At 70.7% G+C, this 110158-nt stretch carries 115 protein-coding genes (2 of these 115 running past the window's edge); 45 read left to right on the forward strand and 70 right to left on the reverse strand.

All coding sequences use genetic code 11. The features are described from left to right. From F4554_RS26315 to F4554_RS26325, 3 genes are all read right to left on the reverse strand, one after another. Positions 1 to 485, reverse strand: partial view of an SAM hydrolase/SAM-dependent halogenase family protein gene (locus F4554_RS26315; RefSeq protein ID WP_179790065.1) — the 5' portion only. It extends 376 nt beyond the left edge of the window; 485 of the gene's 861 nt are visible here — the first part of the coding sequence; it begins with the start codon at positions 483 to 485; its stop codon lies beyond the left edge, outside the window. 21 nt (positions 486 to 506) lie between these two features. Beyond that, entirely contained in the window at positions 507 to 1802 is a 1296-nt protein-coding gene (locus F4554_RS33265) for an NlpC/P60 family protein (RefSeq protein ID WP_179790066.1), read from the reverse strand. A gap of 437 nt (positions 1803 to 2239) precedes the next feature. Further along, entirely contained in the window at positions 2240 to 3031 is a 792-nt protein-coding gene (locus F4554_RS26325; protein ID WP_179790067.1) for a phytanoyl-CoA dioxygenase family protein, read from the reverse strand. A 306-nt stretch (positions 3032 to 3337) separates the two neighbouring features. On the opposite strand from F4554_RS26325, the gene F4554_RS26330 reads away from it, so the two are divergent. Beyond that, entirely contained in the window at positions 3338 to 4651 is a 1314-nt protein-coding gene (locus F4554_RS26330; protein ID WP_179790068.1) for a GNAT family N-acetyltransferase, read from the forward strand. Between the two features lie 97 nt (positions 4652 to 4748). On the opposite strand, the gene F4554_RS32680 is transcribed toward F4554_RS26330, so the two are convergent. The 5 genes from F4554_RS32680 to F4554_RS26355 all read right to left on the reverse strand — a co-directional run bounded on the left by F4554_RS32680 (position 4749) and on the right by F4554_RS26355 (position 8950). Beyond that, positions 4749 to 5048, reverse strand: coding sequence for a hypothetical protein (locus F4554_RS32680; RefSeq protein WP_238341410.1), 300 nt, complete (start codon positions 5046 to 5048; stop codon positions 4749 to 4751). Between the two features lie 144 nt (positions 5049 to 5192). After that, positions 5193 to 6803, reverse strand: coding sequence for an aa3-type cytochrome oxidase subunit I (ctaD, locus tag F4554_RS26340; protein WP_238341411.1), 1611 nt, complete (start codon positions 6801 to 6803; stop codon positions 5193 to 5195). A 268-nt stretch (positions 6804 to 7071) separates the two neighbouring features. Continuing rightward, entirely contained in the window at positions 7072 to 7509 is a 438-nt protein-coding gene (locus tag F4554_RS26345; protein ID WP_179790070.1) for a DUF1707 SHOCT-like domain-containing protein, read from the reverse strand. A 140-nt stretch (positions 7510 to 7649) separates the two neighbouring features. Continuing rightward, the gene (locus F4554_RS26350) at positions 7650 to 8435 is read right to left on the reverse strand and encodes a vitamin K epoxide reductase family protein (protein WP_179790071.1); all 786 of its coding nucleotides are present in this window, start codon (positions 8433 to 8435) and stop codon (positions 7650 to 7652) included. 80 nt (positions 8436 to 8515) lie between these two features. Continuing rightward, positions 8516 to 8950 (reverse strand): SRPBCC family protein, encoded by a 435-nt coding sequence (locus F4554_RS26355; protein ID WP_179790072.1) that lies wholly within the window; start codon positions 8948 to 8950, stop codon positions 8516 to 8518. A 152-nt stretch (positions 8951 to 9102) separates the two neighbouring features. Between F4554_RS26355 and F4554_RS26360 the strand changes: the two genes are divergently transcribed. After that, the gene (locus tag F4554_RS26360; RefSeq protein ID WP_179790073.1) at positions 9103 to 9378 is read left to right on the forward strand and encodes a DUF5302 domain-containing protein; all 276 of its coding nucleotides are present in this window, start codon (positions 9103 to 9105) and stop codon (positions 9376 to 9378) included. Between the two features lie 67 nt (positions 9379 to 9445). Here F4554_RS26360 and F4554_RS26365 read toward each other — a convergent pair whose 3' ends face one another. The 3 genes from F4554_RS26365 to F4554_RS26375 all read right to left on the reverse strand — a co-directional run bounded on the left by F4554_RS26365 (position 9446) and on the right by F4554_RS26375 (position 12082). Next, positions 9446 to 9856, reverse strand: a complete 411-nt coding sequence (locus F4554_RS26365; protein WP_179790074.1) for a RidA family protein — start codon at positions 9854 to 9856, stop codon at positions 9446 to 9448. Positions 9857 to 9878: 22 nt separating this feature from the next. After that, positions 9879 to 10535, reverse strand: coding sequence for a class I SAM-dependent methyltransferase (locus F4554_RS26370; RefSeq protein ID WP_238341412.1), 657 nt, complete (start codon positions 10533 to 10535; stop codon positions 9879 to 9881). Between the two features lie 62 nt (positions 10536 to 10597). After that, positions 10598 to 12082 carry a hypothetical protein gene (locus tag F4554_RS26375; protein WP_179790075.1) on the reverse strand — a complete coding sequence of 495 codons (1485 nt, stop codon included), beginning with the start codon at positions 12080 to 12082 and terminating at the stop codon, positions 10598 to 10600. Positions 12083 to 12427: 345 nt separating this feature from the next. Here F4554_RS26375 and F4554_RS26380 point away from each other — a divergent pair, with 345 nt between their 5' ends. Further along, entirely contained in the window at positions 12428 to 13267 is an 840-nt protein-coding gene (locus F4554_RS26380) for a glycosyltransferase family 2 protein (protein WP_179790076.1), read from the forward strand. 25 nt (positions 13268 to 13292) lie between these two features. Here F4554_RS26380 and F4554_RS26385 read toward each other — a convergent pair whose 3' ends face one another. The 3 genes from F4554_RS26385 to F4554_RS26395 all read right to left on the reverse strand — a co-directional run bounded on the left by F4554_RS26385 (position 13293) and on the right by F4554_RS26395 (position 16072). Beyond that, positions 13293 to 14012 carry a hypothetical protein gene (locus F4554_RS26385; protein ID WP_179790077.1) on the reverse strand — a complete coding sequence of 240 codons (720 nt, stop codon included), beginning with the start codon at positions 14010 to 14012 and terminating at the stop codon, positions 13293 to 13295. Positions 14013 to 14152: 140 nt separating this feature from the next. Further along, the gene (locus F4554_RS26390) at positions 14153 to 14902 is read right to left on the reverse strand and encodes a dienelactone hydrolase family protein (RefSeq protein WP_179790078.1); all 750 of its coding nucleotides are present in this window, start codon (positions 14900 to 14902) and stop codon (positions 14153 to 14155) included. A 132-nt stretch (positions 14903 to 15034) separates the two neighbouring features. Beyond that, positions 15035 to 16072 (reverse strand): alcohol dehydrogenase family protein, encoded by a 1038-nt coding sequence (locus F4554_RS26395; protein ID WP_179790079.1) that lies wholly within the window; start codon positions 16070 to 16072, stop codon positions 15035 to 15037. Positions 16073 to 16188: 116 nt separating this feature from the next. Here F4554_RS26395 and F4554_RS26400 point away from each other — a divergent pair, with 116 nt between their 5' ends. Next, positions 16189 to 16800 carry a TetR/AcrR family transcriptional regulator gene (locus tag F4554_RS26400; protein ID WP_179790080.1) on the forward strand — a complete coding sequence of 204 codons (612 nt, stop codon included), beginning with the start codon at positions 16189 to 16191 and terminating at the stop codon, positions 16798 to 16800. Positions 16801 to 16854: 54 nt separating this feature from the next. On the opposite strand, the gene F4554_RS26405 is transcribed toward F4554_RS26400, so the two are convergent. Next, positions 16855 to 17658, reverse strand: a complete 804-nt coding sequence (locus tag F4554_RS26405) for a helix-turn-helix transcriptional regulator (RefSeq protein WP_179790081.1) — start codon at positions 17656 to 17658, stop codon at positions 16855 to 16857. A 153-nt stretch (positions 17659 to 17811) separates the two neighbouring features. Between F4554_RS26405 and F4554_RS26410 the strand changes: the two genes are divergently transcribed. Continuing rightward, entirely contained in the window at positions 17812 to 18594 is a 783-nt protein-coding gene (locus F4554_RS26410) for a phytanoyl-CoA dioxygenase family protein (RefSeq protein ID WP_179790082.1), read from the forward strand. 22 nt (positions 18595 to 18616) lie between these two features. Here F4554_RS26410 and F4554_RS26415 read toward each other — a convergent pair whose 3' ends face one another. Next, positions 18617 to 19567, reverse strand: a complete 951-nt coding sequence (locus F4554_RS26415) for a GNAT family N-acetyltransferase (protein ID WP_179790083.1) — start codon at positions 19565 to 19567, stop codon at positions 18617 to 18619. A 185-nt stretch (positions 19568 to 19752) separates the two neighbouring features. On the opposite strand from F4554_RS26415, the gene F4554_RS26420 reads away from it, so the two are divergent. Next, the gene (locus tag F4554_RS26420; RefSeq protein WP_179790084.1) at positions 19753 to 21948 is read left to right on the forward strand and encodes a GMC family oxidoreductase; all 2196 of its coding nucleotides are present in this window, start codon (positions 19753 to 19755) and stop codon (positions 21946 to 21948) included. A gap of 46 nt (positions 21949 to 21994) precedes the next feature. Here F4554_RS26420 and F4554_RS26425 read toward each other — a convergent pair whose 3' ends face one another. The 3 genes from F4554_RS26425 to F4554_RS26435 all read right to left on the reverse strand — a co-directional run bounded on the left by F4554_RS26425 (position 21995) and on the right by F4554_RS26435 (position 25150). Continuing rightward, positions 21995 to 22987, reverse strand: coding sequence for a sensor histidine kinase (locus F4554_RS26425; RefSeq protein ID WP_179790085.1), 993 nt, complete (start codon positions 22985 to 22987; stop codon positions 21995 to 21997). A gap of 101 nt (positions 22988 to 23088) precedes the next feature. Then, positions 23089 to 23334: a hypothetical protein gene (locus tag F4554_RS26430; RefSeq protein ID WP_179790086.1), complete on the reverse strand. Its 246-nt coding sequence runs from the start codon at positions 23332 to 23334 to the stop codon at positions 23089 to 23091. Between the two features lie 136 nt (positions 23335 to 23470). Then, positions 23471 to 25150, reverse strand: a complete 1680-nt coding sequence (locus F4554_RS26435) for a serine/threonine-protein kinase (protein ID WP_179790087.1) — start codon at positions 25148 to 25150, stop codon at positions 23471 to 23473. A 245-nt stretch (positions 25151 to 25395) separates the two neighbouring features. Between F4554_RS26435 and F4554_RS26440 the strand changes: the two genes are divergently transcribed. Beyond that, positions 25396 to 25857 (forward strand): SRPBCC family protein, encoded by a 462-nt coding sequence (locus F4554_RS26440; RefSeq protein WP_179790088.1) that lies wholly within the window; start codon positions 25396 to 25398, stop codon positions 25855 to 25857. Beyond that, positions 25791 to 26771 carry a putative RNA methyltransferase gene (locus tag F4554_RS26445; protein ID WP_202889468.1) on the forward strand — a complete coding sequence of 327 codons (981 nt, stop codon included), beginning with the start codon at positions 25791 to 25793 and terminating at the stop codon, positions 26769 to 26771. The genes F4554_RS26440 and F4554_RS26445 overlap by 67 nt, the downstream gene beginning before the upstream one ends. A 19-nt stretch (positions 26772 to 26790) precedes the next feature. Here F4554_RS26445 and F4554_RS26450 read toward each other — a convergent pair whose 3' ends face one another. The 3 genes from F4554_RS26450 to F4554_RS31650 all read right to left on the reverse strand — a co-directional run bounded on the left by F4554_RS26450 (position 26791) and on the right by F4554_RS31650 (position 31169). Continuing rightward, on the reverse strand, positions 26791 to 27243 hold the full coding sequence (locus tag F4554_RS26450; RefSeq protein ID WP_179790089.1) for a nitroreductase family deazaflavin-dependent oxidoreductase: 453 nt from the start codon (positions 27241 to 27243) through the stop codon (positions 26791 to 26793). Between the two features lie 102 nt (positions 27244 to 27345). Next, a complete protein-coding gene (locus F4554_RS26455; protein WP_179790090.1) occupies positions 27346 to 29616 on the reverse strand; it encodes a phosphotransferase in 2271 nt (756 codons plus the stop codon). Next, positions 29613 to 31169: a phosphotransferase gene (locus F4554_RS31650; protein ID WP_202889469.1), complete on the reverse strand. Its 1557-nt coding sequence runs from the start codon at positions 31167 to 31169 to the stop codon at positions 29613 to 29615. Before F4554_RS31650 ends, F4554_RS26455 begins: the two co-directional genes overlap by 4 nt. A gap of 434 nt (positions 31170 to 31603) precedes the next feature. Between F4554_RS31650 and F4554_RS26465 the strand changes: the two genes are divergently transcribed. After that, positions 31604 to 32602 carry an MASE1 domain-containing protein gene (locus tag F4554_RS26465; protein ID WP_179790091.1) on the forward strand — a complete coding sequence of 333 codons (999 nt, stop codon included), beginning with the start codon at positions 31604 to 31606 and terminating at the stop codon, positions 32600 to 32602. A 41-nt stretch (positions 32603 to 32643) separates the two neighbouring features. Here the strand turns inward: F4554_RS26465 and F4554_RS26470 are convergent, their stop codons facing one another. The 5 genes from F4554_RS26470 to F4554_RS26490 form a co-directional block, all read right to left on the reverse strand. Then, positions 32644 to 33603 carry an NAD-dependent epimerase/dehydratase family protein gene (locus F4554_RS26470; protein ID WP_179790092.1) on the reverse strand — a complete coding sequence of 320 codons (960 nt, stop codon included), beginning with the start codon at positions 33601 to 33603 and terminating at the stop codon, positions 32644 to 32646. Between the two features lie 43 nt (positions 33604 to 33646). Further along, positions 33647 to 35296 carry a malate synthase A gene (aceB, locus tag F4554_RS26475; protein WP_337796206.1) on the reverse strand — a complete coding sequence of 550 codons (1650 nt, stop codon included), beginning with the start codon at positions 35294 to 35296 and terminating at the stop codon, positions 33647 to 33649. 62 nt (positions 35297 to 35358) lie between these two features. Continuing rightward, positions 35359 to 36504 carry an MFS transporter gene (locus F4554_RS33850; RefSeq protein ID WP_179790093.1) on the reverse strand — a complete coding sequence of 382 codons (1146 nt, stop codon included), beginning with the start codon at positions 36502 to 36504 and terminating at the stop codon, positions 35359 to 35361. Positions 36505 to 36671: 167 nt separating this feature from the next. Continuing rightward, positions 36672 to 37199 (reverse strand): SRPBCC domain-containing protein, encoded by a 528-nt coding sequence (locus F4554_RS26485; RefSeq protein WP_179790094.1) that lies wholly within the window; start codon positions 37197 to 37199, stop codon positions 36672 to 36674. After that, positions 37196 to 37534: a metalloregulator ArsR/SmtB family transcription factor gene (locus F4554_RS26490; protein ID WP_179790095.1), complete on the reverse strand. Its 339-nt coding sequence runs from the start codon at positions 37532 to 37534 to the stop codon at positions 37196 to 37198. Before F4554_RS26490 ends, F4554_RS26485 begins: the two co-directional genes overlap by 4 nt. Before the next feature lie 176 nt (positions 37535 to 37710). Here F4554_RS26490 and F4554_RS33280 point away from each other — a divergent pair, with 176 nt between their 5' ends. The 3 genes from F4554_RS33280 (at position 37711) to F4554_RS26505 (ending at position 41359) form a co-directional block, all read left to right on the forward strand. Beyond that, positions 37711 to 38121: a (deoxy)nucleoside triphosphate pyrophosphohydrolase gene (locus tag F4554_RS33280; RefSeq protein ID WP_337796207.1), complete on the forward strand. Its 411-nt coding sequence runs from the start codon at positions 37711 to 37713 to the stop codon at positions 38119 to 38121. A 132-nt stretch (positions 38122 to 38253) separates the two neighbouring features. Further along, positions 38254 to 40011, forward strand: a complete 1758-nt coding sequence (locus tag F4554_RS26500; protein ID WP_179790097.1) for a DUF222 domain-containing protein — start codon at positions 38254 to 38256, stop codon at positions 40009 to 40011. Between the two features lie 64 nt (positions 40012 to 40075). Continuing rightward, positions 40076 to 41359 (forward strand): FAD-dependent monooxygenase, encoded by a 1284-nt coding sequence (locus tag F4554_RS26505; RefSeq protein WP_179790098.1) that lies wholly within the window; start codon positions 40076 to 40078, stop codon positions 41357 to 41359. 63 nt (positions 41360 to 41422) lie between these two features. On the opposite strand, the gene F4554_RS26510 is transcribed toward F4554_RS26505, so the two are convergent. The 3 genes from F4554_RS26510 to F4554_RS26520 all read right to left on the reverse strand — a co-directional run bounded on the left by F4554_RS26510 (position 41423) and on the right by F4554_RS26520 (position 43976). Further along, complete coding sequence (locus F4554_RS26510; RefSeq protein ID WP_179790099.1) at positions 41423 to 42454, reverse strand: hypothetical protein; 1032 nt, start codon at positions 42452 to 42454, stop codon at positions 41423 to 41425. 230 nt (positions 42455 to 42684) lie between these two features. Next, complete coding sequence (locus F4554_RS26515) at positions 42685 to 43056, reverse strand: glyoxalase superfamily protein (protein ID WP_179790100.1); 372 nt, start codon at positions 43054 to 43056, stop codon at positions 42685 to 42687. Positions 43057 to 43220: 164 nt separating this feature from the next. After that, positions 43221 to 43976 (reverse strand): phytanoyl-CoA dioxygenase family protein, encoded by a 756-nt coding sequence (locus tag F4554_RS26520; protein ID WP_179790101.1) that lies wholly within the window; start codon positions 43974 to 43976, stop codon positions 43221 to 43223. Positions 43977 to 44202: 226 nt separating this feature from the next. On the opposite strand from F4554_RS26520, the gene F4554_RS26525 reads away from it, so the two are divergent. Then, positions 44203 to 44718 carry a mycothiol transferase gene (locus tag F4554_RS26525; protein WP_179790102.1) on the forward strand — a complete coding sequence of 172 codons (516 nt, stop codon included), beginning with the start codon at positions 44203 to 44205 and terminating at the stop codon, positions 44716 to 44718. A 33-nt stretch (positions 44719 to 44751) separates the two neighbouring features. Here F4554_RS26525 and F4554_RS26530 read toward each other — a convergent pair whose 3' ends face one another. The 4 genes from F4554_RS26530 to F4554_RS26545 form a co-directional block, all read right to left on the reverse strand. After that, positions 44752 to 45219: an HIT domain-containing protein gene (locus F4554_RS26530; protein ID WP_179790103.1), complete on the reverse strand. Its 468-nt coding sequence runs from the start codon at positions 45217 to 45219 to the stop codon at positions 44752 to 44754. Then, positions 45216 to 45800: a TIGR03086 family metal-binding protein gene (locus tag F4554_RS26535; RefSeq protein WP_179791788.1), complete on the reverse strand. Its 585-nt coding sequence runs from the start codon at positions 45798 to 45800 to the stop codon at positions 45216 to 45218. Before F4554_RS26535 ends, F4554_RS26530 begins: the two co-directional genes overlap by 4 nt. An 85-nt stretch (positions 45801 to 45885) precedes the next feature. Then, the gene (locus tag F4554_RS26540) at positions 45886 to 46809 is read right to left on the reverse strand and encodes a phytanoyl-CoA dioxygenase family protein (RefSeq protein WP_179790104.1); all 924 of its coding nucleotides are present in this window, start codon (positions 46807 to 46809) and stop codon (positions 45886 to 45888) included. 55 nt (positions 46810 to 46864) lie between these two features. Then, entirely contained in the window at positions 46865 to 48976 is a 2112-nt protein-coding gene (locus F4554_RS26545) for an ABC transporter substrate-binding protein (protein WP_179790105.1), read from the reverse strand. Positions 48977 to 49237: 261 nt separating this feature from the next. Here F4554_RS26545 and F4554_RS26550 point away from each other — a divergent pair, with 261 nt between their 5' ends. Next, positions 49238 to 49942: a helix-turn-helix transcriptional regulator gene (locus F4554_RS26550; RefSeq protein ID WP_202889471.1), complete on the forward strand. Its 705-nt coding sequence runs from the start codon at positions 49238 to 49240 to the stop codon at positions 49940 to 49942. Between the two features lie 4 nt (positions 49943 to 49946). Here F4554_RS26550 and F4554_RS26555 read toward each other — a convergent pair whose 3' ends face one another. The 5 genes from F4554_RS26555 to F4554_RS26575 all read right to left on the reverse strand — a co-directional run bounded on the left by F4554_RS26555 (position 49947) and on the right by F4554_RS26575 (position 52739). Beyond that, positions 49947 to 50132, reverse strand: a complete 186-nt coding sequence (locus F4554_RS26555) for a hypothetical protein (RefSeq protein ID WP_179790107.1) — start codon at positions 50130 to 50132, stop codon at positions 49947 to 49949. After that, positions 50129 to 50308: a hypothetical protein gene (locus F4554_RS26560; RefSeq protein WP_179790108.1), complete on the reverse strand. Its 180-nt coding sequence runs from the start codon at positions 50306 to 50308 to the stop codon at positions 50129 to 50131. Before F4554_RS26560 ends, F4554_RS26555 begins: the two co-directional genes overlap by 4 nt. A gap of 21 nt (positions 50309 to 50329) precedes the next feature. Beyond that, complete coding sequence (locus F4554_RS26565) at positions 50330 to 51202, reverse strand: Rho termination factor N-terminal domain-containing protein (RefSeq protein ID WP_179790109.1); 873 nt, start codon at positions 51200 to 51202, stop codon at positions 50330 to 50332. Positions 51203 to 51390: 188 nt separating this feature from the next. Further along, complete coding sequence (locus F4554_RS26570; protein ID WP_179790110.1) at positions 51391 to 52179, reverse strand: N-acetyltransferase; 789 nt, start codon at positions 52177 to 52179, stop codon at positions 51391 to 51393. Next, a complete protein-coding gene (locus F4554_RS26575; protein ID WP_179790111.1) occupies positions 52179 to 52739 on the reverse strand; it encodes a GNAT family N-acetyltransferase in 561 nt (186 codons plus the stop codon). Before F4554_RS26575 ends, F4554_RS26570 begins: the two co-directional genes overlap by 1 nt. Positions 52740 to 52983: 244 nt before the next feature. Between F4554_RS26575 and F4554_RS26580 the strand changes: the two genes are divergently transcribed. Both F4554_RS26580 and F4554_RS26585 read left to right on the forward strand, forming a co-directional pair. After that, on the forward strand, positions 52984 to 53355 hold the full coding sequence (locus tag F4554_RS26580; RefSeq protein ID WP_179790112.1) for a VOC family protein: 372 nt from the start codon (positions 52984 to 52986) through the stop codon (positions 53353 to 53355). A gap of 201 nt (positions 53356 to 53556) precedes the next feature. Then, positions 53557 to 54852, forward strand: coding sequence for an NAD(P)/FAD-dependent oxidoreductase (locus F4554_RS26585; RefSeq protein WP_179790113.1), 1296 nt, complete (start codon positions 53557 to 53559; stop codon positions 54850 to 54852). Positions 54853 to 54913: 61 nt separating this feature from the next. Here F4554_RS26585 and F4554_RS26590 read toward each other — a convergent pair whose 3' ends face one another. Genes F4554_RS26590 through F4554_RS26605 form a run of 4 tightly spaced genes read right to left on the reverse strand, consistent with a single transcriptional unit; the run spans position 54914 to position 58816 of the window. Next, positions 54914 to 56092, reverse strand: coding sequence for a baeRF2 domain-containing protein (locus tag F4554_RS26590; RefSeq protein WP_179790114.1), 1179 nt, complete (start codon positions 56090 to 56092; stop codon positions 54914 to 54916). A gap of 36 nt (positions 56093 to 56128) precedes the next feature. Continuing rightward, positions 56129 to 57025 (reverse strand): phosphotriesterase family protein, encoded by an 897-nt coding sequence (locus tag F4554_RS26595; protein WP_179790115.1) that lies wholly within the window; start codon positions 57023 to 57025, stop codon positions 56129 to 56131. 19 nt (positions 57026 to 57044) lie between these two features. Further along, complete coding sequence (locus tag F4554_RS26600) at positions 57045 to 57590, reverse strand: DUF1990 family protein (protein ID WP_337796208.1); 546 nt, start codon at positions 57588 to 57590, stop codon at positions 57045 to 57047. Continuing rightward, the gene (locus tag F4554_RS26605; protein WP_179790116.1) at positions 57587 to 58816 is read right to left on the reverse strand and encodes an SGNH/GDSL hydrolase family protein; all 1230 of its coding nucleotides are present in this window, start codon (positions 58814 to 58816) and stop codon (positions 57587 to 57589) included. Before F4554_RS26605 ends, F4554_RS26600 begins: the two co-directional genes overlap by 4 nt. A gap of 237 nt (positions 58817 to 59053) precedes the next feature. Between F4554_RS26605 and F4554_RS26610 the strand changes: the two genes are divergently transcribed. Continuing rightward, positions 59054 to 59755, forward strand: a complete 702-nt coding sequence (locus F4554_RS26610) for an HNH endonuclease family protein (RefSeq protein WP_202889472.1) — start codon at positions 59054 to 59056, stop codon at positions 59753 to 59755. Positions 59756 to 59798: 43 nt separating this feature from the next. On the opposite strand, the gene F4554_RS26615 is transcribed toward F4554_RS26610, so the two are convergent. Further along, entirely contained in the window at positions 59799 to 60173 is a 375-nt protein-coding gene (locus F4554_RS26615) for a hypothetical protein (RefSeq protein ID WP_179790118.1), read from the reverse strand. A 380-nt stretch (positions 60174 to 60553) separates the two neighbouring features. On the opposite strand from F4554_RS26615, the gene F4554_RS26620 reads away from it, so the two are divergent. Further along, positions 60554 to 61105 carry a hypothetical protein gene (locus F4554_RS26620; RefSeq protein ID WP_179790119.1) on the forward strand — a complete coding sequence of 184 codons (552 nt, stop codon included), beginning with the start codon at positions 60554 to 60556 and terminating at the stop codon, positions 61103 to 61105. A 158-nt stretch (positions 61106 to 61263) separates the two neighbouring features. On the opposite strand, the gene F4554_RS26625 is transcribed toward F4554_RS26620, so the two are convergent. Beyond that, positions 61264 to 61788: a WhiB family transcriptional regulator gene (locus F4554_RS26625; protein WP_337796209.1), complete on the reverse strand. Its 525-nt coding sequence runs from the start codon at positions 61786 to 61788 to the stop codon at positions 61264 to 61266. Between the two features lie 317 nt (positions 61789 to 62105). On the opposite strand from F4554_RS26625, the gene F4554_RS26630 reads away from it, so the two are divergent. Further along, positions 62106 to 62657, forward strand: coding sequence for a hypothetical protein (locus F4554_RS26630; protein WP_179790121.1), 552 nt, complete (start codon positions 62106 to 62108; stop codon positions 62655 to 62657). Positions 62658 to 62679: 22 nt separating this feature from the next. Here F4554_RS26630 and F4554_RS26635 read toward each other — a convergent pair whose 3' ends face one another. Further along, positions 62680 to 63618 carry a phosphatase PAP2 family protein gene (locus F4554_RS26635; protein WP_179790122.1) on the reverse strand — a complete coding sequence of 313 codons (939 nt, stop codon included), beginning with the start codon at positions 63616 to 63618 and terminating at the stop codon, positions 62680 to 62682. A gap of 124 nt (positions 63619 to 63742) precedes the next feature. Between F4554_RS26635 and F4554_RS26640 the strand changes: the two genes are divergently transcribed. Then, entirely contained in the window at positions 63743 to 64963 is a 1221-nt protein-coding gene (locus tag F4554_RS26640) for an NAD(P)/FAD-dependent oxidoreductase (RefSeq protein ID WP_179790123.1), read from the forward strand. Here the strand turns inward: F4554_RS26640 and F4554_RS26645 are convergent. Further along, a complete protein-coding gene (locus F4554_RS26645; protein WP_238341415.1) occupies positions 64893 to 65474 on the reverse strand; it encodes a hypothetical protein in 582 nt (193 codons plus the stop codon). The genes F4554_RS26640 and F4554_RS26645 overlap by 71 nt on opposite strands. Before the next feature lie 209 nt (positions 65475 to 65683). Between F4554_RS26645 and F4554_RS26650 the strand changes: the two genes are divergently transcribed. After that, the gene (locus F4554_RS26650; RefSeq protein WP_179790124.1) at positions 65684 to 66019 is read left to right on the forward strand and encodes a rhodanese-like domain-containing protein; all 336 of its coding nucleotides are present in this window, start codon (positions 65684 to 65686) and stop codon (positions 66017 to 66019) included. On the opposite strand, the gene F4554_RS26655 is transcribed toward F4554_RS26650, so the two are convergent. From F4554_RS26655 to F4554_RS33855, 3 genes are all read right to left on the reverse strand, one after another. Beyond that, positions 65993 to 66292, reverse strand: coding sequence for a hypothetical protein (locus tag F4554_RS26655; protein WP_179790125.1), 300 nt, complete (start codon positions 66290 to 66292; stop codon positions 65993 to 65995). The two genes, F4554_RS26650 and F4554_RS26655, sit on opposite strands and share 27 nt — an antisense overlap. Beyond that, the gene (locus F4554_RS26660; protein WP_337796210.1) at positions 66285 to 66659 is read right to left on the reverse strand and encodes a DUF1622 domain-containing protein; all 375 of its coding nucleotides are present in this window, start codon (positions 66657 to 66659) and stop codon (positions 66285 to 66287) included. Before F4554_RS26660 ends, F4554_RS26655 begins: the two co-directional genes overlap by 8 nt. Positions 66660 to 66740: 81 nt before the next feature. Then, the gene (locus F4554_RS33855; RefSeq protein ID WP_179785440.1) at positions 66741 to 66965 is read right to left on the reverse strand and encodes a hypothetical protein; all 225 of its coding nucleotides are present in this window, start codon (positions 66963 to 66965) and stop codon (positions 66741 to 66743) included. Here F4554_RS33855 and F4554_RS26670 point away from each other — a divergent pair. Continuing rightward, entirely contained in the window at positions 66942 to 67976 is a 1035-nt protein-coding gene (locus tag F4554_RS26670; protein WP_337796211.1) for a serine hydrolase domain-containing protein, read from the forward strand. The genes F4554_RS33855 and F4554_RS26670 overlap by 24 nt on opposite strands. A gap of 26 nt (positions 67977 to 68002) precedes the next feature. Here F4554_RS26670 and F4554_RS26675 read toward each other — a convergent pair whose 3' ends face one another. Then, complete coding sequence (locus F4554_RS26675) at positions 68003 to 68212, reverse strand: hypothetical protein (protein WP_179790126.1); 210 nt, start codon at positions 68210 to 68212, stop codon at positions 68003 to 68005. Positions 68213 to 68321: 109 nt separating this feature from the next. On the opposite strand from F4554_RS26675, the gene F4554_RS26680 reads away from it, so the two are divergent. Beyond that, positions 68322 to 68621: a helix-hairpin-helix domain-containing protein gene (locus F4554_RS26680; protein ID WP_202889475.1), complete on the forward strand. Its 300-nt coding sequence runs from the start codon at positions 68322 to 68324 to the stop codon at positions 68619 to 68621. Between the two features lie 15 nt (positions 68622 to 68636). Here F4554_RS26680 and F4554_RS26685 read toward each other — a convergent pair whose 3' ends face one another. Together F4554_RS26685 and F4554_RS26690 are read right to left on the reverse strand one after the other, a co-directional pair. Further along, a complete protein-coding gene (locus F4554_RS26685; protein WP_179790127.1) occupies positions 68637 to 69365 on the reverse strand; it encodes an aspartate/glutamate racemase family protein in 729 nt (242 codons plus the stop codon). Next, entirely contained in the window at positions 69365 to 70051 is a 687-nt protein-coding gene (locus F4554_RS26690; protein ID WP_179790128.1) for a TetR/AcrR family transcriptional regulator, read from the reverse strand. The genes F4554_RS26685 and F4554_RS26690 overlap by 1 nt, the downstream gene beginning before the upstream one ends. Positions 70052 to 70095: 44 nt before the next feature. Between F4554_RS26690 and F4554_RS26695 the strand changes: the two genes are divergently transcribed. From F4554_RS26695 to F4554_RS26705, 3 genes are all read left to right on the forward strand, one after another. Further along, a complete protein-coding gene (locus tag F4554_RS26695; protein ID WP_202889476.1) occupies positions 70096 to 71169 on the forward strand; it encodes a hypothetical protein in 1074 nt (357 codons plus the stop codon). Positions 71170 to 71249: 80 nt separating this feature from the next. Then, a complete protein-coding gene (locus tag F4554_RS26700; protein ID WP_179790129.1) occupies positions 71250 to 71696 on the forward strand; it encodes a hypothetical protein in 447 nt (148 codons plus the stop codon). Further along, the gene (locus tag F4554_RS26705; RefSeq protein ID WP_179790130.1) at positions 71693 to 72007 is read left to right on the forward strand and encodes a transcriptional regulator; all 315 of its coding nucleotides are present in this window, start codon (positions 71693 to 71695) and stop codon (positions 72005 to 72007) included. The genes F4554_RS26700 and F4554_RS26705 overlap by 4 nt, the downstream gene beginning before the upstream one ends. Positions 72008 to 72047: 40 nt before the next feature. Here the strand turns inward: F4554_RS26705 and F4554_RS26710 are convergent, their stop codons facing one another. The 5 genes from F4554_RS26710 to F4554_RS26730 all read right to left on the reverse strand — a co-directional run bounded on the left by F4554_RS26710 (position 72048) and on the right by F4554_RS26730 (position 78166). Then, a complete protein-coding gene (locus F4554_RS26710; protein ID WP_179790131.1) occupies positions 72048 to 73412 on the reverse strand; it encodes a TrpB-like pyridoxal phosphate-dependent enzyme in 1365 nt (454 codons plus the stop codon). A gap of 57 nt (positions 73413 to 73469) precedes the next feature. Continuing rightward, positions 73470 to 74213: an NAD-dependent epimerase/dehydratase family protein gene (locus tag F4554_RS26715; protein WP_179790132.1), complete on the reverse strand. Its 744-nt coding sequence runs from the start codon at positions 74211 to 74213 to the stop codon at positions 73470 to 73472. Between the two features lie 147 nt (positions 74214 to 74360). Then, positions 74361 to 75770, reverse strand: coding sequence for an alkaline phosphatase PhoX (locus F4554_RS26720; protein ID WP_179790133.1), 1410 nt, complete (start codon positions 75768 to 75770; stop codon positions 74361 to 74363). Between the two features lie 178 nt (positions 75771 to 75948). Beyond that, complete coding sequence (locus F4554_RS26725; RefSeq protein WP_337796212.1) at positions 75949 to 77148, reverse strand: phosphatidylinositol-specific phospholipase C1-like protein; 1200 nt, start codon at positions 77146 to 77148, stop codon at positions 75949 to 75951. 151 nt (positions 77149 to 77299) lie between these two features. Next, positions 77300 to 78166 carry a nuclease gene (locus F4554_RS26730; protein ID WP_179790134.1) on the reverse strand — a complete coding sequence of 289 codons (867 nt, stop codon included), beginning with the start codon at positions 78164 to 78166 and terminating at the stop codon, positions 77300 to 77302. Between the two features lie 322 nt (positions 78167 to 78488). Between F4554_RS26730 and F4554_RS26735 the strand changes: the two genes are divergently transcribed. Continuing rightward, positions 78489 to 79253 (forward strand): AAC(3) family N-acetyltransferase, encoded by a 765-nt coding sequence (locus F4554_RS26735; RefSeq protein ID WP_179790135.1) that lies wholly within the window; start codon positions 78489 to 78491, stop codon positions 79251 to 79253. 269 nt (positions 79254 to 79522) lie between these two features. After that, positions 79523 to 80581, forward strand: a complete 1059-nt coding sequence (locus tag F4554_RS26740; RefSeq protein ID WP_179790136.1) for a fatty acid desaturase family protein — start codon at positions 79523 to 79525, stop codon at positions 80579 to 80581. Positions 80582 to 80644: 63 nt separating this feature from the next. On the opposite strand, the gene F4554_RS26745 is transcribed toward F4554_RS26740, so the two are convergent. The 4 genes from F4554_RS26745 to F4554_RS26760 all read right to left on the reverse strand — a co-directional run bounded on the left by F4554_RS26745 (position 80645) and on the right by F4554_RS26760 (position 85113). After that, complete coding sequence (locus F4554_RS26745) at positions 80645 to 82648, reverse strand: translation factor GTPase family protein (RefSeq protein WP_337796213.1); 2004 nt, start codon at positions 82646 to 82648, stop codon at positions 80645 to 80647. Between the two features lie 264 nt (positions 82649 to 82912). After that, positions 82913 to 83359: a hypothetical protein gene (locus tag F4554_RS26750; protein ID WP_179790137.1), complete on the reverse strand. Its 447-nt coding sequence runs from the start codon at positions 83357 to 83359 to the stop codon at positions 82913 to 82915. Then, positions 83356 to 84735, reverse strand: coding sequence for a DUF4331 domain-containing protein (locus F4554_RS26755; RefSeq protein WP_179790138.1), 1380 nt, complete (start codon positions 84733 to 84735; stop codon positions 83356 to 83358). Before F4554_RS26755 ends, F4554_RS26750 begins: the two co-directional genes overlap by 4 nt. Positions 84736 to 84816: 81 nt before the next feature. Next, positions 84817 to 85113, reverse strand: coding sequence for a hypothetical protein (locus F4554_RS26760; protein ID WP_179790139.1), 297 nt, complete (start codon positions 85111 to 85113; stop codon positions 84817 to 84819). A gap of 386 nt (positions 85114 to 85499) precedes the next feature. Here F4554_RS26760 and F4554_RS26765 point away from each other — a divergent pair, with 386 nt between their 5' ends. Beyond that, complete coding sequence (locus tag F4554_RS26765) at positions 85500 to 86075, forward strand: DUF2087 domain-containing protein (protein WP_179790140.1); 576 nt, start codon at positions 85500 to 85502, stop codon at positions 86073 to 86075. Between the two features lie 39 nt (positions 86076 to 86114). Here F4554_RS26765 and dinB read toward each other — a convergent pair whose 3' ends face one another. Beyond that, positions 86115 to 87299, reverse strand: coding sequence for a DNA polymerase IV (dinB, locus tag F4554_RS26770; RefSeq protein ID WP_337796214.1), 1185 nt, complete (start codon positions 87297 to 87299; stop codon positions 86115 to 86117). A 185-nt stretch (positions 87300 to 87484) separates the two neighbouring features. On the opposite strand from dinB, the gene F4554_RS26775 reads away from it, so the two are divergent. The 3 genes from F4554_RS26775 to F4554_RS26785 all read left to right on the forward strand — a co-directional run bounded on the left by F4554_RS26775 (position 87485) and on the right by F4554_RS26785 (position 90025). Continuing rightward, positions 87485 to 88045: a phosphatase PAP2 family protein gene (locus tag F4554_RS26775; RefSeq protein ID WP_179790142.1), complete on the forward strand. Its 561-nt coding sequence runs from the start codon at positions 87485 to 87487 to the stop codon at positions 88043 to 88045. A gap of 174 nt (positions 88046 to 88219) precedes the next feature. Next, on the forward strand, positions 88220 to 88921 hold the full coding sequence (locus tag F4554_RS33285) for a DUF305 domain-containing protein (RefSeq protein WP_179790143.1): 702 nt from the start codon (positions 88220 to 88222) through the stop codon (positions 88919 to 88921). A gap of 9 nt (positions 88922 to 88930) precedes the next feature. Further along, positions 88931 to 90025, forward strand: a complete 1095-nt coding sequence (locus tag F4554_RS26785) for an acyltransferase family protein (RefSeq protein WP_337796215.1) — start codon at positions 88931 to 88933, stop codon at positions 90023 to 90025. Positions 90026 to 90077: 52 nt separating this feature from the next. Here the strand turns inward: F4554_RS26785 and F4554_RS26790 are convergent, their stop codons facing one another. Further along, a complete protein-coding gene (locus tag F4554_RS26790; protein ID WP_179790144.1) occupies positions 90078 to 90743 on the reverse strand; it encodes a hypothetical protein in 666 nt (221 codons plus the stop codon). 106 nt (positions 90744 to 90849) lie between these two features. Here F4554_RS26790 and F4554_RS26795 point away from each other — a divergent pair, with 106 nt between their 5' ends. After that, on the forward strand, positions 90850 to 91662 hold the full coding sequence (locus F4554_RS26795) for a class I SAM-dependent methyltransferase (protein ID WP_179790145.1): 813 nt from the start codon (positions 90850 to 90852) through the stop codon (positions 91660 to 91662). 65 nt (positions 91663 to 91727) lie between these two features. Further along, entirely contained in the window at positions 91728 to 92531 is an 804-nt protein-coding gene (locus tag F4554_RS26800) for a class I SAM-dependent DNA methyltransferase (protein WP_337796216.1), read from the forward strand. 16 nt (positions 92532 to 92547) lie between these two features. Here the strand turns inward: F4554_RS26800 and F4554_RS26805 are convergent, their stop codons facing one another. Together F4554_RS26805 and F4554_RS26810 are read right to left on the reverse strand one after the other, a co-directional pair. Continuing rightward, complete coding sequence (locus F4554_RS26805) at positions 92548 to 93123, reverse strand: dihydrofolate reductase family protein (RefSeq protein ID WP_179790146.1); 576 nt, start codon at positions 93121 to 93123, stop codon at positions 92548 to 92550. 138 nt (positions 93124 to 93261) lie between these two features. Beyond that, positions 93262 to 94161, reverse strand: a complete 900-nt coding sequence (locus F4554_RS26810; RefSeq protein ID WP_179790147.1) for an aminoglycoside phosphotransferase family protein — start codon at positions 94159 to 94161, stop codon at positions 93262 to 93264. 182 nt (positions 94162 to 94343) lie between these two features. Here F4554_RS26810 and F4554_RS33860 point away from each other — a divergent pair, with 182 nt between their 5' ends. Genes F4554_RS33860 through F4554_RS26825 form a run of 3 tightly spaced genes read left to right on the forward strand, consistent with a single transcriptional unit; the run spans position 94344 to position 98832 of the window. Further along, positions 94344 to 97400: an FtsX-like permease family protein gene (locus F4554_RS33860; RefSeq protein ID WP_179790148.1), complete on the forward strand. Its 3057-nt coding sequence runs from the start codon at positions 94344 to 94346 to the stop codon at positions 97398 to 97400. Beyond that, positions 97397 to 98146 (forward strand): ABC transporter ATP-binding protein, encoded by a 750-nt coding sequence (locus tag F4554_RS26820; RefSeq protein ID WP_179790149.1) that lies wholly within the window; start codon positions 97397 to 97399, stop codon positions 98144 to 98146. Before F4554_RS33860 ends, F4554_RS26820 begins: the two co-directional genes overlap by 4 nt. Further along, entirely contained in the window at positions 98143 to 98832 is a 690-nt protein-coding gene (locus F4554_RS26825; RefSeq protein WP_202889478.1) for an ATP-binding cassette domain-containing protein, read from the forward strand. The genes F4554_RS26820 and F4554_RS26825 overlap by 4 nt, the downstream gene beginning before the upstream one ends. Before the next feature lie 24 nt (positions 98833 to 98856). Here F4554_RS26825 and F4554_RS26830 read toward each other — a convergent pair whose 3' ends face one another. Then, positions 98857 to 99780 (reverse strand): NADP-dependent oxidoreductase, encoded by a 924-nt coding sequence (locus F4554_RS26830; RefSeq protein WP_179790150.1) that lies wholly within the window; start codon positions 99778 to 99780, stop codon positions 98857 to 98859. Between the two features lie 155 nt (positions 99781 to 99935). On the opposite strand from F4554_RS26830, the gene F4554_RS26835 reads away from it, so the two are divergent. After that, positions 99936 to 100379, forward strand: a complete 444-nt coding sequence (locus F4554_RS26835) for a winged helix-turn-helix transcriptional regulator (RefSeq protein ID WP_179790151.1) — start codon at positions 99936 to 99938, stop codon at positions 100377 to 100379. Here the strand turns inward: F4554_RS26835 and F4554_RS26840 are convergent. Continuing rightward, positions 100376 to 101656 (reverse strand): MFS transporter, encoded by a 1281-nt coding sequence (locus F4554_RS26840; RefSeq protein ID WP_202889479.1) that lies wholly within the window; start codon positions 101654 to 101656, stop codon positions 100376 to 100378. The genes F4554_RS26835 and F4554_RS26840 overlap by 4 nt on opposite strands. 188 nt (positions 101657 to 101844) lie before the next feature. On the opposite strand from F4554_RS26840, the gene F4554_RS26845 reads away from it, so the two are divergent. Then, a complete protein-coding gene (locus F4554_RS26845) occupies positions 101845 to 102810 on the forward strand; it encodes a LysR family transcriptional regulator (protein ID WP_179790153.1) in 966 nt (321 codons plus the stop codon). Here F4554_RS26845 and F4554_RS26850 read toward each other — a convergent pair. Then, positions 102807 to 103787 (reverse strand): helix-turn-helix transcriptional regulator, encoded by a 981-nt coding sequence (locus tag F4554_RS26850; protein ID WP_179790154.1) that lies wholly within the window; start codon positions 103785 to 103787, stop codon positions 102807 to 102809. The genes F4554_RS26845 and F4554_RS26850 overlap by 4 nt on opposite strands. Positions 103788 to 103840: 53 nt before the next feature. On the opposite strand from F4554_RS26850, the gene F4554_RS26855 reads away from it, so the two are divergent. The 3 genes from F4554_RS26855 to F4554_RS26865 are packed head-to-tail and all read left to right on the forward strand — an operon-like array spanning position 103841 to position 105715. Then, entirely contained in the window at positions 103841 to 104227 is a 387-nt protein-coding gene (locus F4554_RS26855) for a VOC family protein (protein WP_179790155.1), read from the forward strand. Continuing rightward, positions 104224 to 105150 (forward strand): GIY-YIG nuclease family protein, encoded by a 927-nt coding sequence (locus F4554_RS26860; RefSeq protein ID WP_179790156.1) that lies wholly within the window; start codon positions 104224 to 104226, stop codon positions 105148 to 105150. The genes F4554_RS26855 and F4554_RS26860 overlap by 4 nt, the downstream gene beginning before the upstream one ends. A 10-nt stretch (positions 105151 to 105160) precedes the next feature. Then, positions 105161 to 105715, forward strand: a complete 555-nt coding sequence (locus tag F4554_RS26865; RefSeq protein ID WP_179790157.1) for a HEAT repeat domain-containing protein — start codon at positions 105161 to 105163, stop codon at positions 105713 to 105715. Between the two features lie 15 nt (positions 105716 to 105730). On the opposite strand, the gene F4554_RS26870 is transcribed toward F4554_RS26865, so the two are convergent. Continuing rightward, complete coding sequence (locus F4554_RS26870; RefSeq protein WP_179790158.1) at positions 105731 to 107557, reverse strand: CocE/NonD family hydrolase; 1827 nt, start codon at positions 107555 to 107557, stop codon at positions 105731 to 105733. 204 nt (positions 107558 to 107761) lie between these two features. Here F4554_RS26870 and F4554_RS26875 point away from each other — a divergent pair, with 204 nt between their 5' ends. The 3 genes from F4554_RS26875 to F4554_RS26885 form a co-directional block, all read left to right on the forward strand. Further along, entirely contained in the window at positions 107762 to 108913 is a 1152-nt protein-coding gene (locus F4554_RS26875) for a Fic family protein (RefSeq protein ID WP_179790159.1), read from the forward strand. 93 nt (positions 108914 to 109006) lie between these two features. Beyond that, positions 109007 to 109489 (forward strand): NUDIX domain-containing protein, encoded by a 483-nt coding sequence (locus F4554_RS26880; protein ID WP_179790160.1) that lies wholly within the window; start codon positions 109007 to 109009, stop codon positions 109487 to 109489. 127 nt (positions 109490 to 109616) lie between these two features. Continuing rightward, positions 109617 to 110158 carry the 5' portion of an alpha/beta fold hydrolase gene (locus F4554_RS26885; RefSeq protein WP_179790161.1) on the forward strand. Its footprint extends 496 nt past the window's final position, so only the first 542 of its 1038 coding nucleotides appear in the window; it begins with the start codon at positions 109617 to 109619; the stop codon falls past the right edge of the window.

The raw sequence follows: 110158 nt of genomic DNA on the forward strand, positions 1-110158 counted from the left end.
GGCAACCGCACCAGCGAGTCGACCGCCACCAACTCACCCACGTCGCCGAGGGAACCGCCGCCGGCGAGGAACGCCCCGACCGGCATGAAGACGTCCCGTCCGTGGAACGTCCGGTCCACCTCCGGCAACCACAACTCCGTGTTGGTGAGCGTGTATGCGTCCGACACTCCGCCGAGCACGTCCGCCGCCGGCGGCAGCAGGCCGTTGTCCGGGCCGACCAGCACACTCGAACCGGCCCGCAGGGCCAGTCCCCGGCGGGCGGTCCCGACGCCGGGATCGACGACCGCGACGTAGACCGCCGGCGGCAGGTGCCGGGCGACCCGCGCCAGCACGGTCGCACCATGGCGTACGTCCTGCGGCGGCACGTCGTGGGTGAGGTCGAGCACCCTGGCCGACGGCGCCCGGGTCGCGGCGACCCCGTGGCAGACGGCGGCGAAACCGTCCCGCGTGCCGTAGTCGGTGAGGAAGGCGATCAGGTCCGGCATGCTCGCCGATTGTGCCGGGGCTCAGCGTGGCCGGGCGAGCTGGGTGGGCCTGCCCATGTAGAACATCGACTTGACCTCGACGTCACGGCCGGGGCGCGGCGCCTGCACCATCTTGCCGTTCCCGATGTACATCGCCACGTGGTAGATCGTGTTGGAGTCACGGGGATTGCTCGCCCAGAACAACAGGTCTCCGGGGCGCAGGTCGCCCAGCCCTATCCGCCGCGACTGCCAGTACTGCCCGCGGGCGAAGTGCGGCATCGAGATGCCGGCGTGGTCCCAGGCCCGCATGGTCAGTCCGGAGCAGTCCCAGCTACCCGGGCCGGTGGCGCCGAAGACGTACGGCTCACCGAGCTGGCTCAGCGCGTACGCCACCGCAAGCTCGCCTTGACGCGACGACCCGCCCCTGCCCGGCGAGGATCCGCCGCCGTCGCGCTTGTCCTTCTTTTTCTTGCGGTCCCTGCTGCCGCTGTTGCCGCCGTTACCACCGTTGCCGTTGTCGTCGGCCCGGTCCCGCGCGCGGTCCTCGTCGGAGCGTGCGCGCTCGGCCTGCGCGCGCAGGCGCGCCGCCTCCGCGCGCCGGCGCGCCTGCTCGGCCAGCCCTGCCTGACGTTTCGTCGCCAGGTCGGTGGAGATGTTCTGCAGTTCGGCGAGCCGGGCGACGAGGGCGGCCTTCCCGGCCTCGATCGAACCGACCGCCCGGGTCTGCGCGCTCAGTGCTGCCGTGGCCTGCTGTCTGGCCTTGTCCGCCTCCGCTGCCCGCCGGCGTTCGACACCCGCGGAAGCGGCGGCCTCCTGCGCGAGCACGTGCGAGACCGCCTGGCTGGCGCGCAGCCGCTGGTAGGCGTCGTTGGCGGAGGTGGACACCATCGAGGCGGTCGACGCGCGGTCCAGCATGGTGCGCGGGCCCTCGGCGTCCAGGTAGGCGACGATCTCGGTCAGCCGGCCGTCCTGGCTGTAGTCGGCAACCGCCAGGCGAGCCACCTCACGCCGGCGTTCCTCGGCCTGGCGACGTGCCCGGTCCGCCCGCGCCGCGGCGGCACTGGCGGCCTGGCCGGCTTTCGTACGACCGTAGACGGCGGTGTCGTAGTTCTCGACGGCCGTCTGCGCGGCGACGTCGAGCGCGCGCAGCCGGGCATCGGCCTCGGCGAGCCGGGCCTGCACCTGACCGACGTCGGCGGCCGCGGCCTCGGCCCGTCCACGCGCGGCCTCGACCTGGTGCCGGCTCGGGATGCTCGGCGGGTCGGGTGGTTCGGCGGCCGCGGGACCGGCGGTGGTCACCACCGCCACACCGATCAGCAGGGCGAGAGATTCCCGCACCCCCCGAGCCGACCGTGACCGTGACGACCGTGACGAGCACGGGTCGGACGACTCCACGTCGGGTGGCTCCACGGCGATCGCCTCCTCGCGGGCGGGAACCTCGCCCGCCAGAGAACAAACAACACCTGCCGCTCGGAAAGTACCTATCAGAGGGAGGCCGCGAAACGCCTTTGCCCAGTCAAGGTTGGCCAGTCCGGGCAGGATCGCGAAATGACGAGGGAAAACGCGCGGATGCCGGCGTCAGCGGCATTCGGGGATGGGCCGACCTCGCGATAGCGAAAGCACCCATAAACTCACGTACGTACGACAGAAGAAGGCTTCGTAACGGCAAGAACCTTCGTACGACAGAAGGCGTCGTACGTAGAGACAGCAGCCCTTTGTACGACCGAAATCCCGCGGCGGCCGACCGGAAAAGGCCTGCAGACACAGGGAGTCCGTCAACGGCCGGTGCGCGGGAACATCTCCCCGTCCAGCGGTTCGCCGGCGGTCATTCCGAGCGGCCCGGTCACCGGGTGGGGCGCACCGGAGAACTTCGTCTCGGCGTCCATGTAGATCGCCACGTGCGCCAACCGCGCCCGGTCGGTGCGGTTGGGGGTCGCCATGTGGCCGGTGTAGCTGCAGTGGAACGTGCAGTCCCCGGCCCGGAGGGGAACGGTCACCCGCGGCACCCAGCGAAGCGACGGGTCGAGGTCGAACAGGTCCTCCTCGTCGCGGAGGTTCTGCGGGCGGAACCCGGTGAGCTCCTGCGTGCCGGGCAGAAAGGTCATGCATCCGCGTTCGGGCGGCACGTCGACGAGCGCGATCCAGGCCGACAGCGAATGGCGGTCGCCGGCGTGCGGCCAGTACGGCCGGTCCTGGTGGAACTCCGTGGCCGCCTCGTTGTGCGGCTCCTTCACCAGCATGTGGTCGTGCCAGATGCGCAACGGAATTCCGGCCAGCTGCTCGGCGACCCCTGCCAGGCGCGGGTGCAGGGTGAGCTCGCTCATCGCCGGGTCCTGCCGCCAGACGTTCACCAGCTGCGTGAACACCTGGTCCTTCTGGAGGCTCTCCGACCGGTGCGCCTCCAGGAAGCGTTCGGCCGCGCCCCGGAAGTGCTCGACCTCGCCCTGGTCGAGTACGCCACGCACCCGGACGAAGCCGTCGCGGCGGTACCGCTCGACGAGTCCGGGTTCGAGTCGACCTGTGCTGTCGACGTCGCTGCGCCATTCGAGTACGCCGCTCGTCGTCATGAGATGCCGCCCCCTCGTGGGTGGTCGCCGGTGGTCGCGTGCTCGACGTCTGGCGATGATCCTGACACGAGTAGGGGCAGGTGCCACCCACTGCAGCTTCGCTGGGCCGCACTCGGCCAGCCCACTTCGGGTCGGCCTCCGTCCATTGGGCCCGAACCGCGCCGCCGACCCCGCGCAGGTTCCGCGACCGGATGGTGAGCAGGGCCTCTCGGTGAGCACGGTCTCGCTCTGCGCGAACGGTCCCGGCCGTGGGCACCGGTCGCCCCTCTGGGCCGTTTGGGGTGGTGGCCGTTAGGGTCGCCGACTGTGAACACGATCCCGGACCCGGCCACCACCCAGGCCCCCACCCAGGCCGCCGCCTCGCCCGCAGCCGCCGGCCAGGACGGCCCAGCCGACGCAGCCACCACGATCCGCGCGGTGAGCGGGGAGGAGCTCCTCACCACCGCCTACTCGCTGTGGGCGTACGCCTTCCAGAGTTCACCGGTCCCCGACGAGACGGTCGAGCGCCGGCGGACCGAGCTGTCCTCCGGCGAGGAGGACGACTCCCGGGTCAACCTGGTCGCGTTCGGCGGCGGCGAGGCGGAAGCCGTCGTGGGCGGGATCTCGATGCGGCACAACGTCCGCGGCTCGGTGTTCCCGATGGTCGGGATCAGTGGGGTGGCGACCCATCCCGGTGCGCGCCGGCGCGGCCACGTCCGCACCCTCCTCACCCGGATGCACGGGCAGATGCGCGACAGCGGGCACGTGCTGAGCACGCTCTACCCGTTCCGGCAGTCGTTCTACGAACGCTTCGGCTACGTCGGGTTCCCCAAGCCGCGCCACATCCGGCTGGAGGCCCGCGGCCTGGAGCGGATGCTGCGCGTCGACGTGCCCGGCGAGGTGAGCATCCACCGCATCGGCGAGGTGTTCGACGACTACTACGCGCTGCTGCAGACGCTGCTCGGCGAGCGGCACGGCTTCTCGGTCTTCAACCGGGCGGGCACCGTGGGAGTGGCGAAGGAGAACAAGCACTGGATCGCCCTGGCCCGCCACGAGGGTGAGATCGTCGGCGCGCTGCTCTACCGCACCAACGGCTTCGGCGAGGAGCTCCAGGGCCAGCAGCTGCTCACCCGCGGCCCGATCGGGCGGACCCTCCTGCTGCAGTGGCTGGCCCGGCACCACGACCAGTACAGCTCGTTCACGTTCCAGCTGCCGCCGGACGAACGCCCCGACCTGTGGTACGTCGACATCGCCTACGACGACGAGACGAAGGTCAGCGGCCCCAACCACAGCGCGGCGATGGGCCGGGTCCTCTCGGTGCCCGGACTGGCCGGGATCGCGACGGGCGGTGCCCGGGCGACGGTCGAGGTGGTGGACGACCCGTTCGTGGCCGGCACCTGGACGCTGGACGGCCGCGGCGGAACACTCGAGGTCACCTCCGGCAGTGCGTTCGGTGGCAATGGCGCGGGCACGGGCGCCACGGCCCGGCTGACCTCGCACGGGCTGGCCGCCCTGGTCTACGGCGTCATCGACCCGGCGGAGCTGATGCTGCAGGGCTACGGCACCGTCGACGCCGAGACCGCCCAGGCGCTGCGCACGATCTTCCCGCCCGCCGCGCCGTACCTCTTCTCCGGCTTCTGATCCGCCGGCTTTCGATTCGTCGCGCCTGGTTGGCCGGCTACCGACAGCAGCGAGCAGCGCCCGGGACATCCCGGGCGCTGCTCGGCTGTGACCGGGCTCAGCCGAGCCCGGTGGTGCCCTTGCTGGCGAGGTACATCTCGAACGCCTCGCGCGCGAGCTGGGACACGGTCTTGCCGTCCCGTGCGGCCTGTTCCTCCGCCATCGCCCGCAGGGCAGGCGGAGCACGGAACGTCACCTGTGGCGAGCGACCCTGCCCGCCCAGCGACGGCCGGCCCCGGCCCCTCGCGCTCTCGGGCTCCACGCGCGGTGCCGGAATGTGCCCGGCACCGTACTCGCCCCTTTCCTCGGATACGAGCCTTACGCCGGTACCCACGTCCAGCGTGGAATTCTCGGTCATCCCGACCCTCCTCCTTCGCAGGTCATCGGAAAATGTGTGATCCACGGGGAAGTGATCACATCCTCCGATCGAAACGCCGAGCGCCTGCGGCCTCGCCCCCCGACAAGGGCGCGTACGCCGGCAAACTTCGTCCCGTTCGGATTCTCAGGGTGTTGTTGCGGGGGTGTTGTCCTCGATCTCCAATCTCGTGATCTCGGGATGATGCAGATCAAAGGCCGGACTGTCGGACCGGATCCGGGGCATGGAGGTGAAGTTGTGGCGCGGCGCGGGTGATGCCGTCGCCCACTCCAGCGAGCGACCCCAGCCCCAGGGGTCGTCGAGTTCCACCTTCGGGTGGTTGCGCGAGACGAGCACGTTGAGAAGGAACGGCAACGTGGAAAGGCCGAGCAGGAACGCACCGATCGTGGACACGGAGTTCAGAGTGGTGAACCCGTCCTCCGGCTGGTAGTTCACGTACCGCCGCGGCATTCCCTCCACGCCCAGCCAGTGCTGCACCATGAACGTCAACTGGAATCCGATGAACAACGTCCAGAAATGGATCTTGCCCAGTCGTTCGTCCAGCATCCGGCCGGTCATCTTCGGCCACCAGAAGTAGAAACCGCCGAACATCGCGAACACCACGGTTCCGAAGACGACGTAGTGGAAGTGGGCCACCACGAAGTAGGTGTCGGTGACCTGGAAGTCCAGCGGCGGCGACGCGAGAATCACCCCGGTCAGCCCGCCGAAGAGGAACGTCACCAGGAAGCCGACCGACCACAGCATCGGCGTCTCGAACGTCACCGACCCCCGCCACATCGTGCCGATCCAGTTGAAGAACTTCACCCCGGTCGGCACCGCGATGAAGAACGTCATCAACGAGAAGAACGGGAGGTCGACGCTGCCGGTGGCGAACATGTGGTGCGCCCACACCGCCATCGACAGCGCCGCGATGGCCGTCGTGGCGGCCACCATGCCGACGTACCCGAACAGCGGTTTGCGGCTGAACACCGGAATGATCTCGGTGATGATCCCGAAGAACGGCAACGCGATGATGTAGACCTCGGGATGGCCGAAGAACCAGAACAGGTGCTGCCACAGCAGCGGGCCGTGCGACGTGGCGTCAAAGACCTTCGCGCCCAGCCTGCGGTCGGCCTCCAGCATCAGCAGTGCACCGGCGAGCACCGGGAACGCCATGATGACCAGGATGCTGGTGAAGAGGACGTTCCAGGTGAAGATCGGCATCCGGAACATCGTCATGCCCGGAGCGCGCAGGCAGACGATCGTGGCGATGAAGTTGACGCCACCGAGGATGGTGCCCAGCCCGGCGAGGTAGAGGCCCATCACCCACAGGTCGCCACCGAACGTCGGCGAGTAGGTCGGTCCGCTCAGCGTGGTGTACCCCGTCCAGCCGAAGGCCGCCGCACCGTCGGGGTCGGCGAACGACGACACCACGATCAGCCCGCCGAACAGGAACATCCAGTAGCTCAGCATGTTCATCCGCGGGAACGCGACATCCGCCGCGCCGATCTGCAGCGGCATGATGACGTTCGCGAAGCCGACGAACAACGGGGTCGCGAACAACAACAACATGGCGGTGCCGTGGATGGTGAAGAACTCGTTGTAGAGCAGCGCGCCGCGGTCACCGCGAAAGACCTGCTGGCCGGGGCGGGCGAGTTCCGCGCGCATGAACATCGCCATCACGCCGGCGACCAGGAAGAAGCCGAACGACGTGACGAGATACAGCTTGCCGATGACTTTGTGGTCGGTCGTCGTCATCCAATGAACGACGAGAGTTCCGATCCTTCGGCGTATCACCGGCTCGGGCCGCGACACACCCCGCACTTGAGTAGCCATCAAGTCCCCCGGACTGCGATCCAACATGGATCGTTGCCCGGGCCACAAAAACCGAAACGCAAGGCAGGTGGACCGATTATGCGGCACCGCGGGACACCGGCCGCGAACACGGTTATTCGAAGAGTTCTCTCACCCTTCGGCGTTCGGCGATTCCGCTCTCATGGTCGCGTTCTCAGCGAGCTCAGCGTTCTCAGCGAGCTCGGTCGTTTCGCCGGCGGGCATGGATGGCCACGCTGACCCAGAGCCAGACCAGCGGAAAGACCGGCCAGGGATGCTGCGCCTGGTTGCTGCCGGCCACCCAGTGCACGAGCATCGCGGCCGAGAGCAGCACCACGATGAGGGTGTGGATCAGCAGGCCGGGGTCGGCCCACCGCCGACCATTCGACGTCGGCTTCGGCACCGGCCGGGCCGGCCGCCCGGTCCGCCCCGGCACCGCCGGGCTGCTCACCGGCAGGTCGGCGACCAGGGCGGCCAGCTCGTGGCGATACCTGCTGGCGAACACACCGGTGAGCCGCTCGTCGGACTCCTCCAGCGTCAACCGGCCCTCGGCGGTGGCCTCCTGGATCCGCGCCGCCACCTCGTCGCGTTCCCGGTCCGACGCCCTCATCGGCTGGTGCTCGGTGCTCATGCCTCATAGTCGCTCGCACGACGGGCAGCGGCAATCGCCCATGCGGACGACTCCTGCCTACGCCGTGGGTCGTACCGACTGTGCCGGCCGCGCCGACTGTGCCGACTGCTGCCGTACCGGGACGCGCCCGGGGGCACCGCTCAGAGCAGCGTGCTCCAGTAGGACCAGAACCGGCCCCCGATCAGCACCAGGATCACCATGATCCACGCGGTCAGGATCGTCGCGTGGTAGCGGGTCAGCACCCCCGCGACCTTCCGGCCGGCGGCGCCGACGGGCAGGTTGCCGCGGTCGAGGTTGTGCAGAGTGGTGTAGAGGAACGTCGGGATGGTCACGAACCACACCACGACGCAGTACGGGCAGACCGCGCCGATCCGGTAGAGCGTCTGGTACATCAGCCAGTGCACGAAGATCACCCCGAGCACCGTGCCGGCCTGCAGCCCCAGCCAGAACCACCGCCGGAAGGTCGCGCCCGCGAGCAACGCGGCGCCGACGGCGAGGACCACCGCGAACCCCGCCACCCCGAGCAGGGGGTTCGGGAACCCGAACGCCGCCGCCTGGTCGGTCTTCATCACCGAACCGCAGGAGATGATCGGGTTGAGGTTGCAGCTCGGGACGTACTTCGGGTTGATCAGCAGCTCGATCTTCTCGACCATCAGCACGAACGCCGCGGCCAGGCCGATGGCGCCGCCGATCACGTACAACAGCGGGAGTAGCCGGGGGAACGGCCCCTCCGACCCGGGCACGCTCGACCAGGCGCGCGGGCGGGCCGCCGCCAGGTCGTCGAGGTCCTCGTCGTCGAGGTCGTCCAGGTCGTCGAGCTCCGCGTCGTCGAGGTCGTCGGAGCGCACGAGCTCCTCGTCGCCCGGATCGCCCTGGTTGGCGACGTTCGTCAGGGCGGCGGGAGGATCGGTCGGCGAGTGCGGCATGTGAGCCCCCGGGGGTTCGGCGTTCAGCGTCGTCTATCTTCCAGCGGCGACCTGTGCCGGCCGCGACCGGGTTCGGCCACTCAGCGTTCGGCGAGCTGGGCCAGCCGCGACAGTGCGTACCCGAAGAACGGCGTGGACACCCGCCCGAGCCCAGCGAACACGGCTTCCCCGACCGCTCCGCCGGGCGCCGTGAGGACCTCCCGCCAGGTGAAGCGGCACCGGTCCGCCGAGAGGGGCTCGATCTCGAACGTCCCGCTCCCCCGCAGCACCCGCCCGTCGTGCCGGACGACGCAGCGGCCGGGCGGCGTCCAGTCGACCACCTCCATCGGGTCGGCCACGCGGGCCGGTCCGACCCCGGTGACCGCCTCCAACCGGGTGCCGAGCCCCTCGCTGGGGCCGGGCAGCACCCGGACCTTCGTGAGGGGCATCCACTCGCCCTGGCGTTCCCAGTCGACCAGCAGGTCCCAGACCCGCCGCGCCGGCGCGGCGATCTCCCGCGACACGCTGATGTCCATTCCGTGACCCTAGCGACCCCGATCACCCGCCGGTGTCCGTCCGCTGTCCGCCCGCGCCGCTCGGTGACCCGCCCGCGCCTGTGGGTCGTCCGCCGGTACGCCACGGCCAATCCACTCGCGTCCTCGCGGGCGGGCGTGCGAGGCTTTGCCCCATGGCCAGCAAACAGCGGGGTAAGCCCGAAGCCGCGTCCAAGCCGGCGCGAGACGACGCCGAGGTGCCCGGCACCCAGGACGGCGCCGAGGCACCCGAGGCAACCAGCGGCGACAGCGAGGACGACGTACGCCGTAAGTTCCGCGAGAGCCTGGAACGGAAGCGCCACCAGCACCGGGAGCAGACCGCCGACGGGACCGGCAAGGCGTCGCAGAAGATCCAGGAAGGTCTCGCTCCGCCGACCGGCCGGCGTTCCTTCCGGCGTAAGAGCGGGTGACGTTCAGAGCTCGTACAGGCAGCGCTCGTACAGGCAGCGCTCGGTCGGGCGGGCTCGGTCGGGTGGCTCAGTTGGGCAGCGCGGCGGTCAGGTCGAGTTCGACCCGCTGACCGGCGAAGCCCAGCTGAGCCACGCCGACCAGCGTGCTCGCCGTAGTGAACGCGGGCGCCAGCGCCGAGGCGTTGAACCACTGCCAGACCGAGCCGAGTTCGTCGGTCCGGGAGCTCACCACGTAGATCACCGAACGCACGACGTCCGCGGGACCTGCACCCACCGCCGCCAGCACGGCCACGGCGTTGGCCACGATCTGGTCGACCTGGCGTTCGAGTTCGCCGGGCGCCACCACTTCGCCGGTCCGGTCCAGCGGGCACTGGCCGGCGAGATAGGCCGTCCGGCCGGCCTCCACCACCGTGACGTGGTGGTAGCCCGGAGTCCGGTGCAGCTCGTCGGGGTTGGTTCGGGTGATCAGTCGGGACATGGCACCGAGTATTCCCCGAAGCTCAGCGCCTCCGCCGGAGCCGGACCAGGGCGTCGATGGCGTCCCGGGGCTCACCGTCGGCGGTGCGTACCGGACGCAGGACCCGCTCGGCCCGCTCCACGACCCAGTCCGCCGCGGCGCCGCCTGCCTCGGCGTTCAGGTCCGCAAGGATGTCGTCGGGCGTGAACAGCACCCGCGGGTCCTGGGGACCGCCGACCCCCTCGGTCAGGTTCGTGGTGTCGTGCCCCACCACCAGCAGGACGCCGCCGGGCGCGACCGCGTTCGCTGCGTGCCGGATGGCCCGGCGCCGCTCGTCGGCGACCAGGTGCAGGTAGATCACGCCCACCAGGGAGTACGCTCCGGCCGGCCCCACCTCGTCTCGTACGTCGGCGACCTTCCAGGTGATCCGGTCGGCGACGTCCGCGGGCTCCGACCCGGCCAACCGGCGACCTCGCTCGACCGCGACGCCGGAGAAGTCCACGGCGGTGACCTCCCAGCCCCGCCGGGCCAGCCAGATCGCGTTCCGGCCCTCACCTGCCGCGAGGTCCAGTGCCCGCCCGGGCGGCAGGTCGACGGCCTCGGCGGCCAGCCACCGGTTGGGCTCGGCACCCCAGACGAGCTCGACCGCGGCGTACCGCTCGTCCCATCCCGCGCTGTCCATACCGCTCGTGCCGGCCATTCGGCCATGCTGTCAGTTTCGCCCGCGGCGACGGAAGGCGACTTGGGGATGTCTCGGGGGTGTCACCGCCCCGGTGTGCCCCGCAGCATGCGCAGCACTCCCCGGTGACCGGCGCAGGCGCCCCGGTGTCCGCCGTCCATGCTGATCGCGTCGTCGCGGCACTGGACCAGGTAGCCGGTCCCTGCCCAGAAGTCCGTCGTACAACGGAAGTATCCGCAGACCCCGGGCTCCGGGCTCGCGATCGGCCGGCCGTAACCGCAGAAGTGGTAGCCGTACGGATTGGCCGGCGCTCCGCACCGGTCGGCCCCGCCGGAGGACCCGGCCGATCCCGAGGAGCCCGAGGAGCCCGAGGAGCCCGAGGAGCCCGCAGGCCCCGACAAGCCGGCCGAGTCCTGGGAGCCTGACGAGCCGGCCGAATCCGCCGGATCCTGCGCCTGCGGGAGATCACGGCCGCGGCCCTGTCCGCCGCCGGCCGCGGCGGACGGTCTGCGGGTCGCCGGCGCCGACGGCCGCGGGGTGGCGACGCCGGCCTGCCGGGAACGGGAGACCCGCGGGGACGGGGCGAAGGGGCGGGCAGCGTCCGGGCCGGGCCCCTGGGTATCGGAGCCGTTCACGTCGTCCGACCCGTGCGGGACCAGGCTCTCGGTGTCCTCCCCGGCACCGCCGAGGCCGGCCGCGGCAAGCCTTCCGGACGCCGTCGCCGACGGTCGCGGGAAGGCCGGCAGCGCCGGCAACGCCACCGAGGCGAGCGCCAGTGTCATGGCCACCATCGCGACGCACTGGGTCACGCGCCGGAACGCGGAGGCGCCGGAAGGGCCGGCGTACAGCCGGGCGAGTGCGGCCAGGGGCAGCCTGACGGGGTTCGGCGCGTCGGCCGGACCGGCCGTCGGCGGCGGGGGCGGACGCTCCCGCTGGTGTGCCGCCCGCAGCCGCTCCAGATGCGCGGCGAACTCGTTCCGCCGGCCGGCGATCTCGGCCAGCGCGCGGATGAGGTGGAATCGGAAACCGGCGACGGCGTACGGATCGAGCACCAGCCCGAACGGCGGGCCGTCGTGGGTGCCGGCGGCCGACAGCCAGGTGATGGCGCGGTCCGGGTCGTGGGCGAGCGCAGCGAGCCGGACGAGAACCCATTCGCGTCGCTGCGTACCGCCGAACACCACCCGCCGGTCGGTGATCGCGAGCGGTCCGGCGTCCACCACCCGGAGCTCGGCGGGTACCCGGTCGGCGAACGGTCCGGCGAGTTGGGACGGCGTGAAGTCGTGGAACCGCGGCCGCCGCAGGGTGGGCACGGGACCCGCCGCGCGGACCAGCCTCACCGCCGGCGAATGCCACCAGACCTGTTCGCCCGGCCGCAGGTCCAGCCAGGGCACCTGGTCGGCGGCCACCGGACGTGGCGTACGCGCAGTGGACGCCAGCGACCGGAGTTCGGCGTCGGCGCGCTTCCAGACCGAACTCGCCCGCTCGTGCTCGCGGCCACGGCGGGCGTTCTCCCGGCGCGCCCAACCGGCGCGCCAGGCACCGAGGTGGATACCCGTCGATGTCGCCATGACCTCCCCCGAAGGCCTCGTGATGAAAGGAACCCACAAGCTAACCGTGACAAGGGGGCGCGAGGGTAGAGATTCCGGAAAGTTCGGAAACAATCATGTACGATCCACGGAAACCTCCCGCCCTGGAACGCGGTTTGGTCACTGATAGCAGCAATAAGCAGTAAGCCGGTCTGGTTTGGTTACGATCCGCTGCAAGGACACATTCGTTGCGGCCGATCGATCGGAGGCCCTTTCGGCGCGACGACGGGCTCCGTGGAGGTTTCAGTGCGGACGAGCGGACAGGTACAGTCCCCGCTCCGCCCGTCGGCAGTGGGCGGGGTTCGACTCGGGGCCGTCGTGGTGACGATGGGGAACCGCCCGGCGGAGCTTTCGGCGTTGCTGGCCTCACTGACCCAGCAGACAGATCCACCCGACCGGGTGGTCGTTGTCGGCCAGGGCACCCGGCTGACAGCGCTGCCACCTGGTGTCGAAGGCGTCGAGCTACCTGTCAACCTCGGCTTGCCCGCGGGTCGCAACGTCGCGCTGGCCCGGCTGCGCGCGCACGGCGACGTCGACGTCGTGATGTACCTCGACGACGACGGGCTGCTGCCCGACCGCTGGACCACCCAGAAGGTACGCGACGCGTTCGCCGCCGACGCCGACCTCGGCATCATCAGCTTCCGGATCGCCGACGAGCAGGGCGTCACCCAACGCCGGCACGTCCCGCGCCTGCGCGCCCACGACCCGCTGCGGGCATCCCGGGTGACCACGTTCCTCGGCGGGGGCAACGCCGTCCGGATGGCGGTCTCGGAGCAGGTGGGCGACTGGCCGGCGGAGTTCTTCTGGGCGCACGAGGAGACCGACGTGGCGTGGCGGGCGCTGGACGCCGGCTGGCGGATCGACTACCGGCCCGACATCCTGCTGCAGCATCCGCGCACCTCGCCTGCCCGGCACCAGCTCTACTACCGGATGAACGCACGCAACCGGGTGTGGCTGGCCCGCCGGCGCCTGCCCGGGCTGCTGGTCCCGATCTACCTGGCCGTGTGGGTCCTGGTGACAGTCGTACGCCGACCGCCGTTCGCCGGCCTGCGGGCCTGGGCGGGCGGCTTCGTCGAGGGCTGGCGCCGTCCCTGCGGTGGCCGGCGCCCGATCCGCTGGCGCACGGTCTGGCGGATGACCCTGCTCGGGCGGCCGCCGATCGTGTGAGCCCCGGGTCGGCTCGCCTTCGGGTTCAGCCGCCCGCTCCCCGACGGCCGTCGCCGGATCCTTCCCGGCCCAGGCTCTGGTCGCTTCGGCCGTGGTCGGCCCGGTCCTGTTCGCTCTGGTTGCTGCCGCGCCGGCTGACCTCGTGCTCGCCGCCGCCGAGGTCGGCCTCGTACTCGATCTGCCGGAAGCCCATCACGGTGAAGTACGCCAGGACGAGTGCAGTCAGCGCGACCAGCGCCAGCCCGACCGCAGCCCACCCGACGGCGCCGACGTCGACGTTCTCGCCGCCGATCCATCGAAACGCCGCGAGTGCCGCGAGGAACATCCCGGCCGCGCTCAGCCCCAGCGCCCAGGCGCCGACCCGCTGGAACAGCTTCGCCAGCTCGGTGCGCTGGGCCACGCCGAGGTCGTTCGGTTCGCTTGCCCGGACCCGGATCGAGGCGCCCACGGCGGCGGTCAGCAGCGGGACGGTCGCGGCACCCGGCGCGGCGGCACCGGCGCGCGGAGCCTCCGCCACCAGTCCGTCCCGCGCGGGGCCGGTAGGGGCTGGGCCGGCAGGGGCCGGGCTGGTAGGGGCCGGGCTGGTCGGCGCCGCGCCGGTCGGTGACCGCAGGTCCGGCGCGGACGTGGCCGGGAGGCGGGCCGACGCCAGGGCGAGCACGGCGCCGAGCCGCGCCCGCATCCGCTGCGTCGGGTCGGGCGAACTCGACCCGTCCGAGGCCGGGTCGTTCAGTGGTTCGCTCATCGGGGTCCCCCTCCCACGGCAGGCGTACCGCTGCGTTCTCTCCCGTTGTAGGTGGACCCGGGCCGGCCGTAAAGCCCTGAACGCACCGGTCGCCGATCCCGCGACCACGCGGCACTCCCGAGGGCCTTCGGGACCGGGCCTCAGCCGTTGGCGAGGGTGCGGTCGAGAAGGGGAAGCAGGCGGTCCCAGTGGTGCTGCAGTGCGGAGGGATCGAAGGCGCTGGTGTCGGACATCGTGAAGCCGTGGATGGTGCCGGGGTAGACCTCGGTGGTGTAGGTGACACCCGCGGTGTCGAACGCCTGGTTGAGCTCCTTGATCTGCTCCGGCGTCAGGTCACCTTCGGCGAGGCCGAGGTGGACCTCGGCGGTGAGCTTGGACACGAGGCGGTGCGGGCTGTCCGGCGCGTCGGTGACCAGCCGACTGGGGTGGAACCCGGCGACGGCGGCCACCACGTCGGGGTGGGCCGTCGCGGTGCGCACCGCCAGGAGGGCACCCAGGCAGTAGCCGACCGCCGCGACCGGTCCGGCGCTGACCTCGGCCTGAGCGGTGAGGAATTCGAGGTACGCGTCTGCGTCGCGGAGAACGCGTTCGGTGGTGTGCGCCTCGATCAGCGGCATCAACTGTGCGAAGACCGCGGGCCGTTCCTCCTGTCCGATGTGCTCGGGAAGGTCGATCACCGGTGCCGGGCCGTTGCGGTAGAAGACGTTGGGGACCAGCACGTAGTACCCCTGGCCGGCGAGGAGGCGGGCCATTTCCTCGAGTACGGGCCGAAGGCCGAATGCGTCCGCGTACAGCAGCACACCCGGGTGCCGGCCGCCACCGTCGGGGAAGGCGGCGAAGGCGTCGGCCTGGCCGTCCTCGGTGGGAATCTGCAGTGTCGTCGAGGGCATCGCGGATCTCCTTCGGTGGACTGATCTCACTGCACACTACGCGCCCATGCCGCGCACCCGGCCGGAGCTTCGCGGTCGGCGACGAGGAAGCTCAACACCTCTGCCGCCCTGCTGCGGGCCGGTCCTCGGGCGTCACGAGACCTCCATGACGAGCTTGCCGAAGAACTTCTTGTCCACGAAGTCGCGCTGGGCTCTCGCAAGGTCGGCCAGCGGGTACGTGCCGGCGAGCAGTGGGCGCAGCCGCCCGTCGCCGACGTACTTCACCACCTCGGTGAAGTCCTCGTGGGTGCCGAAGGAGGAGCCGACAAGCTCCAGTTGACGCAGGTAGACCGTGCGCAGGTCGGTGCCGACGACCGGACCGGCGATCGCTCCGGCGACGACGTACCGGCCGAGTGGCGCGAGCACGTCCAGCAGGCTCGCGAACATCGGGCCGGCCACCACGTCGGCGACCACGTCCACCTCGGTCACGACCGCGCGTACGGCTCCGGCCAGGTCGCCGGAGTCCCGCCGCACGGTGGCCCGCGCGCCCAGCTCGCGGACCTGCTCCTCCTTGCCGGCGCCGACGACCGCGATGGCGTCCGCGCCGAGGACCGCACAGAGCTGGACCAGCGCCGAACCCACCCCGCCGGACGCCCCGGTGACGAGCACCGTGTCACCCTTACGGACCCGGGCCCGCTTCAGCATTCGCAACGCGGTGCTGTAGGCGGTCGGGAACGACGCCAGTTCGGCGTCGGTGAGCGGGCTGTCGATCCGGTGGGCGTTCGGCGCCGGAATGGTGACGTACTCGGCGAACCCACCGTCGCGTTCGCTGCCCAGGTAGGCGGTGGTGACCAGTTCGCGCTCACCACCCTCGTACAGCATCGGGTCCAGGAGTACGCGTTCGCCGATACGTCCTTCGGCGACACCGGCACCCACCCGGTCGATCCGGCCGGCCACGTCGGCGCCCTGGATCCGCGGGAAGGACATCCCCTCACGCCGCCAACCCGTGCTTGCCTCCGGATCGGACGACGTGCCGTACTTCCCTTCTCGGGTCCAGATGTCGGTGTTGTTCACCGCGGCGGCACCCACCCGGACGCGCACCTCCCCTGCCGCCGGGACCGGATCGGGCACGTCGTCGCGGCGCTCGAGGCGCTCGGGGCCGCCGAAGCCGGTGAGGAGTACTGCACGCATCCGAATCACTCTTCCTGGTTGGATTTTTCATTCGCGCTTCGAGTAGGTAGACAGGTCGGTATATCTGGACACTCTCGCGGGGCAGTGTCAACCCACCGGTCGGTATAGTCGGCCGTATGCGAGAGCTCACCCCGGCCGGCCGCCGGATCCTGGACGCGGCTTCCACCCTGTTCTACGACCAGGGCATCCACGCCGTGGGCGTCGATGCGGTGGCGCGCGCCGCCGGGGTGACCAAGAAGACGTTGTACGACTGCTTCGGTTCCAAGGACGTCCTCGTCTCCTGTTACCTCCAGGCCCGCGACGAGCGCTGGCGGGAGTGGCTGACGTCCTACGTCGACGAGCACGCGGGCACCGGAGCGGGGGCGGGCGGGCGGGCGAGCGCGGACAGGGAAGCAGGCGTCGAACGCGTTCTGGCCACCTTCGACGCGCTCGACCAGTGGGCCCGGCGGGAGAACATCCGCGGCTGCGCCTTCGTCAACGCCCTCGCCGAGCTCCCGGAGAACGCCGACCATCCCGGGCGCGGAGTCATCCTGGAGCAGAAGCGCTGGCTGCTCGGCTATCTCACCGACCTGGTGAGGGCCGCGGGCATCCGCCGGCCCGGCACGGTCGCGGCCGGCCTGCTCGTCCTCCACGAGGGCGCGAGCGTCAGCTTCGGCACCGGCGTACCCACCCGTGCCGTCGCGCAGGCCAAACGGCTCGCCGCCCTCGCACTCGCCGAAAGCCCCTGAGACAACATCTGACACCAGGCAGGGCCGGCAGAGCCGCCGCTCGGCGCCGGCAGTTCACGACCGGCGGTAGTCGCTCGGCGGCAGGCCGAAGTGCGCGCGGAACCTCCGCGACAGATGGAACTCGTCGGTGTAGCCGAGGGTCCGGGCGATCTCCCTGGTGGTCATGTCGGTGACGCGCAACAGCGTCGCGGCGGTCTGCAGCCGCCTCGCGTTGCGGAACGCCAGCGGCGACTGGCCGACCTCGGCGGCGAACCTGCGCCGGAACGTGTCGTACGGCAGACCCACCTCGGCGGCGACCGAGCGCATGTCGAGGCTGCCGGTCAGGTCGTCGGCCAGCCGGTCGACAGCGGCGGCCACGGCGGGGCTCGGACCCGCCGACTCCTCCGGCCCGGCCACGTCCAGCAGCCAGTCGGCGAACGCCACCAGCTGGTGCTCGGCCGCCTGCACCGAACGCGGCGTGGACGCCAGGATGGTCCGCAGCGCGGCGGCCGACGGGGCCGGGCGCGGATAGCGCGGGCCGGCCTCGGCCAGCACGCCCGCCCGGGCCAGGGCGTCGAACAGCGGACCGGTGAAGACGACGAACACCTCCGTCCAGGTCCGCCCGCCGAGAGTGCCGTACCAGTGCGGCCGGCCGGGCGGTACCAGCGTGTGCGCACCCGGGGTGACCGGCTCCTCCCGGCCGTCGGCGTGCCGGTAGCGGCCGTGCCCCGCGACCACCACCGACAGGACGTACGCCTCCATCACCCGCAGCGGCGACGGCATCATCGGCTCGTCGTCGACCACCTCCCCGGCCAGCACCAGCTGGCCCAACCTGGTCACCGGCGCGGCGGACACGGCGATCCGGGTGCCCGAGTCCATGCCCGGACCGTACCCGGGCGACCGGACCGGCGGCCCACCCGGGCGCCAGAACGTACATGTACCGGCCAACGTGGCCATTCCACTCCGGCGGCACCGCGGCCTAGCGTCGTGCGTACACCGACGCCCGCACCGAACCGCTGGAGGCAGCGACCCATGACCTCGACCGAGGAGACCAGGACCGGCCTGGTCACCCCGCAGATGCGGGAGCAGTACGAGAACGACGGCTACTTCATCCTCGAGCGCGCCCTCAGCGACGAGCAGTTGGACCTGCTCCGCGGCGGCGCGCAGTACAGCATGGACAAGCTGGACGCCGCGATGGAGGAGGCGGGCACCGACCGGATCGGCATCAACGCCCGCGGCAAGCGCTACTTCAGCCACATGATCTACCGCGACCGCCCGGAGCTGCGACAGTTCCTGTTCAGCGAGCTGATGCGGGAGATCTGCCGGGCGACGCTGGGTGAGGAGGCGTACCTCTTCTGGGAGCAGTACGTCATCAAGGCCGGCGACCCGGACACGTCGTTCGCCTGGCACCAGGACTCCGGCTACGTGCACGAGGACCACGCGCCGTACCTCACCTGCTGGATCGCCCTGGACGACGTGACCGAGGAGAACGGCTCGGTCTACCTGCGGCCCTACTCGCGTTCGGGCATCCGTTCCTACGTCAAGCACATCCCCGACCCGCGGGTGAACGACCTGGTCTGCTACTTCGGCGACGACCCGGGCATGCCGGTGACGGTGCCCGCCGGGTCGATCGCGGTGTTCTCCAGCGTGGTGATGCACCGCAGCGGGCCGAACCTCACCGACAACCTGCGCCGGGTCTACCTCGCGCAGTACTCCAAGGAGGTCATCATGACCAAGGACGGCTCCAAGCCGTGGGGTGAGTTCGAGCAGTTCCTCGCGGGCGGGAAGGTCGTCGGCCGGATCGACGTCGACTGAGTACGCCGGCCACGGTCGGCCGTCAGGTCAGCTCGGCCCGGAGCACGGCGAACCGCCGGGTGACGGCGAATCCCGTGCTCCGGTAGAGCTGTCCGGCCGGGGACCGCTCGCCGGTCCACAGGAACCACGCGCTGTGCGCGCCGGCCGCCCGCATGCGTTCCAGGGTCAGGTGCAGCAGGATCCGGCCGAGGCCGGTGCCCCGGCGGTCCGGGCGTACGCCGAACGGCCCGAAGCGTTCGAGGACGTTCTCGTACGCCGCGTGCATCGCCCAGCCGGCAAGCGTCCCGTCGGGGTCCCACGCACCGACGATCCGGTCCAGTGGGAGCCCGGCGACGACGGCGCTCCGGATGGCGCGGGCCCAGTCGGGGCTGAAGTCCTCACCTGCCAGCCGTACCACCTCGACCAGGTCGTCGCCGGTCGGCGTACCGAACCGGTGTCCGCCGGCCACCAGGTCGTCGACGCGGGCGCGGAGTTCGTCCGGCAGCCGGTAGCCCACCAGCGAGCGGTCCATCGCCGCGGCCTCGGACCGCCGCTCGAAGCCGAGGTCGCGCAGCAGTGCGTCCGCCTCCGGGTAGGCCTCGGCGTCCAGCCCGGGCAGCACGTAGTTGGGTGTGTACGACGCGAAGAACACCTCGCGGGCGCCCTGGTTCCGTAACCAGTCCAGCGCGCTTCGCACCACCGCGCGTCCCACCCCCACACCCCGCGCGTCCGGCGTCACGAAGAAGAACGGCAGCCAGCCGGTGCCCGGCTCCAGGTCGCCGCCCACCATCGCGACCCGGCGCCGGACGGCGTAGGCCGCACCCATCAACCGGTCGCCGTCCAGCGCGATCCGCAGGCCGTCCGGATCGAAGTTGGCGTCCAGCAACACCAGGTCGCGAAACCTCGGGTAGCTCATCGGGTCGAGTGGCAGGGCCCGCCGCCACGCCTCCACCAGCGCCGCCCCGTCGCCCGGCCGAAAGCCTCGGATCTGCATGCCGCCGCCTTCCCCCACCGAACCCCTGCCGGAACCGGTCGTCGGTCACGCTAGCCGAGGCCGTCGCCCGGCAACATCGCCAGCGCCGGAAGGAATAGGGTCGTTCGCGGGACGGACCTCCGGTACGTCCCGAAAGGGTCGCGAGGAAGGGGCCCCGGACACCGAGCCTGCCGCGGAGGTCGACCATGCCCGCCGACGACGCCACCCTCACCGAACTGCTGGCCCGGCCGGGTCTGCGCGCGGCCGTCGACCGCCTGGTCCCGGCCGACGACTTCCCGTCCGGTTGGGACGCCGGTGTCGGCGACTTCCTGGCGCGGATCCTGCGTACCGAACTCCCCCACGCCGTCGAACTGCTCACCGCCGGCCTGGACCTGCTCGACGCCGAGGCAACCGCCGGGGCGGACGCGGGGACTGCCGGTGACGGAGGCGCGACGGGCTTCGCCGCGCTGACCGACAAGGGTCGAGACGAGGTGCTCACCGCCCTGCACGCCGGGCAGACCACTGCGGACTGGAGCGGCGTGGACCGGTCGGAGTTCCTCCGGCTGCTGGAATCCCTTACCGTGCAGGGCTTCTACGCCGACCCGGACAACGGCGGCAACCGCGACGCGGTGTCCTGGCGGATGGTCGGCTACCACGCGGCACCGCAGGACGCGTGGTGGCCGGCACCCGAGGCGCTTACCGTCAAGCTCCCGTTGACACCGTTCGAGGACCTCGAGCCGCACTACGACGCGATCGTGGTCGGAGCCGGTGCCGGCGGGGGCACCGCGGCCTGCGTCCTCGCCGAGGCCGGCTACCGCGTGCTCGCCGTCGAGCGCGGCGACTTCCTCCGCACCGAGGACCTGCGCGGGGACCACCTGCGCAGCCACCGCGCGTTGTTCGGGTACGCACAGAGCGCCGGGCCGGTGGCGTCGGGGCATCCGCGGGTGTGGGCGCCCGACGGCGACACGGAGGTCGTCGTCGGGCCGACCGACGGGCGCTGGAGCAACAACGCGATGACCGTGGGCGGCGGCACCCGGGTCTACGGCGCCCAGGCCTGGCGGTTCGTTCCGGAGGACTTCACGATGGCCTCCGTCTACGGCGTACCCGAGGGCAGCTCGCTGGCCGACTGGCCGCTGTCGTACGCCGATCTGGAGCCCTACTACGACCGCGCCGAATGGGAACTCGGAGTGGCCGGTGACCCGGCCGGGTTCACCGGCGCCGGCCCCCGCCGGCGAGGACTGCCGATGCCGCCGTTGCCGGGCAACCTGTCCGGTGCGCGGCTCGCCGCCGCCGCACGCGACCTCGGCTGGTCGACCGGCCACGTTCCACTGCTGATCAACTCCACGCCCTACGGCGGCCGGCCCGCCTGCGTACGCTGCGGCCAGTGCGTCGGCTTCGGCTGCCCCGCGGAGGCCAAGAACGGCAGCCACAACACCGTTCTGCCACGGGCCCTGGCTACTGGCCGGTGCGACCTCGTCACCGGTACGTTCGCCGAACGCGTGGTCACCGACGACGGCGGCCGGGTGACCGGCGTCGCGCTCGCCACCCTCGCCGGCGGCACCGGCCCGGCCGACGGCGAGGTACGCCGGCGCACGGTCACCGCCGACCAGGTGATCCTGGCCGCCGGTGCGATCGAGACCGCGCGGCTGCTCCTCAACAGCGCGTCCGCGACCGAGCAGACCGGCCTCGGCAACCGGCACGACCAGGTGGGCCGCAACCTGCAGGGACACGTGTACGCGGGTGCGCTCGGCATCTTCGACGACGTGGTGCAGAACAGCGCCGGCCCCGGCCCGACGATCGCCACCCACGACTTCCGTCACCACAACGACGGCCTGGTGGGCGGCGGAATGCTGGCCAACGACTTCGTGCCGATGCCGCTCGCGACGTACAACCTGCTCACCGGCGCCGGGGTCATCCCACGGTCGGGTGCCGCGAGCAAGCGCGGCATGCGCGAGTTGTACCAACGCACCACGATGGTGATGGGGCCACTGCAGGAGACGCCGAACCCACGCTCACGGGTCACGGTCGATCCGCGCGTACGCGACGTCTTCGGGATGCCGGTGGCCCGGCTTTCCGGCGGAGTGCTCGACGCCGACCGGCCCACCGCGGCGATGCTGCAGCGGCGCGCGGAGGAGTGGCTCGCGGCCGGCGGTGCGACGCGCACGGTGCCGAGCGGCGGGGTGGGCCGTGGCCCGAGCGGTGGCCAGCATCAGGCCGGCACCTGCAGGATGGGTAGCGATCCGGCGACCTCGGTGACCGACGCGCACGGCCGGGTCTGGGGGCACGACAACCTCCGCCTCGCCGACGGGTCGCTGCACGTCACCAACGGCGGTGTCAACCCGGTCCTGACGATCTTCGCGATGGCGTTCCGGGTCGCCGACCTGCTGGCGAAGCAGGGCTGAGTCAAGCAGGGCCGAGTCCCAGGGGCCCGCCGGGCGGGCGGTGCGGTCAGTTGTCCACGACGTTCATGTACATCCGGACGGTCGTGCCGGACGTGGTGGCGATCTGCACCAGGTCGCAGAGTTCGTTGACCAGCAGCAGTCCGTGACCGCCCGGTGGCTGTGACGTCGGTGTCCGGGACGACCGCGCCGTCGGCGAGGTGGGGTGCCGGCCGATCAGCGGGTCGCTCACCTGACCCTGGTCGCTGATCTCGCAGACCAGGCGACCGGTCTCCCGCCACACGCGCAGGACGCCCGGGCCGCCGGAGTGCACCAGCGTGTTGGTGGCGACCTCGTTGACGGCGAGGACGAGATCGTCCCGACGGGAACTGCCGAGGCCGGCCAGAACAGCGTGCGCGTACACGAGTTCGCGCACCTGTGCCAGCTCGTACGCGCCGAACGTCAACCGCTCCGGAACACAGTCCGGCTCGGGCAGGTCACTCAGGAAGGACATCGCCAGGGCGACGGGATCACGGTAGGAAAGGCTCGCCCAGCTGTCCTCGTGGGTCACCACGGTGGGATGCGTACGCGCCGCGTCCTGTAGTACGCGCGGATCGAGTGTGCTCACCTCGTACGGACAGATCACGGTCAGCTCGCGATCGGCGAGCGCGACGTTGATCAGCGCCTCGTGTGCGACCACCGCGACGTAGTCGGCCCGGGAACGCTCCGGCCACATCGGCTCACCCACGACCAGCACCCGGCGGCCGTGGTGCTCGTCGGCGAACCGGCCGATCACGCTCGGAATCAGCCGGGTCGGATTACGCCCATCGCGCGCCATGTCGAGCCAGCGCACCCGGCCGGCGTCACTGCCCAGTGCGCCCTGAAGGAGCTCGGTCCGAGACCGGCGTACGACCACCGCGACCGGCTCGTCGGCGGCGAACGCGTCGGCGAACCGCGGCAACAGGGCCGCGCTCAGGCCTGGCAGGTCGCGGTAGAAGAGTGCCTCGTGCACAAGGGGCTGAACTCGCGACGTGTGATCCATCGCGACCGGCTGTATCGGCATGCCGCCCACCCGATTAGTATGCGACTGCGAGCAGCCCCCGCCAAGTGTGGCTTGACACCGTTCGAGTGCACAGATCCCGTTATGGGACAGGAGATTCGGCCTCAGCTTCCCTCGGCCAGGCCGAGCTTGCGGCGCAGGTCGTCGCGGCGCTTCTCCAGAGTGGCGATGATCGCCTGCTGCTCCTCCTCGGCGGTGAGTTCGGCCGCCACGTCCCCGGCGTCGTTGGGAGGGTCGAAACGGGTGCCACCGAGCGCGCGTACCTCGTCGAGTTCCCCTCGCAGTCGCGCGAGGTCGTCCTCGACCTGCTGCAGTTCCTGACGGGGGTCGGAGTCCGGCGTCGTCGTCATCTGAGTCCTCCTGGTCGGGGTGCGCCCGGGGAACGTTCGGGGTGCGTTCGGGGATCCTTGGCGTCGCGTCCCGCCTCCAAACCTATGCCGACCGGGCGGCCCCCCGAGCAGGCGCGGCACCGCCCGCCTCACGCCCCTAGATCACCGAGGACGCGTCGATCATCCACCTGCCGTTCCGCTGCACCATCGTGAAGCTGCGCCGCTCGCGTTCGGTCCCACCGCTCTTGAGGTGATAGGTGATCCGGGCCCGGACGACGTTGCCGCTGGTGCGGACGTCACTGGCCGACACGTCACTCATCCGACCCCAGAAACGCCGGTAGCCGTCGTACCCTCCGGCCTTGCTTTGGTACCGAGGGGTCAGCTGGGACCAGCCCCCGGCGATGTTCTCCGGCAGCATGGAGTAGTAGGAGGACACCGCCCCGCCCCGCGACTGGCTCGGCTTCTTCTTGGGGGGCTTCGGCTTGGGCGACTTCCGCGTCTTCGTCGGCGTGGGTGTGGGCGTGGGGCTCGGCGACTTCGTGGTCGGGGTCGGGCTCGGCGACTTCGTGGTCGGGGTGGGGCTCGGCGACTTCGACGTCGGAGTCGGCGTGCTGCGCGGGGTCGCCGGATCGGTGGTGGCGCCGGCGACCGGGCCTCCGTCGGGCTTGTCGCGGCGGTCGAGCAGGAACGCGGCCCCGAGCCCGGCGATCAGCACGACGGCGATCACCGCCGCCACCACCGCACCGAACCGGCGCCGCCGACTGTCACCGCCTGCTCCACCCGGGCCTACGGCCGAGGGCTCGGAGGTCTCCGGCGGGTACGGCGTCGACGGTGTGCGCTGCGAGAAGTCGCTTCGCCCGGCGTCGGCGGCCGCGGCGGCACCAGCCGCGCCGACGGCACCAGCGGCACCGGGCCCGGTGGCGCTGGGGGCATCGGCACCACCGGGCACCGCCACCGGCGTGTCGAACCGCCTGGTCGTGTTGGCGTCCTCCCCCCGATCCGGGGCGGCGGACAGCCGGGCGGCGGCCGCGGCCAGTTCACGGGCCACCGCACTGGCAGGCGGGCGATGCCGTGGGTCGGCGCGCAGGACGCGCTGGAGTACGTCGGCCAGCGGGCGCGGCGCCCGGCGCGGCGGCGCGACCTGCGCCGACGCGACCTGGTGCAACAACGCGATGGGGTTCTCGCTGCGGCCGAACGGCGGCCCGCCCTCGACCGCGGCGTACAGCGTGGAACCGAGCGAGAAGACGTCGGAGGCGAACGTGGCGTCCTCGCCCTTCGCGACCTCCGGCGCGAGGTAGGCGGGGGTGCCGGAGATGAGTCCGGTCGCGGTCACGGTCACGTCGCCGACCGCGCGGGCGATTCCGAAGTCGGCGATCTTCACCACACCGTTGTCGCCGAGCAGGACGTTGCCGGGCTTGATGTCGCGGTGCACGACGCCGGCCGCGTGCGCGGACGCCAGTGCGCTCGCCGCCTGGCGGCCGATGCTCGCCACCTCCGCCGCCGGGAGCGAGCCGCGTTCTTCCAGCACCTCCGACAGGCTTCTGGAGGGGAGGTACTCCATCACCAGGCAGGGATGCCCGTCGTCCTCGACCACGTCGTAGGTGGCGATGACGTGCGGGTGCTGGATGCGTGCGGCGATGCGGCTCTCCCGCATCGCCCGAAGCTTCGCCTCCTCGGCCTGGGTGCCGGTGAGGTAGGCAGGCAGCAGCAGGCGCTTGACCGCGACCGGTCGGTGCAGGCGCTCGTCGACGCCCCGCCAGACGACGCCCATGCCGCCGCTGCCGATCTGCTCCTCCAGGCGGTAACGGCCAGCGATCAGCCGGTCGTTCTCGCTCATGCCGTGCTCCCCTTCATCGGCTCCGTGGCGACATCGCGTGGACCCTGACCGCAATGGGCCCCGCTTGCATGGGGCCCCGATTGCGTGGGTCCTGTCGGGTATGTACCTGATCCGCTGCACGAACCCTAGCCGTGTGCACCGACGCCTGTAGCCGCGAGGCCGGGCCGCGTTTGCCCGACCGAAACTCGGGCAGGCCCTGGGTGACGGGGTTGGCACTGAACGTACGCCGGTAAGAGGAGGCTGAGATGACCAGCGAAGAATCGATCGTGGTCGACGTTCCGATCCGGACCGCCTACAACCAGTGGACGCAGTTCGAGGACTTCCCCCGGTTCATGTCCGGCGTGGAGAAGATCACCCAGGTGGACGACGTCCACAACCACTGGGTCACCAACATCGGCGGTGTACGCCGGGAGTTCGACACCCGCATCACCGAGCAGATCCCGGACGAGCGGGTGGCGTGGACCACGGAGAGTGGCTCGCCCACGCAGTCGGGTGTGGTGACGTTCCACCGGATGGACGAGAACCGCACCAAGGTGATGGTCCAGATGGACGTCGAGCCCGAGAGCCTGGTGGAGAAGGTCGGGGAGAAGCTCGGACTCGTGGAACGCCAGGTCAGAGCCGACCTGGCAAAGTACAAGGAATGGATCGAGTCCCGGGGCACCGAGACCGGCGGCTGGCGGGGCGGAGTCGACCGGCCGACACCCTGAGCGACCACGGGCCGGCGCGCGAGACCCCGCCGCCTGCCGTCGTCGACGCTCTGCGCTGCCCGGTGTGCGGGAGTTCACTGACCCGTGCACCGGGCGTTCTGCGCTGTGCGCAGCGGCACAGCTTCGACATCGCCCGGCAGGGGTACGTCAACCTGCTGAGCGCGCGGTCCCGGCCACCGCTGGCGGACTCCGGCGACATGGCCACCGCCCGTGCGGAGTTCCTCGCCGCGGGCCACTACGCACCGCTGGCCCGCCGTCTGGCCGAACGCGTGGCCGCCCTTCTGCCGCCTGACCTGCCCACCGACGCGTACGGCGGCCTGGTGGTCGACGCCGGCGCCGGGACGGGCTACTACCTGGGTGCCGTGCTCGACGAGCTACCGGCAGCCACCGGTCTGGCTCTGGACGCCTCCGTCGCCGGGCTGCGCCGCGCCGCCCGCTCACACGAGCGGGTGGGCGCGGTCGGCTGGGACATCTGGCAGCCCTGGCCGCTGGCCGCCGGGTCGGCCTCGGTGCTGCTGAACGTGTTCGCACCGCGCAACCCCGCGGATTTCGCGCGGGTCCTGCACCCCGGCGGAGTGCTCGCCGTGGTGACGCCGACGGCCGGGCACCTGGCCGAGCTCCGCACGCTGGTGACGATGCTGGAGGTGCACGAGGGCAAGCTGGACCAGTTGGACTCGTCGCTGGCCGGGGAGTTCGAACCGGCCGTACGCGAGACCTGCACCGTCGAGCTGACCCTGTCCCCCGGCGACGTACGCCGCGTCGTCGCGATGGGGCCTAACGCGCACCACCTCGACCGGGGCGGCCAGCGTGCCCGGCTCGCGTCGCTGACCGAGCCGGTGAGCGCCACCGCGTCGTTCGTGCTGTCGTTCTTCCGACGCGCCGCGTCAGGCGGGGAGCCGTCGCCCCCGCAGTGAGGTCGGCCCGCGTCGAAGCTCAGCCCAGGTCGAAGCTCGCGCCGGCCGGGCGCAGCGCCACCACCGGGATGGTCCGGTCGGTCTTGGCCTGGTACTCCCCGAAGCCCGGGACCACCGCGACCTGGCGCGCGTACAGCTCGTCGCGTTCGGCGCCGGTCACCTCTTCGGCGGTCACCTCGTACGTCCTGGCGCCGATCTCGACCTTGGCGCGCGGGTTGGCGCGCAGGTTGTGGAACCACGCCGGGTGTTTGGGGCCGCCGGCGAACGACCCGAAGATCAGCACGCGGTCGCCGTCGGCGAGGTACATCAGCGGCGAGATGTGAGACTTCCCCGACTTCGCGCCGGTCGTGGTGAGCAGCAGCAGGGTCGCGCCCTCGAACGGCCCGCCGACCTTCCCGTCGTTCGCCCGGAACTCCTCGATGATCCGTTCGTTCCAGTTCTTCGTCGCGCCGGTGTCGCTGGTGTCACTCATGGTGTCTCCGATTCGCTCGTTTGCGGCGACAACCTCCCGCCGGCAGCCGGTGTTCCCGTACGCCGGCGTGTTCGCAACGCACCCTGGGGGTCCTGGGCAGGCTCAGGTGTCCAGGCAGGCGAGGCCGCGCTGGAGGGCCCGGGCCACCGCGCGGACGCGTCCCCGCCCGTCGGTGAGCGGCAGCGGCCCGTTTCCCAGGGCGAGGTTCCGGGCGATGCGCAGCCAGGCGTACGCACCGAACAACGCGGTGCGGCCGGCATAGGGTCGGCCGGCCGCCGCGGCGTACTCGTGCAGGAACGCCCGGCGCAGTGCGGCCGCCCGTGTCGGGTCGGCGCCGGCCTCGAGGTAGGCGCAGAACTGCGCCACGTCGAACGCCGGGTCGCCCATCCGCGCGTCGTCCAGGTCCAGCACGGTCACCGACTCGCCCACCAGCACCTGCGCGGCGTGGAAGTCCCGGTGGATCGGCACCTGGGTTCGCAGGTGCATCGGCACCTCCCCGCCGAGCTGGCCGGCCTGCGCGCTCTCGGCCGCGAGTGCCCAGCCGTCGGCGAGCCGCCAGGCAAGGGCGTGCAGGTCGGGCTCCCGGTCCGCGAGCGCGCCGGCCCACCGCCGGCAGCGGGCGGTCTCGGCGGCGAGGTCGAGCCGGTGCGGCAGTACGACGTCCGAGCCGTGCAGCCTGGCCAGCCAGCGGGCGGCGGCGCGTACCCCCGCGACCGCGGCGTCCCCGTCCAACCGGTCCAGCGGCGTTCCGGGGCCGTGCCGGTAGAGGACCAGGCCGCGCTCGACCGGCGCCGGCAGTGGTTCGGGCACCCGCAGCGGGCCGGTCTTGAACGGCCCGTCGGCGAGCGCCCGCAGGTTGGCCTCGGCGAGTACGGCGCGGAACGGCTGGGCGAACAGCTTGCCCACCACCTCGGCCGGCCGGCCGCCGGGCAGCAGGCCGCGCACGGTGTAGCGGACGACCGTGCGGCGCCCGGGAACGTGGTGGACCAGCCGGGCGGCCGTCACCTCCACCGCGGCCGGCTCGGCGGCGACCTTCGCGAGATGCGGGCGCAACGCCTGGTCGACCGCACGCCGGTCCAGCAGGTGGGCGGCCAGCGGCGCGGCGACCCGGGTCGGCAGCGCCGAGACCAGCCGGTCCAGGCAGTCGGCGAGTCCGGCCACCTGGCTCCAGCTCGTGGTGTCCAGCCGGGTGTATCTGCCGAGGGCGAACGCCGTCAGCCGCAGGCACCGCCACCACAGCAGCGCCTCCGGATCGACCCGACCGGCGCGCCGCTCGTACCCCGCGACGACCGCACGGCCGGCCGCCTCCAGCACCGGCCGCTGGTCCGGGTGGCCGAGCCACTGCCACAGAAGGCGGGCCAGCACGCTGCCCAGGTCGGCCTCGGCCGGGCCGCGAGCGGGGTCCGGCAGGTCCAGCAGGGTCAGCCGGTTGCGGTCGGCGAGGACGAGGCCGGGCGCGAGGTCGCCGGCGCCCAGGACCAGGTGACCGCTCGCGGGTATCCAGGCACCGAGCCGGTCGAGCACGGTCGCGAGCCGGTGCGCCACCTCCGGGTCGGCAGGCTCGGCCGCGGGCAGCACCCCGGTGACGTCCCGTAGGACGTCGGTGCCGGACCGGGTGGGAGCGGGCGCGGACTGCAGGTGCAACCGGGCCAGCAGGGTGCCGAGCCGGTACGCCAGCCGCACCCTCACCCGGGCGGGAACCCGGGCGTCGCGGAGTACGACGGACAGCGGGCGCCCGTCGGCCGCCTCGTGCACGAGTGCGGTGTACTCCGGCCATCGGGCCACCAGCGAGGGCAGCAGCGGACGGTCCGGCAGGTCGGCCAGCGCCGCCGGCACCTTCTGGGCCTCGGGGCCGGCGGTCGCGGCGCTCACCCGGGCGTACAGAATCCGCGGCTCGCCGGACCCGGTGGTCAGCCGGTAGCGCAGAACGGCCCGCCGGCCGGGCCGGTAGCGAACCGGCTCCACCTCGCAGGCTCGCACCTGGCCGGGGCCGGCGCCCAGTCGGGTCGACAGCAGGTCGCTCACCACGCCGGGGTCGGCAGCCCTGGCCAGGCCGGGCAGGTCCGGGTCGGCGCGGAAGTCGCGGCGGTCCGCGCCGAACGGCGTCACCTCCCACACCACGAAGGTGCTCCCTCCGGCCGCAGAACCGGAAGAGTCCGAAGAGGCCGAAGAGTCCGAAGAGGGTGGGAAGTCCGGGGAACCGGCGGTCACGCGGTAGGTGAGCACGCAGCGGTGTCCCGGCGTCCAGTACGCGTGGTGCGGGGTCCAGCCCGGCGTGGTGCGGGCCGTGGCCATCGTCTCGGCCAGCAGCGGCAGCGCCGGGTCGAGCACGTCCGGCACCGACGCGGATGGTGCGCCGCCGCGGGCGATCACCGCAGTTCCCCGGAGCCGGACTCGCCGGCGCTCGGACCGCGTTGACGCGGCACCCGTGCGGTCCCACCGCCGGACGCCCCGCCGCCGGACGCCCCGCCGCCGGACGCCCCGCCGCCGGCCACCGCGTCCTCGGCCTGGCGTACCGCCCGTGACACCTGGTGCGCCCACTCGGGGTGGTGCACCGGCACCCGGCGCGCCGCCAGCGAGAGGTGGAACAGCACGGCCAGGCCGTGCGCGCGGGCGAGCCGGTTGCGGTCGCAGTCGCCGTACCCGTCGACGAAGGCCGTCACCGCCGGTCCGGCGGGCAGGCCGAGTTCGGCGCACCACCACCACAGGTCCGCGACGAACTTCCCGAGGTCGAGCGCGGGTTCGGCGAAGCCGGTCCGGTCCAGGTCGATCAGCCGCACCTGGTCCCCGGTGGCCAGCAGGTTGTCGCAGGTGAGGTCACCGTGAGTCAGGGTCGGCGACTCCACCGGGCGCGCGGCCAGGCCGTCCCCGATCCGGGCCACGACGTCGCGCAGCCGGCCACCCACCCGGGGCAGCAGGCCCTGGATGTGCTCGGCCGCCCGGGTGGTCGCGGCGAGTTCGGCGTCCGCGCCGTGCGCCGGAAGGTGCGCGGACGACGCCGGGGACGACGCCGGGGACGACGACCTGGACGCCGACCTGGACGCCGACCTGGACGCCGAAGGCGCCGCGTACGCCGACGGCAGCGAGGAGGTGAACGCGGACGGGTCGGTGTCGTGCAGTACCCGCAGAGCTCGGCCGACGGTCCGCAGCAGCGGGCCCGCCTCCACGTCGGGCAGCCGCCGCCACAGGGGTTCGCCCGGCTCCTCTGTCCACCAGGCCGCCCGGTCGGCCGGGACGTAACCGATCGAGCGGGCGGGCCGGATGCCGGGCACGGCCGCCGGGAGCAGCGCGTCCATCGCCGCCGCCACCGCGACGGTCCGGGCGCCGGTGTCGTCGCGGTAGAGCTTGACGATCGTGCTGTCCTCGGCGCTGGTGCGCACCCGCAGGACGTGCCGGCTGCCGGGCCGGTAACGAAGGGCGCGCACCTCGCGGTCGGCCCCAGGCCGTACGCCCGCCAGGCTCGCCGCCGTCGCCGTCACGTACCCGGACTCGTAGTGACGTACCAATCGGGGGAACGCCGGGTCGATCGGTGCGATGACCAGGGTCAGGCAGTTGTCCGCCGACGCCGCGACCAGCCGTTCGAACGGTTCCACCAGGCCGCGGACCTCGGCTTCACGTTCCAGTACACCGGTCGTCGCGAGGTCCGCGGGCTGGATCGACCAGGTGAGCGCGAGGTGGCGCGGGCTGGACTGGTTGCGGCCCGGCGCGAACGCGTAGTAGGCGACGAGCTCACGTCCCGGCGCGTACCTGGTCCGCAGCAGCCGCGGAGCCGCCAGCCGGGACCCGCGCGGCAGACAGTGGGCCAGCAGCGGTGCCGCTCCGTACGCGAACGGGTCGGTGACCGCCCGCCGGATCCCGTCCAGCCCCCGGTGGCCGGCGACCAGCCGGGTGACCTGACCGGAGGCGGGTGGGGAGACGCTGGTCACGACCGGTCCCGACGACAAATGAGAAGCATGCTCTTCCCTGCCCGCACCCCGCACCCCGCGGCCCCGGCCGGTCGGCCGCCCAGACGTTTCTGCGTGACCGTCGCCCACACGGCTCCGCAGCTTCCCTGCCCTGCCTGGTTCTTTACCTCGCCCTGGCAGAGTCATATCCCGGCGATCCGCTGATCATTCCGCGCCGTGCGGCCGGACCGCGTGCGGTGCGGGTCCATCCACGTACCCGGCAACCATTGGTGTCCTCCGGCCCCGTCCAGCTCGGCATTCGACCCGCTGTCAACCTCCGCTTGGCAGTGGTCGTCACCTCGTGCGTTTTCCCTTGCAAAACAGGACTGGCCGGGCATCGGACGCCGGATCGGGGCAAGTACGACGCGTCGCCGTGGGTGGTGGTCCACCCAGGTGGTGCGCGTACGCTGACCTCTGTGTCGGGGCTCAACACTCGACGGCTCTGTGTCGCCGCGCTCAGCATCCTCGCCGTCGCGATCGTCTACTACGCCGGCGCGTGGCTGGGCCTGCGCGACGAGCTGCTCCGCCGCGAGCTGACTCCACTGTGGCCGGCGAGCGGCGTCGCGCTGGTCGCGATCCTGCTGTTCGGCAACCGGGTCTGGCCTGGGATCGCCATCGGCTCGCTGCTCGTGCACCTGTCGATCGGCCTGAGTGTCCCGGCGTCCGTGGCGATCGCGGCCGGCAGTACGCTCGCGCCCCTCTGCGCCGCCTACCTGCTGCGGCGGGTCGGGTTCCGGTTCGACTGTGACCGGTTACGTGACGCACTGGCCCTGGTGTTCCTGGGCGCGTTCGCGGCCATGACGGTGACCGCCACGATCTCCACCGGCGTACTCGTCGGCACGCATGTCCTCCCACCGCACGACTGGGGGATCACCTGGCTCATCTCGTGGAGCAGCAACGTCATGGGGGTGGTCGTCGTCGCACCGGTCCTGCTGGTGGCGCGCAAGCTCCGGTTGCCCGCGAAAGTCAGCGCCCGCCGCGCCCTGGAGGCCGGGCTCCTGATCGGCGGCACCTTCGCGATCGCGGCGGTGGGCACCGTCAGCCCGTTCGACGTCCTGTTCCTCGTCTTCCCGTTCCTGTTCTGGGCTGCCTGGCGGTTCCAGCTCACCGGCGCGGCTCCCTGTGTCCTGGTTGCGTCACTGGTGGTGATCCTCGCCGCGGAGGACGGGTCGGGGCCGTTCGCGGGAGATTCCTTGTTGGCGAAGATGGTCACGATGCAGGCATTCGTCGGGTCGGCCGCACTGACGGCGTTGCTCGTCGCCGCGGTGGTGGCCGAACGCAACCACACGTACGCCGAGATCGAGCAGGCGTGCTTCCGGCTGGCGGACGTGATGAGTCTGCGCGACCGGGCGGCCAGGCACGCGCAGAGCTGGCACCATTCGAAGCCGCGGGAGTCGCGTACACCCCTGCACTGATCCGCTTTACCTCCTGGAACCCTTGCGGGACAGGAGATTCGCTACTGGGGCGACGGTACCTCGCCACGGGCACCGAGCCAGCACAGCGCTTCGTACACGGCTTCCAGCGAGGTGTGCCGGGGCCGCCAGCCCAGCAGTGCGGCGGCCTTGGCGACCGAGCAGTTCGGGCTGTGCGCGATGTGGTCCCAGGTCGCCTGGGCGGCGTCGGCCGCGACGGTGGTCCTCCACTCGTCGTACGGCGCAAAGGCCAGGTTGACATCCTGGCCGTACCACCCGGCGACCGCCTCCGCGTACCCGCGCAACGTCACCGCGGCCGGGGAGACGACGTGGAAAGCCTCGCCCACGGAGGCGTTGCGGTGTTCCAGCGCCGCGACGAACGACCGTGCCACGTCGTCTGCGTGCACGTGGTGCAGGGTCTCCAGGCCGAAGTTGGGCAGCAGCACCTCCCGCCCGGCGGCGAGGTCGCCGAACACAGCGAGGTCGAGGTGCCCGGCCGGGTTGATCGGCCGCCAGCCCGGGCCGACGATGTGCCCGGGATGCAGTACGGTCGCGGGGATGCGGCCGAGCCGCGCCTCGCTCAGCAGGTAGGCCTCGATCTCGGCCTTCTTCACTCCGTAGTCGCCGAACGGCCGGCGCGGGACGCTCTCGGTCGTGGGCACCTCGACGCTCGGGCCGTGCACCCAGATCGTGCCGCAGTGCAGCAGGTGCTGAATCCGGTCGCGCAATGCCTCGGCCAACTGCCGCGCCGCCGACGGGTCGAAGCAGATCAGGTCGATCACCACGTCGGCGTTCAGGTCGGCGATCCGCTTGCCGAACGTACCCGCGGCGTCCTCGGCGTGCCGGTCGGCGACCACCTGCTCCACCCGCTGCCACACCGACGCGCGGCGGTAGGGCGTGCTCTGTCCGCGGCTGACCGCCACCACGTCGTGCCCGGCGTCGACCAGCGCGGGTACGAGGTAGGAGCCGATGTGGCCGCTGGAGCCGATGACGACGACGCGCATGTGGTGTTCCTGCCTTCGTGGGTTGGGGATTCAGGCCGTACCGCTACGGCGTGCCGTCGATCAGGTCGTACGCGGGAACGGTGAGGAAGTCGGCGAACTCCTCGCCGAGCACGACGCGTTCGAGCAGCTTCCGGGCGGCGTCCAGGTGATCCTCGGCGCCCGCGCCGGCCTCGGCACGCAGTCGTTCGTACTCCTTGGCCATCACGTCACCCACAAGTTCGGCCGTGACCTTCTCGCCGGTGTCGAGCTCGGTGCGGTTGTGGATCCACTGCCACAGTTGAGAACGCGCGATCTCCGCGGTCGCGGCGTCCTCCATCAGGTTGAAGATCGCCACCGCCCCGGTGCCGCCGAGCCAGGCGGTCAGGTAGCGCAGCGCCACCGCGACGTTGTTGCGCAGGCCGCGGAGGGTGACCGCACCCGGCGTGGACGCGAGGTCGAGCAGGTCGTCGGCGGTGACGTGGACGTCCTCACGCAGCTGGGACAGCTGGTTGCGGTGGGCACCAAGACGTACGTCGAACATCTCGTTGCACAACGGCACCAGGTCGGGGTGGGCCACCCAGGACCCGTCGAAGCCGTCCTTGGCCTCGCGTTCCTTGTCGGCGCGCACGCGTTCGAACGCCGTCTCGTTCACCGAGGAGTCCCGCCGGCTGGGCACGAACGCCGCCATCCCGCCGATCGCGAACGCCCCGCGCTTGTGGCAGGTTCTCACCAGCAGTTCGGTGTAGGCGCGCATGAACGGCGCGGTCATCGTCACCGCGTTGCGGTCCGGCAGAACGAAGTCCGGTCCGGCGTCGCGGAAGTACTTGATGATGCTGAACAGATAGTCCCAGCGGCCGGCGTTCAGGCCCGCGGCGTACTGCCGCAACTCGTAGAGGATCTCCTCCATCTCGAACGCCGCCGGGATCGTCTCGATCAGCACGGTCGCCCGCACCCGGCCGCGCCGGATGCCCAGCCGTTGTTCGGCGTACGCGAAGACGTCCGCCCACAGCCGGGCCTCGAGGTGGCTTTCCAGCTTGGGGAGATAGAAGTACGGCCCGCTGCCGCGGCCGAGAAGCTCGTGCGCGTTGTGGAAGAAGTACAGGCCGAAGTCGACCAGCGCCGCGGCGGCGGGTTCGCCGTCGACGGTCACGTGCCGCTCGGTCAGGTGCCAGCCGCGGGGCCGCACGACGATGGTCGCGAGCCGGCCGTCGCCGAGGCGGTACTCCCTGCCGTCCGGTGAGGTGTACGCGAGGCGCCGCCGCACGGCGTCGGCTAGGACGACCTGCCCGGTCACGACGTTGTTCCAGTGCGGTGTGTTGGCGTCCTCGAGGTCGGCCAGCCAGGCCTGGGCACCGGAGTTGAGCGCGTTGACCGCCATCTTCGGATCGGTCGGCCCGGTGATCTCCACCCGCCGGTCGACCAGGTCACGCGGTGCGAGGTTGACCCGCCACGAGGGCTCGGCACGGATGTGTCTGGTCTCCCGCAGGAAGTCCAGCCGACCGGTCCGGGCCACCTGTGCGCGGCGTTCGGACCGCAGTGCCAGCAACTCCTCCCGACGTGCACCGAACCGGGCCTGGAGTTCGGCGACGAACGCGAGGGCCTCCTCGGTCAGGATCTCCCGACCACGCCCGTCGACCTCGCCGCTGACCTCGACCCTGCCTGCTCCGCCCTGCGTGCCGGCTCCGCTCTGTCCGACGTCCACCCCATGCGGCACTCGCACCACCCTCTCGGCCCATCGCCTCGTGCCCCTCGAGTTGTCGCTGCCCTCCTGGGAACTTACAAGGGTGAGCCGTCAGCCGCGACCGGTCGTTCACCTCGCAGACTCCAGGCCAGGCCGAGCATGGCCACCAACGCCGCCAGTGCGGCCGCCCAGAACACCCGTGACAGGTCGTGGCTCGCGACCAGTCCGCCGAACGCACTGCCGACGATCCGGCCGCCGCCGAGGACGAGCATCGCGTACAACCCCTGCGTCGTGTGCCGGATCGCGTCCGGTGCGCGCCGGTCCAGGATCACCCGCCCGGCGACCATCGACACGATGATGACCATGCCGTGCACCACCTGCGTACCGACGACGACACCGATGGTCGGGAACGCCGCGAGCAACGCCACCCGGATGGTGGCGGTCGCCGCGCCGAGCACCATCAGCCACCGCCAGCCCAGCCTGCGTACCAGCCAGCCGAACGCGGCCATGTAGGCGATCTCGACCAGAACACCGAGGTTGGTGACCAGGCCGAGCCAGCGCGGTGACAGGCCTACCACCTCGGTGGCCATCAGCGGATAGAACGTGGAGTACGCCGTGACCGCCACCAGCGGAAGGAGCCACAGCGAGTGCCGGTCGGTGAGCACGAAGAACAGCAGCACACCGGGCACCATGTAGCCGACGGTTCCCCAGATGCGCACCTGGTGGTAGCTCACCTTCGCCAGTGCGCGGATGTGCCGCTGGGAGCTGAAGAAGATGCCGTCCAGAAGTGGCCGGGTGGGTTCGCGCGCCAGGCTGAAGGCGGCGTAGACGAACACGACCCACCAGTAGCCGCCGACGAACGCGAACACCGACAGGGCGATCGCCGACACCGCCAGGACGAACAGGAACAACGTCTCCGCCCGGCCGTAACGGTCGGCCGCCACGGTGAGCACCGGCGGCGCGATCACCGCGGCCGCGCTGGACACCGCCAGCACCACGCCGATCTGCGCGGTGCCCAGCCCGTGCACGAACGCGAGGAAGACCGAGAAGAACGGCAGCATCGCGCCGTCCACCGCGTACAACGCGGCGTAGCTCGCCCTGGTGGCCGCAAGTGGCCGTGCGCGAACCCACCCGGGCCGCCGATCCGCGGGATCCTCGCCGGCTTCCGCGTCGGGCGGTTCGCTCCTGGTTGATTCGCTGCTGGTCGATTCCGTCGCCGCACTTCGTCCGGTCGCGGTCACGTGCCACTCCGTTCTCGAGCCGACCGCACGTGGCGCCACCGTCGTTGCCGGCGTTCACGTCGCTCCCGTCGTTGTTTCCTCTCCCAGGATGCCGGGCTTGTCGAACGGAAGCGGTGGACGCGTCCATGGTGCACGCGTCCACCGCGCTCCTGGTCGGCCGGAGGTGGTCACCGCCCTTCGGCGAACGACTTCCCGGTCTCCAGCAGGCTCTTCAGCTCGCTGAGCACCCAGGCGTGACCGCCACCGGCACCGTGGTCCTCGAGCTGACCACCCACCAGCGAGGCGATGCCGGGTGCGCCGTCGAGTTCGTGGACGAGGGTCAGCCGGCACACCCCGTCGCCGATCTCCTTGATCTCGTGGGTGACCCGGGTGGCCGGCTCCTTGGCGAGCGAGGGGTCCATCAGCATCCGGAACGTCGTGACCAGGCGGTTCGGCGGGTCCGCCTCCTGTACCTCTCCGTCGATGATCACGTCCGGGACGGGATGGCCGTTCGCCTCCGCCGCGGCGCGGAACTCCGTGGTGGGCCGCACCTTGTACGCACCGCCGGGGCGCAGGTCGTACTCCACGAGTCCGGTGTAGCCGTAACGTTCGGTCCACTCCGGCTTCGTGATCGCGTCCCAGATCGCCTCCGGGCTCGCCTTGATGTAGACCCGGTAGACCTGTGTGGTGGTTACGTTCGTCGCTGCGTTCGTCATGGCCGTTCTTCCTTGTCTGTGGGATGTTCGAGCTGCGCTTTGAGGTCGGCGAGCGCGGCGACCTGGCGCTCGGTGTACTTGTCGATCCACCGGTCGTGGATCAGCCGGATGGGTACGGGATTGAGGAAGTGCAACTTCTCCCGACCGGACCGACGGGTGACGACGAGGTTCGCGGCCTCGAGGACCCGCAGATGCTTCATCACCCCGAAGCGCGTCATCTCCAACTCCGACTCCAGCTCGGTGAGCGTGCGGCCGTCACGCGCGAAGAGCAGGTCGAGCAGGAAACGCCGCGTCGGGTCGGCGAGCGCCTTGAACACCTCGTCGTCCTCCGTCACGGCTCAAAGATAGGTGACCATCTGGTCACATGTCCAGCGTTCCCGCAGGATCGCGTGGAGCCGGGAAGACTTATGGGGCCTGTGACACTCACGGGTCTTCCCACCTCGCCGATCCAGGCCGGCCCGGGGCTTGGCGGACGCGGGCGGCACCGGTCGTCGCCGATAGGGTGCTCGCCGTGCCAGGACCCACCTACGTCGTCGGCGCCGCGATCGTGCGCGACGGCCTTCTGCTCGCCCAGCAGCGCGCCTATCCCGAGGCGGTCGCCGGTCGGTGGGAGCTCCCGGGCGGCCGGGTCGAGCCCGGCGAGTCCGAGGCCGCCGCGGTCGTACGCGAGTGCCAGGAGGAACTCGGAGTCGACGTCGCCGTCCACGACCGGATCGGCCCGGACATCCCCCTACCGGGCGGAGACTTCGTGCTGCGCATCCACGCCGCGACCCTCACCGACCCCGGCGCCGAACCCGTCGCACACGAACACCGGGCGCTGCGCTGGGTCCACACCGCCGATCTCGACTGCCTGGAGTGGCTGGAGGCGGACCGCGTTCTGCTGCCCGACCTGCATGCACTCCTGGCCGCTACGGGGACCTGACTGCACTGCCGCCGTACGCCGATCGCCTGGTCGTCACTTGTCGGCCGTGAGCACGAGAACTCCTGTGTACGTTGACGAATCTCCCCTTTGGACACCGAAGTCCTTGTCGGTGGTGGCCGATAGAGTTCGCACATGCTTTCGAGCGACTGGGGTTGTCCGACTGGTGGCGGTGCCGCTGGTCGGGTTCAGGCTGCGCTCGACCTGTTGGACCCGGCCCTGGATGAGGCGTGGGTGACGCCGAAGGGCTCCCTGGATGCTGGCGAGGTTGGTTCGCTGATCGCGCAGGTGCGGGCGAGGAAGGCCCGCATCGAAGCACTCGAACTGGCGTTGGCGCGTCAGGCCGAGGCCTGCGACATCGGCAAACTCACCGGCGCACCCAACGCGACGGTCTATCTGCGGACGGCTCAGCGGATGTCGAAACACGAGTCCTCCGCCGCGGTCGGCCTCGCCCGCGACCTCGACAAGGAGGTGCGGCTGACCGGGGAGGCGCTGGCGGCTGGTGTGGTGTCGGTGCGGCAGGCGCAGGTCATCGCCGACGCGATCAAGAAACTCCCCGAGTATGTGGGCCTGGACGAACGCCACCAGGCCGAGGAGTTCCTGATCACCAAAGCCCGGTTCGCCAACCCCGACGAGCTACGGGTACTGGGCGAGAAACTGCTGGAACGGATCGCGCCGGAAGAGTACGACCGGCTCATGCGCGAAGAGCTGGAACGCAAGGACCGCAAAGCCGAACAGAAACGGTCCCTGCGCTACGTCCCCAACGGCATCCCCCAGTCCGAATCAGTACACATCACCCTCCCGGCCTGGGAGATGGAACTGCTCCGCAAAATCATCGAACCCCTCGCCGAACCCATCAAAGGAGCCGAGCCCGACAGGCGGCCCATCGACCAGCGCCGCGGTGACGCGTTCGCCGAAGCCCTCGGCCTGCTCGCGGCTGCGGCGACCGCACCGGTCCGCGGCGGGAGACCGCCCCAGGTCGCGGTCACCATCCCCTTCGAGACCCTGCTGAAGGGCACCGGTGCCGGAACCATCGATGACACCGCGACCGTGGTCCGGCCCCGGCCCTGCACCTGCCCCTGCACAGACCCCAAATACGCCACCACCAAGAACACCAACAGCACCAAGACCGGCCAGGCCGGCGAGCCGAAGCCGGAGGAGGCAGAAGGCCAGGACGAAGGCCAAGCAGGCAAGCCGAGACGGCGATCACCCGGCACCGGCTCCCTCGCGGACGGGATACCCCCACCGCGAGCACCCGGGCAGCACCCACAACCGAACACCGACCCCGAACCGGAACCCCGTACCGGAACGGAACCGGATACCGGTCAGGTTCCGGGCGGTGCCGCCAACCCGGGCGTGGACGCCGGGCGGAGAGCCGACGCCGAGCCTGAGGAGGGTGCGGCGGGGCCGGAGGCCGGCCTCGGACCGGAGGGTGCCATCGACCCGCACGACGGCTGCCCCACCTGTGGAGGCGGCGGGTCGGCCCGCCACCTCGGCACCGACGGCAAACCGATCTCCGCCGCCACCGTGCGCAGGCTTGCCTGCGAGGCCGACCTCATCCCCGTCGTCCTCGGCGGAGACGGGCAACTCCTCGACCTCGGCCACTCCGACCGCTTCTTCAAGGAGCACCAACGCCGCGCCCTCGCCATCCGCGACGGCAGCCACTGCCACTTCCCCGGCTGCCAGATTCCAGAGCCGCGCTGCGTCACCCATCACATGACCGCCTGGGACCACGGCGGACCGACAGACCTCGCCAACGGCGTACTCCTGTGCCGCTACCACCACACCACCGTCCACCACAAAGGCTGGCACGTCCGCATGGGCACCCACGGCCACCCCGAATACGTACCGCCCGAGTGGTCGGACCCGCAACGACGAATCCTCCGCCCGTAGGACGAGACCAGACCTCGCCGATCGGCGCATGATCAAGGTCCCGACACCGTACGGAGGAGACCTGATGCAGCAGATCGGTGAGCACGCAGTGGTCCTCGGCGCCGGGATGTCCGGCCTGCTGGCAGCCCGGGTCCTGACCGAGGCGTACGAACGAGTGACGCTCCTCGACCGCGACCCCATCCGCGCCGACGGATCACCGCGCCGCGGGGTGCCGCAGGGACGACACGCGCACGTGCTCCTCGCGCGGGGAGGGGAGGTCATCGAGGACCTGTTCCCGGGCATCACGGGCGAACTCGTCGCCGACGGAGCAGTGACCGCCGAACCCCTTGTCGACTTCAGGATCTGCGTCGGCGGTCATACCCTCCGGCCGGTCCCGGTCGGGCCATCGATGTTGCAGTGCACCCGGCCGTTCCTCGAACACCACGTACGCGACCGCGTGCTGGCGCTCCCCGGGGTGACCGCGGTGAACGGGCACGACGCGGTTGGCCTGAGCATCGACGCCCACCGCCACCGGATCACCGGCGTGCGGGTCGTACACGGACGAGACGTGAGTACGGAGGAGACGCTGACGGCCGATCTCGTGGTCGACGCCACCGGGCGCGCCGGCCGTACTCCGGTGTGGTTGGAGACACTCGGCCTCTCCCGCCCGCGGGAGGAGGAGTTCCGGGTGAACGTCCAGTACGCCAGCCGGCTCATGCGTCTTCCCCGCGACTACGCCGAACAGGAGAAGGGCATCACGGTCGGTGCGGTGCCGGGCCGACCGCGAGGTATGGGCGTGTTCGCTGTCGAGGGCGGGCACCACATCGTCACCCTCGCCGACTTCCTGGGCGGGCACCGCACGGCAGCCGACGAGGACGGCTTCCTCGAGTTCGCCGCCACCGTGTCGCCACCGGAGGTGTTGTCGGCGATCCGCCGCGGCGAACCGGTCGGCGAGATCGCCACCTATCGCTACCGGTCCTCGGTGCGCCGCCACTACCAGGAGCTGTCCGACCTCCCCGACAGGCTGCTGGTGACCGGGGACGGGCTGTGCAGTTTCAGCCCCGCCTACGGGCAGGGGATGACCGTGGCGGCCCTGCAGGCGTTGGCCTTGCGGGACACCCTGGCGCAGGGGCGACCGGCCTCGCGCACCGCTTCTTCCGGGCCGCGTCGAAACTCGTCGTCGATCCGTGGAACCTCGCCCTCAGAGCCGACCTCGCACTTCCGGAGATCGAGGGGAGGCGGACGGTGTCGATCCGGTTGGCCAATGCCTACGTCGCACAGCTGTACGCGGCCGCCGCCGTCGACGATCTCGTCGCACGGCAGTTCATGCGGGTCGTGTACCTGCTCGACCCGCCGGCCCGGCTCATGAGCCCCTCGGTCGCGTGGAGAGTGTTGCGAAGGCGAGTGTCCGCAGGTCTCGTCCCGCCGCGACTCACCGCGCCCGGACGGTGAACTCCGCGGTGTGCACGCGACCGCCGTGCCGGAAGTCCAGGTAGAGGCGGTACGCCCCCGCACTCGGCACCTCGGTGTGGAACGCCACCCGTGGCCCGGCGGTCGTCTTCCCGTCGCCGGGTTCACCGTCGGGATGCACGTGCAGGTACGCCAGATCGCCGGCCCGCAGCGCCACGAGGTGTCCGTACGCGCCGAGGTAGGGCTGCAGGTCGGTGACCTCGCGGCCGCCGCGCCTGATCGTGAGGGTCAGCAAGGCGGACCTGCCGGCCTGCGGGTCGCCGCTCAACGTCACCTCGTAGCCGTCGACCCGCGCCACGGAACGCACCTCGGGCAGCGCACGCGGCTCGTACCTGCCGGCCACCGGGACGTCGACGCCCAGCGTGGTCGCCTCCCCGCCGGTCGGGGTGAAGTCGGCGAACGCACGATAGGTGCCGGCAGCCGTGAAGGGCAGCCGGATCCGCCACACACCGTCCGCGCCGAGCGCCGGGTGGACGTGCCGGAACAACGACAGGTCGCGCCGGACGACGATCAGGTGCAGCCGCTTGTCGTGCACCCTGTCGAAGGCCGTGATCGGCCGGCCGCGACTGTCGACGACGCGGAACGCGAACTCCCCGTTCCGGCCCACCACCGGGTCCGGCGACACCCGCTGAAGCGTGTAGCCGTGCTGGCTGACCATCAGTCCGCCGGGCACCTCGGCTTGCTGGGCGTCCGACATGCCCTCGTGCCCTGACATGCCGTCCTTCTCGGCCGCCCCACCGCTCTCGGCCGCCCCGCCGTGCCCGGCCTTATCGTCGTGCCCTCCGGCCGGACTCTGCTTCTTGGCCGGCTCGTCGTGGCCGGGCGACATGCCCTCCATCGGATCCGCTTTCGGCTTCTTTGAGGCGGAGTGCGCGGCCGGCGCGGCGGTCTCCTCCGACGCGAGCGGACCGACCACCCGACCGGCCCCGTAGGCCGCACCGAACGCGATCACCAGGCCGCCGGCGAAGATGCCCAGTCTGGTGGTGGTGTTCATCCGATCTCCTCAACTCGCGCGGTCACCCTACCCCCGTACGGTATATCAGGCTGTCAACGCGAATGGCACGGGACCGGAAATCCCCCGTCCGGGCGCCCGCGCTGCGCGAGCTACGCCGGGTCGCCCGCGGGCAGGTGCGGGTCTTCCCGCTGGTCGACCAGGCCGGCGGTCGGCTCGACGGCCTGGTCGACGACCTCGTGCGCACGCACGCCCTGAAGAGCCCCGAACCCTCAGTCGCGCTTGGGGAGTTGCTGCAGCGCCCACCGGTTGCCGTCGGGGTCGGCGAAGAAGACGAACGAACCCCAGGGGAACTCCTGCACCTCGCTGACGTCCACGCCGCGCCCGCTGAGCTCGGCGTGCGCGGCGTGGACGTCGGACACCACGATCTGCAGACCCTCGACCGAGCCCGGCTCGGCCTCGGTGACTCCCCGGCCGATGCAGATCGAGCACGCGGAGCCGGGCGGGGTGAGCTGGACGAACCGGATCTCCTCGCTGACCTCGTGGTCGTGGTCGGCGTTGAACCCGACCTGGTCGACGTAAAACGCCTTGGCCTTGTCCACGTCGGACACGGGGACCGCGACGAGTTCGAGCTTCCAGTCCATGGAACGACTTCCCTTCGGCTGAGCCTGTGATCACGGGCGTACGGCGGGAGCGCCGCCGCCCACAGGAACAACGTTAGGAGTCATTCCGGCCAGTTCCCGACCTCAAACCGAGGTGGTTCGGGATCGGTTGCGAGGTTCGACCCGACCGACCGGAGCTCAGGCCCTCAGGCGCGAGCCTTGAGCCGTCCGCCGTACCGCGCATTCGGCGCCTCCAGCATGGCGCGCTGCCGCTCGGTGAGGTCGGGGTAGTCGTTGGCGTCGTAGTAGCCCGCCGACCACGACACCGCCGCCGGGCTGTACTTGTAGAACGCCGTCCGCCGCTCGTCCGCACCCCGCCAGGGCAGCGTCCCGTGCACGAGCGCCTCGGTGAAGACGACGGCCGTGCCGGCCGGCCCGGTGACCCGGCGTACGCAGGGGTGCTGGTTGGCGAGTTGCTTCCAGTCGGCCGGGAACGGGAACGCGCTCTTGTGGCTGCCCGGCACGCAGGCGAACCCACCGTCGTCGGGGCCGACGTCCTTGAGGTTGAAGCCGACCGCGACCAGACCGCTGCGGATCCGGCCGTCGTGGGTGACCGTGTAGTACTCCGACGCACGGAACGGCACCGCGCCACCGTGCAGGACCGTACCGATCGGGCCGTCCCCGGTACGGATGATGTCGGCGTAGGTGTGGTCGAGGCGGAAGTCGGAGCCGAGGACGTCGTCGAGCACGTCCACCACCGGCGGCAGGTCCATCAGGGTCCGGAACGCCGCGTCGCGCCCCAGCAGGTCGCCGAACCGGTGCGTGCGCATGTCCGGCTCGGCCTCCCGCTCGGTCATCTCGTCGAGCTGGGCGTTGAGGCGTTGCAAAAGGTCGGCCGGAATGGCGTCGGGAATCGTGAGGTAGCCCTGCAGGTCGAACAGGTAACGGTCCTGGTCGTTCACGTGTCCTCCGTGGACGGTTGCGAGTGCACCGTCGAACGATTGTTCCATCGGGCACCGACGCCCGGCCCGGTCCCCGCGTGGCCACATCCCGCCGTTCCGCAGCGTTCCCGGACCAGCGCGACGGGTCAACGGACGGAGCACGTTCTGGCGGTCCCGGGGTTTGCCGGGCCGCTGCCGGAGCACGACAGATAGGACGACCCTGACCGACGACCGGAGGAGTGACGGGATGTCCAGTTCGGAATTGCTGGTGGACGCGTTCGACCGGGTCCGCGAGACGGTTCACCAGGCCGTGGATGGCCTGTCCGCGGAGCAGCTCGCGTTCCGCGTGGACGACGAGGCCAACTCGATCGCCTGGCTGGTCTGGCACCTGACCAGGGTCCAGGACGACCACATCGCCGACGTCGCGGGAACCGAACAGGTCTGGACGGCCGACAGCTGGTTCGAGCGCTTCGACCTGCCCTTCGAGCCGTCCGCCACGGGGTACGGCCACAGCCCGAAGGAGGTCGCGCAGGTGCGGGTCGACTCGGCCGACCTGCTGACCGGCTACCACGACGCCGTTCACCAGGCGACGGTCGCCTACGTCGCCGGACTCGGCGACGAGGACCTTCCGCGCGTGGTGGACGAGGCGTGGGACCCGCCGGTGACGCTGGCCGTACGCCTGGTCAGCGTGATCAACGACGACCTCCAGCACGCCGGCCAGGCCGCGTTCATCCGCGGTGTGGTGGAACGCCGTACGAGCTGAGCGGCCGCACTTACGCGGCGCAGGCGAGGGTGCTCAGACCTCCGCGTCCACGGGGGTGCGCAGCCTGGCCGCCAGCCGACGCGCGAGCGCGTCGCGTTCGTGCGTACTCACCTCGTCGGCCTCGCCACGCCCGAGCAGACCGAAGACACCCGGACCGCACAGGTCGGGGTCGAGGTCGACAGGACGCGGCACGACGTGGAAGTGCAGGTGGAACCCGGGTGCCTCGCCGAACTCCGCGACGTAGGTCTTGGGCGTTCCGAGCTCCGCCGCCAGCGCCCGCGCCAATCGGACCTGCCACGTGCCCAGGCCGGCCGCCTCCTCGGCGGTCAGCTCGGCCAGCTCCATGACGTGCCGGCGCGGGACCAGCACCAGCCAGCCGAGCAGTCCGCTGCCGGTGCTGTGCACGACGCGCCAGCGGTCGTCGTAGCCGATCACCTCCCGCGGCGGGAGCCGGTCGAACTCCGCCTCGCGGTCGCAGGTGTAACACGCACCCGGGTTCACGCGGACCACTTCGGGTCGCGCCCGCTGAGGCCGAGCGCCTGGTCGAACATCGGGGCGTCCGCCGGGACGTCCACCACCGCGCCGAACAGGCCCTCACGGTTGGACATCTGGTCCGAGGAGGCCGCCATCGAGGTGAACTCGAACACCACCTTCGCGCTGTCCTCGTCGACGTCGAACGGCTGGCCGGTCGCGCGGGCGAGGTCCCACCCGTGCAGCACGGACTCCTCCAGTGCCACCATGCCGGCGACCTGGGCGGGCAGAGTGAGGCCGCCGGCCCGCGCCTGACCCTCGTAGGCGGCCGGGTCGGACCAGGCGGCGGCGAGCTCCTCCAGTTGCCGCGGGATGCTCTCGCGCCAGTCGGCGGCGAGGTTGTCCGCAGAGGACTGCGGCGGGCCGTCGGGCATACCCTCCAGAGGCGCCTTGCGCGCGGCGGCGGTGAACGCCATCGACAGGCCACCGATGTGGTCGAGCAGATCGCCCACGGTGTATCCCTCACACGGAGTGCGTGCCTGCAGTTGGTCGTCGCGAACCCCGCTCACCAGAACAGCAAGCTTGCGAGTCGCCGGGCCGAGGTCGAACATCCTGCCCACGAAGGCCTCCCCGAAGGTCGTGTCGGTCGTAGGCACCACCCTGCCCAACCGACCCAGCGATGTCCACGCCCCGCGCTCAGCAGATCAGACCGCGTTTCGCCTGCGGGCCGTGACCGACAGGGGCCTCGCCGATCCAGCGCTCGTCGACGGGTTCGGACGCGAGCTGGTACCGCGAGTCCGAGGACAACCGGATCCGGTTCGAACGGTTGTCCAGGCTGGCATGCACGAGGTAGATGCTGAACGTCAGCAGGTCGCCGGCACGGAACTCCGCCGTCAGCCACCGTCCACCGAGTCGCTCGCGCACCTCCACCGGGTCGTCGGACAGACTGCCGTTCCACCGAGGCTCGGCATCGGCCGCCGGATCGGCGTTCGTGCAGTACGTGTCGACGTCGCGGAGTGCGTAGTCCTCGCGGATCTCGGCCCGCCGGTGCGAACCCTCCAGCACCATGAGTCCGCCGAGTTCGAAGTCCGCCTCACCCAGTGGCACCCACGCGGTGCAGACGTCGTGAGTCCCGCGTCCCATGAAGACCACGTCGCCATGCGGTGCCGTTCCACGTCCCGGTGCGACGGCACGCATCCAGGTGAAGTCGTAGTGCCGGATCGGGCCGTCCAGCAGGGACTCGTAGAAGCCCAGCAGGTGCCGGCCGTACAGAAGCTGATGCAAGGACGGGTTGTCATGGGCGAGATCCGGCTTGAACGTCAGGTTCGAGTCGGCCGGCGCGACCGCGAGGTCGGCCGGAGACGCCGGATCGGTGAGGCCCTCCTCGTGCAGCCGGTCGGTCACGCTCCTGCGCGCGGCCGCCACGTCGGCCGGGTCGAAGAAGCCGGGCAGGAAGAGATATCCGTCCTCGACCATCCGTTCCCGAAGCTTGCCCGGGTCGCCTCCGACATCGGTGGAGTCCCGCAGCTGTCCCAGTGCGGTCGGCGTCGTGTCGAGTTCACGTCCTCGCGAGGACAGGCGCGGCCAGTGCGCGGTCGAGGTCTGTGTCGGCGCGGTCACGGTGCTCCTTCTGGAGTTGGCGTATCGACGTGGAAGAGTGGCCGGCGGCGGGCCGTCAGCTGTGCTTGCCCGGATCACTCCAGAACCACGCCTCCGGGTCGTAGATGGCGGGCACCGGAATGTCCCAGGTGTTGATCTGCCCGCCCAGGAAGAGGTTCTCCCGGCGTGGAACGTTCTGCAGTTCCTTGTGTACGAGGATGACCTGCGGGTAGTCGGCGACCACCCCGAGGAAGAACGGGCCGTCCTTGATGTGCACCCGGCACATGTCCCACAGCAGCCGGTTGCGCCGCAACGGATCGGTTTCCAGACGCGCCCGGTCGTAGAGGTTCCACAGGCGTTCGATCGGACCGCCCTTCTCCGGCAGCACCCACGGCGGACGCCGCTTCCACGGGCTGACGCCGCTCTCCTTGCGGAGGGCCGCCGGGTCGCTGCTGCGCATAATGTACGCCTGCCCGTGCAACGGTGCCCAGGTGTCGGGGATCGTGGGGATCACCCAGGACGGCCAGCTCATGATCCCCCCGCCGCCGATCTCCCACGCGGTGTTGCTCATCAGCTCGCCGCGGTTCCACCTGTCCGACCAGGAGGTGGGAGGCACCGGGTTGATCTCCGTACGGATACCGATCGACTGCCAGCCCTGACGCAGGAAGTCGTTCTTGCGAATGTTCTCCCGCGCGGTGTCGGCCGGATAGTCCAGCCGTACGACAAGTTTGCTGCCGTCGGGCTTCTCGCGGTACCCGTCGCCGTCGGTGTCCACCACACCGATCCGGTCCAGGATCGCCTTCGCCTTGTCCGGGTCGTACGCGACGTAGGAGTCGCGCCAGGTGCGGTACAGCTTCTTGCTCTCCGCATCGACCTGGAACTCCGGCGCCTTCGGACTGAGTGTTCCGGTGGTGAGTTCCCCGGTGTTGTAGTACAGCGACTTACGTAGGTCCGCACGGTTGTAGGCGTGTGAGAGCGCCTGGCGAAACTCCGGCTTGCGGATGAGCTCGCGCATCGCGTCGTCGGGATAGTCGTAGTTGAAGAAGAACATCGAGCCGCTGCCCGAGCCACTCCCCCAGAACCACACCTGAACACCGGTGCGTGCGGCGGACTGCTTCAGACCCTCCACGTCGGCCAGGTTGATGTGCGTGTGCTGCCCCTCGGCGAAGTCCGCCTTGCCCTGGGTGTACTGGAGTTTCATCACCTCCTCGTCCTTCACCGCGTTCCAGACCATCCGGTCCATGAACGGCAGCTGGTTGCCGGCCTGGTCCACGCACCAGTAGTAGGGGTTGCGTTCCCAGACGGCGTTGCGTCCTTCGTGGTAGGTCGACAGTTGCCAGCCGGTCGTCACCGGGCAGTCCGGGTTCGACAGGTGGTTGGCCTTGTTGTCGTGTTCGACGTACCAGTCCTTGGCGGTGACTTTCGGGTTGTACTTCGGATGGAACTGCCGGAGGTAGTGGCGTGGGAGCAGCCAGTCGGCGCCGACGCTTCGGTTCACCGTGTCGGCGAGCCGGTCGGGAGTCAGAGCCGCCGGACTGTCGAACTCCAGGACCAGGGTGTGGTCGTCCGGAGCGGTGATCTTCGCGACCGTCCCCTTGCCGGAAACCGCCTCCTCCGGCGGCACTTCCGGGTGCTCGGCGTTGAGGACCGTGTCCTCCCACCAGTACATGACGTCGGCGGTGGTGAAGGGGGCACCGTCGGACCACCGCAGCCCCTTGCGGAAGTGGAACCTCCATCGCGTGAACTCGGCGTTGGACTCCCAACTCTCGGCCAGGCCCGGACCGACGTCCATGCCGTCGTTGAGCCACCGCACGATCGAGTGGCCGTACATGTACTGACCGATGGATGCGTCGTCGGCGGTGGCGGCGGTGAGGTAGCAGGTTCCGCCGTACTCGCCTTGGCGCTGCCACCTGTGTGGCACGACGTACGGCGATGCCGGGACGCGCTTGCTCAGCGGCGGCAGGCCGCCGGCCTTCACCTTGGCGGCCAATGTGGGCGCCTCGCGCAGCTTGTCCGGAACCGCTAGCGGCTTGGTGAACGAACCTTTGGCGTTGCTGCGCTTCGCCGCCCTGGTCGGAGCTCCACCGGCTTCACCGTCCGCGTTGCACGCCGCCAGCGTGGCCGTCGCCGCTGCCGCGGCGGATGCCCCGAGAAGCGTTCGTCTGCTCAGGCCCGAACTCGACTCCATGACCGCTCCCGAATCCTCCGACGACGGCAGTGCGCGAACGCGGTTGGGCTTTCGTGTCCGCCTTCGTGTGCGAGTCTGTACCTGCGCGACCTGGGAAGACATGGACAAACCGCTCACGTTCATGGACTTTTGGTGAGGGAGGGTGCTGTGGTCCAAGGGTGGTCGCGTTACCTCACACCGACCCCGGTCCAACGTCGGCTCGGTCTGGCGTGCCTCGGAGCCGGACACAAGTGGGAGCCGGACCCGTGCCCGCCTCGCGTGTTGCGGTCACACGCCGCCGTCCTCGTGGTCGACGGTGAGGGCTGGCTTGAGTGGGGGGAAGGCGGCCGCCGAGCTGCGATCCCGGCGGGCAGTATGTTCTGGCTGTTCCCGGGAGTACGACACTCCTACGGCCCGCAGGGTCGCGGTTGGCAGGAGATCTGGACGCTGTTCGAGGGGCCGGCGGCCGACGCGTACGAGGACCTCGGATACCTGTCCCGCACTGAGCCCGTGGTCCGCCTCACCGATCCGTTCCCGGCACGCTCGGCGATGGACCTCCTGCTCGCCGCCTGCCGCAAGCAGCAAGCCGGCGCCGAGGTAGATGCGGCCCATGCCGTGCACGCACTGATCCTCGCCGCCCAGAACGAGAACCACGACCGAGCCGACGACGCCGTACTGGCGACACTGCGAGAGAGCGCGTGCGAGCCGTGGTCGGTGGCCGAGCACGCCCGCCGGGCGGGGCTGTCGGTGAGCGCACTGCGCCGGGTCGTCCGCCGCGACGGTGGGTGTTCACCGAAGGAGTACCTGCTGCGCGTACGGCTCAACCGCGCCAAGGAGTTGCTGGCCGAGTCGGACCTGACCGTTGCCGAGATCGGCCGCCGGGTGGGTCACGACGACCCGGCGTACTTCTCGCGCCTGTTCACCAGACGGACAGGAATGGCACCCCGGGACTTCCGCGCGCAGCAGCGGCGGCCCGGCACGTCCTGACCACCTATTCGGCTCGGGCGCGACGCGGACGCTTCGACCGACTCTGCTCCGCCACCCGCGCCGCCTGACGCTCCTGGACCTCCCGCGCCACCCGCTGTACGCCCTCGACGATCTGGGCATAGCGTTCACGCCCCGCCTTCGTTCCGAGAACGTAGCCGGCGGCGAAGACCGCGACAGTTCTCAGCCTCACGCCTTCTTCTTCCGGTGGGAGGAGATGGCCGAACTCACCGCCGTCACGCCGGCTGCGGCCCCCACCGCGATCAGCCCGCCCCGCAGGGTCCGCTTGTCCGACGCGGTCGCCTTGGCCTTCGCGACCACCGGGTCCTTCACCTGCTCCCACTTGCTCTTCCGGTGCAAAAGTTTCATCTTCGTCCCCCCGCCGAGATGTCAGGCCGCCTTGCGGGCCGCCCGTCGTACCGCACGCAGCAACTGCTGCTTGTTCATCGAGCTTCTGGTCTCCACGCCGAGCGCACCGGCCAGGTCGACGAGCTCGGGCTTGGTCATCGACCGAAGGTCCTGGTCGGTACGCCCCGAGCTCATCTGCCGGGCCACCTTGGCACCCGAACCGGCCACCTTCTTCTGCACCGCCTTCGCCTCGGCCGCCCGGCGTTCCTTCGGCGCCGCCGTGCGCCGCACCTCACCGGCGGCCAGCTCCTCCGCCTTCCCGCGGGCGGCCTCGGCGGCTGCCTGCGCGGCCTCGGCGGCGGCGTCGGCGAGCTTGCGGGCCCGCGCCAGTCGCTGGGTGGCCTCCGCGATCTTCTCCTGGGCTCGCTGCTGCGCGGCTTCGGCCCTGGCCCGGCTCTTGTCGAGCTCCCCCTCGAACCGCTCGCCCACCTTGTGGACCGTCGCGTCCGCGTCGGCCTGCGCGCGTTCGCGCTCGCCCTCGACCATGGCGTCCGCGCGTTCGCGCGCCTCCTCCACTCGGCGGCGTACCTCCTCGGCCGCCTCGCTCTTCGCGTCGCGGACCCGGGCTCGCCCCTGCTCGTTCGTCTTGCGTACGGCGTCGGCGAGTTCCTTGGCGTGGTTCGCCTCCGCGCGCGCCTCCTGCTCGGCCCGGTGAGCCTTCTCACTCGCCGACCGAGCCCGCTTCAGCCGGGACTCCAGCGATTCTCCCGTCAACGGCACCTTGCCCCGCTCGCCGGCCATTGCCCGGCTCGCGGAGCCGCCGTCACCGTCCGCGGCTCCGTCCGACGGATGGAGCGCCTGCGTCACCACCCACGAGACGTTCGACGGCAGCTCCCTGACCCCGGTTGCCGCCATTTCCGACAGCCAGTGGACTGCCCCACTTCGCGCCATCTCTCCCCCACGCGTTCGCGCACCCCCGGTTACGTTCAGCGTACCCAGCCACTGTCCGACGTTTTCCCACGTTGCGGTTGCCGGGGCGCGTGCCCGGCGGAACACGGCCTGTCAACCCTGGATTGGCAGCGAAGCGTCGCCGGACATTTCCCTCAGTTGCTTACGTCGTGCCGGACCCAGACATTCGGTTCGACGTAGACGGCGTGGTCACCGTCCAGGTCACAGTGCACCGGGACGAGCGCGCCCGGCACGTCCACGTCGCCGGTCCGGTCGAACGGCAGGCCGGTCCATTCCCGCCACTGCCGCAACGATCCGTGCACCACCCACGAGGTGGGAGCGACCCCGGTGATCTGCCCACCGGCCCGCACGTGCGTGCGCAGCCAGGGGTCGTACGGCAGACCGTCGGAACGCAGGCGGGCAGCGTAGGCGGCCATCGGGGTGCGGGGCTCCCGGTCCTTCCAGGTCGGCCGCACCGGCGCGACCAGCCGGGCGAGCCCGGCGTCGCGAACGGCCACCCTCAGCGCCTGGAGCATCAGCCGGGAAAGTCCCTGTCCGCGAAGGGATCCGGCCACGCTGACGTCCAGCGCGCAGGCGGAGTTGGGTTGGGCTTCGGGGTTGGCGGCGTCGTGGAACGCCCACACCAACGCCTTCTCCCAGCCACCGTCCGGCAACGCCTCCCGATCCCTTCCGCCGAGCGCCAGCGGGACGGCGACGCCGTACGCGACGGCTCGCTCCCCTTCGGTCGCGACGACGCAGGTGTGCGGGAACTCCTCACCTGCCCGCCAGTAGAACGCGTCGGAGACGTTGTTGTGCCGCATGAAGTCCGGCCACCAGCCGGTCTCGTGTCGCGGGTGGGCGAACTCGGGCCGCTGGGCGACCGTGCTGAGCTGGATCGTCGCGCCGGACGGGAGCGTTCGGGCCACCGGCGCCGGTGGCGCCATCACAGCGCCCGGACGTACTGCCGGCACACGTACACCCGGTGAAACCTCGCACGTACGGAGGTCTCGAGTTCGCGCGGCGCCTGGCAGAACGCGGTGAACGGGCCGGTCAGTCCCTCTGGGCAGGTGAAACCCTCACCGCCGTCGGAGGAGTCCTTGTAGACATGGAGATAGCTGAACCGCTCGGTGAACCCCGATCGGCGGTACCACGCGTTGGCCGCGGTGTCCTCGCGCGTCCACGCGTCGAGTTCGCGAACGCCATCCGGGCGGAGGTCGTCGACCACACCGGAGAGGAGGGCGCCGGCGACTCCGCGCCGCTGGTGGTCGGGGTGGACGGCGAGGACCTCGATCGTCGATCGCGGCGGTGAGATCGTCGCGTCCAGCAGGCCGACGACCTCGGTGCCGGCGATGGCGACCCGGCGCAGCGCGGGCACGTCGTAGGACGGCCGCCGGGTCACCACGTCGTCGTAGTAGTCGGTCGGGAAGAAGCTGAGCAGGCGGCACCGCAGCCAGCCGGCGGCATCTGCGTCGCGGTAGTCACGAACGTGGAACGAAGCACACACGTGGGGATCCTGTCGGCGCGTCGGGACGAGGCACGGTCAGGTCCGCCGCCGACCGGATCGCCCGAAAGTGCGGACGGGGCACGGCGCGGACCATGGGCGAGGCCGAGCTCATCGCGAGCGCATGGGTGCATCGTGCCGACCGGCGCGAAGAGCCCGCAAACGGATTTCCGAACCCGGTCGCGCGAACTAGATTCGAAAGCCGGTACTCGTCAGTTCCGGCCAGTCACCCGCAGGAGGAGAGCAGATGAGCATCCAGCTCAACCACATCATCGTCCCTGCCCACGACAAGCGCGCGTCCGCCGAGTTTCTCGGCTCGATCCTCGGCGTCGCCGTCGGCGAGGACAGCGAGCCGTTCGTGCCCCTGACCGTCAGCAACGGCGTGACTCTCGACTACGCGAACTCCTCGGACTTCCAGCACATGCACTGCGCGTTCCTCGTCGAGGAGGACGAGTTCGACGCGGCGTTCGAGCGGATCCAGAAGGCGGGGCTGACCTACTACGCCGACCCGGGTCACCGGGAGGTGGGCGAGATCAACCACCGCTGGGGCGGGCGGGGCGTCTACTTCGACGACCCCAACGGACACAACATGGAGATCCTGACCCGCGTCCCGGACTGAGCCCGCAATCCACCGACCCCACGGGAGACAACGGGCGCGGGTGGGCTGTCGGCCAGATCACGGCAGCCCACCCGCTGCTGTGGGGCCCGGTTAGCCCGCTCGTTCCGGCCTACCCGACGTGCGGGCACCTATTCGAAACAACCTGGGTGGTGCCGTAGGGTCGCAGGCACGGCAGGCAGGTCGACCCGAGGGAGCCCTGAGATGACCGAACCGAACCGCCGCCCGCGGATCGTCGTGGTGGGCGCGGGATTCGCCGGGTTCCATGCGGCCAGGGAGCTGGAGCGCCTTGCTCGCGGCCGGGCCGAGATCGTCGTGATCAACCCCACCGACTACTTCCTCTACCTCCCGTTGCTGCCGGAGGTGGCCTCGGGAGTCCTCGACCCGCGCCAGGTCTCGGTGCCGCTGTCCCGGACGCTTCGGGACGCCTGCCTCACGCTCGGGACCGTCGACGGTGTCGACCTGGACACTCGTACGGTCAGTTACGTCGACCCCGAAGAAGGCCGGCACGAGATCACCTACGACCGGCTGGTCCTCGCGCCGGGCAGTGTCAACAAGCTCTTGCCCATCCCCGGTGTGTGTGAGTACGCACATGGTTTCCGGAGCGTCGGTGAGGCGCTCTGCCTTCGCGACCACCTGATCGGCCAGATCGAACTCGCCGGCGGCTGCACCGACTCCGTCGAGCGCGAGGCGCGGTGCACCTTCGTCGTCGTCGGCGCGGGATACACCGGCACCGAGGTCGCCGCCCAGGGACAGCTCCTGACCAAGCAGGTCGCCCGTACCAGGAACGGCGTGGACGAGAGCGAGGTGCGCTGGTTGCTGGTCGACGTCGCCGACCGGCTGCTGCCCGGCCTGGACCCGCGGCTGGCCGCCACCACCGACCGCACTCTCCGCCGGCGTGGCGTGGAGGTCCGTACGGGCACGTCGGTGGAGAAGGCCACCGCCGACGGTGTGCTGTTGTCCGACGGGGAGTTCGTGCCCACGAAGACCCTGGTGTGGTGCGTCGGCGTACGCCCGGACCCGCTCATCGAGAGCCTCGGCGAACCCACCGAGAACGGCCGGCTGGTGGTGGACGAGTACCTCAGCGTCCCGGGCCGGCCGGAGGTGTTCGCCTGCGGGGACAGCGCCGCTGTACCCGACCTCACCAGGCCCGGGCAGGTCACCGCGATGACCGCCCAGCACGCCGAACGCCAGGGCAAGGCGGCGGCCCGCAACGTCGCCGCGTCGTTCGGCGACGGGCGCCCGAAGCCCTACAAGCACCACGATCTCGGCTTCGTCGTCGACCTCGGCGGGCTGTCCGCGGCCGCCAACCCACTCGGTGTCGCGCTCTCGGGCGCACCCGCCGCGGCCGTGACGAAGGGCTACCACCTGCTGAGCGTGCCGGCCAACCGCATCCGCATCGCCGCCGACTGGGCGCTCGACGCGGTGTTGCGACGGCAGGTCGTCAAGCTCGGGTTGGTCGGTCCGAGCGCGGTTCCGCTGGAGTCCGACCAGCAGTGACCTCCGAGGCCACCGGCCTCGCTGAAAGGGATCTGGCCGGCGCCGCCGCGTACGGCGCCGATCATGCCTGTTCGGACGGGGCGAACCGCAACAGCGCACCAACGCCGTCACGCAGACCTGCCTCCGCCGAGACCACCTCGGCCACCGCGTCGGACGCGGCACCGGCCCGGATCAGCGCCTCGTCGAGTGCCTCCTCGCTGACCGAGACTTCGCTGTCGGCGGAGCCTCCGGCGGTGAAGAGCCGCCGCAACTCAGACGCATCGGACGCGAGCTCCGCCGCACCGGCACCGATCGCGATCCTCCGGCGGGAGCCCTCGGGCGCGTTGCCGTTGTCCGGGTCCTCCTCGGCCAGCAGAAGAGTGTCAACCGCGCCTTGACGCAGGGCCTGCAGGACGTCCGCCGCACCTTCGGCGCCGGTGCCGGCCGACATCCGGCTGCGCAGGCGCTCGACCAGGTCGTCCTGGATCAGGCGTTCGATCTCGGCTACAGCGTCGTCGAGCGCCGACTCGGCCTCCGCGTCGACGTCACCGCTGCCCGCCCGGTCGCTGGTGCGCACCAGCTCCTGGACCCAGTGCGGGAGGTGGTGGACGACCCGGGACCGGGCCTCCACCGCGCCGACCAGCAGAACGCTGGACAGCTTGGCGCTCTCGACCAGCCGGACGATGTTGTCGGCCACCAGCTTGGCGTTGCGGTCGGCGGTCTCCTCCACGGCGTTCTGCATCCGCCGGTTGGACAGCGCACCACCGCGCACCTTGTTCAGCGGACGCTGCTCTCCGCGGACCTCTGTGTGGCCATCGCCGTGCCCACCCTCGCCGTGACCGCCGGCCGGGGCACCACGGACCACGAAGTCGGCTCCCGAGCTGTCCACCACCACGACGCCGTAGCGGCGGGTGTCGGCGTTCGCGCGTACGTAGGCGGCCAGGTGCGGCAACGGCGCCCACGACACGTGGTCGCCGCCGACCGGGCCGTGCAGGGAGTCGGTGAACAACACTTCACCGCTCGCGGCGACGACGACGATCCCCTCGACCGCGGTGCGGCCGGGCGGCTGCTCGGTCACCGCCTTGCCGGCAGCCTCCACCGTCTGCTCGTCGGCACCGTCGGCGAGCAGTTGCTCGGCGACGGCCCGCCAGCGAAGGTCCACGCTGGTCTCGGAGTTGGCGTCGACGGCTCCCGGCTCCAGATAGGCCGTGACGATCGGGCCGGGCCGTTCGAAGATCTGGTTCAGCGGGGAGAGTCTCATTTCGACCGGCTACCCGAGGTGCCCGTACGCAAACGTTCAGCCGAACGCGGCCACCGGGTTGTCGACCAGCAGGGTCCGCCACCACGACTCGTCCAGCGCGGGCAGCAGTTCGTCGTACACGAAGGTGTAACCGAGGAACTCCCCACCGCCCGGCTCCCCGGCGTGGTACCACCCGCTGTCGTTGGCCACCAGGGTGCGGCCGAGCAGGCCGGCCGCGGCCATGCGTTCGACGCAGGCCCGCTGCCACTGCGTGTCACCCGGACGCAGGCCGTCGAACTCCACCCACGCGCCGGCGCGGGCGACCTGCTCGTGGATGTCGCCGTCCGGCTCGGCCTGGGCGTGCACCCAGACGAACTGGTCCGGTGAGACGCCTACGTCGGCGAAGATGTCGAGTTGTTCCAGGGCGGCCACGCCGGCCGTGGTGTGGGACGCGACCGTCAGCCCGGTCTCGCGGGCGGTCAGCGCGGCCGCGCGGACGAGCTTGCGGTCCAGCTCCTCCAGGGCGCCGTCGCGTACGGCCGTCTTGACGAACACGGGGCGCGCGGCAGGGTTGCCGGCGATGCCGTGGGTGTGTTCGTCGACGAACCGCCGAGCCAACTGCTCGGCCGCAAGCTCGTGGACGTACGAAGGTACGCCGACCCTGTCCGCCGCGCCGTAGACGCCGGTGTTGGTGCCGATCTCCACGCCGGTCGCGTCGGCGAGCCGGGCGAGGAGGACCGGATCGCGGCCGAGTCCCTGCGGCGTGCACTCCAGCAGCCGCCGGCAGCCGAGGGCGTACACCTCGTCCAGCTTCGGCTTCGCCGCGGCGAACACCTCGTCGGGGTCGTACACGTGCGGATCCGCGACACCGCCGAAGTCGACCAGGACGTGTTCGTGCACAAGGACGCTGTCGGGAACGAGAGCCCTGTCGGGGACCGCGGCCGGTGTCGTCATGGTGCGACCGTAGTGCAGATCAGAGGCTCGCGAAGGTCGTGGCCGCCCTGAGATAGCGCCCGACGTACAGGTCCTGCGTCCGCCGCGCCAACGGACCGCCCAGGCGGGCCAGCAGGTTTCCCGGCCGGGAGAACGCGGTCACGGTGAACACCACGGTGCCGCCGGTCTCGCGGGAGACCACGAAGCTCTCCTCGCCCTGCTCGGGGTGGCCGGGCAGTGTGCCGTACGCGAAGCCACGCCGGTCGGGTTCGTCGACGACGTGGACCACCCGGCACGGCGCGACGACTCCCCACCTGCCGATGCCCAGGACGACCGCCACCACGGCACCGGGCGTGGCCGTGGGCCGGTCGGCGTGCACCCCGAGTCCGGCGCGACGGTGGAGTTCCCAGCCCAGCACGCCGTCCGCACAGCTGTCGAAGGAGGCTTGCCCCTGGCCGACCCGGACCGAACGGGTCACCGGGCGGTAGCCGGGCGGGAGCGCGCCGGCGGTCGCGCCGACCTCGGGATACGTGAGAGCCGCGCCGGCGAGGTCCGCCAGCGGTGGTACGCGAAGAAGCACCGTCACGCCAGCGCCTCTCCGCGTACTGACAGCGGACTCGTCCTCGCGGCGTAGGCGGGTGGTGCCGGGTCCAGCCACCGCACGAACCGCGGCTTCACCATGAACGCGAAGAGGTGGTTGCCGGCCGGGGTGTAGTGGCCGTTGTAGAAGCGGTCGCGGTACTCCTGCGGGGACAGCGAGAAGGCCTGGTAGTCGGCGACGTGGGCGGCCAGTGAGTCGACGTACTCCACACCGAGGTCGTCGAGGTGGCGAACGAACTCCTCGTCCGGCCGGGTCTTTCCGGCACAGGCGTCCGCGACGGTCCCGCCGGGGTAGCTCAGCAGCACCAGCAGGCGCTTGCCCTGCTCGGCGAGCTCGCGCCGGGTACGTTCGACCAGCACCGCCGAGGCGCGGAACGCACACCGGTCGTAGAAGGCGTCGGCCATGCGCGCACCCGCCGCGTCACCGCCGGAGCCGATGTCGAGGTCGAGGTCGAGGTCCAGCGCGGCAGCGGTCTCGCGGTGGTCGGTGAGGAAGTCCCAGCGTCCGGTGCGCCGGCCCACCAGCAGGTGGACCACCAGGTCGTCGCCGAAGGTCTCCATCAGGAAGTCCGGATCGCACAGGTGGTACAGCGACTCCGCGGTCGGGCACGGGTTGGGCCGATCGACCAGCACACCGGCGGCGTCGAAGCGCACGTGCTCCCACGGGTTGGCGTGGAACATGCTTGTGGGCAACGACTGGTAACGATCCCACCATCCCCGGCCGACCCGCAGCATCCGGTAGGCGTCGAGGCTCCGGTAGTGGTCGTCCAGGTAGATGTTGAGAACGACATGCTCGGCGCTCGCCGCACTGGCCTCTTCCCGGCGCAGCCGGCGACACGCCTGCAGTACGCCGTAACCGCCGACGCCGAAGTTGCGCACGGGTTCGCCGAGGTGGGCCGCGAGGTACTCCTGCCAGGTCTCGCCGTCGCTGACCTGGTGGCACTGGGTGAAGCTGTCGCCGTAGGTGTTGACCCGGCACGGCCGGTCGGCGTAGGCGATGGCGAGGCGTTCACCGAGCGCGCCGTAGCGGTAGGTGCTCACCGAGTCGTCCACGCCGTCGGGCACCCGGGAAGGATGCGGGAGGTAGCCGAGTTCGGGGTCGAACCTCGCCCACTTCGGCTGGTCCGGGTCGAGGAACCGGTCGACCTCCGCGCGGCTGAACACCGCCTCCGCCAGAAACGCGTGCACGTGGTCCCGGAAGCTCACCGTCATCGCGCCCTCCTATGATCCTCGTCGGCAACCGTAGTCCAGGGATCGTGGTCGATGCGCGTGTACGAACAGGTGAGAACCGACCGACGTCGTCGGCGGAGTTCAGGCCGGCCGGGGCACCAGGGCCGAGGCCGGAGCGGAGGCCGGGGCCGGGGACGCACAAGAGCGACGGTCGCCGCCCTCGGCCTCCTCTGTGCCGTCGCGGGCTCGGGCTGCACCCTCGAGGTCGACGGGGTTCCTATGGGCGCACCGACGGACCAGCCCACCACTTCGCCGTCCGCGCGGGCGACCTCCGGGCCGGTGTCCGACGGCCGGGCCGTCGACCCGCTGGACAATCCCGACGGCACCAAGCCCGGCCTCGCCCCGGTCACGTCGTCCGCCGAACGCGGCGCGGCACGCCGCCTGATCGACAAGGTCCGCACGGCCGGGCGCGGGCCGAAGACGGGGTACGACCGCGACCGGTTCGGCTCGGACTGGACCGACACCGCCGACGGCGTACCCCTCGCCCGCAACGGCTGCGACACCCGCAACGACGTGCTGGCCCGGGACGGACAGGACCTGCGCTACCGCAGGGGATCCAAGTGCGTCGTGATGGCCATGACGCTGGCGGATCCCTACACGGGCAGGGCGATCTCGTGGCGGAAGCAGAACGCGGCGGACGTGCAGATCGACCACGTCGTACCCCTGTCGTACGAGTGGCAGTTGGGTGCGGCCCACTGGACCGAGCACCGGCGGGAACAGATAGCCAACGACCCGCTGAACCTCATGCCGGTCGACGGCGCGACCAACTCAGCCAAGAGCGACTCCGGCCCGGCGTCCTGGCTGCCGCCGAACAAACCGATCCGGTGCGCCTACGCGGTGCGGTTCGGCCAGGTGGCGCTGAAGTACGACCTGCCCGTCACCCGCGCGGACAAGTCGATGATGCTCACCCAGTGCCGGTAGCCGCCGACGGACGCCGTTGGCCCCGGCGGCACCGACGTCCGGCTCAGGCCGGAGCGAGCGGCTTTCCGGGGGTGCGCTTCTCCCTCGGCTCGTTCGTGCTCGCCGACCCGCCTCCGGACTGCCCCTCGTCCTGCTTCTGGCCGGGCAACGGCTGCTGCTCACGAACGGGCTGCTGCTCGAGCTGCTTGCGGTCGGGCCCGTTCTCGAGGCCCGGCTTCGCCTGCGCGGACGGCTCCACGGAGCCGGCCGGCTCCGACCCGGCGCTTTGTTCCCCCAGAGTGTGGGCCTGCGCCACACCGCGTTCGAAGGCGGCGCGCGCCTCCTCCGAGTCGTCCCACTCGTCGTGACCCTCGAACTCGCTCGGCCCCCGGCCGAGGCGTTCGTTGACCAACTGGTCGTACAACGGGGTGTCGCTCATTTGGTTGTCGCTCCTAGATCCCCGGACAGCCACCCTCCGTTGGCTGCCGTGTTCGGTCAGGTTAACGGCTTTTCGAGGTTGCTGCCCGTCGACAACCGATGCGAAACCGCTGGACGATATGTACCGAATTCCGCAGCACATCTTGCCTACTCTGAGTGTTCGGCAGACCACCTTACGTGGAATTTCGACTTTCAGGCGGGGCCGAATCGTGTCTTTGTCGTAACTTTTTCCATTAATCCCGACTTCCCGTCTGACCAGCGATTTCGCCGACCGGAGCAAGCGAACGAGGCCGCTGAAGATCGTCCGGCGATTTGCGGTGGCCCATCGGTCTCGCAATGGTGATTAAGCCCCCGATCAAGTCACGGAAGGACGCATAACCGATGTCCCGACGATTCACCAGGGTCCTCGCCTTCGTCGTCGCGTTGGCGACCCTTTCCTTCGTGGGAGTGGGAGCCGCGTCGGCCGCGACCGCACCGGACACCACCGCGGCCACCACCAGCGCGGTGTCTGCTCCGGTCACCGGCAAGGCCGCTGACGGCAGCACCTTCGCCGGCACCTTCACCCCGACCAAGTTCGCCACCCAGAACGGCAAGCTGGTGGCGATCGGCGACCTCACCGGAAACCTCACCCGCGCCGACGGCAGCACCGCCGCCGTCGACAAGTCGGTGACCGTGCCGGTCAACACGGCCGCCTCGACCGGTAGCTGCCAGATCCTCAACCTTGTGCTCGGGCCGCTGGACCTCAACCTGCTCGGCCTGGTCGTTCACCTCGACACCGTGCACCTGAACATCACCGCCGTCCAGGGCCCCGGCAACCTGCTGGGCAACCTGCTCTGCTCCGTCGCCGGCCTGCTCGACAACACCGGTGGACTGAACCTCGTTCTCGGTCAGATCGCCGGCCTGCTGAACCAGATCCTCGGCATCCTGGGCTGACCCGAGCCGGCTGAAGTACGCAAAGCCACAGACAGAACGCGCCCCCGCCTCGTCGGCGGGGGCGCGTTCTCGTGTCCGCGTTCGAGCCGTACGGGCCGTGGTCGTCGCGGCGACCACGGCCGATACGGCTGGTACGGCGGAATGCTCCTGACAGATGTCTAGGCCGGCACCGACCTTGTGGCGGTGACGCCGGAACTGGCGGCCTGGCCCACGGACGCCGCGGGAGCGGCAGGGTGCTCGTGGGGTGCGGGCCTGCGACCTCGGCGAACGGCGAGCCTGCTGCCCTCCGTGGTTCCTCCCCACACGCCGTACGACTCGGGGAGTCCCAGCGCGTGGTTGCGGCACTCGTCACACACGGGGCAGGCGGCGCAGATGGACAGCGCTCGCGTTTCCCGTGCCCGGCGCGCGGGCAACTTCTCGCCCTCGGGGCCGTAGAACACGTCAGAGGGTTCGCCGGCGCAGGCCGCCGACTGGTGCCATTCCCACGTTCCCTCGGGTACGGGCCTGTTTCGCCCCCCGGGCTGAGCGGCTCGGCGCTCGGGCATGCAGACAACCTCTCGTTGCCACGGCCCCCCGCCGCAGATGTATTCACAAGATCGGGTCGGACCCTCCGGCCGTGACGATCGGTCTACCTCCCGCCGTTGACAGCACTCTGTGCCAGTCAAGCAACGCAGACGACCCATCGCACCGGTCGAACCGGGCCAGATTCGGCGGGGTCAGAGCCGCGGGAAGAAGGGCCGCCGGCGCCGGTGCCACGCTGCGAACGACGCAGTGCGCATATTCAGGGCCTCTCCGTAGGGACTCGCCCGCTGTGAGCGGCAGACCCACTGCCTGAGCCCGCAGCCGACAACCTTACGTAGTAAACCCTCCAACGCAAGTCCCCAGTGTTGCGACCGAAACGGCACACAGCGTGTGCGCCGACCGCGCTTGCGGCATTTCTCCGACAACGGCCCGAGGAGCAGTCACAACTTCGGACAGGCAGAATCGAAATCAGTGACGGATGCGTCTGACGACAAGCACTAGCGCATTCAATTCTCGGGGCGGGCAGCCGGTCGGCTTCCTGTCGGCTTCCTGTCAACTTCTTGTCGGCACGGCTCAGCTCAGCCTGTCATCAGAAGCGAGACGGGCCGGTGATCTCGGCCTTCACCGGTTGAATTTTCGGCGCGTCCCACGTCATCAGAACCACGGTTCGCAGGCGGCGGCGTGCCCGAATTCGCCGGTCAGCGGCAAGGCTTCAACGGTGTTAGGCTCGCGGCGCAGCGCTGCCCAGGAGTCGAGAAAAAAGGTCGGAGTCAAACCGATGGGGAACGTCCTGCAAGCTGTCCTGCAACTCACTCTCGGCCTGGCCGGCATAGTCGCCGTGGTCCTCCTCCTCGATCGCATCGAGGACAACCTCGTCAGCGGTCGTCATCGTGGGCGAGCCCGCGCGCAGGCACGAGGCTGGTGGCGCAAGGTGAAGCGCACCGGAGCGAAGGTTCCGGAAGCGGTGGCTCCGGCGACCGTCCCCGTGGCCGGCGCGGAAGGCCTCGACGTGGCCACGCGGCGGGCCTGATCGGCGGGCCTGATCGGCAGCCCTAGTCGGCCGCCACCAGGTCCGCTTCCGGACCGGCTGGTTCGGCGGCGACGGTCGGTTCGGCGAGTCGCGGGACCACCCGGTGCACCGTCGCGAGTACCACCGCCATCGCCAGGCAGGTCGCTCCCGCCACCCCGACGGCGCCTCCCGCATACGCCATCACCAACCGGCTCCGGCCCACCTCGACCGGTGGGGTCAGCGAGCCCTGGTCGGCCAGGGCGACGAGGAGCACCGCTCCCACCAGCGCCGCACCTCCCACCAACGCCAGCCAGCCCACCATCCGGGGGTGCGGGTCGCTCGGCGCGCCGGTGGTCCGCGACCGTTGGGCGAGCACGAGCACGGCCGCGACGGCCGACGCCCATGCGCCGACGATCAGCAGGGCGGCAAGAGCGTCGCTCGGACGATGCCAGCCGGCGGACAGGGTGGCGATCCCGGTGAGCGCCGCGTAGCAGGCGCCCAGGACCGCGACCGTCGCCCGCAACCGCGCCGGCACGACCATGACGGCGGCGACCGCGACCGAGGCCGCCACGGTCATGTGCCCGCTCGGCAGGCTGTTCGGCGCACCGATGTTGGTGCCGGCGATGCCAAGGTCCGGCCGGGAGATGACGTGATCCTTGAGGATCTGCGTGGTGAGGTTGGCGCCGGCCACGAGCACGGTCGCCGCCACGGCGAGCAGGACCCGCCGCCGGGCGAGCGCGATGAACCCGAGCACGATCGTCGCCGCCACCAGCGAGGCCAGGGAGACGGCGTCCAGCACGCCGCTCACCAACTGCTCGACCGAGCCCCGGCCGAACCTCGTGCCGCGCAACACGGTCGCGTCGACGACCTGGCCGTGTGGAGTACGGATGAAGATCCACCAGACGAGGGCGAGTGCGGCGGTCTGCGCGGCCGCCAGCCCCAACAACCAACCAGCCAGCAACCCGCGTACCAGACTCCGCATCCGGTCACGGTAGCGGTCAAGCGCGGTCCGCGCTGAATGCCGCGACGCCGCTGCGCCGTTAGATTCGGTCGTGGACGGGACCCGGAGCGATCGGACGACGAGGCCGGATGGGGCGGTGGGCCGGATGAGCAGTCCTGACGTACGCGGACGGGTGCGCGGCACAGCCCCACGGGTGGCCGTGGTCGGGGCCGGGATCGTCGGCCTGAGTACGGCGTACGCGCTGACCGAACTCGGTGTCCGGCCCGACGTCTACGAGGTCGGCGTGCCGGGCAACGGGCAGTCGACCGGCCAGTCCCGGCTGTTCCGGCACTCCCACGAGGATCCGCGGCTGGTCGCGTGGGCACGGGAGAGCCGGTCGGTGTGGCGTACCTGGCAGGACCGGCTCGGGGTCGAGTTGGTGTCCGGCGACGGCGCGGTGACCATCGGGCCGAACGCCGGGCAACGGCTGGCGCTGCTGCGGCAGGCAGGCGTTCCCGCCCGGATGGTCGAGGCCGGCGAACTCGCGGACCTTGTGCCGCTGGTCCGGGGACGGGCCGCCGGCTCGGCGCCGGCGATGCTGGACGAGACGGCCGGGGCGATCCGCACCCAGGCCGCGATCCGCGCGCTGGCCGCGGCCGTCGACGGGGAGATCGTCAGCGACGAGGTGCTCTCGGTGCACGCCGCCGGGCCTGGGCAGGGGTCGCAAGGCCCAGGCGGAACGAACGGCCGGGCGCAGGTCCGATCGGTGAGCCGGTGCGCCGACTACGACACGGTGGTGGTCTGCGCCGGCCGGGGCACGCCTGCCCTCGCCCGCGGAGCCGGGCTGACGTTGCCGGTCGAGTTCGGGGCGCACGCCCGGGTGACCTTCGCGGTGCGCGGCGAACCGCCGGCGCGCCTGGCCTGCCTACAGGACGGCAGCGGGGAGTTCACCGCGGGGAGTGGGGCCAGTGTCTACGCGGCCGCGCTGCCCGGCGGTCGTGCGTACGCCGTGGGGGTCAGTGGGCACGTGGCCGCTCGTGCGGACGGCAGTGTGGCCGACCCCGACGGGCTGGGCAGGCTCGCCGACGCCGCCAGGGCCTACGTACGCGAGGCGCTGCCCGGGCTGGATCCGGACCCAGTGGGCCACGTGCACTGCTGGACGACCGAGCTCCCCTGGAGCCCGGACGGCCTCGCCGTCTGGCAGGCCGGGTCCGACGGCCCGGCCGGGCAGGTGCTGTTCGTGGCGGGCAACAACCTCTTCAAGCACGCTCCCGCTCTGGGTCGCGCCCTGGCCCGGGCCGCCGTGGGCGAGGAACTCACCGCGGACCTGCGGCCGGAGGCCCGGCTAGGGGATGTTTCGAGGCCCGGATCCGCCCCCACGGCTTGAACACCGCCAGGACGAACGCGAACACCAGCAGGAGAGGCGACACGATCGGCGGGTAGATCATGTCCCGCGGCGGCACACCTGGATGTCCCGCCGCCAACTGCCGGCCGAACTCCGTCGCCCCGGTGACCGTGGGCCGCAGCGCGACCAGGACCAACCCGGTCAGCAGGAGGTTCAGGGCGAGCTTCACCGCCACCCACCAGTACTTCAGCAGGCCGTACTTCGTGCCGAGTCCGAGCCAGATCCCGCTCGCCAGGCACACCAGGCCGGTCACCAGCAGCGGCCACACGGTGAACAGCCGCAGCGCCTGGTAGCACAGCGCGACGGTGCGGGGGTCGTCCGAGAGCACCGCGGTGAACACCACCACGGCCATCACCACGTCGATGCCGAGCCAGGTGCCGGCGGCGGCGATGTGGACGAGCAGCACTCCCTTACGCGCCCGGCCGGAGAGGGTGGGCACGCGACCGGACCGGCGGGGCACGCGGCTCGGGTCCGTGGCGGTCGTCAGCGGCATCCGGCCATCCTCACCCGGCAAGGCCGGTCGGATCGTCCGCCCGGGAGCCGATCCGCTCCTACGCCGAGCCGCGTACACCGAGCCGCGTACACCGTACGGTCCGGCGTACGCCCTGGTCACGGCGCGCGGCCGGGGGCTCCGCCCCGGCCGTTGGTAAGGTCGGCGCGGCAGCCGGCCGGCGCCGCAGGACACACCGTGAGGGGAACCAGATGGCCCACGAGGTCGAGATGCCGGAGTTCGTCCGCGCGCACGAGGCGGGCCACCTCACCGTGGACGTCCGCGAGCCGGAGGAGTACACCGCCGGGCACGTTCCCGGAGCCCGGCTGATCCCGCTGGGCACGCTCCCCCAGCACACCGCGAGCCTGCCGAAGGACCAGCCGATCTACGTGATCTGCGCGAGCGGGCACCGCAGCCTGGCCGGCGCCGAAGTCCTCACCCGGGCCGGGCTGGACGCGCACTCGGTCGCCGGCGGCACCCTCGGGTGGATGCGCGCGGGAAACCCCGTGGTGACCGGTGACTCACCGACCGGGGACTCGCCGGCCTGACCCGCGCGGCCTCCTCCGCCACGAGAGGGGGATCGAGAAGCCCGCGACCACGATCTTGCGGATGACGATCGTGGCCACCGCCACCAGGATGGCCGCCCAGGTGTGGGCGAGGGACAGCCGCAGCAGGCCCGCCGCCACGAGGAACTCCAGCAGCACCGCCAGCACCGTCGCGATCCCGGCGCCCCGGACCAGCACGACCGACGCCGCCGCCAGGCCGAGGGCGACGACGACGATGACCGCGCCGCGGATGATCTCGGCGTACGTGTCAACCATCCCCGGCGTGTCCCGGACCGCCCTGGGCGCCGGGTCCCGGCCCGAGCCCGGGCCGCTGCGCCGCCTCCGCGAGCGCCGCGCGCTCACGTTCGATCTCCTTGCCCAGGATGTAGTTCAGGCCGGTACGGATGGCCGCGATCGCCGCCAGCTGGCCGATCTGCGCGAACGTCGGCGAGACCGCCGTACGCAGTACGTCACTGGCGAGCTGGAACTCCAGCCCCAGCGTGAGGTAGCGGCCCAGGAACAGCCGTACCGCGTTGAAGTCCTCCTCGCCATGCCGGCGAAGAGCCGTGGAGACGAAGCGGACGAACGCCAACGCCGCGCCGACGAAGATGATCAGCGCACCCGCCGCCTCGACGAGCCGCACCAGGAGGCTGACGACCTCCCGGAGAAACTCCTCGGACAGCAGATCGACCAGGTGCTGGGTGTTACCCGGCCGGTTCGGCTCTCATCCGCCGGTCAGGTCCGCGCGGCCCACCGCGATGAGTTCCTCCGGACCGGGAAGTCTGTACGACACGAGGCCGACTCCGCGCTCCGGTTCGGCGAGGACGTCCCGAGGAAGGCACCAGCCGTGACACCAGTGGCCGACGTACAGCAGCAGGTCCAGCGCGCCGTCGACGAGGCGGTCCGGTCCGGGAAGGAGCAGGGCGTGCAGGTCGCGGCCTTCCTGCACGGTGAGCAGATCGTCGACGCGGTGGCCGGCCTGGCCGATCCGGCGACCGGGCGTCCGGTCACCTCCGAGACCGTCTTCTACGCCTACTCCGCCGGCAAGGGCACCACCGCGACCGTCGCCCACGTACTTGCCGAGCAGGGCGTGCTCGACTACGACCTGCGGCTGGCCGATGTGTGGCCCGAGTTCGGCGTCCACGGGAAGGAGGACGCGACCCTGCGCCACGTCCTCACCCACACGGTGGGCGTGCCCGGCGTCCCTGCCGACACCACGCCCGAGGACGTGTGCGACTGGGACGAGATGTGCGCGCGGATCGCCGCCGCCGAGCCCTGGTGGGAGCCGGGCACCAGGACCGCCTACCACGCCTACACGTTCGGCTACCTGGTCGGCGAGGTGGTCCGCCGGGTCACCGGCAGGCCGATCTCGCGGGTGCTCGCGGAGGAGGTGGCCGGGCCGCTCGGGGTGGCCGACGAGCTGTACTTCGGTATGCCGGTGTCCGAGCACGGCCGGCTCGCCCGGCTGGAGGACGCCGAGGGCAGTGCGGAGTTCATGGCCGCGATGCCGGACGACTCGCCGTTCTTCGCGTTGTCCCCGCGCGACCTGGCGCCGACCGCAGCGTTCGGGAACCGCGCCGACATCCTGGCCGCAGACATTCCGGCCGGTGCGAAGATGACGGCACGCGCGATGGCCCGGATGTACGCCGCGCTGCTCGGTCCGGTGGACGGCGTCCGCCTGGTGTCGCCGGAGCGGCTGAAGGAGCTGTCCGCCGTCTCGTTCGTCGGTGACGACCAGGTGATGGGCATGTCCTCGCGCTGGGCGCTGGGCTACTCCCTCGGCCGGATCGGTGCGGACCAGGAGAAGACGTCCGGCACTTTCGGCATGGGTGGCGCGGGCGGCACCTACGCGTTCGGCGACACTTCGACCGGGCTGGCGTTCGCGCTCACCAAGAACCGCCTGACCGCCGACTTCGACACCGCCGAACGAATCGCCGCCATCGTCGCCGACGCGGTGTAGGTCGGCCCGGGCGGTGCCGGGCGGCGTCACCTTGCGCGGCGCTCGCGGGCGAGTGCCAGGACCGCGCGTTCCCACTCCTCCGCGCACACGGTCAGTGCGCAGTCGTACGGGCAACTCCAGGTCGGCACGTCCACCACCGACGTGGAGGGTGAGGTCGGCCGGAGCGGTTCGCGGCACACCGGGCACACGTCCGTCGCCTCGGGCGTCTGCCCGCCGGCCGCCGGTCCGGAACTCACCCGGCCAGGATAGGCCGGCGGTCGTGTTCACGAGTCGATCGAGGACTGGCTGGTCCGGATGTCCGATCCGTACAAGGCCCGCGGGTGACGGATGGACTGGAATGAGGGCATGAGCAAGAAGAGTCCCGACAGCGTGGCGACCGCGGCCGGCGCGTCCGGCGACCTGCTGGCGATGGCGAACGTCGGCCCTGCCGTGGTGGGCTACCTCGCACGGCTGGGGATCACCGAACGCGGGCAACTCGTCGGCAGGGACCCTTTCGAGCTGTACGACACGTTGTGCCTACGCGACGGCCGGCGGTACGACCCGTGCCTGCTGGACACGTTCATGTCCGTCGTCGACCAGGCCGGCGGCGGGCAGCCCCGGCCGTGGTGGAAGTACACCGCCGAACGCAAACGTGCCCTCGGCTGAGCCGCCCGCCCGCACTCACGCCCGGGCGACGGACCCGTCGGCAGGCGTCGGCGGGTCTGCCAGCGCGAGGTCGACCGCCGCCTCCACGTGGATGCGGGTGGAGTCGAACACCGGCACCGGACTGTCGGACTCGTCCACCAGCAGGGTGATCTCGGTGCAGCCCAGGATCAGTGCCTGTGCACCGCGCTCGGCCAGACCGGCCATCACCTTCTGGTACGCCACCCGCGAGGCCGGCTCGATCCGGTTCCGGGTCAGCTCCTGGTAGATGACGTCGTGCACGAGGGTGCGCTCCGGCTCGTCCGGCACGATCACCTCGATCCCGTGGCCTCGCATCCGGTCGCGGTAGAAGGGGTGTTCCATCGTGTAGCGGGTTGCCAGCAACCCCACGGTGCGGTGCCCCGCCACGGTGATCCGCTCGGCCGTGGCGTCCACGATGTGCAGGAACGGCACGTCGATCGCCGCAGTGATCCGGTCCGCCACGAGGTGCATCGTGTTCGTGCACAGCACCACCACGTCCGCGCCGGCCTTCTCCAGGGTGACGGCCGCCTGTGCCAGCCGGTCGCCGGCGGCGTCCCACGCCCCGGCACTTTGCATGGCCTCGATCTCGGCGAAGTCGACGGTGAACAGCAGGCTGGGCGCGCAGTGGTGCCCGCCGAGCCGGGCTCGGGTCTCCTCGTTGAGGAGCCGGTAGTACTCCGCCGAACTCTCCCAGCTCATGCCACCTATCAGGCCGATGGTGCGCATCAACGTCCCTTCCTCCGGCTGGTGTCCAGGTTGACATAGCGGGCGAGGTGGTCGTCGAGAAGGCCGGTCCCGGCCCTGGCCGACATGCCCGCCGGGTCGGTGAGCATCTGCAACAGCAGGCCGTCCACCACCACCGCGGTCGCCGCCGCGGCGCGTTCGGGTACGAGACCGGCGTGCGCCTGACCTCGGTCGACGGCCAGCCGGAAGGCCGCGGCCGTCATCGCGCGCAGCTCCGCCATCATCGTCTGCTGCACCTGGGCGAGGTCCGGGGCCACGGCCGCCCTGGCGGCGAACGCGAGGTAGACCCTGGCCTCAGCCCGGCGGCGGTCGTCCAGCGGCAGGAACTCCATTAGTGCCCGGCGCAGGACCGGACCGACCTCACGGTCGCTGTCCGCGGCCCCGCGTGTTCGGGCAGAGCCGCGCGGCCTGCCGGTCCCGGAACGTTCGATCTGCCTGATCCGATCCAGTATCTGCTCGCAGACGTGCTCGAACGCCATCCGGAGCATCTCGTCCTTGCTCCGGCAGTAGTACTGCACCGTGCCGATGGACACGCCCGCGCTGGCCGCGACCTCGCGGATGGTCGCGTGGTCCAGCCCGCGCTCGGCGATGATCTCCATCAGCGCGGTCAGCACCCGCGGTCGGGCGCCCCGGCCCCCGCGATCATCTCGGCCACTCGTCGGTGTCATGAAATCTATCGTACAACCGTATAGTACAAGCGTATGGTGGAGACATGCCGCACATGAAGTCGACCGACGCCACCCGGACACCCTCGCCGCCGCGGCGGCCGGACTCCTCACCGTCCACGCCGCCGAGAAATCCCGAAGCCCTGCCGGCCGTGATCGCGGGCGTGGTCTGCTGGATCGTCGTCAACGCGAACCTGCTCGCCCTCGCGGGCTCTCATCTCCCGCTCCGCGCGTCCAGCCTCGCCGACCCACCGACCGTCGCCGCCATCCTCCGCACCAATGCCATGTACGTGGAGATCTTCGCCCTGATGGTGGTCGTCCGGCTGCTCACCAGGCACCGGCCCGGCGCCGAACTGGTGGCGAGCCGAGCACCCGATCGCCAGGTGGCCAAGCGGGAGACCCAGTTGGTGCTGGCGTACGGCGTCGCCGCGATGGTCGGCGGCTACCTGCTGGGCAGGGCGTTCGGCTGGCACGCGTTCGGTTTCCACCTGGACGGCATGGTGATCCGCACCGGTCAGCCGGTGGCGCCGGCCGAGGCGGTCGCCTGGGCGGCGTACAACCTGGTGGCGTACGCCGTCGTGCCGCTGGCCTTCTTTCGCCGCCGCTACTCCGCCGAGCAGCTGAACCTGCGCTCCGGCAACCGGCGCGGCGACCTGCTGGTGATCGTGGTCGTACTCCTCCTCGAGTCCGCCGTCCAACTGCTGACCGTCACCGACTCCATCCTCGGCCTGGCACCTCGGCAGGCACTGCTCGGCGCGCCACTGACCTTCGCGCTGTCGTTCGCCGGGACGGTGCTCCCCACCATGGTGTTCATCTTCTGCGTACTGACGCCGCGCTACCTCAGGTTGACAGGATCGGTTCCGGCCACCGTACTGCTGGGCGGACTGACGTATGCCCTGCTGCACTTCTTCGACGGCTGGACGACCTTCGCCTCCCCGGTCGACGCGCTGATCTCGGTGCTCTACCTGGTGCTCTTCTACACCGGGCCGGGGATGTTCAAGACCTACCTCACCCTGCGGACCGCGAACGCCTGGACCCACGTGTGGGCCTACCACGCGATCGCGCCGCACACGCTGGTGGACACCCCGATGTTCGTACGGATCTTCGGCATCCGACCCTGAGCGGAAGTCGCCCTCCTCGGTTGCCCGGCAGGTTCGAAGTAGTTTATGGTTCCTAAAGTACTTCGAGCTTGAGGAGACCGATGAGCGAGCACAGCTCCACCCCGGGCCCCAGCCCGTCCGACGCCCGCGCGGCCCTGACCGACGCGTCGCGGGCCGGCAGCCGGACCCGTGCGGCGGGGCGGTGGTGGACGAGATACCTGTTGCTGGTGGGCGTTCTTGCGTTCGCCCTGATCGTGGCGATCGAGGCCCTCTTCCCCGACGGCTTCGCGCGGTACGTCGCGTCCGGCGCATGGGTGGTGGCGATGGGCCTGCTGGCCTGGTGGGCGGACTCGCACGACGTCCAGCCGCGCGGAGCGGGTCGTCGGCTGCTGGTCGCCACCGCCATCTGGTTCGGGGGCTACCTGTTCGTGCTCGGCCCGATCGTCCGCTGGCGGGCCGACGACTCGCTCGGTTGGTGGACGTTGGCCGCCCTCGTCCTGGCGGTGCCGTTCCCGGCTCTCGCAGCCCTCGAGCGGAGGCGTTCGTGAGCCATCCACGGCACCAGCTCGACGCCGTCATCCACAACCCGACCCGGTTCTCGATCATGGCGGCACTGCTGCCCGCGGACAAGGTGGAGTTCCGCTTCGTCCGCGACACCGTGGAGATCACCGACTCCGTGCTCTCCCAGCACGTGACGACACTGGAGGAGGCCGGCTACGTCAAGGTCACCAAGGGCCAGGTCGGTCGCCGGCCACGGACCTGGCTGGCGGCGACCAGGGCCGGGCGAACGGCGTTCGCCAAACATCTGGACGTGCTCAACCAACTCGCCGCCGGCCCGTCCGCCGCGCCGGGGAGCTGAGCTCCGCTTCACTCCCCGGCGGACGCGGCGTGGAGCAGTGTCAGCCCGGGATTGACGGCAGTGCCGCCACCGCCTCGGCGACGTCGTGTTCTGCGAGCTCGTGGTCGACGAGTTCGTCGTTCAGGTAGGCGGCGTAGGCGGCCAGGTCGAGGTGGCCGTGCCCGCAGAGCGCCGTGAGGATGACCTTCTCCTCACCGGTCTCCTTGCAGCGCAGAGCTTCCTCGATGCACGAGGCCAGGGCGTGGGTGGGTTCGGGTGCGGGCACGATGCCCTCGGCACGGGCGAACCTGACCCCCGCCTCGAAGCACTCGCGCTGCGTTCTGGCCTCGGCCTCGAACAGGCCGAGCTCGTAGACGTGGGACAACAGCGGGGACATCCCGTGGTAGCGCAGTCCGCCCGCGTGGATCGGGTCCGGAACGAAGTCGTGTCCCAGTGTGTGCATCTTCATCAGCGGCGTCATTCCCGCGGTGTCGCCGAAGTCGTACGCGTACACGCCCTTGGTCAGCGACGGACAACTCGCCGGCTCCACCGCCCGGACCGCCACGTCCATCCGGCCGGACAGCTTCTCGCGCAGGAACGGAAACGCCAGACCGGCGAAGTTGGAGCCGCCGCCGGTGCACCCGACGATCAGGTCCGGTGTCAACCCCACCTTGGCGAACTGCGCGAGCGCCTCCTCCCCGATCACGGTCTGGTGCAGCAGCACGTGGTTGAGGACGCTGCCCAGCGCGTAGTTGGTGTCGGGGGCGCCGGCCGCGACCTCGACCGCCTCGGAGATCGCGATACCCAGCGAGCCAGGGGATTCGCTGTCCTTCGCCAGCACCGCCCGGCCGGCCTCGGTGAGGTCCGACGGCGACGGATGGACCACGCCGCCGAACGTCTCGATCATCGCCTTGCGGTAGGGCTTCTGGTCGTACGACGCGCGAACCTGCCACACCTCGCAGTCCAGGCCGAACTGCGAGCACGCGAACGCCAGTGCGGTCCCCCACTGGCCCGCCCCGGTCTCGGTGGTCAGTCGCCGAACGCCGGCCAGCGCGTTGTAGTAGGCCTGAGGTACGGCGGTGTTCGGTTTGTGCGAGCCGGCCGGCGACACACCCTCGTACTTGTAGAAGATCTTGGCGGGGGTGCCGAGCGCCTTCTCCAGGCGGTGCGCGCGGTACAGCGGCGAAGGTCGCCAGAGCCGGTAGACCTCGAGGACCTCCTCCGGGATGTCGACGTACCTCTCGGTCGTGACCTCCTGGGCGATCAGGTCCTTCGGGAACAGCGGCGCCAGGTCGTCCGGCCCCACCGGCTCCTTCGTGCCGGGATGCAGCACCGGCGGAGGCGGGCTGGGCAGGTCGGCCAGCAGGTTGTACCACTGGCGAGGGAGTTCGGACTCGTCGAGCAGGATCTTGGTCGGCTCACCCATGTGGGCCACCGTAGCCCCGCTCCCCGATGCGCTCCCGCCCGGCGTCGCCGACCGCGTTCAGTTGCCGATGCGGTCGGCGAGGAGCTTGCTGGAGTCGTCGAGTGGCTCGTAGCCGAGTTCGGTGCGCGCCTTCTCCATGTCGTACCGCATCGGCGTGTTGGCCGAGACGCCGTAGTAGATCCCGAACCGTACGTCTGCTGTCAAGCTGGCGTTGACGAGCCGGCCGAGGTCGGGCACGCTCAGCCACATCCGCAGCCAGCCCTCGTTGTCGAGGAGCTGGTGCTCGCCGGTGAACCAGCCGATCCGCAGGCAGATCACCGACAGGTCGCTGTTCTCGGCGTAGTAGCGGCCCATCGCCTCGCCGAAGGCCTTGGTCACGCCGTACAACGAGTCCGGCGCGATCGGGCCCCGCGCACCCACCGGCCACTCGCCGCGCTCGTCGAGCATGCCCGTGACGTGGTTGGTGCTGGCGAACACCAGCCGGCGTACGCCTGCCTGCCGGGACGCCTCGAAGACGTTGTGGACCCCGTCGATGTTCGGCGCCTTCAGGTCCCACCAGGTCGCCGACGGGGCGGGGTTGCCACCGAGGTGGATCACCGCGTCGCACCCCTCGACCGCCTGCCGCATCGCGGCGAAGTCCGCGAGGTCGGCCTCGAGGACCTCCTCGTTCGGCTTCGGCTCACACTCGCTGAGATCGCGGTCGGTCAGCCGGAGGCGGTACTGCGACAGCGCCGAGCGCAGCGTCGAGCCGATCCTTCCGGCCGCGCCGGTGATGAGCACCAGGGGAGCACGCTCGGTCATGGGTACGCCTTCCGTCTCTGCCGTCGGTATGCCGATGCCGATGCTAATGGGCAGCCCGGGCAGTCGCGCGGCGCGACCGAGTGCGGCACCCTCGTGAGGTGCCGCACTCGGTCAGCGGGTCAACCAGGCGTATCAGCGATCAGCAGCTCAGCGCACACCGCCGCCCTGGCGCAGGTGCTCCCACGGCCCGGTGATCGCGAAGACGTGCCCCGGGGACTGGATGTTGGCGAACAGCACCCGGCCGTCGGGCGAGAAGTTCGGCCCGGTGAACTCACTGCCGTTCAGGTCGTTGCGCGCCAGCGGGTACGACCGCCCGGACCGGGTGACGCCGACGAGGTGCTGGATCCCCTCGCCGTCCTCGGCCAGGATCACCCCGCCGTACGGCGAGACCGTGATGTTGTCCGGCCCGTCGTAGTTGCCGTCGGTGTCCGGGTCCTGGTTGACGCCGAAGATGACCTTCAGGGTTACGGTCTGCGAGTCGGGATCGTAGAACCACACCTGGCCGTCGTGGGCGTTGCGGCTGCCGTCATCGGTCCGCGCGAAGCTCGCGACGAAGTAGGCGCCGCCCTTGTCCCACCAGGCTCCTTCGAGCTTGTGGCTGCGGGTGACCTGGTCGTCGGTGAACTGCTTGCGTACGGAGGTGGTTCGGGCGTCGCGGTCCGGCACCTCGACCCACCGCACCCGGTACGTCGTGCCCGGGCGGGTCGCCTCCGACAGGTCCGCCACGTGCCGCCCGCCGAGGTAGCAGCTCATGGCCTCCAGCGTCCCCGCGGTGTCGCCTCCCTCGCCGAGCGCCAGCGCCTTCAGGGCACCCTTGCCGCCCCGGAATCCCTTCGGCGGAGTCCAGCGGTAGTACAGGCCGTTCGGCCCGCCGGCGTCCTCGGTCTCGTAGATGGCGGACGTGCGCGGGTCGACCGCCACCGCCTCGTGGGCGTACCGGCCGAGGAACTTCAACGGCACCGGGTCCCGGTTGGCCTGCTGGTCGAACGCGTCGACCTCGAACACGTACCCGTGGTCCTTCTGCAGGGCGCCGCCCTTGCGGGCCTCGGTCTCCTCGCAGGTCAGCCAGGTGTTCCACGGGGTGATGCCGCCGGCGCAGTTGTTGTGCGTGCCGGCCACGCTGACGTACTCACGCAGCCGCTTGCCGTCGTGGTCGACCTCGATGTTCGTGGTGCCGCCACCGGCCCCAGGGTCGTAGGTGAGGCCGGGCAGCGGCGGGACGCGGAACGGCTCGGAACCACCGACCTCGTGGTTGTTGACCAGCGTGGCGCCGGTCGGGCTGGGGAAGTTCCCGGTGCCGTCGGGGTCGCTGGGCGTCGGCTCACCGGTGACCAGCATCGTCTTGCCGGTCTCCGCGACGATCTGGTAGCTGAAGCCCTTCGGCAGCGCGAGGATCCCCGCGGGGTCCGGTACGAGGGGACCGTAGCCAACCGCCTGTCCCGAGTCGGCCAGTGCGGCACGCGGCCCGGCAATGGTGTCGATGCTGCCGGCGAACGCCAGGCCCATCGCTGTCACACCACTGCGGGCGAAGAGGTCACGTCGAGAAAGCGAGGTCATGCACATCACCCTTCGGATCAGGCCCCTACGGATCGGACCTGTACGTACGAACGAACCGACGAACAGGTCAACCGAAGCGCGTCCGTAGGAGCACAAGGACAGGAACTGATGGCGGGCTGGCGAACGGCGGGCGAACATGCCCTTCGCACGACGTTCGCCCGTCGTTCGCGGACGGGGGTCAGTCGGGTGGTTCGAGCAGGGAGTTCCGGCAGGTCCTCGGCGCGTTGACCGGGTTGCATCTCACCGGAAGCGCACCGGGCAGCTGGGCGACGAAGTCGCTGTCGTAGCGGGCGGCCATGCCGACGGCCGGGAAGTCGGTGGAGATGACCTGGGCGCCGCTGTCCAGCGCCGCCTCGATCAGGCTGAAGTCCTCCTCGCGTACGGTCGACAACGAGTAGTCCGAACGCGTACGGACGAAGTATCCGCGGCGCACCAGATCCTGGATCTCGCCGAACAGCTGGATCACCTCGTCCCGGCCGCGGTAGGCGGCGTTCGGCTGACCTGGTGCGGCGTTGACGAACGCGATCCTTCCCTCGAGGTTGGGGTGGCCGTCGTCGGTGTACGGCGAGGTGTTGCCGACGTTGTTGAAGACGAACATCACCTGGCCGCGCGTCTGCGCGAGGGTGGGCCAGCCGACCTTCGTCACCGACTCGTTCAGCGTCATGCCGGGCCGGCGCACGTCGTCGGGGGTGACCAGCTCGTCGTCACCGAACACCGAACGGATCTCGCGGTCCATCGCGTCGAGGGCGGCGGCGTCCCACGGCGGCACCACCACGCCGCCGCGTTCGGCGAATGCGCGGTCACTTCCCTTCAACTCCAACATGATCGTGACGGGCACGTGGGCCGGGTGTGCGTCCGACCATGCCTTCACCTGCCGCAGGCAGCTGACGAACCGTACGCACGTGGTGTTGTAGTCGCCGTCGGCGACGTGGAACACCTTGATACCGGGTTCGGACCAGGCGGGATCGGTCAATGGGCCGAGGCCCGCGTCGCGCCGCACCATCGGGTAGCGGTAGCGGCCGCCTTCGGGGTCGGGGCGCAGGTCGAGTTCGATGCCCCGGACGTTCTGGTGCTCGAACTGGTCGGCGAGGGACGCGTGGCTGTAGCCGAGCCCGTTGCGGTAGGCACCGGGGTTTCCGACGATCTCGTCGTACGCCGCCTGCTCGGCCAGGCCGGTCTCCCGCTTGTAGGAGTTGTGGGTGTTGATGGTCTGGATCTCGTTCAGGTTCACCACATTGTCGGCGGATCCGCGTACCGGCTGAGCGGTCCCGCGCGTCTGCGCGCCCGCGGGCGCCACCGTCGCGGACAGCACGCACGCCGCCGCGGTCATCAGCGTCGCCGCGACCGCGACGACGTTCCTACGGCCAACCCTGCCCACGTCGGGTCCTCTCGCTCTGACGGTCTCGCCGTCTCGGCCGGAACTCCCCTGCTGCTTGGCAGGTGAGTCTGCGGCCAAGATCATTGCTTGGCAAGGCGTAGGGCAAGAAAACGTCAAGTCTCCTGCGTGTGTGCGGGAGACGACGGCCGGATCAGGCCTCGAGGAAGACGATCTGCTCAGGCGCCAGGGTCAGTGTCAGCCGCTGCCGGCGACGCTCCACCAGCGTGGCGAACGAGGTCGCCTGACCGGCGGGAACGGTGAAGATCCGGTCGTTCCTCGCCTCGAGGAAACCCGGGAAGCCCGCGAGGTCGACGCTGCTCGGCTCGTCCAGGGTGAGGTAGTCGGCCAACCGGCGGAACAGCTTCGGCAGGATGACGAGCTGGTTCTGGATCTGGTCACGTGACTTCAGCCCGAAGCCGGTCAGCGTGGAGTCGTGCGTCCACACGCCCTTCCTGGCGGCACGTGCGGCGACGGAGACGCTCGCGAGCTCCTCGCGCAGGTCGACGTACAGCAGCGAGTAGAAGGTGGGATACACCCAACCGGCACTGAGGAGTTGATGGTTGACCGACCGGCGGAGTTCGGGAACCTCCAGGTAGACCGAGCCGCTCGCACCTCCGCGCCGTTTGCCGGCGTAGGCGAACGACACCGCCCGGCCGTACTTGTCGGCGAAGCGGCTGAGGATGTAGCCGGGCCGCGTCTCCGGCGTCGCGGCGGTCACGATGCCGCGCTCGTCGCGCTGGACGTCGCTGAAGCCCAGCAGGTCCAGCAGTGCGGTCGCCGCACCGTCACCGAGGTCGGCCGGCTGCCGCCACGGGTGCGGCGCGCTTCGCGGCGTGTAGTGGGTCTCCAGGGCGTCGATCGCGTCCAGGCGCAGTTGCGCGGCGCCGGAGGAGTTCGTCCGAGCTTTGATCCCGGCGTTGGCGAACGCGTCCGGGTCGTCCGGCCGGAAACGCACGGAGTCTCCGTCCGGGGAAGCCCCGATCACCTGGAACGTTCCGGGAATGGCAGCGAGTGGCATCGTCGGACCCTCCTGCTTCTGCGGTTGCCGGCGGCCGCCTTACGTACCTGCGTACTTTCCTTGATAGCAGCCCGGGCACCCTCATGGGCGGACAATCGCCGTCCCGACGGATTCCCGGTGGATAACGTCCGCAGGTGAACCCGGCACCACGGCGTCATCTGTGCGTCGTCCTCCCCGCCTCCGTCGCAGACGACCGCCACGTCGTTCCCCGTGCTGCGGCGGTTTCCGCTCGGCGCCCCGCCGCGGCACCGCTGACGTCCGGCTACGGTGCTGGCGGACGCTCCCGTACATCCACGAAACCTCGACGAAAGGGGCGGCGCGCATGGTCGACGCGGAACACCTTGGTACGGCCTTCGGCCAACTGGGCCTGCGCCCCGGACACCACGTGCTCGTGCACTCGTCGCTGTCGTCGATGGGCCCCGTGGACGGCGGGCCCGCGACGGTCGTACGCGCGCTGCTCGACGTGGTGGGTCCGGAAGGGACGGTGCTGGCGCCGACCCTCACCGGGAACGAGCACGTCGGTCCGCACGCGGAGGTGGTGTTCGACCTCGCGGAGACCCCGTCGTGGACCGGGGTGATTCCCGAGACCGTACGCACCAGGGACGGCGCCGTCCGGTCCGCGCACCCGACCCACTCGGTGGCGGCGGTCGGTGCGGCGGCCCGGCGGCTGACGGAGGGCCACGAGGACTGCGTCTCCCCGTGCGGTCCGGGTTCGCCGTACGCGAGGCTCGCGTCCGACCCCGATGGCATGATCCTGCTGCTCGGCTGCGACCACGAGTCCAACACGACGCTGCACCACGTGGAGGAACTCGCCGGGTCCGACTACCACCTGCAGCCGGCTCCGGTACGCGCGGTGCTCGCGCTGCCGGGCGGCACGGAGCGACGGGACTACTGGGTTCATCAGTACGGCACACCGCGGAACTTCGGCGCCATCGAACCCCTGCTGGTGCAGCGCGGACTCCAGTCGACCGGCCCCGTCGGCGCGGCGACCGCCCGGCTGATGCCCGCCGGAGGACTGGTGTCGCTCGGGGTCGAGGTGCTCCGTGCCGCACCGCGCTACTTCGTGCGGACCGAGACGAGCGCGTAGCGGCTGCCGGCGGCCGACGGCGGACCTGCCGCCGCCTGAGCCGCTGGGGTACTGTCATGCCCTCGGAGTCGACGACGTCCAGCTCGAGGTGCCGTACCCGTCACCAAGGGGGCGGATGTCGTATCTGTCCGGCAGTGTCCCGGCGAAGACCGCGTTCACCGTGCACGTCTGCAGACGCACGCACCTCCCGGGGGTCTCGGTGCGGTCGGCGATCCACGAAGGATCAATCCGATGCGGCGCCCCATCCGTCCAGGTCAGGAAGTGTGCGTATGTCGTACCCGTCGACTCCTTTGTCCCATCGCGCCAGTGACTACGCGAACCTCACTCACCGGGTCCGCGAGGCCGGCCTGCTCACCCCGCGTCCCGGCCACTACACGGTCCGCATCGCGGCCGCCGCTTCGATGCTCGCCGCCGGCGGCGCCGCGTTCGTCCTGCTGGGCGACTCCTGGTGGCAGGTCCTGCTGGCGGCGGTGCTCGCCGTGGTCTTCGCCCAGGTCGCGTTCGTCACCCACGACATTGGGCACCGGCAGGTCTTCACGTCCAAGCGAGCCGCACGGCGGGCAGGGATTCTGCTCGGCAACCTCGGAGTCGGCCTGAGCTACGGCTGGTGGATCGGTAAGCACACCCGGCACCACGCCAACCCCAACCACGTCGACGACGACCCCGACGTCAGCGTCGGCGGGATCGCCTGGAGTCGCGAACAGGCCGACGCCCGGCGTGGGTTCGTGGCCCGAACCCTCACCGGCTGGCAGGCGTACCTCTTCTTCCCCATGCTCCTGCTGGAAGGCCTTGGGCTGTACGTGTCCGGGGTGCGCGCCCTGTGGCGTCGCGACGTCAGGGAACGTGCCCTGGAAAGCGTCCTGCTGGCCGTCCACACCGTTGCCTGCATGTCGGCGCTCTTCCTCGTGCTGTCGCCGGGCAAGGCGCTCGTCTTCCTCGCGGTCAACCAGGGGCTCTTCGGTCTCTACATGGGCTGCTCGTTCGCCCCCAACCACAAGGGCATGCCGTTGGTGGAGGAGAAGCTGGACTTCGTGCGCAAGCAGGTGCTCACCTCCCGCAACGTGCACGGAGGATGGTTCGTCGACCGCGCCCTGGGCGGGCTGAACTACCAGATCGAGCACCACCTGTTCCCGACCATGCCGATGCCGAACCTGTCTCGTGCGCAACCGCTGGTCCAGGCGTTCTGCGAGGAGCGCGGCATCCGCTACCACAAGACCGGGCTGATCCGCTCCTACGGCGAGGCGCTCGGCTACCTCCACAGCGTCGGCGCCGGACTTCGGGCTTCCGGGGCGCCGGTGCCCGCCCGCGTGTCACGGCAGACCAACTGACCGGCCGCTGGGAGGGCCAGGCGACGACCTGGTACCCGCCCCGGGAAACTCGCGGCCGGTCGCTCAGATCCCGCGCAGGACGTGCTGGAGGTACTCCTTGCGGTTGAGCGGGTTCAGGTCCGTGCGCGGCCGGGTGGGAATGGTTCCCCGGACCGGCTCGTGGTGGTCGAACGCAGACTCCAGCACACCTTCCCCGTGAGTCGCTCCCGGTAGGCGCTGCTGCAACTCGTGCACCGTGGCGGCCGGGATGTCACCTTCCAGTACGCCGGACGAACCACGGATCTGGGGCGCACCCGGGACCGCGCGCAGCCTTCCCAGCAGGGGAAGGACCGCACCCAGCGTGTCGGCCGGAAACTCGACGCGGAACCGGTGCACCGGCTCACAGACCACGGTCCCCGCCTCGCCGAGCGCGCTCATCAACACCAGCGGCGTCAGCTTGCGAACGTCACCCGCCGTGGTCTCCGGCGAGACGTATCCGGAGTCGGTGAGCGTGATCAGGCAGTCGGTCACCTGCCACCCGTGCAGCCCCTGCCGGAACGTCTCCGCGACGGTGCTCCGCAACGCCTGCCGGAACTCCTCGACGGACTTGAAGACGTAGAGCGGAATCAACTCCAGCTTGACATCCAGCTCGACCTGTACGCCGGAGCCGATCGGGGCGGGGTCGACGCGAAGCCCGACCGTGGAGAGGAACGGATTGCCGTCCTTGCCAAGGACTTCCACGGCAGCGCCGGTGCCGAGCACGCGTTCGACGCAGATGGGGGTGGTTTCGCGGAAGGTGACGTCGATGCCGTACTCCAGGGCGAGGGTGGCCTCGATGACCTCCTTCTGCACCTCGCCGTACAACGAGACGTACATTTCCTGGGCAACGTCGTCCTGGCGCAGGTTGATCAACGGGTCCTGCTCGGCCAGCTGCGTCAACGCCACATGCAACCCGCCCTTGTCACCCGTGCGGACCGGCACCACCACCGTCTCCAACGTCGGCGGCGCGAAGAACTGCTCCCGGCCGTCGGGGCCAGGGTCGCCGAGCCGGTCACCGATCCGCACGTCGGAAAGCCCCCACACCTTCGCGATCTGCCCGCCCACCACCACCGGACGCTGCACCACCCCACCACGGTCGAACACCCCGATCGCGGTCACCTTCTGCGCCTGCCCGTCGCCGGCGGAGATGTCAGGGCCGGCGGCAGAGGCGAACCGCACCCGCTGCCTGGTGTGCAGCTCACCTGCGAACATCCGCAGATAGGCGACCTTCTCCCCCGCCGAGCCACGCTCGACCTTGAACACCGTCCCCACAGCAGGCCCGCCGGCCTCCGGCTCCCCCGCCGGCAACAACCCCGTGATCCCGCCGACGAGCTCCGCCACCCCCGCACCGGTGATCGCCGAACCGAAGAACACCGGATGCACCAGGGTCCGCCGGGTCTGCGCACGGAGTTCACCGCGGAGCCGCTGGTATGAAAGCGCTGTCTCGTCGTCGACGTACGCCGCCAGCAGGTCCTCATCGTGGCCGGTGAGGAGGTCGGTGAGGTCGGCACGAAAAGCGGTGTCGGCGTCGTCGTACGGCTCGAACCAGGCCTTCCTGGTGCCGGCATCGTGGGACGCCCCCATCGAGACGATGGCCGGCGTCAGCTTGTCCGCCACCTCCGCGAACACCCGCTCCGCATCCGCGCCCCCACGGTCCAACTTGTTCACGAACACCAGCGTCGGAATCCCCAACCGCCGCAACGTCCGCATCAACACCCGCGTCTGCGCCTGCACACCCTCCACCGCAGACACCACCAGCACCGCACCATCGAGCACCCCCAGCACCCGCTCCACCTCGGCGATGAAATCCGGGTGCCCCGGCGTGTCGATCAGATTCACCGACACACCGTCCAACACGAACGACACCACCGCCGACCGGATCGTGATCCCCCGCCGACGCTCCAACTCCAACGAGTCGGTCTGCGTACTCCCCGCGTCCACACTGCCCACCCGCGCGATCACCCCCGCCAGATGAAGCAGCCGCTCCGTCAGACTCGTCTTACCCGCATCAACATGGGCCACGATCCCAAGATTCAACGTCCGCGCCACGCGTCATGTCCTCTACGTAGATGAAGATCCCTTCTCGGATGGACATGAACGTGCCTCGCATCTGCGTCTTCCTCTCGGTCTGCCCCGACGGGCTCGTCGGCTCGTAGGCCCGGTCTGACGGTGGGCCTGGCCGGTGGGCCTGGCCGGCTGGCCGGAGTGAAGCATCCGCGCCACCGCTCCGGCAACCCGTTTTCCGGTCGCGCGGCAGACGGAAGCACCGCCGGACGCCACTCCGCGTCCGGCGGTGCTCCACATCTGGGGGTCTCAGCTGGGCCAGTCGGCCTGGGTGACGTGACCTCCCCTGATGTCAACCGTGAGTTGCATGGGGCCGTCCGGGCGGACGTGGAGTTCGTAGCTGCCCGCGGGCACCTCGAAGAAGACCGCGGACGGGATCAGCTCGCCTGCCGGGGAGGGGCGGGGTACGACGGCCACGTGCGGCCAGTGGGCGTGTCCGTGTCCGTGTCCGTGTCCGTGTCCGTGTCCGTGTCCGTGTCCGTGGTGGTGCGCCACGGCGACGCCTCGGCCGCGGAGCTCGATCTCCACTCCCTCCAGCTCGGCCGGCATCGTCACGACGAGCGCACCGACGTCTCCGCCGATGTCCAGCAGGACCGAGGAGCCCTTGCCCGCGTGCGGGTTCTCCTCCGAGTGCCCTGCCGCTTCCCCGGCGGTGACCGGAGCGACGTTCGCAACCTCGGCCTGGTTCGTACTCATGACGCCGCCGGCATTCCCGGCTTCGTCTGGTAGCCACCGGCCGGGGTGCCGAGGTATGGGAACGATGCCAGGTAGTCGGAGTTCGTGTTCGACGTACCGTCCTTCAGCTTCCCGGCCGTCTCGTCCGGCGTGAAGGACTTGTCGACCAGCGGGATCGTCACGCCTGCGACCGCCCGCAGTTCCACCGTCACCACGTCGTCCATGACCCGTCGGCCGTTCGGGAAGCCCGCCGCGTCACCCGCGACCAGGCCCAGTGGGTTCGGCGACTTCGCCGGCGGGACCGCGACGTTGAGCCGCAGCATGTCCGCCTGCACGTCGCCGGTGTAGTTCTGGAATCCCGGAACGACTCCCTCCGGGATGCCGGTGAGCAGGATCGCCGCCAGGTCGGCGCGCGGCTTGCTGTACGCGGCGAGCTTGGGGAACACGTCCGGGTAGAGCACCGGAAGCAGGCCGGCCAGCTCCGGCTTGGTGACGTACTCCGCGAAGTCCCGGTCGTACCTGGGCGAACTGCAGTTCCAGCGGTCCTTCTCCGCCATCGGCACGATGACCTCGTTGAACAACGGGTTGCCCAGGCGCGAGACCTGCTTGTACGGGCCGTGCCACAGCGCCCGGCCGAGCAGGCCGTCGAGGATGCGGGACTGCTTGCGGCTGGCCGATGCGTACACACCGATCACGGCACCGGGGTCCAGCACGTCGTTCGGCATCCGGCCGTGGCGGGTGAGGTCGCGGATCGGGACCTGGATGGCGATCGTGTGGACGTTCTGCCCCTGCAGGCCGTTCACACCGGCGGCGGCCGCCGACGGGATCAGGTGCGCCATCTCGAACGGCCGCAGCGTGCCGAGGTCGAAGATGGCGCCCAGGTCGGCGAAGAAGCCGTCGGCACGCTGACCGGCAAACACGCTGACGCCGTCGTCGAGGGAGTGGATCGCCTGCCCGGCCAACTTCTCGTAGTCGGGTGTGCTGCGTGGTCCGATGTTGACCGGCGGCACCGCCAGCTTGCGCGCCAGGATGTGCGGGCGGCCGTGCTCGACCTTCGTCACCGAGTAGAACTGCGGGCGGTTCCACGTACCGTCGTTGAGCGAACTGATCGGTCCGGTGTTGTAGAGGAACGTCTTCTCGTTGCGGATCTCGGCGTGGAAGCGGAACTGGTAGCTGATGTCGGCCCGGCAGTCGCCACCGTTGGAGACGTGGATCTCGTACAGCACGTCGTCGCCGAACTCGTAGAAGTTCGGGCCGCCGTAGGGGTTCTGGAACGGAATGAAGTTGGCGATCAGCGTCACCGTGTCGGGCTTGTCCGGGCTGACGAACGCGTACACGTCGGTGTTGTCGGCGACCGGATCCTTGGAGATCTCGGGGGCTTCGCGGTGCGAGGACATGCGGGGGTTCCTCCTACGTGCGGGCTGAGGTCGGCTGGAACGACGGGTCCTCGCGACGCGACCCGTCCGGGACGGGCGGGGTCAGGCCGTGGCCGCGCCGGCGAGCCTGGCGGCCAGCGCACGGTCGACGATCGGCACCTCACGGTCGCCGACCATGATCGCCATCTCTCCCTTTCTGATGTCCTTCACGTGCACGACGAACGACTCCGCGTCGGCCAGGTCGGCCGCGGTCAGTTCGGTGCCGGTGGGCTGCGCAGCCGCGGCGGCGTCGTTTCGCCGGTCCGCGTAAGCGGGCGCACCGACGGCGGCAGCTCCGACGGTGGCCGCGGCACTGGCGCCTGCGAACACCAGGAAACCGCGGCGAGTGGAATCACTCATGTTGTTCCTTCCGGTCGTCTCCACGTGGACCGGCCGCCGACCCGGCTGCGGGCTCCGGGCAAACGGGATCGGCGACCGCCGGCCGGTGCCGGCGTGGTGCCGGCCAGGCTGCGACCCCGGGCTTTCCCAGCAGCCCGGCCGGTACGCCGGTAGTTCGGAGCCGACGGGGGCGTGGATTGGTGCGTATTGGTGCGTATTGGTGCGTATTGGTGTCGAATTAGCGCGGATCGGTCTGAATCAGGACAGATCGGCGGGTCGCCCGGCGCGTGCCTACCGATAACCGATTGCCGGGACGCCGCTGCGCTCACCATGCTGGCGTGCCGAGACAGTGCGAACGGACGAGTCGGTGCGAACGCACCAGGCAGCACGAGCGAGGTGGGGCGAGGATGGTCCAGGCTCCTTCGGCTACGGCACAGGCGACGCCAACGTCCGTGCTGGCGACGGCGGCGTCGTTGTTGACGGCGCTCGCCGATCCGGACGCGGTGCGGATGCTCGGCTGGATGCTGGAACGCGAACCCGGCGAGCGCGGCGCGGTCAGCCGGTGCGGGCAGGCCTTGGGACTCGACCCGCGAAACACTGCGAGGTTGTACGGACGGCTCACCGCGGTCGGCCTGATCGCGGCCGACGGACCACGCATCGAGGTGCGGGTGGACCAGCTTCGCGAGGCCGCGCACGAACTCGACGGGATCAACCCGGTCGTACGCCGGCTGGAAGGCTTTCCGCACCTGCGGCAGCTGTTCTCCCACGGCCGGCTCACCAGCTTTCCGGTCGAGGACGCGCACCTGGACGACCTCGCGTACTTCCTCGGAAGCTTCTTCGACCCCGGCGTCTCCTACACCGAGGCCGAGGTCAACGAGATCGTCCGGGAGGTCGACGAGGACGTCGCCACGCTGCGCCGGCTGATGGTCGACGTGGGCGTGATGACCCGCGACCGCAATAGCGTGTACGCGTTGACCGACTGAACGGCCGGTCCGCCTCCGGCCCCGGGGCAGCAACGCTTCCTAGTCGGGGAGCAGCGGGACCGAGATGCCCTGGTCGCGGCCGAGCAACGCGGCCCTGGTCACCGCGCCGGAGTCGAACCGCCGCCGAACCTTGTCGACCGCCTCGTCGAGCGCGTCGTGCCGCGTGCGGTCGAACGGCAACGCCAACTGGACCGCGCTGTCGTCGTCGAGGTTGCCGACGGCCACGCCGACCAGGGTGAGCCCGCGGCGTTCGATCATCGGCGCGGCAGCTGCCCGCAACCCGCGTATCGCCTGGAGGATCTCGTTCGTCTGGGCGGTCGGGTGTGACAGGGTGTGCGACCGCGTCACCCGGGAGAAGTCCGCGAACCGCAACCGGAGCACGACGGTGCGGCCGGTGCGGCCCGCCGAACGCATCCGCCGGGTGACCCGCTCGACCAGTCCGATGAGGATCGCGTCGACCTCCTCGGTCGATCTCGGCCGCTGACCGAGTGCGCGCTGCGCACCGACCGATCCCCGGCGATGCCCCACCCGCACCGGGCGGGGGTCGCGGTTGTGGGCAAGCGCGTGCAGGTGCCGGCCGGCCGCCTGACCGAGCATGGCGACCAGCGCCGACTGAGGGAGTTCGGCGACGTGGCCGACGGTGGTGATCCCCCGGTCGTGCAGCTTCTTCGCGGTCACCTCCCCCACTCCCCACAGCCGGCCGACGTTCAGCGGATGCAGGAAGTCCAGCTCACCGTCGGGCGGCACCACGAGCAGCCCGTCAGGTTTGGCCACACCGCTGGCCACCTTGGCGAGGAACTTGGTCCGGGCCACCCCGACCGTGATGGGCAGACCCACCTGGTCGAGCACGTCGCGCCGCAGCTTCGCCGCGATGTCGGCCGGTGCGCCGGAGATCCGCCGGAGCCCGCCCACGTCGAGGAACGCCTCGTCGATCGACAGTCCCTCCACCAGCGGAGTCGTCTGCTCGAACACCTCGAACACCGCCGAGCTGGCTTCGGAGTAGGCGGACATCCGGGGTGGTACGACGATCGCCTGCGGACACAACTGCCGGGCCTGTGCACCACCCATGGCGGTGCGCACGCCGTGCGCCTTGGCCTCGTAACTGGCGGCCAGCACCACACCGCCACCGACGATGACCGGGCGACCACGCAGGCTGGGATCGTCACGCTGTTCGACCGAGGCATAGAACGCGTCGAGGTCCGCGTGCAGGATGGTCGCGTCCACCGTCACGAACATATGTTCGCATAGAAGGCGTACCGAAGGCGAGGGCCGACGGCGCCGCCCCTTCGCCCCGGGTGTCGGTTGGCGGGGCCTGCCGGCGTACGGCACGATTCATCCGGCGGGCAGATCGTCGCGCGCCCGGCGGGGAGGACGGTGGAGCCGTGGGTGGCTGGGTGGACGACCGGCTCATGCACTTGATCACCGCGCACCGCAGCGACTGGGCCACCGGCGCCGCCCGGACACTGATGTGGATCGGGACCACCCCTGCGGCATTGGCCGTCATCGCTCTCCTCGCCGTCCTGGTCGTGGTGGCGAGGCGCGCCTACCGCCAGGGCGCCGCGGTCGTACTGGCGGTGGCGACCGCCGGCGTCGCGGCGAGGCTGCTCAAGGAGGTCATCGACCGGGCCCGGCCGCCCGCGGATCTCGCTCTGGTCCACCTCGCCGGTGCGTCGATGCCCTCCACTCACGCGGCACTCACGTCTGCCGCGGCGACCGCGGTCCTGCTGGCGACGAGGTGGACATCCTCGCGGGCCAGATTCCCGTGGGCACTGGCCCTGGCCGCCGGCGCGGCCCTCGTCGGGGTCTGCATGGTCTACCTCGGCGGGCACTGGCCCACCGACATCGTGGCCGGGTGGGCGCTGGGAATCACGCTCGGCGCCGGCGCCGGGCTGCTGTGCCGCGGCCCGCGCTCCGGCCGTCGCGGCGATGAGCCCACCGGACGGCGGGACGAGCAGCCTCAGGGCAGTTGATCACCAGGTCAACCGGGTCGATCGGACCAATCCCACAGGACCACGGCGGGACCACGACCGTGGGTCCCGCCGATCTCCACGGGTACGCGAGCGATGGGGACCGCGGGTCCGGTGTTGCCGGAACGACGGTCCGCACACCGCCGCTCCTGCTCGTCTCGACACCGGGAGATCCACGTGGGTGCCGCACGGAACGTCGTACACAAGAGCGCGAACAGCGCCGCACGGACCGCCGCACGGAAGGTCGTACGGGGAACGACGCCACGCACGTACTCCGTCGTCGCGGTCGCTGCTCTGATCGGCATCGCGGCGCTCCTCACCGGATGCGGCGGAGGAAAAAGCACTCCCGCACAGCCCGCCGGCGTGACCGCTCCGGCCGGGAAGCACAACGCCCAGGACGTGGAGTTCACCGAGGAGATGGTCGAGCACCACCAGGAAGTGGTGGCGATGAGCGCCCTGGCCGCCAAGAAGGCGACCAACGCGCAGGTCAAGTCGCTCGCGGCGAAGATCAAGGCCGCCCACGCGCCGAAGATCGCCGAACTGTCCGCCTGGCTGAAGGCCTGGGGCGAACCCGTGCCAACGATGGGGGCGACGCCGCACATGACGCGTTCGCCCAGCCCGGGAAAGCCGTCCGCGAGCCACAGCCCCGGCATGATGACGGACGAGCACGAACTGTCCGACCTGCAGCACGCCTCCGGCAAGGCGTTCGACAAGATGTACGTCGAGGCGATGATCCACCAGTACTCCGAGGCGGTCGACATCGCGAAGGTCGAACAGACCAAGGGCCTCTATCCGCCGGCGAAGAAGCTGGCCGCGGAGATCGTCGCCAACCACCCGGCCGAGATCGCGAAGATGCAGGCTCTGCTCAAGAAGCTGTGAACCACCCTGGTGACTGATCCGGCGACCAGGGTCGGCCGGGACAGGTACCTCGACCTGCTCCGCGCGCTGGCCCTGGTCCGCATCGTCACCTACCACGCGTTCGGCTGGCCCTGGCTGACACCGCTCTTTCCCTCGCTCGGCGTCATGTTCGCGCTCGCGGGATCGTTGCTGGCCGCGTCGCTGGAACGCAGGGCGGCACCGGCGGTGGTCGGCGCCCGGATGCGCCGGCTGCTGGTGCCGTTCGGCGTCTTCGCCGCGTTCGTCGTACCCGCGATTTTCCTGCACGGATGGGGACCGCCCGACCCGTCCCAGGCCGGCGGGTGGTGGGCACGGCTGCTGCTGTGGGTGGTGCCGCTGGACGATCCGCCGTTCGACCAGTGGGCCTGGCAGGTCAACGAGCCGCTGTGGTACGTCCGGGCGTACCTGTGGTTCGTCCTGCTCACCCCGCTGGTCCTGCCCGTCTTCCGACGGCTCCCGGTGCCGCTCATCGCCGCGACCTTGCTGGCGGTCTCCCTGCTGCAGCTCGGGGTGCTGGACACCGGCGACTCCGCCGCACTGGGCAGGATCCTCACCGACCTGACCGTGTTCGGCGCGTGCTGGCTGCTGGGTTTCGCCCACCACAACGGACAGATCGCGCGCCTGTCGCCGCGTACCACCTGTGCGCTCGCCGTGCCCGCGCTGGTCGCCGGCGGGTGGTACGCCCTCACCCACCAGACCCAGCAGGCCTACGACCTGGGGCCCATTCCGCTCGCCCAGGCGTACTGGTCGTTCGGGTTCGTCCTGCTGCTGTTGCGTTTCCGGCCCCGCGACCTCGGCCGGCTGCGGCGGGTGTGGCCGGTGGACAAGGTGGTGTACGTGTTCAACGAGCGGGCGGTCACCATCTACCTGTGGCACGAACTCGCGCTCATCGCCGCGGTCCTGGTGATCGACTGGATGTGGAGCGTGCCGTCGCTGGCGAACTCCCTTCCCCTGCGGACGAACTGGTGGAAGTACGTGCTCACCTGGCCGCTCCTGGTGGTGGCGATGCTGGTCTTCGGCTGGGTCGAGGACCTCGCCGCGAGACGGAAACCACAGCTGTGGCCGAGGAGCCGTACGCAGGGGTGAACGAGCTGGTGTCGAGGCCCCGGTGTCGAGGGACAGTGTCGAGGGTGCGGTGTCAACCGTCGCTTGCGCGGCGAGGTCGAGGTGTGGCGCGCTCGCCTTCGTCGGTGGGACCGTTGAGCTCGTCGGCCTCACGTTCGCGTTCGTCCGCTGCCTGTTCGCGTTCGTCGGCGTCGCGGTCGCGTGTGTCGGCGTCGCGGTCGCGCTCGTCCGCACTGCGTTCACGGTCGTCTGCCATCCGGTCGCGCAGGTCGGACTCGTGGTTGCGTAGATCGGAGGACCTGTCGCGTTCGTCGGCGACTCGTTCCCGCTGATCGGCGTCACGGTCACGAAGGTCGGCCTCGCGGTCGCGCTGGTCGGCGAGCTGGTCGCGTTCGTTCGCCGCGTGCATGCGTTCGGTGGCCTGGATGTAGCGCAGCTCCTCCAGCCGGCGGCGCGCGTCCGCCGCGACGCCGCGCAGATGCGACACCCGCCGGCGGTCCTTGTCCGCGCGTTCGCGTTGGTCGCCCGCCAGGGTTCGCTCCTCGGCTGCTTGCGCACGCCTCTCGGACGCCTCGCCGGCGTGCGCCGCCAGGAGCTTGCGACGCTCCGAGGCCCCTTTACGCAGCTTGGCGGCGAGCGCGCGCGTCTCGCCCGCCCGCTGGCGAAAGGCCAGGGCGATTCGCTGCGTACGAGTGGTTCGGCTGGGTTCGTACTGCCGACCGTCGTCGCCGGTGGCCATGCGATCGAGCTTACGTCGCCTCGGACCGGAGGAGTCATGCCCCAGGGTCTGCCCTAGGCTCAACCGCGACGTTGATCATGCGCATGTCGAATGCGGACTTTGGGTGATGTTGGTGGCGACCTTCGACGACAGCGAACGGCAGATCTGGGCGGGCCGGGCCTGCGCCTATGCCGACACGTTCGCGCGGTTGTGTGCGCACGCGGTCCCGGACCTGCTCGACGCGGGCCAGGTGGGTCCCGGCGTTCGGGTGCTGGACGTGGGAACCGGCCCCGGCACGGTCGCCGCCGCCGCGTACGCCCGCGGCACGAAGGTGACCGCAGTGGACGCCGAACCCACCATGGTCGAACTCGCCCGCGCCGCGGCACCCGCCGCCGACTGCCGGGTCGCCGTCCTGCCGGACCTGCCGTTCGGCGACGGCGAGTTCGATGCCGTCGTGGGCAACTTCGTACTCAACCACGTCGGGCAGCCCCGGCTCGCGCTTTCCGAACTCCGCCGCGTGGTGGGTCGCGACGGATGGGTCGCGCTGACGATCTGGGCGGCGCCGCCCGCGCCCGGGCAGACGCTGATCGGCCGGGCCATCCAGGCGGCCGGCGCGCACCGGCCGCCGCACCTTCCGCCGCTGCCGCCGGAGGAGGACTTCGCACGCACCGGGCAGGGGCTGACCGCGTTGCTGGACTCGGCAGGTCTGCGGGAGGCGTCCTGCGAAACACTGGCGTGGAACCACCGGGTCACCGCCGAGGAGTGGTGGAACGGGCCGGCCGCGGGGGTGGCATTCACCGGTCACCTGATCCAGAGCCAGCCGCCCGAGGTCCGGGCCGAGATCAAGCGGTTCTACGACGAGTTCAGTGCGGAGTTCGCCGACGCGGACGGCCTGCTGACCCTCCCCCACACCGCGTTGCTTGCTCGAGCACGGCGCTGATCAGAAGAGGACGCCGCCGAAAAGGACGTGAGGAACGGCGCCCGTCGGGCATAGCCTCGGGGACCGTGAGCGACGAGGTGAACGAGAACAATCCCGCTGCTGCCGGGCGCGACGACGACCCCGCGGACGGCTGGTTTCCCGAAAGCGTGGCCGCGACCTACGACGACCCGGGCGGTGCGAACTCACCCGAGGTGATCACGCCCGCGGTGGACGTCCTGCAGGCCCTCGCCGCGGGCGGCCGCGTGCTCGAGTTCGCCGTCGGGACCGGCCGGATCGCCGCCCCGCTGGCTGCCCGCGGCGTTTCGGTCAGCGGCATCGAACTCAGCGAGGCGATGGCGGCGCGGGTCACCGCCAAGCCGGGCGGCGACGCGGTTGAGGTGACCCTCGGCGACATGACGACGACGCGGGTGGACGGAGCCGGTGAGTTCTCGCTGGTCTACCTGGTGTTCAACACGATCAGCAACGTGACCACGCAGGACGGGCAGGTCGAGGTCTTCCGCAACGCGGCCGCGCACCTGCGTCCCGGCGGACTGTTCCTCATCGAGGTGGGCGTACCGGACCTTCGTCGCCTGCCGCCCGGCCAGGACACCGTGCCGTTCACGGTGGCACCGGACGGAAACCGCAGTGGCTACGTGGGATTCGACCAGTATGACGTGGTGACGCAGGAGTTCACGTCCAACCACGTCCGCGTCACACCGGACGGGAAGGGACGCTTCTTCCGCATCCCCTTCCGGTACGCCTGGCCGGCCGAGATGGACCTGATGGCACGTATCGCGGGCATGAAGCTCACGCATCGCTGGGCCGGCTGGGACCGCTCTGAGGTCACCGCCGACAGCACCACACACGTGTCCGTCTGGGAGAAACTCTGAACCTCGAGGCCGGCGGTCAGCGCCGGACCCGGTAACGCAGGTGCAGCACCCTGTCACCGCGGATCACGACGTCCGGATCCTCCAGAAGCTGCTGGGTGTCCACCGCCCCGAAGTACCGCTTGCCGGACCCGAACACGACCGGCACGACGTCCATCGCCACCTCGTCCACCAGACCGAGGGCGAACGCCTGACCGCCGACGTTGCCCGCTGCCACCCCGACAACGCGGTCGCCGGCCAGCTCTTCGGCCAGCGCGACCGCTTTCGCCACGTCGTCGACGAAGTGGTACGACGCCTCCGGATGCCAGCCGTTCGGCTTCGGCCGGTGGGACACCACGACCACGTGCTCACCCGACGGCGGCCGGCCCTCCCAGCCGTTGGTGATGTCGAACAGGTGGCGCCCGATCACCAATGCGCCGAGGTTCTGCCACATCGGGCGAACATAGTCAGCGGAGGCTCGCGAAACACTGCCGAAGCCCTCGATCAGTTCGGTGTCGCCGCTGGAGTACCAGTCGAACAGCGGGCCCACCTGGTCGACGTCGTCGGCGATGAAGCCATCCACCGACACGACGTTGTGCATCACCACAGTGCTCATCTCAGCTCCTCGTCACGAGCCTCTCCACACCGGAGATTCCACCAGCACCGACTCGCCCGAGGGCCACAACTCATCGCCTGGCCGCCGGCTTTTTTTCGGCTCCCGCGCCGATGCTCTTGTGGGCTCCTCTGCCCGGGCTCAGGTCAGGGCGGTCGCGACCCGTTCGGCGAGCGCGGCCGTCCCTTCCGGATCAGAGGCGTTGCGCGCCCAGCACGCATGCAGGAGGGTGTGCGCCTGCACCCAGCGAATCACCCGCTCCCGATCGAGCTCGGCCGCGTCGGCGAAGATCTTCAGTCGGCGTCGCAGGTTGGCACACAGCTCGTCAACATCCAATTGACGCTGAGCGCCACCAACCACCACGCTGAAAGCGTCGTTCGCCGGGTCGCCGGCGAACCCCTTGGGGTCGATGACCAACCAGGGTTCGCGGCTCGCGCGTACGACGTTGCTGTAGTGCAGGTCCCCGTGGACGAGCAGGTCCGGTTGCTCGCGCCCGAGCTCCCGGACGGTGGCCAGCGCGGCGTCGACGACCCGCCGTGGCACATGGCGGATCAGCGTGTCGGACGCGGTGCGGAGTTCGCGTTCCTGTGCCTCTGCGCGGTCGCTCAGCCGGCGAAGCCCAGGCGGCGCAGGCACCGCGAGCAGGCGGGTGAGCCGTCCGCACACGGCGGCGGCCTCGTCGTCGTCATCGAGGTCGACCAGAGTGGTTTGCTCGACCTGCTCGAGCAGCATCGCGAAGCGGGCGTCGTCACGCTCGTACAGCTGCACGGCTCCACGACCCGCCCACGTGGCGTAGGCGTTCGGCTCGTCGACGTTGCCGGGGTGCGGGAACGAGACCTTCAGCACGGCAGGGGATCCGTCGTGACGGCGTACGGGCACGACGATGCCGACCTTGCCGTGCATCACCGGTCCGGTCGGCGTACAGGCCCATTGTTTGAGAAGCTCGTCGGCGAGTCCGGGCAGTGAGGCGATCCATCGCTTACCTGCTTCGCCTTCGCGATGCACGGTCTCGCGGGCGAACGGCTCGGGCACGTCGATCATCTCCGCACCCTAAGGCACGTCGTGCAGATCCTGCGGCACGGTGGGAAGACCTGTCGGGCCTAATGGACCCCGTAGGTCTTCCCTCCTTCGAGGCCGAGCGGCAGGCGAGCATGAGCCCTGACCCCCAAGTGCACGGGGTAACTACCAGGGCTCCTCCGGGCCGACAGGGCTATGGTGCCGGGGTGCATGATGTGCGGCTCGTGTTGCGGGGGATGTGGTTCCGGCGGGGGGTGTCCCTGGCGGTGCTGGTGATCGCCTCGCTGGTCGTGGGTGCGGCGGTGACGGGGCCGCTGTTCCTGCGGGCGGCCGGGGAGTCGGTGTTGCGGGACACCCTCGCCCAGGCTTTGCCGATCGGGCGAACCATGAACGACCATCTCGGCGGCAGTGTGGGCTCCGACCCGCTTCCGAAGGTCCAGCACCTCAGCTCCGCCCGGGTGCGGCAGGTGCCGACGCTCAACCGTCTGCTGGGCTCTCCGGTCGCGTCGCTGCAGGTGCAGACGTCGGTCGGTGCGCCGGGGACGACGGGCAACCCTGCGCCGCTGGTCTACCGCTCCGGATTCTGCGCGCACGTGCAGATCGTGCAGGGGCACTGCGCGGAGCGGGCCGGTTCGGTGATCGTCAGCGCGAGCGCCGCCGCCACGCAGCACTGGCGCGTCGGCGAGACACTGACGGTCAACGGCAGCCGGGTCACCGTGGCCGGGGTGTACGCGCCGCTGGACCCGACCGGCGACTACTGGGCCGGGCACCCGTACTTCGCGGCGTACTCCGGATCCGGCAAGGCCGGCGACATGGGCGGCACCCTGGACGCGATCTTCGCGCCGCTGGCGACCCTTCGGGCCCAGCCCGCCGACACAGAGGCGACGGGCGCGGTGGACCGCTACCTCGACCTGCACAGGATCCGGCTGACCGACCTGCCCGCACTGAAGCGCGAACTGCTCACCTACAGCGGAGCTTCGGGAATCAACGGCGACATCAGCGACAGCGCCATGCTGTCGGTCCTCATGGAGGCCACCCAGGTCAAGGACAAGCTCACGGTGCCCGTGTTGCTGGTCGAGGTTCAGCTACTTGTGCTCTGCTGGCTGATCCTGTTCCTCGTCGTGGCCAACGCGTCGGAGGCCCGGGGCCCGGAGGTGGCCCTCGCCAAGCTGCGCGGGGTTCCGTCGGGCCGGACCGTCGCGTTCGGCCTACTGGACACCCTGATGCTGGTCGCGCTGGCGGTGCCGATCGGGCTGGTGCTGGCGCTGGGCGGGGTGACCGGGCTCGCCGCGCTCAACCTCGCGCCGGGCACTCCGGTCGTACTCACCGCGTCTTCCGGACTGGCCGCGCTCGGTGCCGGCCTCGGCGCCGCCACCGCCGCGGTGCTCGCCGGGTCCCGTACGCTGCGCCGGCCGGTGGTCGAGCAGTGGCGTCGGGCGACCCGGCGTGCCAGGTCCCGCCCCTGGGCCATCGACGTGGTGGTGGGGCTGGCGTCGGTCGGCGGGCTGGTGGTGCTCGCCCGCCGCGGCGCGGTCGGCACCGAGCCCGGCTCCCCCAGCGTCCTGGCGCTGCTCGCGCCGGGGCTCGTCGTACTCGCCGCCGCCCTCGTGGGCTCGCGCGTCCTGCCCGGGCTGTGCCGGGCCGGCTTCGGCCTCACCCGGCGGCGGGGTGGTCTCGGGAGGTTCCTGGCGGTACGCCACATCGGCCGGCGGCCGACGACGCTGCGGCTGGCGCTGGTGCTGTCGGTGGCGTTCGGGCTGGTGGCCTTCGCGACGGACGCCTGGTCGGTGGCCCGGGCGAACGCGCACGACCGGGCCTGGACCGAGGTCGGGGCCGCGGAGGTGCTCACCGTGAGTCCTCCGCCGGGCAAGGACCTGGCCGACATCGTCGACCGGCTCGACCCTTCGGGCACGCAGGCCACCGCGGTCAGCGCGGCCACCGAGTACCGCGGCTCGGACCAACTCCAACTGCTCGGCGTACAACCGGAGCGGTTCGCCCGGATCGCCTTCTGGCGTGGGGACTTCGGCCCGGCAGCGCTGCCCCGGCTCACCGAACGGCTGACCGCCAGGGTGGCCTCGCCGGTGAAGCTCGCCGGGGACCAGATCCGGGTGACCGTGCGGGCGCGGCACGTGTCCGCGGCCCGGCCGCCGGTGCTGGTCGCCGACGTCGCCCAGGCCGAGGGCGGGCTCGCGCCGCTCAACCTGGGCACGGTCCACGAAGGCACGAACACCCTGACCGCGGACCTGCCCTGCCCGGCCGGCGGGTGCCGGCTGGCAGGCGTCCACGTGGACCGGCCGGCCGCCGCCTTCTACCCGATCAGCGCCACCCTGGTGCTCAGCCGCGTGTCCGTCCGGACCGACGCCGGCTGGCAGGCCGTCCCCGCGCACCTGTCCGACGCGCGGGCGTGGCGTCCGACGGGTGAGGGCGCGACCGCGGCCACGCCGACCGGTTCGGGACTCGCGCTGACCATGCACGCCGGTGACGCGGACACGCCGATCTGGCGGATCGCCGACACCCCGGCGGTTCTGCCCGCACTGTCGTCGGGCCCGACCCCCACCGACGGGGTGCACATCGCAGGGCTGAACGGGCAGTCCCTGCCGGTGCGCTCGGTCGCGGCCGGACCGGCGATGCCCGGCGTCGGCGCACACGGCGTCATCGTGGACCGTACGTACGCCCAACGCGCCGCGCACGGGTTCAACACCGTGACCAGCGAGACGGTCTGGCTCGCACCGAACGCGCTGGACACCTTCCCGCGCCGGCTCGAGAACGCCGGGGTGGCCATCCTGGACACCAGTTCGGCGGCGCACCAGACCGCGCTCTACGAACGACAGGGGCCGGCCCTGGCGATCCTGCTGTTCCTCGCCGGCGCTGGGCTGGGCGCGCTGCTGGCCGCCGGCGGGGCCGTGCTCCACCTGCACCTCACCGGCCGCCGGCGCACGTACGAACTCGCCGCCATGTCCGCGCTCGGGTTGCGCAGGGCCACGTTGTTCACCGCGTTGTACGCCGAACAGAGCCTGCTGATGCTGTTCGGCATCGGGGTGGGCGTCGCCGCCGGAATCGTGGGCGCGGTGCTGGCGGTACCCGTCGTACCCGAGTTCGCCGACATCCCGGCCGCGCCGCCGATGCTGTACGGCCTGCACTCCGGTCCGGTGCTCGTCACCGTGGTCGCCGTGGTGGCGGTGCTCGCCGTGGTCGTCGCCGCCAGCTCGATCAACCTGCTGCGTACATCGAGGTTCGACCAGTTGCGGGAGGCACCGGCATGACCGTGGACGTACCCGCGGTGCTGTGTGAGCGGCTCACCCACGTGTACCGCGACGACGAGGGCACCGAGGTCACCGCGCTGAACGACGTCGAACTCCGTGTGCGGCAAGGGGAAGCGGTCGCGTTGGTCGGCCCGTCGGGGGCGGGCAAGTCGACCTTGCTCACGCTGCTGGCCGGACTCGTGCGCCCGACGGCGGGACGGATCGCGGTGGACGGGGAAGACGTCGTCTCCTTGTCGGAGCGAGCACTGCTGAGGCTGCGGGCCCGCAAGCTGGGCATGGTGCTGCAGACGCCCGGCCGCAACGTTCTGCCGTACGCCACCGCCCGGCAGAACGTCGCGTTCGCGCAGCGCTCCGGGACGCTGACCCGGGCCGAGCGGCGCGCGGAGGCGGTCGAGCTGCTGGAGTCGGTGGGGCTGGACGAGCACGCCGACCGGCAGGCCCGGTTGCTGTCCGGAGGGCAACAGCAGCGACTCGCGCTGGCGGTCGCTCTGGCGGGGCGGCCGGCGCTGCTGCTGGCCGACGAGCCCACCAGCCAGCTGGACCGCCGGACCGGCGACGCGGTGATCTCGCTGATGCTGGCCGCCCGGGAACAACGGGGCACCGCGCTGGTCGTCGTGACCCACGACCGGCACGTCAGCGACGCTCTGGACACCGAGTACGCCATCCACGACGGACGGCTGGAGGCGGGATCGTGGCTGCGCTCGGCGTCGCGGGGCCGGCCCGGGCTGGAAGGAGACCGAACGTGACCACCGAGGCGCACGGGATGGGACCGGCCGGGGTCGAGTTGACCGGGCGTGGGCTGCGGTTCGCCCGCGGCGGGCAGGAGATCCTCCGCGGCATCGACCTCGCCGTACGCGGCGGGGAGCGGGTGGCGCTGACCGGCCCGTCCGGCTCCGGGAAGAGCACCCTGATGGCGGTGCTCGCCGGGCTGTCCGCCCCCACCGCGGGCACCGTCACCCTCGACGGCCGGCCGCTGGGCCAGCACGGCGCTCGGTTGCGCCGCCGGGTGCACATGGTGTTCCAGGGGTACGCCCTGGTGGCGTTGCTCACGGCCGCGGAGAACATCGAGCTGGCACTGCGCGCCACCGGCGTACCCGCCGGCGATGCCGGAACCCGAGCTGCCGAGGCACTGCGGCTGGTCGGGCTCAGCGACCGGGCCGAGCATCTGGTCGAGGAGCTCTCCGGCGGGCAGCAACAGCGGGTGGCGGTGGCCCAGGCGCTGGCCACCCGCCCCGCCGTACTCCTCGCCGACGAGCCGACCGCCGAGCAGGACCCCGCCCACCGCGACGTCGCCCTGGACGCCATCCTCGGGGCCGCCGACCACGGCGCCGCCGTGCTTCTTGCCACCCACGACGCCGACGTCGCCCAGCGGTGCGACCGCCGCCTGCACATCGTCGACGGGCAGCTCAGCGAGGTCGAGGCGCTCGCCTGACGCCGACCGTCTGCGGCGCGCCGGTCAGGGCGTGAGGACGCAACGACCGCGTACGCCGCCCTTGGCCACGGCCCGATGGGCGTCGGCCACCTGGTCCAGCGGCACCACCGCGTGCACCCGGACCGGCAGCTCACCGGACGCGGTACGGGTGAGCAGCTCGCGGAGCCGGGCGCTGTCGGCGTGCACCTCCACGGCCAGCGAGGTGATCCCGCGCTCCGCGGGCGGTGCGGCGTTCGGCCGGACTCCGACGAAAATCCCGCCGTCACCGACCAGAGCCAGACCGTTCTCCTGCAGGACCGCGGCGTCGGCGACGGCGTCCCAGCCGGGCTCGGCCTGCGTGGTGAAGTCGGCACCGAGGCCGCGTACGAACTTCTCGTCCTCGGCTCTGGCGAGGCCGGTCACCTGCCAGCCGCGGTCCTGCGCGAGCACCGCGAGGTATCCCCCGACCGCGCCGGCGGCACCGGTCACCAGCAGCCGGTTGCCGCCGTTGGGCGCAGGGGCATCGCCGATCAGGTCCAAGATCTGGCCGGCGGTCAGGCCGTTGAGCGGCACCGTCGACGCCGCGGTCAGTTCGAGCCCGTCGGGCACGACAGCGACGTCGGCGGCTGGTACGACGAGCTGTTCGGCGTAGGTGCCGAAGTCGCGGTCGAAGCCGGCCACCATTCCGGCGACCCGGGTGCCGACGGGCAGGTCCACCCCAGGACCGGTGGCCTCGACGGTGCCGGCGAAGTCCCAGCCCAGGCCGGTGCGCTCGGGCTGGTTGATCATGCCGATCGAGTGGAAGAAGCCGCCCGCGACGCCGAGGTCGACGGGGTTGATCGCCGCGGCGGCGACCCGGACGCGGACCTCGCCCGGGCCGGGTTCGGTGACCGGAACCTCGACGATCTCGATCGAGTCGGGTCCGCTCGGGACGCGGACGACGGCGGTACGGAAGGTCGCGGTGCTCATGGTCTGCTCCTCGTGAACTGCGTTCGGCTGGCTTGCGTTCCACCCTGGATGGGTTACTCTCCAGAAGGAAGTACGCACCTGGAAGTGCGTAACTCACCGACCAGCAACCTCAGCAGGGTTCGAGGTCAGCAGGTTCAGCGAGGAGGGACGTGCGGATGCCGACGAAGACCGCGGCCCAGAAGCGGGCACAGGCGAAGGTGGAGTACGACGCGTTCCTGGCCGGCTGCCCCAGCCGGCAACTGCTCGACCGGATCTCCGACAAATGGGTCGCGCTGGTCCTGGCCGCGCTGGGCAGCGGCGGCCCGCACCGCGAGGGCGAGCGTGCCGGTGAGCCGCGGTCGATGCGTTACTCCGAACTCTCCCGCCGGCTGGCCGGCGTCAGCCAGAAGATGCTCACCCAGACGCTGCGTTCCCTCGAACGCGACGGCCTGGTCACCCGCTCGGTGACGCCGACCGTTCCGGTCACTGTCAAGTACGAGTTGACAGACCTCGGACTGTCGCTCCACCTCGTGATAAGAGACATCAAGAAGTGGGCGGAGGCACACATGGACGAGGTGCGCACCAACCGCGAGAAGTACGACAGCCGCGAGGTCGCCTAGCCCCGAGGCCAGTCCTCGCGCCCCGCTGCGACGGTCGAACGCGCACGTCGCGGTCTCGTGCGGCGGGTGCGGTCGTCCCCTGCGCCGACGGGCAGGACGAAGGGCGTGGCGAGCAGCAGCACACCGGCGGCGGCAAGAGCCCAGCGTGGGCCGGTGGCGGTGGCGAGGACTCCCCACACCGCGATCAGGACGGCCCTGGTCGCGGTGCTGGTCACCGACCAGGCGGCCAGTACGCGGGAGACGCGGCCGTGGTCGACGGCCTGGAGCCGGTAGGTGGCGCTGACCGGGTTGAAGAGGCTGCAGCAGACGATGAGCACCAGCTCCACCGCGATCACGACGACCAGGCCCGGCAGGCCGGGCCCGACGAGTACGAGCCCGAGTGGCCACACGCATCGCAGCGCTCCGAATACGCGCAGGACGGTGTTGCTGCCGTAGCGACCGCTGAGTGGGCGGGCCAGCCGGGAGCCGATCAGGCCGCCGACGCAGGGGACGGCGAACGCGAGTCCGTACTGCCAGGCGGGGAAGCCGAGCTCGCCGAGCATGAGCACGGCCAGCGGCGCTTCACCGGCCATGATCAGGCCGTTGACCACCACCGAGTTGAGGAACAGGCGACGCAGCGGCCGGTGGTGCAGAATGCAGCGCCAGCCCTCGGCAAGACCGGCCAGGGTGGGCCGGGACGACGGGCCGGCCGGAGCGGGTTCCGTACCACCGATCGCGGCGATGCCAAGAGCCGAGAGCAGGTAGCTGGCGGCATCGGCGGCGATGGTCACGACCGGGCCGAAGATCCCGATCGCCGCACCGCCGACGGTCGGGCCGACGACGCTGGCCGACCACGTGGTGGACTCGAACCGCGCGTTGGCCGTCAGCAGGTCTGCAGGTTCGACGAGGGATTTCAGGAACGCGCCGCCGGCGGCGGTGAACGCGATGTTGGCCGCCGACAACACGATCGAGACGCAGACCAGTTGGACGATGCTCACGGCGCCGAGCGTGTAGCCGACCGGGATCGACGCCAGCGCCCCGAACCGGACCAGGTCCATCGTGATCATCACCGGGCGCTTGCGCCGGAACTCCACCCACGGGCCGATCGGCACGGCCACCAGCGCACCGACCGCGAGCCCTGCCGCCGACATCGCGGCCACCTCGGCGGCACTCGCGTGCAGCACCCTGATCGCGATGAAGGAGAACGCCCCGAACCCCAGCCACGTCCCGTACGCGCTGACGGCGTACGCGGCCCACAACCAGCCGAAGCGCCTGCCGAGACTCCCGAACGACCGCACTGTCGCACTCCCCTGCGAACCCGTGATGGACAAACGGCGCGCTGTCCGGACGGTAGCCAACCGAACCGCGGGCCGATCAGCCAAACAACCGACACGCGAAGCGTGCACAACCGAACGTTGTGAGGAGTTCCGAGGAGTTCCGAGGAGTTGTGGGGAGCTGTGACGGGTCATGGCGATAGGTTCGGGCGGTGGATCTGGACGCCGTGCGTACGTTCGTGGCCGTCGCCGACAACGGCCAGTTCCAGGCGGCCGGTGACGAGCTGGCCATCACCCAGCAGGCGGTGTCGAGGCGGGTCGCGACGCTCGAGCGCGATCTCGGGGTACGGCTGTTCGTACGCGGCCCGAAGGGCGTACGCCTCAGCGTCGACGGGCAGGCCTTCCTGCCGCACGCCCGCGAACTTCTGCGCGTCGAGAACCGCGCGGTCGCGTCCGTGCTGCCGGCCCGCCGGGCGTTGCGCGTGGACGTGCTGAACCGGCGCATCGCCCCCGCCATGCTGTTGCGGGCGTTCCACCGGCAACACCCCGAGATCGACCTGGACGTCGTGACGTTGCCGGTCCTCGACAGCGACGACGCGCTGACCGCGCTCGCCAACGGAACTGTCGACCTCACGTTCCGCGCGCTCGCCGCGACCGCCGGCCGTCCGCCGGCCCCACTTCGCGCGGGCAAGGTGTTGTACGACCGGCATGAGCTACTGGTCGGTCCTCGCCACCCGCTCGCGGACCACCGTCAAGTCGCCCTTGCCGAGCTGGTGGACCACCCGATCTGGATGTTCCCGATGCCGCCCACCAGCGAGCCCGGCGCCTACTACCGCGAACTCGCGGCCACCTTCGGGCTGACGATTGACTCCGTTGCGCCGAACTTCGGCAACGAGGCGCTCCTCGACGAACTCGCCGACTCACCACGTCTGGCCACCCTCGTCGGTCAGGGCAGCCGCTACCTGTGGCCGGCGGCGTACGACCTGCGACGGATCCCCGTCGTGGCGCCGGCGCCGGTGTATCCGCTCTACCCGCTCTGGTCCGCGCACACTTCGCACGAGGCCCTGCCGATGCTGCTCGACTACCTTCGCAGTCGGCGCGAGGCGGACGAGACCGACGATCTGTGGCTGCCCTCCTGGACCGCCTCCGCCGCGCCGGTCACCTCACGATCCTCCTAGCGAGCGGTCGACGGGGGCGCGTGCCGGGTGGCGATCTCCAGCGCCCGGCGGTGTAGTTCGACGCGCAGCTCCGGCGGGTCGAGTACCTCGAAGTCGTACGACAGACCGGCCGCGTAGGCCGCGAGCGAGGCGAGGTCGTCGGCGGCCACCCGCAGGACGGTCCGGCCCTCCGGCACCGGCTCGACGATCTGGGCGTGGAACGCACGCGCCGCCTTCTCGTACTCCAGGTCGAGCAGGATGCGCGCCTCGTACCTCCGGATGGCAAGCCTCGTCGCCGCCAGCACCATCGCCGCCGCGTCCGGCGGGTCCGGCGGGTCCGCGAGTTTGTGACGCTGACCAGTGAGCTCCGGCCCGGCGATCCGGTCGATCCGGAACGTACGCCACTCCTGCCGGTTGCGGTCCATGGCGACGAGGTACCACCCCCCTCCGGACCGGACGATCTGGTGCGGTGCCGCGTCGCGCGTACTGACCCGCCCGCCGTGGTCGGTGTAGGAGAAGCGGACTCCTTCGGTGCGCCGGCACGCCATGGCGAGCAGGGTGAGCACGGCGGGGTCGACGGTGGGCAGCTGTGGCGGCGCCGGCACCTGGACCGTTGCCTCCTGCAGCGCCCGCACCCGTTCGCGTAGCCGCGGCGGCAGCACCTGGACGAGCTTGGCAAGCGCGGCGACGGCGGCGGACTCGATACCCGCGACCGCACTCGCCGCGGTCAGCTGAAGCCCCAGCGTGGTCGCGACCGCCTCCTCGTCGTCGAGCAACAGCGGCGGCAGCCTGCCTCCCGCCCCGAGCGCGTAACCACCGGCCTGCCCGCCGGTGGCCTGGACGGGGTAGCCCAGCTCGCGGAGGCGGTTCATGTCCCTGCGCAGCGTGCGGGGCGAGACGCTCAGCCGGTCCGCCAGCTCCTGGCCGGACCACCAGGGCCGGGACGGCAACAACGACAGCAGCCGGAGCAGGCGTACGGACGGATCCATGACCGTCATCTTCTCCTGCTTCGCGGCCAGGATCCGGCCGCGAACACGTCTATCGTCCCGGCATGAGATTCAAGTACCGGCAGATCGTCCTGGACGCGGCGGATGTTGGCGCGGAGAGCGCCTTCTGGGCGGGGCTGCTCGACGGCACTGTGAAGGGTGACGACCGGTGGCACAACGTCTGGGTCGACGGCGGCTGGGCGCTCGCCATCCAGCACGCGCCGGACCACATCCCGCCCGACTGGCCCGACGGCACTCCGCAACAGCAGATCCATCTCGACTTCTACACCGCGGACCTCGAGTCCGCGCACCAGAAGGTGCTCGAGCTCGGCGGGCGGGTGTTGCGGGCCAGGGACGATGCCGAAGCGCACAGGGGTGTTCGGATCTACGCAGACCCGGCCGGCCACCCGTTCTGCATCTGCTGGCTGCCGCCCTCGGACCTCGAACAGTGACCGAGACGAACGGCTGGGGCGAGGTGGGGCTCGGCGTGCTGAGAACGGCCGCCGCGCAGGCGCCTCGCCACCCGGGCGTCTACCTCTTTCTCGACAAGAACGACGAGATTCTCTATGTCGGCAAGGCGACCAGTCTGCGTCAGCGGCTGGGGCAGCACGCGGCGACGAAGGCACCCGTCTCGCGGCTGCACCAGAGGTACGACCTCGTACGCCGCGTCGTCTGGGAGCCTGCCGCCGACGAGGAGGCCGCGTTCTGGCGGGAGGAGGAGCTGATCTTCGCACTTCGCCCGCCGTTCAACGCCGACCCGGACCTGCGCTCACCGGGGTTGACCTCGAAGGACGCCCACGTCCCGTACGTCGTGGTGACCGAGACGGCGGAAGGGACGCTCGGCTTCACGCTGGAACCCGTCGTTCCCAAGGCGGGGCGCGCCTATGGCTGTTTCCCTCACCTGGGCAAGGGAATGGGCTCCCGGCTCGGAGTCACCTGCAGCGACGGCTACACCGCCTTCCTTCGTCTGCTGTGGGCGGCTGCAGGGGACGGCCGGCACGTGCCGGCCTCGATCACCAGATCGGCGCCCGCGTCGTTCACCGTTGCTGCCCCGGCGCGGATTCGCGACGACCTGCACCGCTTCCTGTCCGGGACGAGCTCTCGCCTTGCCGACGGGCTGTTGCAGGCCGCCGTCCATCGGCCTGCTTACATGCAACCGGCGCTGCGTCGCGACCGGGATGCCGCGCGCGGGTTCTTCGCGGCCGGTCCGAGGCTGGCGCGCGCACGCCGCCTTCGCCACCACGTACGTACGCGGGTTCTGGACGTCGGCACCTACCGACGCCTGATCCGTGCCGAGGTCGACCCCGTGATCAGCCCGGTGATCAGCCCCGGGATCAACCCAGTGATCGGCCCTGCGATCGACTCGGCGCACTAGGGTCGACGTCATGAATGCTCGGCAGTCGCCGCGGGAGCATGTTCGGCAGGCCTGCGCCCGCTACGGATCCGTCGACGTCGTTCGGCGTTGCGCGGCCCTGCTGCGTGGCGCGGATCCCGCGGGCGAGGAGGAGTTCCTGCGGATGCTGGGCTTTCGTGGCGAGCTGGACTGGCTGCTCAAGGAGCCGAACCCTTACTGGGCTCGGGTCTGGGCAGCCCGGGCGTTGCGCTACTGCTGGGACGACCTGGCGGTTGCCGCCGTCCTCGACGGGCTGAACGACCAGGCGTGGCGGGTCGTCGAGCACTGCGCGGTCGTCTCCGGTGACCGTGAGCTTGCCGACGCCGCGCCCACGCTCGTGGCCCTCACCGACCATCCGGTGCCGCGCGTACGCGCGGCCGCTGCCCGGGCGATGGCGAGTGTCGCCGAGCGCGAGCACGTCCCCGCGCTGCTTCGGCTGGCCGACGACCCGGATGCGAACGTCCGCACGGCAACCGAACGAGCGCTTGCCGTCCTGGGTGACCGCCTGGACCTCAGCCCCGACGACCTCGCCCACTACGACCGTTGACGAGCGGCCGATTCCTCAGTGCTTCGGCGAGATGGTCAGCGGGAAGGTGCCGCGCATCGGGTCGAGCGTGGTCGTGTTCGCCTGCAGATACTGGTCGAGGTACGGCGAACGGTCACCCTGGGTCGGCACGTCGAACGCCGGGTCCTGAACGTCAAGCGACAGTTGCGCGCGGGACACCAGGATCGTGTGGTCGGAGGGAACGTCCCGCCAGCCACGTGAGCTGATGGTCCCGATCTGGACTGCCAACCGGTGGTTGCGCTCGAAGGTCCAGTCGGTCGACTTCAGGTCGAACGAGATCCGGCCCCTGGTCGCCAGCAGCGCGACGTTCTCGTCGAACATCGTCGCCGTGCCGTCCGGTGCGACATCCCACAGCCGCACCATCACGTTCCCGCTGGTGTTCGCGGCGAGGGTGATCCTCGGCGTCCCGGTGAGCCGAAGCTTCTGCTGCGTGGGTGTGGACCAGGCCCAGTAGCTCGTCGCGGCGGCGGCACCGCGCTTGGCGGCGTCCTTCTCGCCGGGCGAGAGCGGCTGGATCCGCGGCGCCCGCTCCATGTCCCAGCGGCCGTTGTCCGCGCCCGCGGCCGCCGCTGCCCCCGAAGGCGACGCCGCGCCGTTGTCGACGTACCGCCCTGCCGACAGCCGTGCGTCGTACGAAGCCGTCGTCACCGGCCAGGTCGGCTGTGTCCGCCAGTGCCCCAGGCTGTCCTCGACGGCGAATGCGGGATCGGCCACCGACGGGTCGACACCACGCAGGTACTTGTCGTAGAAGCGCATCACCTCGTCGAACCAGCCGGCCCGGCCCTGCAGCAGGCGTCCGTCGGAGTCGGTGTCGTTGCCCCGAACGTGTTCCCACTGGCCGAGCCAGCCGCGCTCGGGACCCTGGTGGTTGTCGAGGAACTGCTCGACGTCCTCGGGCTTGGTGTTGGGCTCGATGAAGCCCTGCGTCACGAACAGCGGAGTGTCGGTGCCGACCGCCTGTGCCGCCAGGTTGCGGGCGTTCCAGTACGCCGAGTTCGGGTCGGGTTCGTTGTTGTTGGACAGGTTGTCGCTCAGGCACTCCGGATGGCTCTTCTCGTAGTCAGCGTTCGCCTTGTAGCGCTCACTGTCGTCGGCCATCGAGGGCATCGTGGCGATCGAGTTGTACGCGTTCGGCGTGCCGGTGACGTTGGGGCGAGGGACCCCGTTGCTGAACAGGTAGTTGTACATGTCCCACACGGGTTCCTGCGCGACGACCGCCTTCAGACTGTCCAGCCTGAGGTCGTTGCCCACCAGGCCCGTCACCGCGTCGTACGACTTGCCGTACATCCCGACCCTGCCGTTCGACCAGGGCCGGCCGGCCGACCATTCGATCGCCGCCCGTACGTCGGCCTGCTCGCCCGGGCCCACCCAGTCCAGGCAGCCGGTGCTGCCGCCGAAGCCGCGCAGGTCGACCATCACGAAGGTGTAGTCGCGTGCCATCAGGTGGGCGCCGTCAATGAAGTCCTGGAAGCGTGCGGACGGTCCAACCCGGTCCCAGCCCTCCGGGCCCGTCTGCCCCGCATGCGCGAAGTAGGGCCCGATCGAGAGGATGACCGGCGTCTTCGTGTCGGCCGCCAGATGCGCCGGACGCAGCACGTCGGCGTGCAACTCGACCCCGCTGCCGTCGGAGGACGGGAAGTACGCCTCGGTCCACGCTGCACCCTCGGGAACCCGCGGGTTCTCCTCGTGGGTGACCGCATCGGCTGCCGCCGTGGTCGCGGGGCTCACCTGGGCCGCGGCCGGCGACCCGCCAGCGGCGAAGGTGGCGATCGAGGCCAGCACACCGGCCGCCGCGGCGGCCAACGCGTTCCTGCGAGACTTCATGCGCACTCCCCCGGATAGGCCCAGCCGATGTAGCAGCCGTGATGCCGGGAGAGTAAACGCGTCGTCGCCCGCTGTCGCCGAATGTGTCTGCTCTTGGCCTACCGACCTATCCCGGCGTAGGCCGCAGAAGGAACGAAGTAGGCAAAACGGGGCAGCACTGCGGCAGGACTTGGACGCATGATAGGCACTGGGTATCATTCGTACATGCTGTATCGCACGCCCGAGCTGACCGCCATGGACCGGAGCGTCCTAGAGGAGGTCGCCGCCATGAGGCACGAGCTGCGGGACGTCGTGCAGCGCAGTCCTATGAAGTGGACTGCAGACCTTCGGCGCTCGTTGACCGCTTCGGCGATCGCCGCGTCGAACACCATCGAGGGATATCGCGTCGACCCGGTGGATGTGGCCGACCTACTCGACGGTGAACGGGAAGCTGTCGACGCGAGTGAGCGAAACAAGAAGGAGACCCTCGCCTACCAGCAGACCATGACGTACATCCAGTCGTTGTGGGACGTGGAGGACTTCGAGTACTCCAAGGGTTTGCTCAACGCACTGCACTGGATGCTGCAGGGCCATCATCACCCTCATTACCCGGCCGGCCGATGGCGGAAGAAGCCGATCTTCATCACGACAGCCGGCGATCCGCACGCCACCGAGTACGAAGGGCCGGGCGAGGAAGACGTCCCCCACCTGATGGAGGAGCTGGTCTTCTGGCTCAACCAGGGAGATCTCGAGGCTGATCCGTTGGTCCGTGCGGCCATGGCCCACCTCAACCTGGTGAAGATTCACCCTTGGACGGATGGCAACGGTCGCATGTCGCGCAGTCTGCAGACCCTGCTGATCGCCCGGGCGGGAGTGGTGGCTCCCGAGTTCTCCTCGATCGAGGAATGGCTCGGCCTGCCTGGCAACACGTGGGAGTACTACAACGTGCTCCGGGAAGTGGGCGGGCCGGTGTATTCCCCCGACCGCGAGACACTTCCCTGGATACGTTTCAATCTGCGCGCCTATCACGAGCAGTCCCAACGCGTTCGGCACCGCGTACAGCGCTCGACCGACTGCTGGATCGCGCTGACCGAACACGCCGACCGCTTCAACCTTGCCGAGCGCCAGATCACGGCACTGCACGACGTCGCGATCTCCGGCCGCGTACGCCGGTCGCGCTACGAGAAGGCCGAGGCTCTCAGCAACCAGCAAGCGGTCCGGGACATCCGGGCCCTGACCAGAGCAGGGCTGCTCACTCCCGTCGGCAACACCAAGGCCCGTTACTACGTTGCCGGTCCTCACTTCCCTGCCGGTGTGCTCGACGTTGCGCACCGCCGGCACACCATCGCCGACCCCTACAAGTCCGCACGAGCCTGAGACCGGATGCGTGGCCGGCGGGGCATCTCCTCGAAGGCGACCGGCCCATAATCGGCGCATGCCGTCCTGAGTGCTTGGACATTGGAGGGGCTGGTGGACGGTACGGAGACGAGCTTCCGGCTCGCGGCGTACGCCGTGTGCATCGAGGACGGGCGGGTGCTCCTCGCCCGTCACGTACCGCGGACAGGCGACAGCACCTGGACTCTCCCGGGCGGCAGGGTCGAGCACGCCGAGGACCCGTTCGACGCGGTGATCCGGGAGGTCGCCGAAGAGACCGGCTGCGATGCGGTCGTCGAACGCCTGCTGGGCGTGGACTCCCGGGTGATCCCCGCGGCCGAGGCGCGCCGGCGGATCGAGCACCAGAACATCGGCGTCTTCTACCGGGTCCGCATCACCGGCGGCCGGCTGCGGCCCGAGCCGAACGGCGAGACCGCCGAGTCGGTCTGGACTCCGATCCCCGAGGTCGCCCGGCTGCGCCGTTCGTCGCTGGTCGACGTCGGCCTCGCGCTGGCGCGGACCGCGCCGGCCACCGGCCACGTCGAGCCCGTCCCGGTCGGCGGGCTGATCCAGCACTGAAACCGGCTCTCCTTCCGGTACCTGGGTCGGGAATGCCTGCACCACAAGGCCCTGCGTTCTTCCGCGGCGGTGCTGATGTGGTGGTTGGTGTGGCCTTGGTGGCGGCGAGAACGAGGAGATGATCGCGATGCGCAAGCTGGTGAAACGGGCGGCATTGGTGACGGCGGGCGCAGGCCTCGCGGGTGCGGCGTACACCCAGGTTTACGACCGCCTTCGCGAACAGCGCCTGACCAAGAAGTACGTGAAGTTTCGGGCGTACCAGCAGGCCGCGCACGATCGCATCGACGCCGACTTCAACCACCAGGACCGGGTCGTGAACGGCCTCAACTGGCATTACGTGGACGAAGGCGCGCGCGACGGCGAGGTCATTCTCTTCCTGCACGGACTGCCCGAAAGCTGGTACTCCTGGCGCCACGTGCTCCCGCTGGTGGACCACGACTACCGCCTGATCGCCATTGACATGAAGGGCTACGGCAGATCCGACCACGAGGACCGAAACTACGACTGGCACACGGTCGCCCGGCAGACCCTGGACTTCATGGACGACCTGGGCATCAAGAAGTTCCATGTCGTCTCACACGACTGGGGCACGGTCATCGGCAGTGTGCTCGTCGGCAATCACCCGGAGCGGATTCTCGGGTACGTCCGGATGGAGGTCGACCTGTCCAG

Origin of the sequence: Actinopolymorpha rutila (assembly GCF_013407855.1) — a bacterium.
GTDB lineage: Bacteria > Actinomycetota > Actinomycetes > Propionibacteriales > Actinopolymorphaceae > Actinopolymorpha > Actinopolymorpha rutila.

What these genes read in the sequence shown, in the direction of transcription:
- F4554_RS26325 (WP_179790067.1), bottom strand. Translation starts at nt 3,031, where the DNA reads ATGACGACGAGCGGCGTACTCGAATGGCGCAGCGACGTCGACAGCACA.
- F4554_RS32680 (WP_238341410.1), bottom strand. Translation starts at nt 5,048, where the DNA reads ATGACCGAGAATTCCACGCTGGACGTGGGTACCGGCGTAAGGCTCGTA.
- ctaD (WP_238341411.1), bottom strand. Translation starts at nt 6,803, where the DNA reads ATGACGACGACCGACCACAAAGTCATCGGCAAGCTGTATCTCGTCACG.
- F4554_RS26345 (WP_179790070.1), bottom strand. Translation starts at nt 7,509, where the DNA reads ATGAGCACCGAGCACCAGCCGATGAGGGCGTCGGACCGGGAACGCGAC.
- F4554_RS26350 (WP_179790071.1), bottom strand. Translation starts at nt 8,435, where the DNA reads ATGCCGCACTCGCCGACCGATCCTCCCGCCGCCCTGACGAACGTCGCC.
- F4554_RS26355 (WP_179790072.1), bottom strand. Translation starts at nt 8,950, where the DNA reads ATGGACATCAGCGTGTCGCGGGAGATCGCCGCGCCGGCGCGGCGGGTC.
- F4554_RS26360 (WP_179790073.1), top strand. Translation starts at nt 9,103, where the DNA reads ATGGCCAGCAAACAGCGGGGTAAGCCCGAAGCCGCGTCCAAGCCGGCG.
- F4554_RS26365 (WP_179790074.1), bottom strand. Translation starts at nt 9,856, where the DNA reads ATGTCCCGACTGATCACCCGAACCAACCCCGACGAGCTGCACCGGACT.
- F4554_RS26370 (WP_238341412.1), bottom strand. Translation starts at nt 10,535, where the DNA reads ATGGCCGGCACGAGCGGTATGGACAGCGCGGGATGGGACGAGCGGTAC.
- F4554_RS26375 (WP_179790075.1), bottom strand. Translation starts at nt 12,082, where the DNA reads ATGGCGACATCGACGGGTATCCACCTCGGTGCCTGGCGCGCCGGTTGG.
- F4554_RS26380 (WP_179790076.1), top strand. Translation starts at nt 12,428, where the DNA reads ATGGGGAACCGCCCGGCGGAGCTTTCGGCGTTGCTGGCCTCACTGACC.
- F4554_RS26385 (WP_179790077.1), bottom strand. Translation starts at nt 14,012, where the DNA reads ATGAGCGAACCACTGAACGACCCGGCCTCGGACGGGTCGAGTTCGCCC.
- F4554_RS26390 (WP_179790078.1), bottom strand. Translation starts at nt 14,902, where the DNA reads ATGCCCTCGACGACACTGCAGATTCCCACCGAGGACGGCCAGGCCGAC.
- F4554_RS26395 (WP_179790079.1), bottom strand. Translation starts at nt 16,072, where the DNA reads ATGCGTGCAGTACTCCTCACCGGCTTCGGCGGCCCCGAGCGCCTCGAG.
- F4554_RS26400 (WP_179790080.1), top strand. Translation starts at nt 16,189, where the DNA reads ATGCGAGAGCTCACCCCGGCCGGCCGCCGGATCCTGGACGCGGCTTCC.
- F4554_RS26405 (WP_179790081.1), bottom strand. Translation starts at nt 17,658, where the DNA reads ATGGACTCGGGCACCCGGATCGCCGTGTCCGCCGCGCCGGTGACCAGG.
- F4554_RS26410 (WP_179790082.1), top strand. Translation starts at nt 17,812, where the DNA reads ATGACCTCGACCGAGGAGACCAGGACCGGCCTGGTCACCCCGCAGATG.
- F4554_RS26415 (WP_179790083.1), bottom strand. Translation starts at nt 19,567, where the DNA reads ATGCAGATCCGAGGCTTTCGGCCGGGCGACGGGGCGGCGCTGGTGGAG.
- F4554_RS26420 (WP_179790084.1), top strand. Translation starts at nt 19,753, where the DNA reads ATGCCCGCCGACGACGCCACCCTCACCGAACTGCTGGCCCGGCCGGGT.
- F4554_RS26425 (WP_179790085.1), bottom strand. Translation starts at nt 22,987, where the DNA reads ATGCCGATACAGCCGGTCGCGATGGATCACACGTCGCGAGTTCAGCCC.
- F4554_RS26430 (WP_179790086.1), bottom strand. Translation starts at nt 23,334, where the DNA reads ATGACGACGACGCCGGACTCCGACCCCCGTCAGGAACTGCAGCAGGTC.
- F4554_RS26435 (WP_179790087.1), bottom strand. Translation starts at nt 25,150, where the DNA reads ATGAGCGAGAACGACCGGCTGATCGCTGGCCGTTACCGCCTGGAGGAG.
- F4554_RS26440 (WP_179790088.1), top strand. Translation starts at nt 25,396, where the DNA reads ATGACCAGCGAAGAATCGATCGTGGTCGACGTTCCGATCCGGACCGCC.
- F4554_RS26445 (WP_202889468.1), top strand. Translation starts at nt 25,791, where the DNA reads ATGGATCGAGTCCCGGGGCACCGAGACCGGCGGCTGGCGGGGCGGAGT.
- F4554_RS26450 (WP_179790089.1), bottom strand. Translation starts at nt 27,243, where the DNA reads ATGAGTGACACCAGCGACACCGGCGCGACGAAGAACTGGAACGAACGG.
- F4554_RS26470 (WP_179790092.1), bottom strand. Translation starts at nt 33,603, where the DNA reads ATGCGCGTCGTCGTCATCGGCTCCAGCGGCCACATCGGCTCCTACCTC.
- F4554_RS26485 (WP_179790094.1), bottom strand. Translation starts at nt 37,199, where the DNA reads ATGACGAACGCAGCGACGAACGTAACCACCACACAGGTCTACCGGGTC.
- F4554_RS26500 (WP_179790097.1), top strand. Translation starts at nt 38,254, where the DNA reads ATGCTTTCGAGCGACTGGGGTTGTCCGACTGGTGGCGGTGCCGCTGGT.
- F4554_RS26505 (WP_179790098.1), top strand. Translation starts at nt 40,076, where the DNA reads ATGCAGCAGATCGGTGAGCACGCAGTGGTCCTCGGCGCCGGGATGTCC.
- F4554_RS26510 (WP_179790099.1), bottom strand. Translation starts at nt 42,454, where the DNA reads ATGAACACCACCACCAGACTGGGCATCTTCGCCGGCGGCCTGGTGATC.
- F4554_RS26515 (WP_179790100.1), bottom strand. Translation starts at nt 43,056, where the DNA reads ATGGACTGGAAGCTCGAACTCGTCGCGGTCCCCGTGTCCGACGTGGAC.
- F4554_RS26525 (WP_179790102.1), top strand. Translation starts at nt 44,203, where the DNA reads ATGTCCAGTTCGGAATTGCTGGTGGACGCGTTCGACCGGGTCCGCGAG.
- F4554_RS26535 (WP_179791788.1), bottom strand. Translation starts at nt 45,800, where the DNA reads ATGTTCGACCTCGGCCCGGCGACTCGCAAGCTTGCTGTTCTGGTGAGC.
- F4554_RS26545 (WP_179790105.1), bottom strand. Translation starts at nt 48,976, where the DNA reads ATGGAGTCGAGTTCGGGCCTGAGCAGACGAACGCTTCTCGGGGCATCC.
- F4554_RS26560 (WP_179790108.1), bottom strand. Translation starts at nt 50,308, where the DNA reads ATGAAACTTTTGCACCGGAAGAGCAAGTGGGAGCAGGTGAAGGACCCG.
- F4554_RS26565 (WP_179790109.1), bottom strand. Translation starts at nt 51,202, where the DNA reads ATGGCGGCAACCGGGGTCAGGGAGCTGCCGTCGAACGTCTCGTGGGTG.
- F4554_RS26570 (WP_179790110.1), bottom strand. Translation starts at nt 52,179, where the DNA reads ATGGCGCCACCGGCGCCGGTGGCCCGAACGCTCCCGTCCGGCGCGACG.
- F4554_RS26580 (WP_179790112.1), top strand. Translation starts at nt 52,984, where the DNA reads ATGAGCATCCAGCTCAACCACATCATCGTCCCTGCCCACGACAAGCGC.
- F4554_RS26585 (WP_179790113.1), top strand. Translation starts at nt 53,557, where the DNA reads ATGACCGAACCGAACCGCCGCCCGCGGATCGTCGTGGTGGGCGCGGGA.
- F4554_RS26590 (WP_179790114.1), bottom strand. Translation starts at nt 56,092, where the DNA reads ATGAGACTCTCCCCGCTGAACCAGATCTTCGAACGGCCCGGCCCGATC.
- F4554_RS26595 (WP_179790115.1), bottom strand. Translation starts at nt 57,025, where the DNA reads ATGACGACACCGGCCGCGGTCCCCGACAGGGCTCTCGTTCCCGACAGC.
- F4554_RS26605 (WP_179790116.1), bottom strand. Translation starts at nt 58,816, where the DNA reads ATGACGGTGAGCTTCCGGGACCACGTGCACGCGTTTCTGGCGGAGGCG.
- F4554_RS26610 (WP_202889472.1), top strand. Translation starts at nt 59,054, where the DNA reads ATGGGCGCACCGACGGACCAGCCCACCACTTCGCCGTCCGCGCGGGCG.
- F4554_RS26615 (WP_179790118.1), bottom strand. Translation starts at nt 60,173, where the DNA reads ATGAGCGACACCCCGTTGTACGACCAGTTGGTCAACGAACGCCTCGGC.
- F4554_RS26620 (WP_179790119.1), top strand. Translation starts at nt 60,554, where the DNA reads ATGTCCCGACGATTCACCAGGGTCCTCGCCTTCGTCGTCGCGTTGGCG.
- F4554_RS26625 (WP_337796209.1), bottom strand. Translation starts at nt 61,788, where the DNA reads ATGGGTCGTCTGCGTTGCTTGACTGGCACAGAGTGCTGTCAACGGCGG.
- F4554_RS26630 (WP_179790121.1), top strand. Translation starts at nt 62,106, where the DNA reads ATGCGTCTGACGACAAGCACTAGCGCATTCAATTCTCGGGGCGGGCAG.
- F4554_RS26635 (WP_179790122.1), bottom strand. Translation starts at nt 63,618, where the DNA reads ATGCGGAGTCTGGTACGCGGGTTGCTGGCTGGTTGGTTGTTGGGGCTG.
- F4554_RS26640 (WP_179790123.1), top strand. Translation starts at nt 63,743, where the DNA reads ATGAGCAGTCCTGACGTACGCGGACGGGTGCGCGGCACAGCCCCACGG.
- F4554_RS26645 (WP_238341415.1), bottom strand. Translation starts at nt 65,474, where the DNA reads ATGCCGCTGACGACCGCCACGGACCCGAGCCGCGTGCCCCGCCGGTCC.
- F4554_RS26650 (WP_179790124.1), top strand. Translation starts at nt 65,684, where the DNA reads ATGGCCCACGAGGTCGAGATGCCGGAGTTCGTCCGCGCGCACGAGGCG.
- F4554_RS26655 (WP_179790125.1), bottom strand. Translation starts at nt 66,292, where the DNA reads ATGGTTGACACGTACGCCGAGATCATCCGCGGCGCGGTCATCGTCGTC.
- F4554_RS26680 (WP_202889475.1), top strand. Translation starts at nt 68,322, where the DNA reads ATGAGCAAGAAGAGTCCCGACAGCGTGGCGACCGCGGCCGGCGCGTCC.
- F4554_RS26685 (WP_179790127.1), bottom strand. Translation starts at nt 69,365, where the DNA reads ATGCGCACCATCGGCCTGATAGGTGGCATGAGCTGGGAGAGTTCGGCG.
- F4554_RS26690 (WP_179790128.1), bottom strand. Translation starts at nt 70,051, where the DNA reads ATGACACCGACGAGTGGCCGAGATGATCGCGGGGGCCGGGGCGCCCGA.
- F4554_RS26695 (WP_202889476.1), top strand. Translation starts at nt 70,096, where the DNA reads ATGCCGCACATGAAGTCGACCGACGCCACCCGGACACCCTCGCCGCCG.
- F4554_RS26700 (WP_179790129.1), top strand. Translation starts at nt 71,250, where the DNA reads ATGAGCGAGCACAGCTCCACCCCGGGCCCCAGCCCGTCCGACGCCCGC.
- F4554_RS26710 (WP_179790131.1), bottom strand. Translation starts at nt 73,412, where the DNA reads ATGGGTGAGCCGACCAAGATCCTGCTCGACGAGTCCGAACTCCCTCGC.
- F4554_RS26715 (WP_179790132.1), bottom strand. Translation starts at nt 74,213, where the DNA reads ATGACCGAGCGTGCTCCCCTGGTGCTCATCACCGGCGCGGCCGGAAGG.
- F4554_RS26720 (WP_179790133.1), bottom strand. Translation starts at nt 75,770, where the DNA reads ATGACCTCGCTTTCTCGACGTGACCTCTTCGCCCGCAGTGGTGTGACA.
- F4554_RS26730 (WP_179790134.1), bottom strand. Translation starts at nt 78,166, where the DNA reads ATGCCACTCGCTGCCATTCCCGGAACGTTCCAGGTGATCGGGGCTTCC.
- F4554_RS26735 (WP_179790135.1), top strand. Translation starts at nt 78,489, where the DNA reads ATGGTCGACGCGGAACACCTTGGTACGGCCTTCGGCCAACTGGGCCTG.
- F4554_RS26740 (WP_179790136.1), top strand. Translation starts at nt 79,523, where the DNA reads ATGTCGTACCCGTCGACTCCTTTGTCCCATCGCGCCAGTGACTACGCG.
- F4554_RS26750 (WP_179790137.1), bottom strand. Translation starts at nt 83,359, where the DNA reads ATGAGTACGAACCAGGCCGAGGTTGCGAACGTCGCTCCGGTCACCGCC.
- F4554_RS26755 (WP_179790138.1), bottom strand. Translation starts at nt 84,735, where the DNA reads ATGTCCTCGCACCGCGAAGCCCCCGAGATCTCCAAGGATCCGGTCGCC.
- F4554_RS26760 (WP_179790139.1), bottom strand. Translation starts at nt 85,113, where the DNA reads ATGAGTGATTCCACTCGCCGCGGTTTCCTGGTGTTCGCAGGCGCCAGT.
- F4554_RS26765 (WP_179790140.1), top strand. Translation starts at nt 85,500, where the DNA reads ATGGTCCAGGCTCCTTCGGCTACGGCACAGGCGACGCCAACGTCCGTG.
- F4554_RS26775 (WP_179790142.1), top strand. Translation starts at nt 87,485, where the DNA reads ATGCACTTGATCACCGCGCACCGCAGCGACTGGGCCACCGGCGCCGCC.
- F4554_RS26790 (WP_179790144.1), bottom strand. Translation starts at nt 90,743, where the DNA reads ATGGCCACCGGCGACGACGGTCGGCAGTACGAACCCAGCCGAACCACT.
- F4554_RS26795 (WP_179790145.1), top strand. Translation starts at nt 90,850, where the DNA reads ATGTTGGTGGCGACCTTCGACGACAGCGAACGGCAGATCTGGGCGGGC.
- F4554_RS26805 (WP_179790146.1), bottom strand. Translation starts at nt 93,123, where the DNA reads ATGAGCACTGTGGTGATGCACAACGTCGTGTCGGTGGATGGCTTCATC.
- F4554_RS26810 (WP_179790147.1), bottom strand. Translation starts at nt 94,161, where the DNA reads ATGATCGACGTGCCCGAGCCGTTCGCCCGCGAGACCGTGCATCGCGAA.
- F4554_RS26820 (WP_179790149.1), top strand. Translation starts at nt 97,397, where the DNA reads ATGACCGTGGACGTACCCGCGGTGCTGTGTGAGCGGCTCACCCACGTG.
- F4554_RS26830 (WP_179790150.1), bottom strand. Translation starts at nt 99,780, where the DNA reads ATGAGCACCGCGACCTTCCGTACCGCCGTCGTCCGCGTCCCGAGCGGA.
- F4554_RS26835 (WP_179790151.1), top strand. Translation starts at nt 99,936, where the DNA reads ATGCCGACGAAGACCGCGGCCCAGAAGCGGGCACAGGCGAAGGTGGAG.
- F4554_RS26850 (WP_179790154.1), bottom strand. Translation starts at nt 103,787, where the DNA reads ATGACGGTCATGGATCCGTCCGTACGCCTGCTCCGGCTGCTGTCGTTG.
- F4554_RS26855 (WP_179790155.1), top strand. Translation starts at nt 103,841, where the DNA reads ATGAGATTCAAGTACCGGCAGATCGTCCTGGACGCGGCGGATGTTGGC.
- F4554_RS26865 (WP_179790157.1), top strand. Translation starts at nt 105,161, where the DNA reads ATGAATGCTCGGCAGTCGCCGCGGGAGCATGTTCGGCAGGCCTGCGCC.
- F4554_RS26870 (WP_179790158.1), bottom strand. Translation starts at nt 107,557, where the DNA reads ATGAAGTCTCGCAGGAACGCGTTGGCCGCCGCGGCGGCCGGTGTGCTG.
- F4554_RS26875 (WP_179790159.1), top strand. Translation starts at nt 107,762, where the DNA reads ATGCTGTATCGCACGCCCGAGCTGACCGCCATGGACCGGAGCGTCCTA.